104 protein-coding genes, 1 tRNA gene and 2 pseudogenes (2 of these 107 cut by a window edge) are annotated in these 115,343 nt (G+C 55.5%); 58 read left to right on the top strand and 49 right to left on the bottom strand.

Features of this window, described 5'->3' with window-relative positions:
- Positions 1–492, bottom strand: the 5' portion of a protein-coding gene (locus tag IB212_RS02235; protein ID WP_028015272.1) for an OapA family protein. 147 nt of this gene lie to the left of the window's left edge; the window shows 492 of its 639 coding nt (coding positions 1–492); its start codon is at positions 490–492; the stop codon falls past the left edge of the window.
- A 233-nt stretch (positions 493–725) separates the two neighbouring features.
- Between IB212_RS02235 and fklB the strand changes: the two genes are divergently transcribed.
- Both fklB and cycA read left to right on the top strand, forming a co-directional pair.
- Positions 726–1,346 carry an FKBP-type peptidyl-prolyl cis-trans isomerase gene (gene fklB / locus IB212_RS02240; protein WP_008502892.1) on the top strand — a complete coding sequence of 207 codons (621 nt, stop codon included), beginning with the start codon at positions 726–728 and terminating at the stop codon, positions 1,344–1,346.
- Positions 1,347–1,658: 312 nt separating this feature from the next.
- Positions 1,659–3,068 carry a D-serine/D-alanine/glycine transporter gene (cycA, locus tag IB212_RS02245; protein WP_041911474.1) on the top strand — a complete coding sequence of 470 codons (1,410 nt, stop codon included), beginning with the start codon at positions 1,659–1,661 and terminating at the stop codon, positions 3,066–3,068.
- A gap of 86 nt (positions 3,069–3,154) precedes the next feature.
- On the opposite strand, the gene ytfE is transcribed toward cycA, so the two are convergent.
- Positions 3,155–3,817: an iron-sulfur cluster repair protein YtfE gene (ytfE, locus tag IB212_RS02250; protein WP_041911473.1), complete on the bottom strand. Its 663-nt coding sequence runs from the start codon at positions 3,815–3,817 to the stop codon at positions 3,155–3,157.
- A gap of 243 nt (positions 3,818–4,060) precedes the next feature.
- Here ytfE and IB212_RS02255 point away from each other — a divergent pair, with 243 nt between their 5' ends.
- Positions 4,061–5,710: a methyl-accepting chemotaxis protein gene (locus IB212_RS02255; protein ID WP_041911472.1), complete on the top strand. Its 1,650-nt coding sequence runs from the start codon at positions 4,061–4,063 to the stop codon at positions 5,708–5,710.
- Between the two features lie 38 nt (positions 5,711–5,748).
- On the opposite strand, the gene IB212_RS02260 is transcribed toward IB212_RS02255, so the two are convergent.
- The 3 genes from IB212_RS02260 to IB212_RS02270 all read right to left on the bottom strand — a co-directional run bounded on the left by IB212_RS02260 (position 5,749) and on the right by IB212_RS02270 (position 8,544).
- Positions 5,749–6,714 (bottom strand): DMT family transporter, encoded by a 966-nt coding sequence (locus tag IB212_RS02260; RefSeq protein ID WP_041911471.1) that lies wholly within the window; start codon positions 6,712–6,714, stop codon positions 5,749–5,751.
- Between the two features lie 75 nt (positions 6,715–6,789).
- Complete coding sequence (locus IB212_RS02265; RefSeq protein ID WP_028015277.1) at positions 6,790–7,614, bottom strand: AraC family transcriptional regulator; 825 nt, start codon at positions 7,612–7,614, stop codon at positions 6,790–6,792.
- 81 nt (positions 7,615–7,695) lie between these two features.
- Complete coding sequence (locus IB212_RS02270; RefSeq protein WP_041911470.1) at positions 7,696–8,544, bottom strand: SDR family oxidoreductase; 849 nt, start codon at positions 8,542–8,544, stop codon at positions 7,696–7,698.
- 84 nt (positions 8,545–8,628) lie between these two features.
- Between IB212_RS02270 and IB212_RS02275 the strand changes: the two genes are divergently transcribed.
- Entirely contained in the window at positions 8,629–9,015 is a 387-nt protein-coding gene (locus IB212_RS02275) for a helix-turn-helix domain-containing protein (RefSeq protein WP_028015279.1), read from the top strand.
- A gap of 40 nt (positions 9,016–9,055) precedes the next feature.
- Here the strand turns inward: IB212_RS02275 and IB212_RS02280 are convergent, their stop codons facing one another.
- Positions 9,056–10,999 carry a bifunctional 2',3'-cyclic-nucleotide 2'-phosphodiesterase/3'-nucleotidase gene (locus IB212_RS02280; RefSeq protein ID WP_041911469.1) on the bottom strand — a complete coding sequence of 648 codons (1,944 nt, stop codon included), beginning with the start codon at positions 10,997–10,999 and terminating at the stop codon, positions 9,056–9,058.
- A 190-nt stretch (positions 11,000–11,189) separates the two neighbouring features.
- Here IB212_RS02280 and cysQ point away from each other — a divergent pair, with 190 nt between their 5' ends.
- Positions 11,190–11,930 (top strand): 3'(2'),5'-bisphosphate nucleotidase CysQ, encoded by a 741-nt coding sequence (cysQ, locus tag IB212_RS02285; protein ID WP_028015281.1) that lies wholly within the window; start codon positions 11,190–11,192, stop codon positions 11,928–11,930.
- Here the strand turns inward: cysQ and IB212_RS02290 are convergent.
- Entirely contained in the window at positions 11,924–12,481 is a 558-nt protein-coding gene (locus IB212_RS02290; protein ID WP_028015282.1) for a YtfJ family protein, read from the bottom strand. The two genes, cysQ and IB212_RS02290, sit on opposite strands and share 7 nt — an antisense overlap.
- Before the next feature lie 323 nt (positions 12,482–12,804).
- Here IB212_RS02290 and IB212_RS02295 point away from each other — a divergent pair, with 323 nt between their 5' ends.
- Positions 12,805–13,011: a DUF1107 domain-containing protein gene (locus IB212_RS02295; protein WP_008501430.1), complete on the top strand. Its 207-nt coding sequence runs from the start codon at positions 12,805–12,807 to the stop codon at positions 13,009–13,011.
- Positions 13,012–13,086: 75 nt separating this feature from the next.
- Here the strand turns inward: IB212_RS02295 and IB212_RS02300 are convergent, their stop codons facing one another.
- The gene (locus IB212_RS02300; RefSeq protein WP_028015283.1) at positions 13,087–14,424 is read right to left on the bottom strand and encodes a hemolysin family protein; all 1,338 of its coding nucleotides are present in this window, start codon (positions 14,422–14,424) and stop codon (positions 13,087–13,089) included.
- Between the two features lie 211 nt (positions 14,425–14,635).
- Positions 14,636–15,277: a peptide-methionine (S)-S-oxide reductase MsrA gene (msrA, locus tag IB212_RS02305; RefSeq protein WP_028015284.1), complete on the bottom strand. Its 642-nt coding sequence runs from the start codon at positions 15,275–15,277 to the stop codon at positions 14,636–14,638.
- Positions 15,278–15,500: 223 nt separating this feature from the next.
- Between msrA and tamA the strand changes: the two genes are divergently transcribed.
- From tamA to IB212_RS02320, 3 genes are read left to right on the top strand one after another with little or no spacing between them, the layout of a single operon-like run.
- On the top strand, positions 15,501–17,234 hold the full coding sequence (gene tamA / locus IB212_RS02310) for an autotransporter assembly complex protein TamA (protein WP_188246052.1): 1,734 nt from the start codon (positions 15,501–15,503) through the stop codon (positions 17,232–17,234).
- The gene (tamB, locus tag IB212_RS02315) at positions 17,231–21,007 is read left to right on the top strand and encodes an autotransporter assembly complex protein TamB (protein WP_041911467.1); all 3,777 of its coding nucleotides are present in this window, start codon (positions 17,231–17,233) and stop codon (positions 21,005–21,007) included. Before tamA ends, tamB begins: the two co-directional genes overlap by 4 nt.
- A gap of 2 nt (positions 21,008–21,009) precedes the next feature.
- Entirely contained in the window at positions 21,010–21,354 is a 345-nt protein-coding gene (locus tag IB212_RS02320; protein ID WP_008501424.1) for a gamma-glutamylcyclotransferase, read from the top strand.
- A gap of 54 nt (positions 21,355–21,408) precedes the next feature.
- Here IB212_RS02320 and ppa read toward each other — a convergent pair whose 3' ends face one another.
- On the bottom strand, positions 21,409–21,939 hold the full coding sequence (gene ppa / locus IB212_RS02325; protein ID WP_041911466.1) for an inorganic diphosphatase: 531 nt from the start codon (positions 21,937–21,939) through the stop codon (positions 21,409–21,411).
- Positions 21,940–22,248: 309 nt separating this feature from the next.
- On the opposite strand from ppa, the gene ytfQ reads away from it, so the two are divergent.
- The 5 genes from ytfQ (at position 22,249) to IB212_RS02350 (ending at position 28,416) form a co-directional block, all read left to right on the top strand.
- Positions 22,249–23,205, top strand: a complete 957-nt coding sequence (gene ytfQ, locus IB212_RS02330) for a galactofuranose ABC transporter substrate-binding protein YtfQ (protein ID WP_021240696.1) — start codon at positions 22,249–22,251, stop codon at positions 23,203–23,205.
- A 65-nt stretch (positions 23,206–23,270) separates the two neighbouring features.
- Positions 23,271–24,773 (top strand): galactofuranose ABC transporter, ATP-binding protein YtfR, encoded by a 1,503-nt coding sequence (gene ytfR / locus IB212_RS02335; RefSeq protein ID WP_188246051.1) that lies wholly within the window; start codon positions 23,271–23,273, stop codon positions 24,771–24,773.
- Positions 24,774–24,783: 10 nt separating this feature from the next.
- On the top strand, positions 24,784–25,809 hold the full coding sequence (gene ytfT / locus IB212_RS02340; protein WP_162196517.1) for a galactofuranose ABC transporter, ATP-binding protein YtfT: 1,026 nt from the start codon (positions 24,784–24,786) through the stop codon (positions 25,807–25,809).
- A complete protein-coding gene (yjfF, locus tag IB212_RS02345; protein ID WP_041911463.1) occupies positions 25,796–26,776 on the top strand; it encodes a galactofuranose ABC transporter, permease protein YjfF in 981 nt (326 codons plus the stop codon). The genes ytfT and yjfF overlap by 14 nt, the downstream gene beginning before the upstream one ends.
- Positions 26,777–26,844: 68 nt before the next feature.
- A complete protein-coding gene (locus tag IB212_RS02350) occupies positions 26,845–28,416 on the top strand; it encodes a methyl-accepting chemotaxis protein (protein ID WP_188246050.1) in 1,572 nt (523 codons plus the stop codon).
- Here the strand turns inward: IB212_RS02350 and IB212_RS02355 are convergent.
- Both IB212_RS02355 and fbp read right to left on the bottom strand, forming a co-directional pair.
- Entirely contained in the window at positions 28,388–28,744 is a 357-nt protein-coding gene (locus IB212_RS02355; RefSeq protein WP_041911461.1) for a LysR family transcriptional regulator, read from the bottom strand. The genes IB212_RS02350 and IB212_RS02355 overlap by 29 nt on opposite strands.
- A 148-nt stretch (positions 28,745–28,892) precedes the next feature.
- Positions 28,893–29,891 (bottom strand): class 1 fructose-bisphosphatase, encoded by a 999-nt coding sequence (fbp, locus tag IB212_RS02360; RefSeq protein ID WP_028015293.1) that lies wholly within the window; start codon positions 29,889–29,891, stop codon positions 28,893–28,895.
- Between the two features lie 197 nt (positions 29,892–30,088).
- Here fbp and mpl point away from each other — a divergent pair, with 197 nt between their 5' ends.
- Entirely contained in the window at positions 30,089–31,462 is a 1,374-nt protein-coding gene (gene mpl / locus IB212_RS02365) for a UDP-N-acetylmuramate:L-alanyl-gamma-D-glutamyl-meso-diaminopimelate ligase (RefSeq protein ID WP_048999482.1), read from the top strand.
- A 74-nt stretch (positions 31,463–31,536) separates the two neighbouring features.
- On the opposite strand, the gene yjgA is transcribed toward mpl, so the two are convergent.
- A complete protein-coding gene (gene yjgA, locus IB212_RS02370) occupies positions 31,537–32,088 on the bottom strand; it encodes a ribosome biogenesis factor YjgA (protein WP_028015295.1) in 552 nt (183 codons plus the stop codon).
- A 95-nt stretch (positions 32,089–32,183) separates the two neighbouring features.
- Here yjgA and pmbA point away from each other — a divergent pair, with 95 nt between their 5' ends.
- Both pmbA and cybC read left to right on the top strand, forming a co-directional pair.
- Positions 32,184–33,536, top strand: a complete 1,353-nt coding sequence (gene pmbA / locus IB212_RS02375; RefSeq protein WP_032644960.1) for a metalloprotease PmbA — start codon at positions 32,184–32,186, stop codon at positions 33,534–33,536.
- Between the two features lie 40 nt (positions 33,537–33,576).
- Positions 33,577–33,963 (top strand): cytochrome b562, encoded by a 387-nt coding sequence (cybC, locus tag IB212_RS02380; RefSeq protein ID WP_028015297.1) that lies wholly within the window; start codon positions 33,577–33,579, stop codon positions 33,961–33,963.
- A 70-nt stretch (positions 33,964–34,033) separates the two neighbouring features.
- Here the strand turns inward: cybC and IB212_RS02385 are convergent, their stop codons facing one another.
- A complete protein-coding gene (locus IB212_RS02385; RefSeq protein WP_041911460.1) occupies positions 34,034–34,189 on the bottom strand; it encodes a Hok/Gef family protein in 156 nt (51 codons plus the stop codon).
- A 416-nt stretch (positions 34,190–34,605) separates the two neighbouring features.
- Here IB212_RS02385 and IB212_RS02390 point away from each other — a divergent pair, with 416 nt between their 5' ends.
- The 12 genes from IB212_RS02390 to IB212_RS02445 all read left to right on the top strand — a co-directional run bounded on the left by IB212_RS02390 (position 34,606) and on the right by IB212_RS02445 (position 43,774).
- On the top strand, positions 34,606–34,944 hold the full coding sequence (locus IB212_RS02390) for a PRD domain-containing protein (protein ID WP_026080657.1): 339 nt from the start codon (positions 34,606–34,608) through the stop codon (positions 34,942–34,944).
- A 10-nt stretch (positions 34,945–34,954) separates the two neighbouring features.
- A complete protein-coding gene (locus IB212_RS02395; RefSeq protein WP_023293430.1) occupies positions 34,955–35,317 on the top strand; it encodes an SFCGS family glycine-rich protein in 363 nt (120 codons plus the stop codon).
- Between the two features lie 2 nt (positions 35,318–35,319).
- Positions 35,320–35,619 (top strand): DUF4312 family protein, encoded by a 300-nt coding sequence (locus tag IB212_RS02400; RefSeq protein WP_008501409.1) that lies wholly within the window; start codon positions 35,320–35,322, stop codon positions 35,617–35,619.
- Between the two features lie 22 nt (positions 35,620–35,641).
- Entirely contained in the window at positions 35,642–36,418 is a 777-nt protein-coding gene (locus IB212_RS02405) for a DUF4311 domain-containing protein (protein WP_023310182.1), read from the top strand.
- 13 nt (positions 36,419–36,431) lie between these two features.
- Positions 36,432–37,073 (top strand): DUF4310 family protein, encoded by a 642-nt coding sequence (locus IB212_RS02410; protein ID WP_003856081.1) that lies wholly within the window; start codon positions 36,432–36,434, stop codon positions 37,071–37,073.
- A gap of 42 nt (positions 37,074–37,115) precedes the next feature.
- Positions 37,116–38,249: an amidohydrolase/deacetylase family metallohydrolase gene (locus IB212_RS02415; protein ID WP_188246049.1), complete on the top strand. Its 1,134-nt coding sequence runs from the start codon at positions 37,116–37,118 to the stop codon at positions 38,247–38,249.
- A complete protein-coding gene (locus IB212_RS02420) occupies positions 38,233–39,351 on the top strand; it encodes a DgaE family pyridoxal phosphate-dependent ammonia lyase (RefSeq protein ID WP_028015299.1) in 1,119 nt (372 codons plus the stop codon). Before IB212_RS02415 ends, IB212_RS02420 begins: the two co-directional genes overlap by 17 nt.
- Positions 39,348–40,088, top strand: coding sequence for a 2-dehydro-3-deoxy-phosphogluconate aldolase (gene dagF, locus IB212_RS02425; protein ID WP_041911457.1), 741 nt, complete (start codon positions 39,348–39,350; stop codon positions 40,086–40,088). The genes IB212_RS02420 and dagF overlap by 4 nt, the downstream gene beginning before the upstream one ends.
- Positions 40,089–40,113: 25 nt before the next feature.
- On the top strand, positions 40,114–41,250 hold the full coding sequence (locus tag IB212_RS02430; protein ID WP_188246048.1) for a lactonase family protein: 1,137 nt from the start codon (positions 40,114–40,116) through the stop codon (positions 41,248–41,250).
- Between the two features lie 19 nt (positions 41,251–41,269).
- Entirely contained in the window at positions 41,270–43,180 is a 1,911-nt protein-coding gene (locus IB212_RS02435; RefSeq protein ID WP_041911455.1) for a transcription antiterminator, read from the top strand.
- A gap of 77 nt (positions 43,181–43,257) precedes the next feature.
- Positions 43,258–43,500 carry a type II toxin-antitoxin system RelB/DinJ family antitoxin gene (locus IB212_RS02440; protein WP_041911454.1) on the top strand — a complete coding sequence of 81 codons (243 nt, stop codon included), beginning with the start codon at positions 43,258–43,260 and terminating at the stop codon, positions 43,498–43,500.
- Complete coding sequence (locus IB212_RS02445; protein WP_041911453.1) at positions 43,490–43,774, top strand: type II toxin-antitoxin system RelE/ParE family toxin; 285 nt, start codon at positions 43,490–43,492, stop codon at positions 43,772–43,774. The genes IB212_RS02440 and IB212_RS02445 overlap by 11 nt, the downstream gene beginning before the upstream one ends.
- Positions 43,775–43,777: 3 nt before the next feature.
- On the opposite strand, the gene nrdG is transcribed toward IB212_RS02445, so the two are convergent.
- The 5 genes from nrdG to IB212_RS02470 all read right to left on the bottom strand — a co-directional run bounded on the left by nrdG (position 43,778) and on the right by IB212_RS02470 (position 51,415).
- A complete protein-coding gene (nrdG, locus tag IB212_RS02450) occupies positions 43,778–44,242 on the bottom strand; it encodes an anaerobic ribonucleoside-triphosphate reductase-activating protein (protein ID WP_028015303.1) in 465 nt (154 codons plus the stop codon).
- Positions 44,243–44,327: 85 nt separating this feature from the next.
- The gene (nrdD, locus tag IB212_RS02455; RefSeq protein ID WP_041911452.1) at positions 44,328–46,466 is read right to left on the bottom strand and encodes an anaerobic ribonucleoside-triphosphate reductase; all 2,139 of its coding nucleotides are present in this window, start codon (positions 46,464–46,466) and stop codon (positions 44,328–44,330) included.
- 369 nt (positions 46,467–46,835) lie between these two features.
- Positions 46,836–47,408, bottom strand: coding sequence for a PTS sugar transporter subunit IIA (locus tag IB212_RS02460; protein ID WP_041911451.1), 573 nt, complete (start codon positions 47,406–47,408; stop codon positions 46,836–46,838).
- 1 nt (position 47,409) lies between these two features.
- Positions 47,410–50,007, bottom strand: a complete 2,598-nt coding sequence (locus tag IB212_RS02465; RefSeq protein WP_041911450.1) for a glycoside hydrolase family 38 C-terminal domain-containing protein — start codon at positions 50,005–50,007, stop codon at positions 47,410–47,412.
- Between the two features lie 10 nt (positions 50,008–50,017).
- Complete coding sequence (locus tag IB212_RS02470) at positions 50,018–51,415, bottom strand: PTS fructose transporter subunit IIC (protein WP_071993757.1); 1,398 nt, start codon at positions 51,413–51,415, stop codon at positions 50,018–50,020.
- A 180-nt stretch (positions 51,416–51,595) separates the two neighbouring features.
- On the opposite strand from IB212_RS02470, the gene IB212_RS02475 reads away from it, so the two are divergent.
- A complete protein-coding gene (locus tag IB212_RS02475; protein WP_041911449.1) occupies positions 51,596–52,255 on the top strand; it encodes a MurR/RpiR family transcriptional regulator in 660 nt (219 codons plus the stop codon).
- Between the two features lie 8 nt (positions 52,256–52,263).
- Here IB212_RS02475 and IB212_RS02480 read toward each other — a convergent pair whose 3' ends face one another.
- From IB212_RS02480 to treR, 4 genes are all read right to left on the bottom strand, one after another.
- Positions 52,264–53,010, bottom strand: a complete 747-nt coding sequence (locus IB212_RS02480; RefSeq protein WP_028015309.1) for an oligogalacturonate-specific porin KdgM family protein — start codon at positions 53,008–53,010, stop codon at positions 52,264–52,266.
- 135 nt (positions 53,011–53,145) lie between these two features.
- Positions 53,146–54,801, bottom strand: a complete 1,656-nt coding sequence (treC, locus tag IB212_RS02485; RefSeq protein ID WP_041911448.1) for an alpha,alpha-phosphotrehalase — start codon at positions 54,799–54,801, stop codon at positions 53,146–53,148.
- A 51-nt stretch (positions 54,802–54,852) separates the two neighbouring features.
- Entirely contained in the window at positions 54,853–56,271 is a 1,419-nt protein-coding gene (gene treB, locus IB212_RS02490) for a PTS trehalose transporter subunit IIBC (RefSeq protein ID WP_028015311.1), read from the bottom strand.
- Positions 56,272–56,398: 127 nt separating this feature from the next.
- A complete protein-coding gene (treR, locus tag IB212_RS02495) occupies positions 56,399–57,346 on the bottom strand; it encodes a trehalose operon repressor TreR (RefSeq protein WP_041911447.1) in 948 nt (315 codons plus the stop codon).
- 390 nt (positions 57,347–57,736) lie between these two features.
- Here treR and mgtA point away from each other — a divergent pair, with 390 nt between their 5' ends.
- Positions 57,737–60,445: a magnesium-translocating P-type ATPase gene (mgtA, locus tag IB212_RS02500; protein WP_041911446.1), complete on the top strand. Its 2,709-nt coding sequence runs from the start codon at positions 57,737–57,739 to the stop codon at positions 60,443–60,445.
- Between the two features lie 178 nt (positions 60,446–60,623).
- Complete coding sequence (locus tag IB212_RS02505) at positions 60,624–63,008, top strand: beta-N-acetylhexosaminidase (RefSeq protein ID WP_188246047.1); 2,385 nt, start codon at positions 60,624–60,626, stop codon at positions 63,006–63,008.
- 83 nt (positions 63,009–63,091) lie between these two features.
- Here IB212_RS02505 and gbpA read toward each other — a convergent pair whose 3' ends face one another.
- The 5 genes from gbpA to IB212_RS02530 all read right to left on the bottom strand — a co-directional run bounded on the left by gbpA (position 63,092) and on the right by IB212_RS02530 (position 66,686).
- Positions 63,092–64,543, bottom strand: coding sequence for an N-acetylglucosamine-binding protein GbpA (gene gbpA, locus IB212_RS02510; RefSeq protein WP_041911444.1), 1,452 nt, complete (start codon positions 64,541–64,543; stop codon positions 63,092–63,094).
- A gap of 137 nt (positions 64,544–64,680) precedes the next feature.
- A complete protein-coding gene (ridA, locus tag IB212_RS02515; protein WP_003863373.1) occupies positions 64,681–65,067 on the bottom strand; it encodes a 2-iminobutanoate/2-iminopropanoate deaminase in 387 nt (128 codons plus the stop codon).
- Positions 65,068–65,140: 73 nt separating this feature from the next.
- Positions 65,141–65,602: an aspartate carbamoyltransferase regulatory subunit gene (pyrI, locus tag IB212_RS02520; protein ID WP_010427352.1), complete on the bottom strand. Its 462-nt coding sequence runs from the start codon at positions 65,600–65,602 to the stop codon at positions 65,141–65,143.
- Between the two features lie 12 nt (positions 65,603–65,614).
- Positions 65,615–66,547, bottom strand: a complete 933-nt coding sequence (gene pyrB, locus IB212_RS02525; RefSeq protein WP_188246046.1) for an aspartate carbamoyltransferase — start codon at positions 66,545–66,547, stop codon at positions 65,615–65,617.
- Positions 66,548–66,581: 34 nt separating this feature from the next.
- Positions 66,582–66,686: a pyrBI operon leader peptide gene (locus IB212_RS02530; RefSeq protein WP_022646880.1), complete on the bottom strand. Its 105-nt coding sequence runs from the start codon at positions 66,684–66,686 to the stop codon at positions 66,582–66,584.
- Here IB212_RS02530 and IB212_RS02535 point away from each other — a divergent pair.
- A pseudogene (locus IB212_RS02535) lies at positions 66,666–66,783 on the top strand (hypothetical protein). The gene IB212_RS02530 and the pseudogene IB212_RS02535 overlap by 21 nt on opposite strands.
- A gap of 3 nt (positions 66,784–66,786) precedes the next feature.
- Here IB212_RS02535 and IB212_RS02540 read toward each other — a convergent pair.
- The 5 genes from IB212_RS02540 to arcA form a co-directional block, all read right to left on the bottom strand.
- Positions 66,787–67,266 (bottom strand): arginine repressor, encoded by a 480-nt coding sequence (locus tag IB212_RS02540; protein WP_028015317.1) that lies wholly within the window; start codon positions 67,264–67,266, stop codon positions 66,787–66,789.
- Between the two features lie 80 nt (positions 67,267–67,346).
- Complete coding sequence (locus tag IB212_RS02545; RefSeq protein ID WP_163332732.1) at positions 67,347–68,750, bottom strand: YfcC family protein; 1,404 nt, start codon at positions 68,748–68,750, stop codon at positions 67,347–67,349.
- Positions 68,751–68,797: 47 nt separating this feature from the next.
- On the bottom strand, positions 68,798–69,802 hold the full coding sequence (gene argF / locus IB212_RS02550; RefSeq protein ID WP_188246045.1) for an ornithine carbamoyltransferase: 1,005 nt from the start codon (positions 69,800–69,802) through the stop codon (positions 68,798–68,800).
- Positions 69,803–69,827: 25 nt separating this feature from the next.
- A complete protein-coding gene (arcC, locus tag IB212_RS02555) occupies positions 69,828–70,739 on the bottom strand; it encodes a carbamate kinase (protein ID WP_188246044.1) in 912 nt (303 codons plus the stop codon).
- A gap of 9 nt (positions 70,740–70,748) precedes the next feature.
- Positions 70,749–71,969, bottom strand: a complete 1,221-nt coding sequence (gene arcA, locus IB212_RS02560) for an arginine deiminase (protein ID WP_047367010.1) — start codon at positions 71,967–71,969, stop codon at positions 70,749–70,751.
- A gap of 675 nt (positions 71,970–72,644) precedes the next feature.
- Here arcA and IB212_RS02565 point away from each other — a divergent pair.
- The 5 genes from IB212_RS02565 to IB212_RS02585 all read left to right on the top strand — a co-directional run bounded on the left by IB212_RS02565 (position 72,645) and on the right by IB212_RS02585 (position 79,455).
- Positions 72,645–73,097 (top strand): YhcH/YjgK/YiaL family protein, encoded by a 453-nt coding sequence (locus IB212_RS02565; protein WP_188246043.1) that lies wholly within the window; start codon positions 72,645–72,647, stop codon positions 73,095–73,097.
- A 236-nt stretch (positions 73,098–73,333) separates the two neighbouring features.
- Complete coding sequence (gene yagE, locus IB212_RS02570; RefSeq protein ID WP_188246042.1) at positions 73,334–74,242, top strand: 2-keto-3-deoxygluconate aldolase; 909 nt, start codon at positions 73,334–73,336, stop codon at positions 74,240–74,242.
- Between the two features lie 14 nt (positions 74,243–74,256).
- On the top strand, positions 74,257–76,224 hold the full coding sequence (gene yagF, locus IB212_RS02575; protein ID WP_188246041.1) for a xylonate dehydratase YagF: 1,968 nt from the start codon (positions 74,257–74,259) through the stop codon (positions 76,222–76,224).
- 226 nt (positions 76,225–76,450) lie between these two features.
- A complete protein-coding gene (locus IB212_RS02580) occupies positions 76,451–77,833 on the top strand; it encodes an MFS transporter (RefSeq protein ID WP_041911435.1) in 1,383 nt (460 codons plus the stop codon).
- Between the two features lie 11 nt (positions 77,834–77,844).
- On the top strand, positions 77,845–79,455 hold the full coding sequence (locus IB212_RS02585) for a glycoside hydrolase family 43 protein (RefSeq protein WP_041911434.1): 1,611 nt from the start codon (positions 77,845–77,847) through the stop codon (positions 79,453–79,455).
- On the opposite strand, the gene xynR is transcribed toward IB212_RS02585, so the two are convergent.
- The 4 genes from xynR to argL form a co-directional block, all read right to left on the bottom strand.
- The gene (gene xynR, locus IB212_RS02590; protein ID WP_041911433.1) at positions 79,440–80,201 is read right to left on the bottom strand and encodes a DNA-binding transcriptional repressor XynR; all 762 of its coding nucleotides are present in this window, start codon (positions 80,199–80,201) and stop codon (positions 79,440–79,442) included. The two genes, IB212_RS02585 and xynR, sit on opposite strands and share 16 nt — an antisense overlap.
- 208 nt (positions 80,202–80,409) lie before the next feature.
- Complete coding sequence (locus IB212_RS02595) at positions 80,410–80,844, bottom strand: DUF3828 domain-containing protein (protein WP_041911432.1); 435 nt, start codon at positions 80,842–80,844, stop codon at positions 80,410–80,412.
- Positions 80,845–81,295: 451 nt separating this feature from the next.
- On the bottom strand, positions 81,296–82,300 hold the full coding sequence (gene argF / locus IB212_RS02600; protein WP_041911431.1) for an ornithine carbamoyltransferase: 1,005 nt from the start codon (positions 82,298–82,300) through the stop codon (positions 81,296–81,298).
- Complete coding sequence (gene argL, locus IB212_RS02605) at positions 82,270–82,365, bottom strand: putative translational regulatory protein ArgL (protein WP_213083700.1); 96 nt, start codon at positions 82,363–82,365, stop codon at positions 82,270–82,272. Before argL ends, argF (IB212_RS02600) begins: the two co-directional genes overlap by 31 nt.
- A gap of 99 nt (positions 82,366–82,464) precedes the next feature.
- Between argL and rraB the strand changes: the two genes are divergently transcribed.
- The 11 genes from rraB to IB212_RS02660 all read left to right on the top strand — a co-directional run bounded on the left by rraB (position 82,465) and on the right by IB212_RS02660 (position 97,024).
- Entirely contained in the window at positions 82,465–82,890 is a 426-nt protein-coding gene (rraB, locus tag IB212_RS02610) for a ribonuclease E inhibitor RraB (RefSeq protein ID WP_003862940.1), read from the top strand.
- A gap of 46 nt (positions 82,891–82,936) precedes the next feature.
- Positions 82,937–83,695, top strand: a complete 759-nt coding sequence (gene miaE, locus IB212_RS02615) for a tRNA isopentenyl-2-thiomethyl-A-37 hydroxylase MiaE (protein ID WP_041911430.1) — start codon at positions 82,937–82,939, stop codon at positions 83,693–83,695.
- Between the two features lie 30 nt (positions 83,696–83,725).
- Positions 83,726–84,448, top strand: coding sequence for a hypothetical protein (locus tag IB212_RS02620; RefSeq protein ID WP_041911429.1), 723 nt, complete (start codon positions 83,726–83,728; stop codon positions 84,446–84,448).
- 106 nt (positions 84,449–84,554) lie between these two features.
- Positions 84,555–84,639: transfer RNA gene (locus IB212_RS02625), tRNA-Leu, on the top strand.
- A 186-nt stretch (positions 84,640–84,825) separates the two neighbouring features.
- Positions 84,826–86,079, top strand: coding sequence for a phage integrase central domain-containing protein (locus IB212_RS02630; RefSeq protein WP_041911428.1), 1,254 nt, complete (start codon positions 84,826–84,828; stop codon positions 86,077–86,079).
- A gap of 209 nt (positions 86,080–86,288) precedes the next feature.
- The gene (locus IB212_RS02635; RefSeq protein WP_041911427.1) at positions 86,289–86,480 is read left to right on the top strand and encodes a hypothetical protein; all 192 of its coding nucleotides are present in this window, start codon (positions 86,289–86,291) and stop codon (positions 86,478–86,480) included.
- A 2-nt stretch (positions 86,481–86,482) separates the two neighbouring features.
- A complete protein-coding gene (locus IB212_RS02640; protein WP_041911426.1) occupies positions 86,483–89,608 on the top strand; it encodes an anti-phage-associated DUF499 domain-containing protein in 3,126 nt (1,041 codons plus the stop codon).
- A gap of 24 nt (positions 89,609–89,632) precedes the next feature.
- A complete protein-coding gene (locus tag IB212_RS02645) occupies positions 89,633–90,718 on the top strand; it encodes an anti-phage-associated DUF3780 domain-containing protein (protein ID WP_102217322.1) in 1,086 nt (361 codons plus the stop codon).
- 115 nt (positions 90,719–90,833) lie between these two features.
- On the top strand, positions 90,834–93,860 hold the full coding sequence (locus tag IB212_RS02650) for an anti-phage-associated DUF1156 domain-containing protein (RefSeq protein WP_041911424.1): 3,027 nt from the start codon (positions 90,834–90,836) through the stop codon (positions 93,858–93,860).
- Positions 93,861–93,935: 75 nt separating this feature from the next.
- A complete protein-coding gene (locus tag IB212_RS02655; protein WP_041911423.1) occupies positions 93,936–96,686 on the top strand; it encodes a phospholipase D-like domain-containing anti-phage protein in 2,751 nt (916 codons plus the stop codon).
- Positions 96,683–97,024 (top strand): winged helix-turn-helix domain-containing protein, encoded by a 342-nt coding sequence (locus IB212_RS02660; protein ID WP_223239723.1) that lies wholly within the window; start codon positions 96,683–96,685, stop codon positions 97,022–97,024. Before IB212_RS02655 ends, IB212_RS02660 begins: the two co-directional genes overlap by 4 nt.
- On the opposite strand, the gene IB212_RS02665 is transcribed toward IB212_RS02660, so the two are convergent.
- The 3 genes from IB212_RS02665 to IB212_RS02675 form a co-directional block, all read right to left on the bottom strand.
- A protein-coding gene (locus tag IB212_RS02665; protein WP_155963358.1) for an IS3 family transposase occupies positions 97,017–98,137 on the bottom strand; the annotation gives its coding sequence in 2 pieces (ribosomal slippage) (positions 97,017–97,879 and positions 97,879–98,137; 1,122 coding nt in all). The two genes, IB212_RS02660 and IB212_RS02665, sit on opposite strands and share 8 nt — an antisense overlap.
- 68 nt (positions 98,138–98,205) lie before the next feature.
- Positions 98,206–98,355: a type I restriction-modification system subunit M N-terminal domain-containing protein gene (locus tag IB212_RS02670; protein WP_337282734.1), complete on the bottom strand. Its 150-nt coding sequence runs from the start codon at positions 98,353–98,355 to the stop codon at positions 98,206–98,208.
- Positions 98,356–98,387: 32 nt separating this feature from the next.
- On the bottom strand, positions 98,388–99,308 hold the full coding sequence (locus tag IB212_RS02675; RefSeq protein WP_188246128.1) for a COG2958 family protein: 921 nt from the start codon (positions 99,306–99,308) through the stop codon (positions 98,388–98,390).
- Between the two features lie 198 nt (positions 99,309–99,506).
- On the opposite strand from IB212_RS02675, the gene IB212_RS02680 reads away from it, so the two are divergent.
- Together IB212_RS02680 and IB212_RS02685 are read left to right on the top strand one after the other, a co-directional pair.
- On the top strand, positions 99,507–100,208 hold the full coding sequence (locus IB212_RS02680; protein ID WP_188246127.1) for a hypothetical protein: 702 nt from the start codon (positions 99,507–99,509) through the stop codon (positions 100,206–100,208).
- Positions 100,205–100,639: a hypothetical protein gene (locus IB212_RS02685; protein WP_188246126.1), complete on the top strand. Its 435-nt coding sequence runs from the start codon at positions 100,205–100,207 to the stop codon at positions 100,637–100,639. The genes IB212_RS02680 and IB212_RS02685 overlap by 4 nt, the downstream gene beginning before the upstream one ends.
- A 37-nt stretch (positions 100,640–100,676) precedes the next feature.
- Here the strand turns inward: IB212_RS02685 and IB212_RS02690 are convergent, their stop codons facing one another.
- On the bottom strand, positions 100,677–101,261 hold the full coding sequence (locus IB212_RS02690; protein WP_188246125.1) for a bifunctional 2-polyprenyl-6-hydroxyphenol methylase/3-demethylubiquinol 3-O-methyltransferase UbiG: 585 nt from the start codon (positions 101,259–101,261) through the stop codon (positions 100,677–100,679).
- Positions 101,261–102,274: an HNH endonuclease domain-containing protein gene (locus IB212_RS02695; RefSeq protein ID WP_188246124.1), complete on the bottom strand. Its 1,014-nt coding sequence runs from the start codon at positions 102,272–102,274 to the stop codon at positions 101,261–101,263. Before IB212_RS02695 ends, IB212_RS02690 begins: the two co-directional genes overlap by 1 nt.
- A gap of 639 nt (positions 102,275–102,913) precedes the next feature.
- On the opposite strand from IB212_RS02695, the pseudogene IB212_RS02700 reads away from it, so the two are divergent.
- From IB212_RS02700 to IB212_RS02715, 4 genes and pseudogenes are all read left to right on the top strand, one after another.
- Positions 102,914–103,430 (top strand): annotated as a pseudogene (locus IB212_RS02700) (DUF2778 domain-containing protein).
- Positions 103,411–103,929 carry a hypothetical protein gene (locus IB212_RS02705; protein ID WP_041911357.1) on the top strand — a complete coding sequence of 173 codons (519 nt, stop codon included), beginning with the start codon at positions 103,411–103,413 and terminating at the stop codon, positions 103,927–103,929. The pseudogene IB212_RS02700 and the gene IB212_RS02705 overlap by 20 nt, the downstream one beginning before the upstream one ends.
- Position 103,930: 1 nt before the next feature.
- Positions 103,931–104,416: an Hcp family type VI secretion system effector gene (locus IB212_RS02710; RefSeq protein ID WP_041911356.1), complete on the top strand. Its 486-nt coding sequence runs from the start codon at positions 103,931–103,933 to the stop codon at positions 104,414–104,416.
- Between the two features lie 442 nt (positions 104,417–104,858).
- Positions 104,859–105,326, top strand: coding sequence for a SymE family type I addiction module toxin (locus IB212_RS02715; protein WP_081752988.1), 468 nt, complete (start codon positions 104,859–104,861; stop codon positions 105,324–105,326).
- A 58-nt stretch (positions 105,327–105,384) separates the two neighbouring features.
- Here IB212_RS02715 and IB212_RS02720 read toward each other — a convergent pair whose 3' ends face one another.
- The 3 genes from IB212_RS02720 to trpS all read right to left on the bottom strand — a co-directional run bounded on the left by IB212_RS02720 (position 105,385) and on the right by trpS (position 107,331).
- A complete protein-coding gene (locus tag IB212_RS02720) occupies positions 105,385–105,756 on the bottom strand; it encodes a hypothetical protein (protein ID WP_041911355.1) in 372 nt (123 codons plus the stop codon).
- A gap of 54 nt (positions 105,757–105,810) precedes the next feature.
- Positions 105,811–106,155 carry a hypothetical protein gene (locus tag IB212_RS02725; protein ID WP_071993744.1) on the bottom strand — a complete coding sequence of 115 codons (345 nt, stop codon included), beginning with the start codon at positions 106,153–106,155 and terminating at the stop codon, positions 105,811–105,813.
- Between the two features lie 174 nt (positions 106,156–106,329).
- Positions 106,330–107,331 (bottom strand): tryptophan--tRNA ligase, encoded by a 1,002-nt coding sequence (gene trpS / locus IB212_RS02730; RefSeq protein ID WP_041911354.1) that lies wholly within the window; start codon positions 107,329–107,331, stop codon positions 106,330–106,332.
- 199 nt (positions 107,332–107,530) lie between these two features.
- On the opposite strand from trpS, the gene fosA reads away from it, so the two are divergent.
- On the top strand, positions 107,531–107,956 hold the full coding sequence (fosA, locus tag IB212_RS02735; protein ID WP_041911353.1) for a FosA/FosA2 family fosfomycin resistance glutathione transferase: 426 nt from the start codon (positions 107,531–107,533) through the stop codon (positions 107,954–107,956).
- Here fosA and IB212_RS02740 read toward each other — a convergent pair.
- Positions 107,942–108,949 (bottom strand): LacI family DNA-binding transcriptional regulator, encoded by a 1,008-nt coding sequence (locus tag IB212_RS02740; RefSeq protein ID WP_041911352.1) that lies wholly within the window; start codon positions 108,947–108,949, stop codon positions 107,942–107,944. The two genes, fosA and IB212_RS02740, sit on opposite strands and share 15 nt — an antisense overlap.
- 185 nt (positions 108,950–109,134) lie before the next feature.
- Between IB212_RS02740 and IB212_RS02745 the strand changes: the two genes are divergently transcribed.
- Positions 109,135–110,223 carry a cellulase family glycosylhydrolase gene (locus tag IB212_RS02745; RefSeq protein WP_041911351.1) on the top strand — a complete coding sequence of 363 codons (1,089 nt, stop codon included), beginning with the start codon at positions 109,135–109,137 and terminating at the stop codon, positions 110,221–110,223.
- Between the two features lie 50 nt (positions 110,224–110,273).
- Positions 110,274–111,668, top strand: coding sequence for an MFS transporter (locus IB212_RS02750; protein WP_041911350.1), 1,395 nt, complete (start codon positions 110,274–110,276; stop codon positions 111,666–111,668).
- Positions 111,669–111,708: 40 nt separating this feature from the next.
- Here the strand turns inward: IB212_RS02750 and mcrC are convergent, their stop codons facing one another.
- The 3 genes from mcrC to IB212_RS02765 all read right to left on the bottom strand — a co-directional run.
- A complete protein-coding gene (gene mcrC, locus IB212_RS02755; RefSeq protein WP_041911349.1) occupies positions 111,709–112,842 on the bottom strand; it encodes a 5-methylcytosine-specific restriction endonuclease system specificity protein McrC in 1,134 nt (377 codons plus the stop codon).
- Positions 112,839–114,791, bottom strand: coding sequence for an AAA family ATPase (locus tag IB212_RS02760; protein WP_041911348.1), 1,953 nt, complete (start codon positions 114,789–114,791; stop codon positions 112,839–112,841). The genes mcrC and IB212_RS02760 overlap by 4 nt, the downstream gene beginning before the upstream one ends.
- 131 nt (positions 114,792–114,922) lie before the next feature.
- Positions 114,923–115,343, bottom strand: partial view of an alpha/beta fold hydrolase gene (locus tag IB212_RS02765; protein WP_024909512.1) — the 3' portion only. It continues 401 nt past the right edge of the window; 421 of the gene's 822 nt are visible here — the last part of the coding sequence; the start codon falls outside the window, past its right edge; it ends in the stop codon at positions 114,923–114,925.

A 115,343-nucleotide genomic window follows, 5' to 3' on the forward strand; every position in this document is an offset into this window, starting at 1 on the left:
TTTACCTGCGCCTTCCACTTTTGCCATGGCATACACGTCGGTCGGCGGCAGGTTGTGGTCGCGGAAAAGCTGTGCCAGGGTTTTGCCCGGCTCCACGCGATAGGAACGCCACTGCTGCTCGATGCCGGTCGGCTGCTGGGTTTGCGGCTCAGACGGCGCTGCGGCCTGCTCCTGTTCATCCTGAACGGGTTCGGGTTCAACAGGCGCGACCTGACCCGGATCGTTAGACGGGGTTACCAGCTGCGTCTGCATCGGCTGCGCGTCAGGCTGCGGCCGCGTTTGCGACTGAAGATCCAGCTGCGCATTGCGGGTGACCGGCGCGGTATCAACATCATCACCGCCGGAAGGAAGCAGGAAGCCCACGATCACCATCAGCGCACCAATGATGATCCCCCTGCGGTGCAGAGGAGGCAGCGGGTCCATAATGCGAAAATTGTCCGGCGCCTGCCAGATTTTCGCCAGGGTAGGTTTCAGTTCAAATCGCCCGGGCATGGCTCTCCTCCTGCTCCGCGTCTTTTATATCCTGTGCTTCGAAGTATAGTTCGCTAACTGCCTGAACGACGTAGCAAACCGGACATCCGTGACATCAGTTCGGGATTAATCCTGGTTGTCTCTATTGTTTCTGTTTCGTCGCGGTTTGTCACCTTAACTTCAGACAAAGTTTTACCCATAAGGGCATGGCTGATATGCTGCCCGCTACTTTAAATGTGATGGAAGGAAAACCCATGACCACCCCGACTTTTGACACTATCGAAGCGCAGGCAAGTTACGGTATCGGCTTGCAGGTAGGACAGCAGCTGAGCGAATCCGGCCTGGAAGGTCTGTTACCTGAAGCGCTGGTGGCGGGTATCGCTGATGCGCTGGAAGGCAAACAGCCTGCCGTTCCGGTTGACGTTGTGCATCGTGCGCTGCGTGAAATCCACGAACGTGCTGACGCCGTGCGTCGCGCGCGCTTCGAAGAGATGGCAGCCGAAGGCGTGAAATATCTGGAAGAGAACCGCGAGCGCGAAGGCGTGAACAGCACCGAATCCGGCCTGCAGTTCCGCGTGATCAACCAGGGCGACGGCGCTATCCCGGCGCGTACCGACCACGTTCGCGTGCACTATACCGGTAAGCTGATCGACGGTACCGTGTTCGACAGCTCCGTGGCGCGCGGCGAACCGGCTGAGTTCCCGGTCAACGGCGTTATCGCGGGCTGGATCGAAGCCCTGACCCTGATGCCAGTGGGTTCCAAATGGGAACTGACCATCCCGCACAACCTGGCTTACGGCGAGCGTGGCGCTGGCGCGTCCATCCCGCCATTCAGCACCCTGGTCTTTGAAGTCGAGCTGCTGGAAATCCTGTAATCGACTTTTCTTATTTCCTCTCTCCGCCCGGGGAGAGGAAAATAGTGATAAAACCCATAGTTACGACGGAATTAACATTTTATCTTGCAAACGAAACTGTTGCGTGTATTTTTGTGAGCTGTTTCGCGCTGTATGAGTGATATGACACTCACTTTCAACATATTATTAACATAATATCTAAATCATAGTATTCATCCCGCCGATTCTTACCTAATATCGATAAACCCTTACGAAGGGACCGTCATTTATTTGACGTTTTTAAAGGCCAGAAGAGCCTTAACAACACAGACAGGCATAAACAGGAAAAATTACATGGTAGATCAGGTCAAAGTCGCCGCTGCAGAAGAGGCGACGTCTGAACAGTCGCTACGGCGCAATCTCACAAACCGTCATATACAGCTTATCGCCATCGGTGGTGCCATCGGCACCGGGCTGTTTATGGGGTCGGGCAAAACCATCAGTCTTGCCGGGCCGTCGATCATCTTCGTTTATATGATCATCGGTTTTATGCTCTTCTTCGTGATGCGCGCAATGGGTGAATTGCTGCTCTCGAACCTCGAATACAAATCCTTCAGCGACTTCGCGTCGGACCTGCTCGGCCCGTGGGCGGGCTACTTTACCGGCTGGACCTACTGGTTCTGCTGGGTGGTCACCGGCATGGCGGACGTCGTGGCGATTACCGCTTATGCGCAGTTCTGGTTCCCGGGGCTGTCGGACTGGGTCGCCTCGCTGGCGGTGATTATTCTGCTGCTGAGCCTCAACCTCGCCACCGTGAAAATGTTCGGTGAGATGGAGTTCTGGTTCGCGATGATCAAGATTGTCGCTATCGTGGGGCTGATTGTGGTGGGCCTGGTGATGGTCCTGACGCACTTCCAGTCGCCAACGGGCGTTCAGGCGTCCTTCACCCATCTGTGGAATGACGGCGGCTGGTTCCCGAAAGGCATCAGCGGCTTCTTTGCGGGCTTCCAGATTGCGGTGTTTGCGTTTGTGGGGATTGAGCTTGTCGGAACGACCGCTGCGGAAACCAAAGATCCGGAGAAGTCCCTGCCGCGCGCCATCAACTCCATACCGGTGCGTATCATCATGTTCTACGTCTTCGCGCTGATCATCATCATGTCCGTGACGCCGTGGAGCTCCGTGGTGCCCAGCAAGAGCCCGTTCGTTGAGCTGTTCGTGCTGGTAGGGCTGCCTGCTGCGGCGAGCCTGATTAACTTCGTGGTGCTGACCTCTGCGGCCTCTTCCGCGAACAGCGGCGTGTTCTCAACCAGCCGTATGCTGTTTGGTCTGGCGCAGGAGGGCGTGGCGCCGAGCGCCTTTGCGAAACTCTCTAAACGTGCGGTACCGGCGAAAGGGCTGACCTTCTCCTGCATGTGCCTGCTGGGTGGTGTGGTGATGCTCTACGTGAACCCAAGCGTAATTGGCGCGTTTACCATGATCACCACCGTGTCGGCGATCCTGTTCATGTTCGTCTGGACCATTATCCTGTGCTCGTACCTGGTGTACCGCAAACAGCGTCCGCACCTGCATGAGAAGTCGATCTACAAGATGCCGTTGGGCAAGCTGATGTGCTGGGTGTGCATGGCGTTCTTCGTGTTCGTGCTGGTGCTGCTGACGCTCGAAGATGACACCCGTCAGGCGCTGATCGTCACGCCGCTGTGGTTTATCGCGCTGGGGCTGGGCTGGCTGTTTATCGGTAAGAAACGTATGGCAGGCATGCGTTAAGCATGCTGCCGGGTGGCGCTGACGCTTACCCGGCCTATGTTCGAGGACGTTGTAGGCCCGGTAAGCGCTAGCGCCACCGGGCTTTTTTATTCCCCCGACAATGCCCGCGGGAACAGCACGTTATTCTCAAGACTGATGTGCTCCATCAGGTCGTCAATCATCTCGTTAATGCCGTTGTACATCGCTTTCCAGGTGGTGCACGCTTCCGGCGGCGGCGTGACGTTGTTAGTGGTGTGTTTGATCACATCCAGCAGTTCGCCCGCGTCATCGTGCTCGCTTTCCATTACGCTGATAGGCCCCATCGCCTGGCTTCCCATTCCCTGTTTAATCATCGGGAAGAGGATCTGCTCTTCTTTCATCATGTGGCTGGAAAGCTCTTCATGCAGCATGGTCAGGTATTTTGCCAGACCGCGCGGCACGGAAGGCTTGTCGGCATGTACGCGCTCAACTTTCGTTGCCTGCAGGATCAGCTCAGGCAGCTGTTCACGGTGGCGGTCGTGGTAACGCACGATGATATGGTCGATGATTTCCGCGAGCGGGGCGGTGCGCCAGTCTTTTTCAACAGGCTGTTCAGCCAGCAGCGCCAGCTCCGCTTCGATAGCCTCCACGTCCAGTTCCTTGCGCGAGGCCGCTCGCGCCAGCGTTTGCTTACCGCCGCAGCAGTAATCCATATCGTATTTACGGAACAGCGCGGAAGCGCGAGGGATGGAGAGCGCCAGCTCGCCGAGGGGTTGGTCGCGAAAGGCCATAGCAGTTACCTCGTCATTAAAAATATAAGATGCATATTAAATGCATCTTTAAGGCGGCGCTATAACCCTTTAGAGGGAAGGGGGAAAGTGCGACACGGATCACAAAAAATGTCCCGTTTAACTCCCTGAATGGATTTAGGAAAGTGGTTTAGAAAGTTTTTAAAGGTGGAGAAACAGTAAACAACCCGCCGCGCGTGCCGATAGATACACGTCAGACAAACCTGCATATAACAAAGGCAACGCATGTTTAAACGTATAAAAGTCATTACTCTTCTTATTTCGGTGCTGCTTGTGCTCGGCATCATGCAAGTGATTTCCGCGGGTATCTTTATCAACGCGCTGAATAACGATAAAGACAACTTCACCGTGTCGCAGCTTTCCAGCCAGAACGTGGCGGAATTTACCGACGCCTGGATCAGCCTGAACCAGGCGCGCGTCACGCTAAACCGCGGGATGCTGCGTCTGCAAAGCAGCATGGCCTCTCAGATTAACGGCGGACAGCTGAACGAGCTGGTTAACACCGCGAAAAATCTGCTGGCCAATGCGCAGGTACATTACGACAAATACTACGCCCTGCCGAATACCCCGGGTCTGGATGAGAACCTGGCCGATCGGCTGGAAGAGCAGTACCGCATCTACTCCGCCACGTTGACGCAAATGAACGTTCTGCTGGGCCAGGGCAACCTGGAAGATATGTTCAAGCAGAATGCCGAACAGAAGCAGACGGCAATGCAAAAGGTCTATCGCGAGTGGCGCGAGGCGCAGGCTGCGCTCACCAGTAAAGGCATTCAGGATAACGAAAGCGACTACAAGCGCATCCTGTGGATCCTTTCTGCCGTCATGATCCTCGTCATTGCGGTGATTATCTCCAGCTGGATCGCCATGCGCCGGGTGCTGCTGCTGCCGCTGGAAGAGGTGATCAACCATATCCGCGCCATCGCGGCAGGGGATTTAACCCAGCCGATTCAGGCTGAAGGCAAAAACGAAATGGCTATCCTGGCGCGCAACGTGCAGGAGATGCAAACCTCGCTGGCGAACACTGTGGGCGTGGTGCGTGAAGGCGCAGACACCATCTATACCGGTGCGGGTGAAATCTCGGCGGGCAGCAACGACCTCTCTTCCCGTACCGAGCAGCAGGCCGCGTCTCTGGAAGAGACGGCAGCCAGCATGGAACAGCTGACCGCCACCGTGAAGCAGAACGCGGATAACGCGCGTCAGGCGTCTCGTCTGGCGCTGGATGCCTCCTCAACCGCGAAGAAGGGCGGTAACGTGGTGGAAGGGGTGGTGCGCACCATGGACGAGATCGCCACCAGCTCCAGCAAAATCGCGCAAATTACTAACGTTATCGACGGCATTGCCTTCCAGACCAACATTCTGGCGCTGAACGCGGCGGTGGAAGCGGCGCGTGCGGGCGAGCAGGGCCGTGGCTTTGCGGTGGTTGCAGGAGAAGTACGCACGCTTGCCCAGCGCAGCGCCCAGGCGGCGAAAGAGATTAAGGCGCTGATCGATGATTCCGGCGAACGCGTCAACGCGGGTTCCCAGCTGGTGAACGAAGCGGGCGCGACGATGGCGGAAATCGTTAACGCGGTTACCCGCGTGACCGACATCATGGGCGAAATTGCCTCTGCCTCTGACGAGCAGAGCCGCGGTATCGACCAGGTGGGCCAGGCGGTAGCCGAGATGGACCGCGTGACCCAGCAGAACGCCTCGCTGGTGGAGGAGTCTGCGGCGGCAGCGGCGGCGCTGGAAGATCAGGCCGCACGCCTGAACGAAGCGGTAGCAGTGTTCAAAATAACGCGTAATCAGGCGGTCAAAGCGGCACCGGTGAAAACCTATATGCCAAAAGCGCAGCCAGCAGCGACGGCGCCTGAAGCGAACTGGGAAACGTTTTAACATCATGCCGGGTAAGGCGTAGCCGCCACCCGGCAAAATCACATCTCCGAAGCCGGAACGACCCTCGGTTTTTCCGGCTTCGCTCTTACCGCCATCACCACCCCCACCACCAGCAGCGCGATCCCGCAGGCCGTTAACAGCGGCGGCACGCTCTGGCGCATCAGGAAGGTGTACAGCAGTCCGGCCAGGGTTTCGAACACAATCAGCGGCCCTAAGATCACCGTCGGCAGCTTCTGGCTGGCAATGTTCCAGCACAGCGCGCCCACCCAGGAGCACAGCACCGCAATCGCAACCATTAAGCCAATAAAGACCCAGGGTCTTGGCCCGAAGGGCTGGGCAAATTCCGGCTGCTGATGACCCAGCCAGAGGCATGCGCCGGCATACCCCACTAACGAGACGGGGAGCGTGACCAGCGCCTGCGCCGTTGCCCACATCATCGGGTGTTTATCCGGGTTCTCCCGCAGCCAGCGCGCATTGCGCAGGGCGTACCAGGCCCAGCACGCGACCGAGATGAACGCTAAAACGATCCCCGAACCGTAACGCCATAAGCTGAAATCTGCCAGGCCGTGGCGCAGCTCGGCGATATTGACGCACACCAGCCCCACGGCGGTGCAGGCCAGGGCGGGTATCATTTTCGACCACGCCAGCTTGCCGTCCCGATGGCTATAAAGCAGATTCGCGAAGATGGGGATGACCACCGGCAGCGTGCCGATAATCATGGTCGACACCGGGGCACCGGTTCGCTGAATGGCGCTTGCCAGGCAGACGTAATAGATGAGATTGCCCATCATGGTCAGCGCCAGCGCGGTGCCCCAGTCCTGACGGCTGAGCTGTCGCAAGCGCGTACGCCCCAGCCATGCCAGAGGAAGGGCAATCAGCCCGAGCGCCAGATAACGTCCGGTAGACTGCAATATCGCCGGGTATTCCGGCACGATCAGAGGGCCGACAAAGATCAGCCCCCACATCAGACCTGCAAGCAGGGCATACAACACGCCGCTAATCATTTTTCCATCCACATTGATTTACTCTGCACTCAGTCTAGAAGGGGGAAACGCGCGCGTATTGTATGAGATTGCGCATTAGCGCCGGGCGACCTGTTTCTGGTAGCGCACGGGCGTAATGCCGTAGCGGCGGGTAAACGCGCGGGTTAAATGCGACTGGTCGGTCAGCCCCGTTGCGGCGGCGACTTCGGCGGCGGGCATACCGTGGGTGAGAAACGCCTTGGCGCGCCACAGGCGGATGGCCATCAACATCTGGTGCGGCGTAACGTGAAAATGGGCTTTGAACTGTCGCTGGAAATGGTACGGGCTGAGCGAGACAACGTTCGCCAGTTCGTCCAGAGTCAGGGCGTGCATATAGTTGTCGTGCAAATACTCGCGCACGCGCTCGAAACGGTGTGCGCCTTCCTGAACCACCGGCGCGTGATGGGCTAGCGGCTGAAAGGTCTCGATCAGATCCAGCAATAAGCCTTTTTGCGCCAGCGGATCGTCCGTATGCCACAGGCCGTAAATTAGCCTGCCGATCTGCTGAGAGCGCTGCGGGTCGTAACGGGTTACGTCGCTGAACCACCAGTGGCGCAGGCCGGTTACCTCTTCCAGAAGGTCGGGTTCGATGTAGACCATCCGGTAGCGCCAGCCGTCTTCGGTCGCGGACTCCCCGGTATGGATCTCGTCCGGGTTCATGGTAACAACGGATTTTTCAGGTGCGAGATGCTGGGTGCCGCGATAGCGAAAGCGTTCGGCGCCGGTTTCGATGGTGCCGATGCCGAAGGCTTCATGGGTGTGGGGCTCAAAGGCGTAGTCAGAGATATGCGCGTGATAGAGTTCAAGGCCCGGCAGCTGCGCCAGATGGCGAAAGCGCGCGCTGTCTCTCTCGTCAGTAAACTGTTCCGGTACGCCTTGCACGATGAGCCTCCTCATGGGTCATCACTACATTATCAGAGATGACCCGAGGGGATGCCACAAAAAATAACCAATCCGTAACAATTACAGAATGGCTTTGACGCTCTCCGCCAGCGGTGTAGTCGGGCGGCCAATCAGCTTGCTCAGGGTACGGCTGTCGTCAAACAGGCCGCCTTTGGACGCGCCCACGTCGGAGTCCGCCAGCATATCCGCCAGCCCGGCGGGTAAACCCACGCTCTTCAATGCGGCTGCAAAGTCCGCTTCGCTCAGGTTTTGATACGCCACAGGTTTACCGCTCTGCTTGCTCAGTTCCGCCGCCAGCTCGCTCAATGTCCAGCCGTGGTCGCCTGCCAGTTCGTATACCTTGCCCGCATGACCCTCTTCAGCGATCACTTTGGCTGCCGCCGCGGCATAGTCTGCGCGGGTGGCAGAGGCAATTTTGCCTTCGCCTGCGGCACCAATGAATACGCCGTGTTCCAGCGCAGGCGGCGCGCTCGCCAGGTAGTTTTCGGTGTACCAGCCGTTGCGCAGCAGGGCGTATGGCACGCCAGATTCTGCCAGCGCTTTCTCGGTTTCGACATGTTCAACGTGCAGACCCAGCGGTGATTTATCCGCGTGCAGCAGGCTGGTGTAGGCGATAAATTTCACGCCTGCCGCTTTGGCGGCGTTGATCACGTTCTGGTGCTGGGTCGCGCGCTGGCCCACTTCGCTGGAGGAGATGAGCAGCAGCTTTTCCACGCCGCTCAGCGCGGCAGTAAAGGCGGCCTTATCGGTGTAATCCGCCTGACGAACCACAATACCCTGGTTGCTTAACGCTTCAGCTTTCGCCGGGTTACGAACAATGGCAACAATCTGGTTTGCTGGAACGGTTTTCAGCAGTTCTTCAATAACGTGCTGGCCAAGCTGGCCGGTAGCGCCGGTAATCGCGATCATGATAAATCTCCTTCGTGTTTGTCTGGTGTTGTGGCACACTATCACCATAGCTAACTTTTAGTAAGTACGTACAAAAAGGTAAGTATGAAAAAAACGATCCCAACGCTCAGCGAGCAAATGCGCGATGGCAATCTCTTCGCGGAACAGTGCCCTTCACGGGAGGTGCTTAAACACGTTACCAGCCGATGGGGCGTGCTGATCCTGCTGGCTCTGCGCGGAGGAACGCACCGTTTTAGCGAGCTGCGCCATAAAATGGGCGGGGTGAGCGAAAAGATGCTGTCCCAGTCGCTTCAGGCGCTGGAGCAGGACGGGTTTGTCGATCGCGTGTCGTATCCGGTCGTGCCGCCGCACGTCGAGTATAGCCTGACACCGATGGGCATCGAGGTGAGCGAGAAAGTCGCCGCGCTGGCGGACTGGATTGAAGTCAATACGCCGAAGGTGATGGCGAATCGGGATGAGCGTGCGGCGTAAAAGCCGGGTGGCGGTTTCGCCTTACCCGGCACAATCACCGCTACCTGCTCAAATCCACCTGATAAATCGCGAACCCGATATCATCCGTCGCAACCTTCTTCGTCGGATACTGCGCCTTATCCTTAATAAACGCGGCTGCTTTATCGGACGGTGACGTTTCAAAGCGGATATCCAGTTTCGCATCGCTGTGGATTGGCGCAAGACGCCAGTTGTTATCCACCGCCGGGTGAATTTCGCCCGCCTTCTTCGACTCCGCGCCGATCCACGCCGCCAGCACCGAGCGGTTTTCGTCCGGCGAGGCAAAAGCGATGTGGCTATCGCCCGTACCGGCAAACTTGCCGCCGTAGGCGCGGTAGTTATTGGTCACCACCAGGAAGGTTGCATTCGGGTCAATCGCCTTGCCGTTGAACGTCAGGTTTTTGATGCGTTCGGCCTGCGGGTTAATCGCCTGGCACTCGCCGTCATATTTCGCTGGCTGGGTGACGTCAATCTGGTAATTTACGCCGTCGATCACGTCGAAGTTGTAGGTGCGGAAGCCGTCCCAGTTAATCAGCGACTGCGGCTTGCTGTTGTGCGGGTCAATCTGGTTAAACTGTCCGGCAGAACACTCCAGCCACTCCTTCACCTCTTTCCCCGTGGCTTTAACCACTACCAGGGTATTCGGGTAGAGATAGAGATCGGCGGCGTTACGGAAGGTCAGCTGGCCTTTTTCGACCTCAACATAGCTTGCCGGGTCGTTCTTGCGTCCGCCCACTTTGAATGGCGCAGCGGCAGACAGCACCGGCAGTTTTGCCAGATCCGGATCGCCCTGAACAAAGTGTTCGGCATAGGCTTTCTGGGCCATGTTGACCACCTGAACGGTCGGATCGTCCTGCACCAGCGCCAGGAAGCTGTACATGTTGTCGGCGGATTTGCCGATCGGCTTGCTGACGAATTCGCGGGTGGCGTCGTGGTCGTGCTTCAGCACGTCAACCAGCTTTTTATCTTCACCAGCCAGGGATTTTTTAGCCGCCGCGTCGTAAATCGGGCGCGCTTCGGCTTTTGACTGCGTCACCTTCCAGCTGCCGCTGTCGTTATTTAGCACCAGATCCACCACGCCAAGGTGGTCGCCCCACATGCCCGGCATCACCGACGGCACGCCGTTGAGCGTCCCTTTCTCGATATCCGCCCCTTGAATGCTGGCAAAATCTTTGCCCGGGAAAACGGCGTGAGCGTGGCCGAACAGGATCGCGTCAACGCCCGGGACTTCGCTCAGATAATAAACGGAGTTCTCCGCCATGGCCTGGTACGGGTCGGCTGACAGGCCTGAGTGAGCCACCACGACAACGACATCCGCGCCTTTCGCACGTATTTCCGGCACGTACTTGCGCGCGGTTTCGGTAATGTCATTAACGGTCACTTTGCCGTCGAGGTTGGCTTTATCCCAGGTCATAATTTGCGGCGGTACGAAGCCGATATAGCCGATTTTCAGCGTCTGCTTTTTACCGTCCCGATCGACAACTTCACTCTCTTTAATCAGGTATGGGGTAAAGAGCGGCTTTTGCGTCTTAACGTCGATGATATTGGCGTTAACGTACGGGAACTTCGCGCCGGCCAGCGCATCGTGCAGGTATTTCAGGCCGTAGTTGAATTCATGGTTGCCCAGGTTGCCAACGGCATAGTCCAGCGTGTTCATCGCTTTATAAACGGGATGGATCTCGCCTTTCTTCAGACCTTTCGCCGCCATGTAGTCGCCAAGCGGGCTGCCCTGAATGAGATCGCCGTTGTCCACCAGCACGCTATTTTTGACTTCACCCCGCGCGGCGTTGATCAAACTTGCTGTACGTACCAGTCCGAATTTTTCCGTAGGGGTATCTTTGTAGTAATCGAAGTCCATCATATTGCTGTGCAGATCGGTCGTTTCCAGAATACGCAGATCTACCGTCGCCGCCTGCACGCTCGCTGCAATCAGCGTCGCCAGAAGCGTTGCACTAAACTTAATCATCAGAGGAGTCCTTTTTTCGATCCGTTCCACAAAAGAGTATGTATCTATCGTTTGTTGCTTACAGAAATGTGAATCCTGACAGAAAAAAGCGACCTGAAACCGGAATTGCTTCACAGATAGCGGAATTGTTCACATTACGATATAACTAAAACAAAGAGTTAACCTCACTGCGTTAACAAAGAGGTGGAAAATGCTAGATAAGATTTGTCAGCTCGCACGGGATGCGGGAGATGCCATCATGCAGGTGTATGACGGTGTAAAACCTATGGAGGTCGTCAGCAAGGCGGACGACTCCCCGGTCACGGCGGCCGATATCGCGGCGCATAAGGTGATCCTGCAAGGTCTGCAGGCCTTAACGCCGGATATCCCCGTTCTGTCTGAAGAAGCTCCGCAAAGCTGGGACGAGCGCCAGCACTGGCAGCGCTACTGGCTGGTCGATCCGCTGGACGGGACAAAAGAGTTCATCAAGCGCAACGGTGAGTTCACCGTCAATATTGCCCTGATTGAGAAGGGTAAAGCGGTGCTCGGCGTGGTCTACGCGCCGGTAATGAAGGTGATGTACAGCGCTGCAGAAGGGAAGGCCTGGAAGGAGGAGTGCGGCGTACGCAAGCAGATCCAGGTGCGCGATGCCCGTCCACCGCTGGTGGTGATTAGCCGCTCGCACAGCGACAGCGAGCTGGAGGAATACCTGCAACAGCTGGGTGAACACCAGACCACCTCGATTGGCTCGTCGCTGAAATTCTGCCTGGTGGCGGAAGGTCAGGCGCAGCTGTATCCGCGCTTTGGGCCAACCAACGTCTGGGATACCGCGGCAGGCCATGCCGTTGCCGCGGCCGCCGGGGCGCATGTCCATGACTGGCAGGGCAAGCCGCTGGACTACACCCCGCGCGAATCCTTCCTCAACCCCGGCTTCCGCGTCTCTCTTTACTGAGCCAGCAGTTTGTGCAGCAGGGCGACAACCTGCTGCACCTCTTCCTGGGTCAGCGCCCCGTCTTTCACCCACTGCACGCGGCCGTCCTTATCCAGCACGACAATCGCGGAGCTCTCTTCCTCAAGCTGCCAGGCCTTACGCGTCACGCCGTTGCTGTCGACGATAAACTGCGACCACGGGTAGAGCTTTTTATTGCTCTCAAGGCTTGAGCGCACAAACATCCCGGAGCCAGGAATGGCATCATCGGTGTTCACAATCGTGGTGGTCTGGTAGCGGTCATGAGGGAATTTTGCGGCCTTGATCGCCTCCACCAGGCTGGCATTCTTCTCTTTTGCGGATGTACGACCGGCAATATGTTGTACAACTCTCACTTTGCCCGCGAGCTGCGCGCTATTCCAGGCTTTATAGCTAAACTTATCATTGTCGAGAATCAATTCTCCCCGGTCAGCAATGCCGACTGGCGGTACACGTTGTCCTTTTTCAATGCTGTGAGCGGAAGCCCACAGGGGCAGCAGCAGGCAGGCTGCCGCAAGGATGTTACGTAGGGTCATGGCGTTTCCTTATTGTTTGCAGGTGATCCGACCACTTGGTCATACGTTTTAATCATAAGTGCGATCAATGTGGTTTTCTCGCAATCCGAGTGCCAGTTTGCGGGTGAACGCACATATCCATGAAAAAACGACGGCTTATACTGCTCTCTATCACGCTTTGCAAAGATTATTCTGAATAATTGTAATCAAACGGTAAATAAACTTATGCACACTGGGTAACACCGTAGTTCTGGTCTATAGTCATTGGGCATCAAAATTTGCGCTCAGGACAGTCGGGCCGATTGTGGCACCGCAAGAGCGTATGATTCGCAGGAGATACAAGAATGAAAATTTTCCAACGCTACAACCCGCTTCAGGTGGCGAAGTACGTGAAGATCCTGTTCCGTGGACGGTTGTACATCAAGGATGTTGGCGCTTTTGAGTTTGATAAGGGCAAGATCCTTGTCCCAAAAGTGAAGGACAAACAGCACCTGTCTGTGATGTCCGAAGTCAACCGTCAGGTTATGCGTCTGCAAACTGAGATGGCTTAACCAACGTGCTATGCAGTAGGTAGTTAAAAAGACGGCTCCCGATGGGAGCCGTTGATGTTTGTGGGGGCAGGAACGTTACGCCGACACCTTCTCTTCCGCGTCCGGCAGCTTCGGCACCAGTACGGTCGGCTTGTTGTCAATACGCGTCACCAGCAGCTGGTCGATGCGATAGTTATCAATATCCACCACCTCAAACTTGTAGCCGGAGAACTTCACCGAGTCGGTGCGTTTCGGGATTTTACGCAGCATAAACATCATAAAGCCGCCGATGGTTTCGTAGTTACCGGACTGCGGGAACTCGTCGATATCCAGCACGCGCATGACGTCTTCAATCGGCGTACCGCCGTCGATCAGCCATGAATTATCGTCACGCTGAACAATCTGCTCTTCCAGTCCCTGGCCAACCAGGTCTCCCATCAGCGTGGTCATCACGTCGTTCAGCGTGATGATACCCACCACCAGCGCGTATTCGTTCATGATGACCGCGAAGTCTTCCCCGGCGGTTTTGAAACTTTCCAGCGCTTCGGAGAGCGTCAGGGTGTCCGGCACAATCAGGGTATTGCGGATCTGCACGCCGCTGTTGAGCGCCAGGCTCTGGTTTGCCAGCACGCGGTTCAGCAGGTCTTTGGAGTCGACGTAACCGATGATGTGGTCGATATCTTCATTACAGACCAGGAACTTGGAGTGAGGATGCTGCGCCACTTTGTTCTTCAGGCTCTGCTCATCTTCATGTAAATCGAACCAGATAATGTTTTCACGGCCCGTCATGGAAGAGGGCACAGTACGGGATTCCAGTTCAAATACGTTCTCAATCAACTCGTGTTCCTGCTTACGCAGCACCCCGGCCAGCGCGCCGGCTTCCACCACCGCATAAATGTCGTCAGAGGTGATGTCGTCTTTACGCACCATTGGCAGCTTAAAGATGCGGAAAATCACGTTCGCCAGGCCGTTGAAGAACCACACCAGCGGACGAAACACGTACAGACAGAAGCGCATCGGGTTGATGATACGCAAAGCTACAGCTTCTGGCGCAATCATACCGATGCGTTTCGGGGTCAGGTCTGCAAAGAGGATGAACAGGCCGGTTACCAGCGAGAAGGAGAGAATAAAGCTCAGCTGTTCGGCAAGCTCAGCGGACATGTATTTGACAAAGAGGCTATAAAACGCTGGAGAAAAGGCCGCATCGCCCACGATACCGCCGAGAATGGCGACCGCGTTAAGGCCAATCTGCACCACGGTGAAGAACATGCCGGGGTTTTCCTGCATTTTCAGGATGCGGGTGGCATTGATGTTGCCCTCGTCGGCAAGCAGCTTAAGTTTGATTTTACGGGACGCGGCCAGCGAGATCTCAGATATCGAGAAAAATGCACTGACGGCAATAAGACAAAGTATTACTAAAATACTGTTTAACATAGTTTATCCGGCTTCTCGCCAGATCCTCAGAAGGGGAGTTGATACCATTTGTGTGAAAACACGTAGAACGTCAGCTCGTAGCGTTGAGCCGATTATTTCAGCGGTAGTATAGCGTAAAGAGATGTAAATCTGCCAGAGGTCACATTTTTGGCATAAAACAGACCGGACAGCGTGCGCTGTCCGGTACGGGTGACGATTTAACGGTTAATAATCAGGCAAGCTGTGGCGGCAGGCAAACGCCGATGCCTCCGATGCCGCAGTAGCCGTACGGGTTTTTATGCAGATACTGCTGGTGATCGTCCTCGGCGTAGTAGAACGGTTTCGCCGTCGCGATTTCCGTGGTCACCTCGCGCGTATCGCCTGCTTCACGCATGGCCTGCTGGAAACGCTCAAGGCTGGCGCGCGCGGCGGCGTCCTGCTCAGGCGTGAGCGGATAAATGGCCGAGCGATACTGTGTGCCGTGGTCGTTGCCCTGACGCATGCCCTGCGCCGGGTCGTGGTTTTCCCAGAAGACCTGCAGGAGCTGTTCGTAGCTGATGACCGTCGGGTCATATACCACGCGTACCGCTTCCGCATGGCCGGTTTCGCCGGAGCAGACTTCGCGGTAGGTTGGATTCGGCGTATAGCCGCCCGTGTAGCCGGCCGCGGTGCTGTAGACGCCGGGCAGCTGCCAGAAGAGGCGCTCAACGCCCCAGAAGCAGCCCATGGCGAACAGGGCGATTTCCATTCCATCAGGAACGTTGGTCATTGAATGGTTATTGACGGCGTGTAAGGTCGCCACAGGCATAGGGGTGTTGCGTCCCGGTAATGCATCAGCTTGTGAAACCAGATGCTTCTTGTCGAATAAACTCACGATGGGGCCTCCCGGGGTGCGATGTTTCGGTTAAGGTTGTCACGAAGCGTTTAATTGAACACAATAAATGCGCTGAATGAGACTAGATTTAATCATAAGAAATATTTGGGTGTTACACCCGTTTTCAACCCACGATTTGGGTTTTTGGCTTCCGGGCCGTATTTTGCCGCACGGCGGCGCTTCATTTGCTTCCAGGGTGGAAAAGGGATATTCAGGAGAAAACGTGACAAAAATCCGCCAGTTATGTTTAGTCAGTGTATTGCTGACAAGCGGGGTTGCCAGCGCGGCGAATGTCCGTTTGCAGGTTGAGGGGTTATCCGGGACGCTGGAAAAAAACGTGCGTGCGCAGCTGTCGACCATCCAGAGCGATGAGGTGACGCCGGACCGGCGTTTTCGCGCGCGCGTGGATGACGCGATCCGTGAAGGGCTAAAAGCGCTGGGGTATTACGAACCCACCATTGATTTCGATCTTCGCCCGCCGCCAAAGAAGGGGCGTCAGGTGCTTATTGCCCGCGTCTCGCCGGGCGAGCCGGTGCTGATTGGCGGCACGAACGTCATCCTGCGCGGCGGCGCGCGTACCGACCGCGACTACCTGGACCTGCTCAGCACGCGGCCGAAAATCGGCACCGTGCTCAACCACGGTGACTACGACCACTTCAAAAAAGAGCTGACGAGCGTCTCTCTGCGTAGGGGCTACTTCGACAGCCAGTTCAATAAAAGCCAGCTGGGCATTGCGCTGGAGCGACGTCAGGCCTTCTGGGATATTGACTACGACAGCGGCGAACGCTACCGCTTTGGCGATGTAACGTTTGAAGGTTCGCAAATTCGTGAAGAGTATCTGCAAAACCTCGTGCCGTTTAAAAAAGGCGATTACTACCAGTCGAGTGATCTGGCGGAGCTGAACCGTCGCCTCTCCGCTACCGGCTGGTTTAACTCCGTGGTTGTCGCACCGGAATTTGATAAGTCTCGCAAAACCAAGGTGTTGCCGCTGCATGGCGTTGTCTCGCCGCGCACCGAGAACACCATTGAGACCGGTGTTGGCTACTCGACAGACGTCGGTCCGCGCGTGAAGACCTCCTGGAAAAAGCCGTGGATGAACTCCTACGGCCACAGTCTGACCACCAGCGCCAGCATTTCCGCACCGGAACAGCAGCTTGATTTCAGCTATAAAATTCCGCTGCTGAAAAACCCGCTTGAGCAATATTACCTGGTGCAGGGCGGCTTTAAGCGTACCGATTTGAACGATACCGAGCAGGACTCGACAACGCTTGCGGTTTCACGCTTCTGGGATCTCTCCAGCGGCTGGCAGCGCGCCATTAACCTGCGCTGGAGCCTTGATCACTTTACCCAGGCAAACGTCACCAACACCACTATGCTGCTTTATCCGGGCGTGATGATCAGCCGTACCCGCTCGCGCGGCGGCCTGATGCCAACCTGGGGTGATTCACAGCGTTACTCTATCGACTACTCCAATACGATGTGGGGCTCTGACGTCGACTTCACGGTGGTGCAGGCGCAAAACGTCTGGATCCGCACGCTGTATGACAAACACCGCTTTGTGATGCGCGGCAATCTCGGCTGGATTGAGACGGGTGATTTCGAGCGAGTTCCGCCGGATCTGCGCTTCTTCGCCGGGGGCGACCGCAGCATTCGCGGGTATAAGTACAAATCGATCTCACCTGAAAACGAAAAAGGCCAGCTGACCGGGGCATCCAAACTGGCGACCGGATCGCTGGAGTATCAGTACAACGTCAGCGGCAAGTGGTGGGGTGCCATGTTTGTTGACGGTGGTGAAGCGGTGAACGATATCCGCCGCAGCGACTTTAAAACTGGTGCAGGCGTGGGCGTACGCTGGCAATCACCCGTCGGGCCCATCAAGCTCGATTTCGCCGTGCCGGTGGGCGACAAAGATGAACACGGATTACAGTTTTACATCGGTCTGGGGCCTGAATTATGAGTTTATGGAAGAAAATAAGCCTCGGGGTGCTGATTTTTATCGTGCTGCTGCTCGGTACGGTGGCGTTTCTGGTGGGAACGACGACCGGGCTGCATCTGCTGTTTAACGCCGCGAACCGTTGGGTGCCGGGGCTGGAAATTGGTCAGGTAACGGGCGGCTGGCGCGACCTGCGTCTGAAGAACATCCGCTACGAGCAGCCGGGCGTGGCGGTCAACGCCGGGGAATTTCATCTCGCGGTGAAGCTGGGCTGCCTGCGGGACAGCAAGCTCTGCGTAAACGATCTGTCGCTAAAAGACGTCAACGTGGCGGTAGACTCAAAGAAAATGCCGAAGTCTGCGCCGGTTGAGGAAGAGGACAGCGGCCCGCTGAATCTCTCCACGCCGTACCCGATTGCGCTCTATCGGGTGGCGCTCGATAACGTCAATATCAAAATCGACGACACCACCGTTTCGGTGATGGATTTCACCTCCGGTCTGCGCTGGCAGGAGAAAAACCTCACCCTGACGCCAACCTCGCTGCAAGGGTTGCTGATTGCGCTGCCGAAAGTGGCGGACGTGGCGCAGGAAGAGATCGTCGAACCGAAGATCCAGAACCCGCAGCCGGAAGAGAAGCCGCTGGGCGAAACGCTGAAAGAACTCTTCTCGAAGCCTGTCCTGCCTGAAATGACCGACGTACATCTGCCGCTGAACCTCAACATTGAGGAGTTCAAAGGCGAACAGCTGCGCCTGACCGGCGACACCGATCTGACGGTCTTTAACATGCTGCTGAAAGTCAGCAGCATTGACGGCAACATGAAGCTCGACGCGCTGGATATCGACACCAACCAGGGCTCGGTGAACGCGTCAGGCAACGCCCTGCTGCGCGACAGCTGGCCGGTGGATATCACCCTCAATAGCGCCCTGAATATCGACCCGCTGAAGGGCGAAAAAGTGAAGGTTAAAGTGGGCGGGGCGCTGCGCGAGAAGCTGGATATCGGGGTGAATCTCTCCGGCCCGGTAGACATGGCCCTGCGCGCGCAAACCCAGCTGGCGGAAGCCGGGCTGCCGCTCAATCTGGAGGTTGTCAGCAAGCAGCTTTACTGGCCGTTTACCGGCGAAAAACAGTATCAGGCCGACGATCTGAAGCTGAAGCTGAGCGGCAAGATGACCGACTACACGCTCTCGTTCCGCACTGCGGTGAAGGGGCAGGGCGTGCCGCCCGCGACCATCACGCTGGATGCAAAAGGCAACGAACAGCAGGTTAACCTCGACAAGCTGACAGTCGCGGCGCTGGAAGGCAAAACGGAACTGACCGCGCTGCTCGACTGGCAGCAGGCGATCAGCTGGCGCGGCGAGCTGAAGCTGACGGGAATTAACACCGCCAAAGAGGTGCCGGACTGGCCGTCGAAGCTGGACGGGCTGATCAAAACCCGCGGCAGCCTCTACGGCGGCACGTGGCAGATGGACGTGCCGGAAATCAAGCTCACCGGGAACGTTAAGCAGAACAAGGTGAACGTAGAAGGCTCGGTGAAGGGCAACAGCTACCTGCAGTGGATTATCCCGGGACTGCACGTGGCGCTGGGCCGCAACACGGCGGATATCAAAGGCGAGCTGGGGGTAAAAGATCTCAATCTTGACGCCACCATCGACGCGCCGAATCTGGATAACGCCCTGCCGGGTCTGGGCGGTACGGCGAAAGGACTTGTGAAAGTGCGCGGCACCGTGGACGCGCCGCAGCTGCTGGCAGATATCACCGCCAACAATCTGCGCTGGCAGGAGCTGAGCGTTGCCCGCGTCCGCGTGGAAGGGGATGTGAAATCCACCGATCAGATCGGCGGCAACCTGAACCTGCGCGTGGAGCGCATTTCCCAGCCGGACGTGAACATCAGCCTGGTGACTCTGGACGCCAAAGGGAACGAGAAGCAGCACGACCTCCAGCTGCGCGTGCAGGGCGAGCCCGTCTCCGGCCAGCTTCACCTGACCGGCAGCTTCGACCGGAAGGAAACGCGCTGGAAAGGAACGCTGGACAACACCCGCTTCAACACCCCGGTGGGGCCGCTGGCGCTGTCGCGCTCCATTGCGCTGGACTACCGCAACGCCGAGCAGAAGATCAGCATCGGGCCTCACTGCTGGACCAACCCGAACGCGGAGCTGTGCGTGCCGCAGACCATTGATGCGGGGGCGGAAGGGCGCGCGCAGATCAACCTGAACCGCTTCGATCTGGCGATGCTGAAACCGTTTATGCCGGAAACCACGCAGGCCAGCGGCGTCTTCAGCGGGAAAGCCGATGTCGCCTGGGACACCACCAAAGAGGGGCTGCCGCAGGGCAGCGTCACGCTTTCCGGGCGCAACGTGAAGGTGACGCAGGAAGTCAACGACGCGCCGCTGCCGGTGGCCTTCGACACTCTGAACGTGAGTGCAGACCTGCATAACAACCGTGCGGAGCTGGGGTGGCTTATCCGTCTGACCAACAACGGCCAGATGGACGGGCAGATACAGATTACCGATCCGCAGGGGCGGCGCAATCTGGGCGGCAACGTCAATATTCGTAACTTCAACCTGGCGATGGTCAACCCGATCTTCGCCCGCGGGGAAAAAGCCGAGGGCATGGTAAATGCCAACCTGCGCCTGGCGGGCAACGCGCAAAGCCCTCAGCTGTTCGGCCAGCTGCGGCTCAGCGGTGTGGATATCGACGGTAACTTTATGCCGTTCGATATGCAGCCCAGCCAGATTGCGATGAACTTCAACGGCATGAGCTCGACGCTGAGCGGCTCGGTATTAACTCAGCAGGGGCAAATCAACCTGAGCGGCGACGCGGACTGGAGCCAGCTCGACAACTGGCGCGCCCGTATTGCCGCGAAAGGCAGTAAGGTGCGCATCACCGTACCGCCAATGGTGCGCCTGGACGTCTCGCCGGACGTGGTCTTTGAGGCGACGCCAAGCCTCTTCACCCTGGATGGCCGCGTGGACGTGCCGTGGGCGCGTATCGTGGTTCACGAGGTGCCGGAAAGCGCGGTCGGCGTCTCCAGTGATGAAGTTATGCTCAATGAAAATCTGAAACCTGCCGAAGAGAAGAGCGCTGGCATACCGATTAATAGTAACCTTATCGTGCACGTGGGAAATAACGTGCGGTTGGATGCGTTTGGGCTGAAGGCGAAGCTCACGGGCGACCTGAAAGTGGCGCAGGATAAACAAGGGCTTGGCCTCAATGGGCAGATCAATATTCCTGAAGGGCGTTTCCATGCCTATGGTCAGGATCTGATTGTCCGTAAAGGCGAGCTGCTGTTCTCCGGCCCACCGGATCAACCGCTGTTGAACATCGAAGCGATTCGTAACCCGGAAGCGACGGAAAACGACGTGATTGCTGGCGTACGCGTCACCGGCTCTGCCGACGAACCGAAGGCGGAGATCTTCTCCGACCCGGCGATGTCGCAGCAGGAAGCCCTCTCTTATCTGCTGCGCGGACAAGGTCTGGACAGCGGACAAAGCGACAGTGCGGCGATGACCTCAATGTTGGTCGGACTGGGGGTTGCACAAAGTGGGCAGGTTGTGGGTAAAATCGGCGAGACGTTCGGCGTAAGCAATCTGGCGCTGGACACCCAGGGCGTGGGTGACTCCTCGCAGGTGGTGGTCAGCGGCTATGTACTGCCGGGTCTGCAGGTAAAATATGGTGTGGGGATCTTTGACTCACTGGCAACACTCACGTTACGCTATCGCCTGATGCCTAAGCTATATCTGGAAGCAGTGTCCGGCGTAGACCAGGCACTTGATCTGCTCTATCAGTTTGAGTTTTAGCAATGCGAATATTTGTCTACGGCAGTTTACGAACCAGGCAAGGCAACAGTCACTGGATGACCAATGCCCAGCTACTGGGGAATTACAATATCGAGAACTACCAGTTGTACAGCCTGGGCCACTATCCAGGCGCGGTTCCCGGCGAAGGAACAGTACAGGGTGAAGTTTATCGTATTGATAATGCTACACTTGCCGAACTTGATGCCTTGCGCACCAGGGGCGGTGAATACGCTCGCCAGTTGATCCAGACACCGTACGGAAGCGCGTGGATGTATGTCTACCAGCGTCCGGTCGACGGGTTAACGCGGATTGTAAGCGGTAACTGGTTAGACAGAGACCAGTACTGAAAAACGACAACGCCACCGTGAGGTGGCGTTGTTGTTTGTGTCTGGCAGTAAGAATTACTTCTTAGCAGCGCGTTCGAAGGAGGCGATGATTTCTGCTTTCGCCGCTTCTGCGTTGTCCCAGCCGTCAACCTTAACCCATTTACCTTTTTCGAGGTCTTTGTAGTGCTCGAAGAAGTGGGCGATCTGCGCTTTCAGCAGCTCTGGCAGGTCATTCACATCTTTAATGTGATCGTACTCTTTGCTCAGCTTGGTGTGCGGTACCGCAACCAGCTTCGCATCTTCACCCGCTTCGTCAGTCATCTTCAGCACGCCAACAGGACGGCAGCGAATGACGGAGCCTGGCTGCAGTGGGTATGGCGTTGGAACCAGCACGTCAACCGGGTCACCGTCCAGAGACAGGGTGTGGTTGATGTAGCCGTAGTTGCACGGATAGAACATGGCGGTAGACATGAAACGGTCAACGAACAGCGCACCGGTGTCTTTGTCGATTTCGTATTTGATTGGATCTGCGTTGGCCGGGATTTCAATAACAACGTAGATGTCTTCTGGCAGTTCTTTACCCGCTGGGACGTTGAGTAAGCTCATGTCGGTGTCCTTTAAAATGGATGGTAAACAAGTGGCAGGTATTATAGCCAACTCACGCTGAATGTCTCCGCCTCTTTTCGCTTTCTCTCCCCGCAAGCCCCACTTTTCAGACCGTTTCCATGACAGGAAAATCCATAAACTCAGCCGCATTTTTAATGGTGAAATGAAAGCGATTACAAACTTGTGATTAACATTTTATTCACTTTCCTGAAGTGTGATGTAACGCAATTCGTTACATATTTCATTGGCTATAGTCATTTCGCAGAACATCTTTTAACCAACAATAAACACCCCTACGAGGACGCTCATATGTGGAAGCGCTTACTTCTTGTCACAGCAGTTTCGGCAGCCATGTCGTCTATGGCGATGGCCGCTCCCTTAACCGTAGGTTTTTCGCAAGTTGGCTCTGAATCCGGCTGGCGTGCGGCGGAAACCAACGTTGCGAAAAGCGAGGCTCAGAAACGCGGCATCACCCTGAAAATCGCCGATGGTCAGCAAAAGCAGGAAAACCAGATCAAAGCCGTGCGCTCGTTTATCGCCCAGGGCGTGGATGCCATTTTTATTGCGCCAGTGGTGGCGACCGGCTGGGAACCGGTTCTGAAGGAAGCGAAAGACGCTGAAATTCCGGTCTTCCTGCTCGACCGTTCCATCGATGTTAAAGACAAATCTCTCTATATGACCACCGTCACCGCTAATAACGTGCTTGAAGGGCAGTTAATTGGCGACTGGCTGATTAAACAGGTCGACGGCAAGCCGTGTAACGTCGTTGAACTGCAGGGCACCGTCGGCGCGAGCGTGGCCATCGACCGTAAGAAAGGCTTTGCTGAGGCCATTGCCAAAGCGCCAAACATCAAGATTATCCGCTCCCAGTCCGGCGACTTTACCCGCAGTAAGGGTAAAGAGGTCATGGAGAGCTTTATCAAGGCTGAAAACAACGGCAAGAATATCTGCATGGTTTACGCCCACAACGATGACATGGCGATCGGGGCGATTCAGGCGATTAAAGAAGCGGGCCTGAAGCCGGGCAAAGATATCCTCACCGGCTCTATCGACGGCGTGCCGGACATCTACAAAGCGATGATCGACGGTGAAGCCAATGCCAGCGTCGAGCTGACGCCGAACATGGCGGGCCCGGCATTCGACGCGCTGGAGAAATTCAAGAAAGACGGCACGATGCCTGAGAAAGTGACCGTCACCAAGTCCACGCTCTACCTGCCTGATACAGCGAAAGAAGAGTTAGAGAAGAAGAAAAATATGGGCTACTGATCCAGTGAAATTGCCGGGTAGCGCTGCGCTTACCCGGCCTATGGGAACGTGCCGGGGACGTGAATATGAAAACTGAACAACACCAGGAAATCCTCCGCACAGAGGGCTTGAGTAAATTCTTCCCCGGCGTAAAGGCGCTGGATAGCGTTGATTTCAGCCTGCGGCGCGGTGAGATCATGGCGCTGCTGGGCGAGAACGGCGCGGGAAAATCGACGCTGATTAAATCGCTGACCGGCGTTTATCACGCCGATCGCGGCACCATCTGGCTGGAAGGCAACGCCATTTCGCCAAAAAATACCGCCCACGCCCAGCAGTTGGGGATCGGGACGGTTTACCAGGAAGTGAACCTGCTGCCGAATATGTCGGTGGCAGACAACCTGTTTATTGGCCGCGAGCCACGCCGCTTTGGCCTGCTGCGCCGCAAAGAGATGGAGGCGCGCGCCACGAAGCTGATGGAGTCCTACGGCTTCTCCCTCGACGTCCGCGAGCCGCTGAACCGCTTTTCCGTGGCGATGCAGCAGATCGTCGCCATCTGTCGCGCGATCGATCTCTCTGCGAAGGTGCTGATCCTCGATGAACCCACCGCCAGCCTCGATACCCAGGAAGTGGAGATGCTCTTCACCCTGATGCGCCAGCTGCGCGATCAGGGCGTGAGCCTGATCTTCGTCACGCATTTCCTCGATCAGGTGTATGAGGTGAGCGACCGCATTACGGTGCTGCGCAACGGCAGCTTTGTTGGCTGCCGCGAAACCCGCGAGCTGCCGCAGATCGAGCTGGTGAAAATGATGCTGGGCCGCGAGCTGGAAACCAACGCGCTCCAGCGTGCGGGCCGCACGTTGCTGAGCGAAAAACCGGTTGCCGCGTTCAGCGATTACGGCAAGAAAGGCGTGATATCGCCGTTTAACCTTCAGGTGCGCCCCGGCGAAATTGTCGGGCTGGCGGGCCTGCTGGGCTCGGGCCGAACCGAAACCGCCGAGGTGATCTTCGGGATCAAGCCTGCCGACAGCGGCACCGCGCTGATCAAGGGCAAACCGCAAACCCTGCGATCGCCGCATCAGGCCTCCTGTCTGGGCGTTGGCTTCTGCCCGGAAGACCGAAAAACGGACGGCATCATTGCCGCCGCCTCGGTGCGGGAAAATATCATCCTGGCCCTGCAGGCCCAGCGCGGCTGGCTGCGCCCGATCCCACGTAAAGAGCAAAACGCCATCGCCGAGCGCTTTATCCGCCAGCTCGGCATCCGCACCCCGAGCGCGGAACAGCCGATTGAATTTCTCTCCGGCGGTAACCAGCAGAAGGTGCTGCTCTCCCGCTGGCTGCTGACCAAACCGCAGTTCCTGATCCTTGACGAGCCGACGCGCGGTATCGACGTGGGCGCGCACGCCGAAATTATCCGGCTTATCGAAACGCTCTGTGCGGACGGGCTGGCCCTGCTGGTTATCTCATCTGAGCTGGAGGAGCTGGTGGGCTATGCCGATCGCGTCATCATCATGCGCGATCGCAAACAGGTGGCAGAGATCCCGCTGGATAAACTGTCCGTTCCGGCAATCATGAATGCCATCGCGGCGTAAGGAGTGAATCGTGATGTCCCGTTCGCTTTCGCAAACCGGTGAGTCAAAGCGCCGCTTTAGCTGGCCAACCGGCACGCCGCAAATTGCAGCGCTGCTGGTGGTGCTGCTGGTGGATAGCCTTGTCGCACCGCATTTCTTCCAGATTATTGTTCAGGATGGCCGCCTGTTTGGCAGCCCGATCGATATTTTAAACCGCGCCGCGCCCGTGGCGCTGCTGGCGATTGGGATGACGCTGGTGATCGCCACCGGCGGAATAGATCTCTCCGTCGGCGCGGTGATGGCTATCGCCGGGGCCACGGCAGCCTCCATGACCGTGGCCGGTCACAGCCTGCCGGTGGTACTGCTGGCGGCCTTAGGCACCGGCGTGCTGGCCGGACTATGGAACGGCATTCTGGTGGCGGTGCTGAAAATTCAGCCCTTTGTCGCTACGCTGATCCTGATGGTGGCCGGGCGCGGGGTCGCACAGTTGATCACCTCGGGGCAGATTGTTACCTTCAACTCTCCGAGCCTGGCATGGCTTGGCAGCGGCAACCTTCTGTTCTTCCCGACGCCAGTGATTATTGCCCTGGTCACGCTTGTTGTCTTTTGGCTCTTCACCCGCAAAACGGCGCTCGGCATGTTTATTGAGGCGGTGGGGATCAACATTCGCGCCGCGCGCAACGCCGGGGTCAACACCCGCCTGATGGTGATGCTGACCTACGTGCTGAGCGGCGTCTGCGCCGCCATTGCCGGTGTCATCGTCGCCGCCGATATTCGCGGGGCCGATGCCAATAACGCAGGGCTCTGGCTGGAGCTGGATGCGATCCTCGCGGTGGTGATCGGCGGCGGGTCGCTGATGGGCGGGCGCTTTAACCTGCTGCTCTCGGTGATCGGCGCGCTGATCATTCAGGGCATGAACACCGGGATCCTGCTCTCGGGATTCCAGCCGGAACTCAACCAGGTGGTAAAAGCGGTAGTTGTACTCTGCGTGCTGATCGTCCAGTCGCCGCGCTTTGTCAGCATCATTAAGGGGATCCGTGGCCATGATAAAACGTAATTTACCGTTAATGATCACGCTGGGCGTGTTTGTGCTGGGGTATCTCTACTGCCTCACGCAGTTCCCCGGTTTTGCCTCAACGCGCGTGATCTGCAACATTCTGACGGACAACGCCTTTTTAGGCATTATCGCCGTCGGCATGACCTTTGTGATCCTCTCCGGCGGGATCGATCTCTCCGTCGGCTCGGTGATCGCGTTCACGGGGGTATTCCTTGCGAAGGCGATCGGCTTCTGGGGCATCTCGCCGCTGGTGGCGTTTCCGCTGGTGCTGGTGATGGGCTGCGCGTTTGGCGCCTTTATGGGGCTTCTGATCGACGCGCTGAAAATTCCGGCCTTTATCATCACGCTGGCCGGGATGTTTTTCCTGCGCGGCGTAAGTTATCTGGTTTCTGAGGAGTCGATTCCGATTAACCATCCGGTGTATGACACGCTCTCCAGCCTGGCGTGGAAAATTCCCGGCGGCGGGCGTTTAAGTGCGATGGGGCTGCTGATGTTGGGGGTGGTGGTGATTGGTATTTTCCTTGCCCACCGAACCCGGTTTGGCAATCAGGTTTATGCTATTGGCGGCAACGCCACGTCGGCCAACCTGATGGGGATCTCAACCCGCAGCACCACCATCCGCATCTATATGCTCTCGACCGGCCTGGCAACGCTGGCGGGTATTGTCTTCTCAGTTTATACCCAGGCGGGCTATGCCCTTGCAGGCGTCGGCGTCGAGCTGGATGCGATTGCCTCGGTGGTTATCGGCGGCACGCTGCTCAGCGGTGGGGTAGGGACGGTGCTGGGGACGCTGTTCGGCGTCGCGATCCAGGGGCTGATACAAACCTATATCAACTTTGACGGCACGCTCAGTTCGTGGTGGACGAAGATCGCCATCGGCATTCTGCTGTTTATTTTTATTGCCCTGCAGCGGGGGCTGACGGTGCTCTGGGAGAATCGTCAGAGTTCGCCTGTAACACGTGTATAAATATTCTCCGGTAGCGGCCGATAATCTTCTTTTATGCCCAGAAATATCTCGCTACCGGAAATAATATCATGCTTAAAACGCTATCGATTCGTACCGGCTTGCTCTCTTTACTGGCCGTTATGACCCTTCTGCTGCTGATTGTCAGCGGCATCGGCATTTATGCCCTCACACAGAGTTCTTCCTCACTGCAGCGCATTAATCACCTTCAGGGTGAGCAGATGGTGCAGCTGAATACCGGCTATACGCTGATCCTGCGCGCGCGCAATGAGGCGGGTCAGGCCGTCCGCATGATGGAAATCGGCATGCTGGACGATGCGGCCAAAGCGGTAAAAAACATCAATCAGGAAGTCGCCCTGGCCCGGAAAACGTTAAAAGGCGTGATTGACGGCGGCGTGGCTGACGAACAGGGGCAGCAGCTCCTCGACAAAGTCGCGGCCAGCCTGGCGACATATAACCAGCAGGGGATCGGCCCGATGCTGAAAACCCTGAATGACCAGAGCGCAGACAGCTATTACGATCTGCTGGAGAACACGCTGATTCCGGTGGCGAAGCAGTTCGATAACGACATGCAGGCGTTTCAGAAATGGAGCGAAGCGCGAGGTCAGGCGGAAGTGAGCGCCGTGCAGGCGAGTAAAACCCGCGTGCTGATCCTGATTATTGTCGCCGCGCTGCTGACGGCGGGCATTATCGCGCTCGCCTGGCTGGCGCTGCGCCATATGCTGCTCAAGCCGCTCTCGGCGTCGATTGCTCGGCTGGAGAACGTGGCAGCGGGCGATTTAACCCACATGCTGAATGCCCCGGCGAGCCAGGAGTTTAACCGCCTCAACGCGGCGATAGAGGAGATGCGTCAGTCGCTGATGAGCTCGGTTCTGCGGGTTCGCGATGCCAGCTCGCAAATTGATACCGGCAGCCGCGAGCTGACGGCGGGGAACCGGGATCTTGCCGAGCGCACCGAATCCACCGCCACGTCGCTGGAGCAGACCGCCGCCAGCATGGAGCAGATCACCGCCACGGTGAAGCTTAACGCCGACAACGCCGAGCAGGCGCACCAGCTGGCGAAGTCTGTTTCCGACACCGCCGATCGCGGCAGCGAAATGGTCTGCTACGTGATTGAAAAAATGCGCGATATCTCCGGCAGTTCGGCGCGCATCGCCGACATCCTGAGCGTGATTGACGGTATTGCCTTCCAGACCAACATTCTGGCGCTTAACGCCTCCGTGGAAGCGGCGCGCGCGGGCGAGCAGGGGCGCGGGTTTGCCGTGGTCGCGGGTGAAGTCCGCAACCTTGCCAGCCGCAGCGCCGACGCGGCGAAAGAGATCCGCTCTCTGATCGGCGATTCGCAGGCCCACGTTAACGAGGGCAGCGAGCTGGCCCAGCAGGCGGGTGAAACGATGGATGAGATTGCCACCGAAGTGCTGCGCATGACCAAACTGATGCGCGAAATTGCCACCGCGTCTCAGGAGCAGAGCCGCGGCATCGAGCAGGTGAATATTGCGGTGAACCAGATGGATGAAACCGCGCAGCAGAATGCGGCGCTGGTGCAGCAATCCTCCGCCGCGACCCGCTCCCTTGAGGAGCAGTCGCGTCAGCTGATGGAAGCCATGTCATCATTTAAAGTGACGGCTCAGACTGCGGCATAATATTTCCCAGCCCCGGTGCGTTCTGTGCCGGGGCTTTATTTCTCGCGGAATTTACTGCCGCAATATTATCGTGAATATCACCCATTAATAATTCCAGCGAGTTGGTTAACGCTAACGCTTTTTCAGTCGGCTCGAGATATAAACCTTTGCGAAAAAATAATGGCTCATCAAACAGTTGATTAAAACGCTTCAACGCCAGGCTCACCGCAGGACGGGACATCTCCAGGCGCAAAGAGGCTTTTGCCATACTGCCGCAGCGGACGACTTCAATAAATACAGGGATAAGATTTAAATCAATGCCGGTATTAGCCCGGGAATAATTTTTCATTGCAATTCTGCTCCAGGAAATAAATGTCAAACTGTTATGGAAATAATGCAGGAGCAGGGGTGAAGATTAAAGCGTGATTTTTATAAACACTTATACGGTAAAATATATAAATGTGTTGGGGAGCCAGACTGGCTCCCCGGGAGAGATATTACGCGTCCGGGTACTCACGGATAAAACGTTCAACGTCTTCAACCATATGGTTGTTGCCAACGAAGAACGAACGACGCTGGTGAAGGCTTTCCGGCACGATGTCCAGAATACGCTGTTTACCGTCGCTCGCCTTGCCGCCAGCCTGTTCGGCCAGGAACGCCATCGGGTTGCATTCGTACAGCAGGCGCAGCTTCCCGTCCGGGTGGCTGGCGGTGCTTGGGTAAAGGTAGATACCGCCCTTCAGCAGGTTACGGTGGAAATCCGCGACCAGAGAGCCAATGTAGCGGGACGTGTAAGGGCGCTGGGTCGCTTTATCTTCTTCCTGGCAGAATTTGATGTACTTCTTCACGCCGTTCGGGAACTTGATGTAGTTGCCTTCGTTGATGGAGTAAGTGCTGCCTTTCTCCGGGAAGCGCATACGTTCCTGGCACAGGCAGAAGACGCCCAGCGACGGATCGTAGGTAAAGGCGTGAACCCCGCATCCGGTGGTGTAGACCAGCATGGTGGACGAGCCATAAACGACGTAACCGGCCGCAACCTGGTTACTGCCCGGCTGCAGGAAATCTTCTTCGGTTACCGGCGTACCAACAGGCGTGACGCGGCGGTAGATGGAGAAAATGGTACCGACAGAAACGTTAACGTCGATGTTGGAGGAGCCGTCGAGCGGATCCATCAGTACGACGTATTTCGCGTGTTCACACCCTTCGAAAACAACAATTTCATCTTCTTCTTCGGAGGCGATACCCGCAACGATGTCGCGCGCGCGCAGTGCAGCTTTCAGTTTTTCATTTGCGAACAGATCGAGTTTCTGCTGAACCTCGCCCTGAACGTTCTCGGCACCGCTGGCACCCAGGATATCGACCAGACCGGCCTTGTTGATATCACGGTGGATGATCTTAGCGCCCAGCTTTATTGCCGACAGCAAAGCAGTGAGTTCACCCGTAGCATGAGAGAACTCGTGCTGCTTTTCGACAATAAATTCACCTAACGTTTTCATAACACTTTCCCTGCATCTTTGTGAGTAGAGCGATTGTATGTTCACTAAAACGACTAAAGCCCAACAATCTTAACAAATATTCAAATAGTAGCGCAGAGGTGAATCGCGCCAGCAACATACGGATTTACCTGAAATGCGTTTCACAGCCGCTAACATGTGAGTAAAATGTGCGCCACATTAAAGAAGGATAGTGACGTATGCGCATTCATATATTGGGGATTTGTGGCACTTTCATGGGCGGACTGGCAATGCTGGCGCGCTCGCTGGGCCATGAAGTGACAGGTTCGGACGCCAATGTGTATCCGCCGATGAGCACGCTTCTGGAAAAACAGGGTATCTCTTTAATTCAGGGCTACGATGCCAGCCAGCTGGATCCCGAGCCGGATCTGGTCATCATTGGCAACGCCATGACCCGCGGTAACCCGTGCGTTGAAGCGGTGCTGGAACGCAATATTCCGTTCATGTCCGGCCCGCAGTGGCTGCATGATTTCGTGCTGCGCGACCGCTGGGTGGTTGCCGTAGCCGGTACCCACGGCAAAACCACCACCGCCGGTATGGCGACCTGGATCCTCGAAGCCTGCGGCTACAAGCCGGGCTTCGTGATCGGCGGCGTGCCGGGTAACTTCGACGTCTCTGCGCGTCTCGGCGACAGCCCGTTCTTTGTGATTGAAGCGGATGAATACGACTGCGCATTCTTCGACAAGCGTTCCAAATTCGTGCACTACTGCCCGCGCACGCTGATCCTCAACAACCTTGAGTTTGACCACGCGGATATCTTTGACGACCTGAAAGCCATTCAGAAACAGTTCCACCACCTGGTGCGCATTGTTCCGGGCCAGGGCCGCATTATCCTGCCGGAGAACGACATCAACCTGAAGCAGACCCTGGCGATGGGCTGCTGGAGCGAGCAGGAACTGGTGGGCGAGCAGGGCCACTGGCAGGCGAAAAAACTCAACGCGGATGCCTCCGAGTGGGAAGTACTGCTCGACGGTGAGAAAGTGGGCGAGGTGAAGTGGGGCCTGGTGGGCGAGCACAACATGCACAACGGCCTGATGGCGATCGCCGCGGCGCGCCACGTGGGCGTACTGCCTGCGGATGCGGCCAATGCGCTGGGGACGTTTATCAACGCCCGCCGCCGCCTGGAGCTGCGCGGCGAAGCGAACGGCGTGACGGTGTATGACGATTTCGCGCACCACCCAACGGCCATTCTGGCGACGCTTGCTGCGTTACGCGGCAAGGTTGGCGGCACCGCGCGCATTCTGGCGGTGCTGGAACCGCGCTCGAACACCATGAAAATGGGCATCTGCAAAGACGACCTCGCACCGTCCCTGGGACGTGCCGACGAAGTCTTCCTGCTGCAGCCGCAGCATATTCCGTGGCAGGTGGCTGAAGTGGCCGACGCCTGCATTCAGCCTGCGCACTGGAGCGCGGACGTAGATGTCTTAGCGGATATGGTGGTGAAAGCCGCACAGCCTGGCGACCACATTCTGGTGATGAGCAACGGCGGGTTCGGTGGGATCCATCAGAAGCTGCTGGACGGTCTGGCGAAGAAAGCCGCGGCCGCAGAGTAAAAAAAAGCCCGGTGGCGCTAGCGCTTACCGGGCTTACATTATCTCTTCTCCCTCTCCTCTTTGGGGTGAGGGGATTACTCTGCGTTCTCAGACAGCTCGCGCAGATACTGGAAAATCAGACGGGCTGATTTCGGCGGCTTATTCCCCTCTTTCTCTTTCTTCGCGTTGCGGATCAAAGAACGCAGCTGCTGGCGGTCGGCATCCGGCCACAGGTTCAGCACTTCCGGTACCGCATCATCACCCTGTTCAATCAGACGATCGCGGATCTGCTCCAGCTTATGGAACAGCGCAACCTGCTGGTTGTGGCGGTTCTTCAGCTTGTCCAGCGCCTGACGGATCGGATCCACGTCGCGCTGACGCAGCATTTTACCGATAAGCTGAAGCTGGCGACGACGGCCTTCTTTCTTGATTTTCTGTGCCAGTTCAATGGCATCACGCAGATCCTGGTCGAGCGGGATCTTATCCAGCGCGTTTTTACCCAGTTCTACCATTTCTGCGCCAAGCTGTTTTAACTCTTCGGCGTCACGTTTAATTTCACTTTTACTGACCCAGATGATCTCATCATCTTCGTCTTCGATGTCATCACCGGGAACGTCGTCGAGCCAGTCTTCGGGCTGCTTAGTCATGTCAGGCTCCTTAAAAAAAGAGGCTAATGTTACCAGTTAAGACGCGCACTGAAAAACGGTTCTCTGTTAGACTTCACTTAACTCTCTCTTACAGTATGGCATTTGCGATGAAAGTAACCTCACAAGTTGAAGCGCAGCGTAAGATTCTGGAAGAAGCCGTCTCCACCGCGCTGACGCTCGCTTCAGGTAAATCAGATGGCGCCGAAGTGGCGGTCAGCAAAACCACCGGCATTAGCGTGAGCACCCGCTATGGCGAAGTGGAGAATGTAGAATTTAACAGCGATGGCGCGCTTGGGATCACGGTGTATCACCAGAACCGCAAAGGCAGCGCATCGTCCACCGATCTCAGCCCGGATGCCATCGCCCGCACGGTGCAGGCGGCGCTGGATATCGCCCGTTACACCTCTCCGGATCCTTACGCAGGCGTGGCGGATAAAGATCTGCTGGCGTTTGACGCGCCGGATCTCGATCTGTTCCATCCGGCGGAAGTCACGCCGGATGAAGCGATTGAACTGGCCGCGCGCGCCGAGCAGGCGTCTTTGCAGGCTGACAAGCGCATCACGAATACCGAAGGCGGCAGCTTCAACAGCCACTACGGCATCAAAGTTTTCGGCAACAGCCACGGCATGCTGCAGGGCTACTGCTCCACCCGTCACTCGCTTTCAAGCTGCGTGATTGCCGAAGAGAACGGCGACATGGAGCGTGACTACGCCTACACCATTGGCCGCGCGCTGGGGGATTTGCAGTCTCCTGAGTGGGTGGGCAAAGAGTGTGCCGAACGCACGCTGTCTCGCCTGTCGCCGCGTAAGCTCTCCACCATGAAGGCCCCAGTCATTTTTGCTAATGAAGTGGCGACCGGCCTGTTTGGTCATCTGGTGGGCGCTATCGCGGGCGGCTCGGTGTACCGTAAATCGACCTTCCTGCTCGACTCGCTGGGCAAGCAGATCCTGCCGGAGTGGCTGACTATCGAGGAACATCCGCACCTGCTGAAAGGGCTGGCCTCCACGCCATTCGACAGCGAAGGCGTGCGCACTGAACGCCGCGATATCGTTAAAGACGGCATTCTGACCCAGTGGCTGCTGACCAACTACTCCGCGCGCAAGCTGGGGCTGAAAAGCACCGGACATGCGGGCGGGATCCACAACTGGCGCATTGCCGGTCAGGGCCTGAACTTCGAGCAGATGCTGAAAGAGATGGGCACCGGTCTGGTGGTCACCGAGCTGATGGGCCAGGGCGTAAGCGGCATCACCGGTGACTATTCTCGCGGTGCGGCAGGCTTCTGGGTCGAAAACGGCGAAATTCAGTATCCGGTGAGCGAAATTACCATCGCCGGTAACCTGAAGGACATGTGGCGCAATATCGTTACGGTCGGTAACGATATTGAAACACGTAGCAATATACAGTGTGGTTCTGTATTACTGCCAGAAATGAAAATCGCCGGCCAGTAATACCCGACAAGCGTTTTAATAATAAAAAAGGAAGTGAGCAATGCGTAAACACCTGTTAGCGATCGTCGCGGCTTCAACGCTGGTTCTTGGCTCTTCTGCGTTTGCTGCCGATCTCGAAGACAACATGGACATCCTCAGTCAAAACCTGAAGGTAGTGCAGAAAACGGACAATGCGGCGGAAATGAAAGGCGCACTGACCAAAATGCGTGAAGCGGCGCTGGACGCGCAAAAAGCGACGCCGCCAAAGCTGGAAAGCAAAGCGGCAGACAGCGCAGAGATGAAAGACTATCGCCACGGCTTTGACGTGCTGGTCGGTCAGATCGACGGCGCGCTGAAGCTGGCTAACGAAGGCAAAGTGAAGGAAGCCCAGGCGGCGGCCGACCAGTTTGTGGCGACGCGCAACACGTATCACAAGAAATACCGTTAATTGGGTGCCTGAGCTGTACGTCCTTCCTCCGTATGCGGAGGCGCACTAAGCGCCCCCGCATCCTTGCTCCCTACTGGCCGGAGCGACAATCCATCCGCGCTGTCACTTCAAGCGAGCCGTTTCGAAAACGGATCTCGCACAGTGTTTTCCTCGTCACCAGCGTTAAGATGATTATTGTCAAAGCAACAATCATCGAAACCCGGATAATTGGGGATTGGCGTTTCATGGATGCCTCCTTGCTTTAAAGCGGGCGAGGTAGCGAACTCCACGGTCCGACGTGTCGTTTCGAGCCCCCGCCCTGATTTTCTATCAGGCGGGGCTTTCCACTTTCCGTCCCATGCCTGAGACGGTCAGTCTCAAGCACCCGCAGCCACTCTAGCGAATCCCCATAAGAAAACCTTATCCACGTCACATTTCTACGAGCCTGCTCGTAAACTTTTCCACTCCGCTTACCTGTTTAGTGCCGCTTAATAGCGTGATATTCATCACGTAAATGCGGCCGTTAATCCAGATTCACCATATTTATGTGGCACAGATCACTGCTGCGGCTCGCCTTTCCACTTCGAAGTGGAAAACAACTCGCTACAAACCCTTCACGCCCAACGTTAGTTTTATTCCAGAGCCATTAACGGGGTAAGACGAGTGATTAACGGAGCGGTAATGAACGACGTTGGGGAACAGGCGGTACAAACAGAACAGCTCGCGAACACCATGCTGCAGCAGGTTTATGCCCTGCTGGCCCGGCACAACATCATCCCCAATGCGGTACAGGAGCAGATGCTCACCTCCCACGTTCGCGCAATGGCGCACCGGTCCGTGACCGGCGAGCCGCTGCCGGAGGTTGAAGCAGAGCTGTTCGACGAAATTTCACCAGATTCAATGCAGCTTGCCCGTGAAGTGGTGGCGCAGTTTGGCAACCTTCCTGATGAAGAGGCCTGGCTGCTCTCCGTTCACTTTGAAGTCGCGAAAGACAACCTTTAAGGAGCAACACATGGAACAGATTACAGTCGTGATTGGCGATCGCCTGGGTAAAGGTCAGAAAGTGGCTGCGGGTGTGGAAAAAGCAGGTGGACGCGCAGTGGTTGTGCCGGGCATGGCGGCGGACATGAAGCTCGGCGACGTAATGAAAGCGGAAAACGCCACCTTCGGCATCTCCTTCTGCGGCAGCGGCGGCGCGGGTGCCATCACCGCCCAAACCAAATATGGCTACAAGGCCAAATACGGCATGCGTTCCGTGGAAGAGGGCGTGACCGCCATCAACGAAGGCTGCAACGTGCTGGGCTTTGGCTTTATGGATAAAGAAGAGCTGGGCGAGCGTCTGGTGCAGGCGTGGCAGAAGAAATACGGCGCATAAGCATGAAAGAACAGTTCACAACCACGGTGAGAGTGAAGGGGAAGGGCGACGCCAAAGCGCGCGCCTTTGCCGACGCGCTCAACCACGTTCAGGCCGCGGTGATGAAAGCCTCACCGCATATCTTACTGCGTATTGAGCCACAGGATGTGCAGGTAGTTCAGGCGCAAGAAGCGGTGCGTAAAGAAGCGTTTCTGTTCTTCTTTTTGCGCCGGGAAAGACGCACCTACAGCGTGGAGCTGGATGTGACCGTCAACGTGACCGCCATCAATCTTGACCGGGTGGATTTCGTCACGCAACGCTGATTATTCATAAAAGGGCAGACTGATGTTCTTAATTATATTAATAAAATCGCTCATCATTGGCGGCCTGGTTGGCGTCGGTGTCGGAGCCGGGGCTGCACGCATGTTTCATGCGCCTACCACTCAGGGTATGGGCGCGTTTCGTACGTTGGGGGAACTGAACTCCTGTGAAGGGGATCCGGCGTCCCACTTCTCCTTTGGGTTAGGTTTCTTCTTTAACGCCTGGGCCTCTTCCGTGGCTGCAGGTGCCTTCACACAGGACGTTGACCACCGCATCATCCCTAACTGGGGTGCTGCTGCACTGATGATCAAAAACCGTAACGTCGGCGAAACGCTGCACGATCCCCGCAAAATGGCGATTGCCTGCGGCGTGATTGGCATGCTCGTCGTGACCTTCCTGAACCTGACCGCCTCCTCCGTGCCGGCAGCGCTGCAGGTTACCGCCGTGAAGGTGCTGGTGCCTGCCGCGAACCTGCTGGTTAACACCGTGATGCCGGTGATCTTCTGGCTGGCGGCCATCGACGCGGGTAAAAAATCGGGCTTCTGGGCCACCATCTTCGGCGGCGCGGCGCAGCTGATCATGGGGAACGCCGTACCGGGTCTGGTTCTCGGCATCCTGATCGGTAAAGGCGTTGAGGAGAGCGGCTGGAACCACGTCACCAAAGTGATGATGGCGGCGATCGTGCTGCTGTTCGTGTTGAGCGGCTTCTTCCGCGGCTTCGACATGAAGATGATCGAATCCTTCCATCTGACCGTGCCGAACTGGCTCGACATGATCCACAACTCGCTCAGCGGTAAATAACAGGAGCCTCTACATGGAACAGAATAAAGGTTTTTGGTATGCCGACTGGTCGTTCCCGATCTTCGTTGGCCTGCTCTCCTCCGGCGTCTTCGCCGGGACGCACATGTACTACCTCTACGGCATCGGCGCGTTTAACGAAGTGGCCTTCGTGGCGATGCTGAAAGCGGGAATCGATACCGGCGTCTACGGCGCGGTGGCGGCGTTCGGCGCGAGCTTCCTGTTCGCCCGCATTATTGAAGGATCGCTGGTGGGTATTCTCGACATCGGCGGGGCGATCCAGACCGGCGTAGGCCTCGGCGTACCGGCGCTGCTGCTGGGTGCGGGGATCATGTTCCCGGTGACCAACTTCATCGCCTCGCTGATTACCGGCCTGGTGATTGGTCTGGCGATTGGCTACGTCATCATCCTGGCGCGTAAGTTCACCATCAACCAGAGCAACTCCACCTACGGCGCAGACGTGATGATGGGCGCGGGTAACGCCTCCGGCCGCTTCCTCGGGCCGCTGATTATCCTCAGCGCGATGACCGCCTCCATTCCAATCGGCGTCGGTTCGCTGGTCGGCGCGCTGCTGTTCTACATCTGGCAGAAGCCGATTACCGGTGGCGCCATCCTCGGCGCAATGATTTTGGGCTGGCTGTTCCCGGTCGCCCTTTAATACTCGCGGGCGCTCCGGCGCCCGCCCTATCAGGAGAGCCTCATGTTTGATTTACTCCTGCGCCGTGCGCGCCTCGCCGACAATACCCTGACCGATATCGCCATTCAGGACGGGAAAATTGCCGCGACGGGCGACATAGACGCTCCCGCCCGTAAAACGGTTGAGCTTAACGGTGACGTGTACGTTAGCGCGGGCTGGATTGACTCCCACGTTCACTGCTACCCGAACTCCCCGATTTACCACGACGAGCCGGACAGCGTGGGCATTGCCACCGGCGTCACCACCGTGGTGGACGCGGGCAGTACCGGGGCCGACGACGTGGACGATTTTTATGAAATCACCCGCAAAGCCTCCACCGAGGTCTTTGCCCTGCTGAACATCTCCCGCGTGGGGCTGATTGCCCAGAACGAGCTGGCCAACATGGCAAACATTGACGCCGATGCGGTGAAGCAGGCGGTGAAGCGCCACCCGGATTTTATTGTCGGCCTGAAGGCGCGCATGAGCAGCAGCGTGGTCGGTGAAAACGGCATCACGCCGCTGGAGCGCGCCAAAGCCATCCAGAAAGAGAATGGCGACTTGCCGCTGATGGTGCACATCGGCAATAACCCGCCGAACCTCGATGAAATCGCCGAGCTGTTAAGCTCCGGCGACATCATTACCCACTGCTATAACGGTAAGCCTAACCGCATTCTGACGCCGTCCGGCGAGCTGCGCGCCTCCATCACCTCCGCCCTGAAGCGTGGCGTGCGTCTGGACGTCGGCCACGGCACGGCGAGCTTCAGCTTTGAGGTGGCGAAACGCGCCATCGCGATGGGCATTCTGCCGCACACCATCAGCTCGGATATCTACTGCCGCAACCGCATCAACGGCCCGGTTGGCTCGCTGGCAAGCGTGATGTCGAAGTTTCTCGCCATCGGCATGTCATTGCCGCAGGTGATTGACTGCGTGACCTCGAACGCCGCCGACGGCCTGCGCCTGACGCGTAAGGGTCGCATCCAGCCGGGTCTCGACGCCGACCTGACGCTGTTCACGATTAAACGCCAGCCAACGGTGCTGACGGACGCTGAAAACGACAGCCTGCAGGCTGAACACATTCTGGTGCCGCTTGCCGCGATCCGCGCGGGCAAGGGCTACATGACCGAACAAGGGAGCACGGAACATGCCTTCGATTTATGAGAAGTATAATTTAAAGCAGGTTATCAACACCTCTGGCCGCATGACGGCGCTGGGCGTCTCCACGCCGCGCCCGGAAGTAGTGCAGGCGGCGATGGACGGCATGAATCATTACTTCGAGATGAAGGATCTGGTCAATAAAACCGGGGAATACATCGCGAAGCTGCTGGATGTGGAAGGGGCGACGGTGGTCTCCTGCGCGTCGGCGGGCATCGCCCAGTCCGTGGCGGCGGTGCTGGTAAAAGACAGCGACTGGCTGCTGGAAAACCTGCACGTCACGCCAATCGAGAACAATGAAATCGTCCTGCCGAAAGGCCACAACGTTAACTTTGGCGCGCCGGTCGGCACCATGGTGGCGCTGGGCGGCGGCAAGCTGGTGGAAGCGGGCTACGCCAACGAATGCTCCGCCGACCAGCTGGCGGCGGCCATCACCCCGCGCACGGCGGCGATCCTCTACATCAAATCGCACCACTGCGTGCAGAAAAGCATGCTCAGCGTCGAGCAGGCGGCAGTCGTCGCACGTAAACACTCCCTGCCGCTGATCGTTGATGCCGCGGCGGAAGAAGATCTGCACGTGTACTACCGCTCCGGCGCGGATCTGGTGATTTACAGCGGCGCGAAAGCGATCGAGGGGCCAACCAGCGGCCTGGTGATCGGCAAAACCCAGTACGTCGAGTGGGTGAAACGCCAGACGGCGGGTATTGGCCGCGCCATGAAGGTGGGTAAAGAGGGGATCCTCGGCCTGACCTGCGCCATCGAACACTACCTGACGGCCACCAAGGAAAGCGGCGCCGAGATGGTGGCGAAAATGACGCCGTTTATCGACGCGCTCAACACCCTGAACGGCGTCACCGCCCGCGTGGTCTGGGACAGCGCGGGTCGCGATATCGCCCGCACCGAAATTAAGTTCGACGAAGCCACCACAGGCGTCGGCACGGGTGACCTGGTGAACGCGCTCAAGCAGGGCGAATACGCCATCTATTTCCGTGGCTACAAGGCCAACGAAGGGATTATCGAAGCGGACGTGCGCAGCGTAAGTGCTGACCAGCTGAACATCGTCTACCGCCGCATTAGTGAAGTATTAGGACAGGAGAAAAACGCATGAAACTGACCCCCAATTTTTACCGTGACCGCGTCTGCCTGAACGTGCTGGCCGGCTCGAAAGCCAACGCCAGCGCCATTTACGAGGCGGCGGAAGGTCACGTGCTGGTGGGCGTGCTCTCCAAAAATTACCCGGACGTGGCGAGCGCGGTCGCGGATATGCGTGAATACGCGGCGCTGATTGATAACGCGCTCTCCGTAGGGCTGGGCGCGGGCGATCCGAACCAGTCGGCAATGGTGAGCGAGATCTCCCGCCAGGTGCAGCCGCAGCACGTTAATCAGGTCTTCACCGGCGTGGCCGCGAGCCGCGCGCTGCTGGGGCAGAATGAATCGGTGGTCAATGGCCTGGTCTCTCCGACCGGTACCGTCGGTATGGTGAAAATCTCCACCGGCCCGCTGAGCAGCAAAGCGCCGGACGGTATCGTGCCGGTTGAAACGGCGATTGCCCTGCTGAAAGACTTCGGCGGCAGTTCGATTAAGTACTTCCCGATGGGCGGCCTCAAGTGCCGTGACGAATACCAGGCGGTGGCGGAAGCCTGCGCCCGTCACGACTTCTGGCTGGAGCCGACGGGGGGTATCGATCTGGAAAACTATGAGGCGATCCTGCAGATCGCCCTCGACGCGGGCGTAAGCAAAATCATCCCGCATATCTACAGTTCAATTATCGACAAAGCCAGCGGCGATACGCGTCCCGAAGATGTGCGTACGCTGCTGGCGATGACGAAGAAGCTGGTGAAGTAGAACTCACACATATAAAGGAGCCACCATGCACACCCGTAACCTGCTTGTCGCTTCACTCTCAATGCTCGCCACCGCCGCCATCGCCCAGACGCAATACGCCTGGGTGGGCACCTATAATCCGAATGGTGAAGGGCTGTACCGTTTTACCGTTGACCCGCAAACCGGCGCGCTCGATAACAAAACGCTGGTGAGCAAACTGCCGAATGCGGCGCAGTTGACCCTTTCGCAAGACGGTAAAACGCTGTATCTGGCAAGCGAAGTGGAGCAGGGCGTGGTGCAGGCGCTGCGCGTCGGCGATAACGGTGAGCTGAGCGAGCTGAATCAGGTGGCCTCCGGCGGCGCCGGGCCGGTGTATCTTTCGCTAACGCCAAACGGCAAGCATCTGCTGGTGGCGAACTACGTCAGCGGATCGATTGCCGTTTTGCCCGTCAACGCGGACGGCAGCCTGGGTGACGCGACGGACAGACATCAGGACCAGGGCGAACCGGGCGCGGCGAAGCCGGAAGCGGCTGTCGAAGGTAGCTTTGCCATCAGCGATCACAACGGCCCGCATGCGCACATGATCGCCGCCGATCCGAGTGGGAAGTACGTTTTTTCCACCGATCTTGGGCTGGATCGTATCTATCAGTACCGCTTTGACGATCGAACCGGAAAGCTAACGCCGAACGATCCGCCGTTTATCAGCGCCTCCTCAAAAGGCGCCGGCCCGCGTCATTTTGTTTTTACGCCGAAAGGCGATGCCCTGTGGCTGATTAACGAAGAGGCGTCGACGCTCACCCATTATGCGCTGGACAGCAGCGGCAGACTGAAAGAGGGTAAAACGGTCTCTGCCCTGCCGGACGGCTATAAAGGCACCAGTTTTGCTGCCGGGCTGGCGCTAAGCGCCGATGGTAAACAGCTGTATGTGGCGAACCGTTTGCATAACAGCATCGGGCACTTTACCGTAACAGCGGAGGGCACGCTGACGCATCAGGAGGATGTCTGGACGCGCGGCGACTACCCGCGCACCCTGACGCTCGATAAGCAGGGCCGCTGGCTGTACGTCATGAACCAGCGCAGCGACAACATTACCCGTTTCCGCGTGGCGCAGGACGGCAAGCTGATCTTCGAGCCAGACTATACCCCGGTCGGCAGCCCATCCCAGATGGTCATTTCACCCTGAGCAGTAAGAGGACAACGACGTGCGATTTCCGAACCAACGTTTAGCGCAACTTTTCGATCTGTTGCAAAACGAGACGCTGCCGCAGGACGAGCTGGCGCAGCGGCTGTCGGTCTCCACGCGAACCGTCCGCGCAGATATCACCGCCCTGAACGCGCTGCTGGCGAGCCACGGCGCGCAGTTTATTCTGAGCCGGGGTAACGGCTACCAGCTTAAAATTGACGATGCCGAGCGCTATCAGCAGCTGCAGGCATCGCACCCGCGCGCGCTGCGTATTCCCCGAACGGGACCGGAGCGCGTGCACTATCTGGTGGTGCGTTTCCTGACGTCGGCGTTTTCACTTAAGCTTGAAGATCTGGCCGACGAGTGGTTTGTCAGCCGCGCCACCTTGCAGAGCGACATGGTGGAAGTGCGCGAGTGGTTCCAGCGCTATAACCTGACGCTGGAAACCCGCCCGCGCCACGGCATGAAGCTGTTTGGCAGCGAGATGTCGGTCCGCGCCTGCCTGACCGATCTTCTGTGGGAGCTGGCGCAGCAGGACAGCCTTAACCCGCTGGTGACGGAGGTCGCGCTCAACGCCGGGGTACCGGAGCAGATGGTGGTCGTGCTTCACGAAGCGCTCACCCGCCATCACATTCGTCTGACCGACGAAGGCGAACTGTTCCTGCGCCTGTACTGCGCGGTGTCGGTGCGGCGCATCAGCGAGGGGTATCCGCTGCCGGAATTCCACGCGGAAGACGTGGAAGAGAATGTGCGCGAGGCGGCGAAGGATATCGCGGTGGCCATTCAGGAGCTGGCGGGCAAGGCGCTTGCGCCATCGGAAGAGAGCTGGCTGTGCGTCCACATCGCGGCGCGGCAGATTCAGGAGATTGCCCCCAGCGCGATTAACGCCGACGACGACGAAGCGCTGGTCAACTATATCCTGCGCTACATCAACACCCACTATAACTACAACCTGCTCAGCGACGCGCAGCTGCACGCCGATCTGCTCACGCACATCAAAACCATGATCACCCGCGTGCGCTATCAAATCATGATCCCCAATCCGCTGCTGGACAACATCAAGCAGCACTATCCGATGGCGTGGGATATGACTCTCGCGGCGGTGTCGAGCTGGGGGAAATACACGCCGTATGCGATCAGCGAGAACGAGATTGGTTTTCTGGTGCTGCACATCGGCGTGGGGCTGGAGCGCCACTACAACATCGGCTACCAGCGCCAGCCGCGCGTACTGCTGGTGTGCGACGCCGGTAATGCGATGGTGCGCATGATCGAGGCGGTGCTCCAGCGCAAATACCCGCAGATCGAGGTGACGCGCACGCTCACTCTGCGCGAGTACGAGCTTGCGGATGCCATCGGCGAAGACTTTGTCATCTCCACCGCCCGCGTGAGTGAAAAATCTAAACCGGTGGTGACGATCGCCCCGTTCCCGACCGATTATCAGTTAGAGCAGATCGGCAAGCTGGTGCTGGTGGACCGCACCCGCCCGTGGATGCTGGAGAAATACTTCGACGCGGCCCATTTCCGCATTCTCGACAAGCCTGTTGACCAGCAAACGCTGTTCCGCGAGCTGTGTGACCAGCTTGAACGCGAAGGCTTTGTTGGCGCGGAGTTTCTGGATTCGGTCGTTGAGCGTGAAGCTATCGTCAGCACCATGCTCGGCGACGGCATCGCGCTGCCGCACTCCCTCGGCCTGCTGGCACAGAAAACGGTGGTCTACACGGTGCTGGCTCCGCAGGGTATTCAGTGGGGGGATGAAACGGCGCACGTCATCTTCCTGCTCGCCATCAGCAAAAGCGAGTACGAAGAGGCGATGGCGATTTACGACATCTTCGTCACTTTCCTGCGAGAACGCGCAATGACGCGCCTGTGCCAGTGCGAGGATTTTGCGGCGTTTAAGGCTGAGGCGATGGAGAGTTTGAGCCGGTTTTGAGAGGCGTTATCCAGAATTCGATGTAATGCGAATGTAATGCTAAACTGCATTACACATTCGATTTTACTGGAGGCATAATGGCCACGCTTAACGTCCGTCTGGATGACAAACTCAAAAATGAGGCGTATGCCGTGCTGGAAAAACTCAATATTACCCCAACGGAAGCCGTGCGGTTACTGTTTCAGTACGTTGCGGAAACAGGGCGTATGCCGGTGAAAACTGTCACCATCAGTGACAGTGAAGATGAACTGATACAGACAGTCCGGGAGCGACTGGCGAATCCACAAAAGGGAATTAAGCTTAGTCTGGATGATTTATGAACTGGAGTTCGACCCGAGGGCTTTAAAGGAGTGGCATAAGCTGGGCGATACGGTGAAATGCCAGTTTAAAAAGAAACTTGCTGACGTCTTAGTGAACCCCAGAATTGAATCGGCCCGCCTGCACGGCCTGCCGGATTGCTACAAAATTAAACTCAGATCTCTGGGTTATCGTTTGGTTTATCAGGTTCAGGATAACGTAGTTACGGTATTTGTTATCGCTATCGGAAAGAGAGAGAAATCAGCCGTTTATCATGAAGCAAATAAACGGCTTTAGCGTTTAACGCAGATGATGCACAACCTGGTTGCTGCTGCCGCGCCAGATCAGGGCCGGATCTTTTAAATCCTGCACGAACTTGCCGTCCACCAGCACGTTAATCAAATCCACGACTTCCCTCTGAGCAGCATTCAGCTCTTCCAGCTTATATCCCGTCCAGACCCAGATATCTTTTCCCGCACACTCGCGGCGGATGCGCTTCACCAGCTTCAGGATCTCCGGCACGTTTTGCGGATGGAGCGGATCGCCGCCGGAGAGCGAAATCCCCTGGCGTTTGATGCGCGTGTCGTTCAGGTCGTTGATGATGCGGTCTTCCATTTCGGCGGTAAACGGCATGCCGGAATTTACGCGCCAGGTGCTTTTGTTGTAGCAGCCGGGGCACTCATGTACGCAGCCTGAAACGAACAGGGTGCAGCGGGTACCGGGGCCGTTGACGATATCGACGGGGTAGTACTGATGGTAGTTCATAGCGTTTAACCAAGCCGGGTACAGTGTGAGTGCGGATTGTAGGCCCGGTAAGCGTAGCGCCACCGGGCATAAATGTGGCAGTGGCTCAACCGATCTGCCCATTCCCCAGGTGTTTCACGCGGCGCTTCACCTCTTCCTGCTTGCCGGCGTTAAACGGACGGGCATCCGGGCTGCCGAGGTAGCCGCACACGCGACGGGTCACGGAGACACGGGCTGCATCGTGGTTGCCGCATTTCGGGCAGGTAAAGCCTTTGCTCGTACACTCGAACTCACCGGTAAAGCCACACTCGTAGCATTCGTCGATTGGCGTATTGGTCCCGTAATACGGCACGTGCTGATAGCTATAATCCCACACGTCTTCCAGCGCCTTCAGGTTGTGCTGGATGTTCGGGTACTCGCCGTAGCAGATGAAGCCGCCGCTGGCGATGGGCGGATAGGCCGCTTCGAAGTCGATCTTGTCGTACGGGTTTACCTTTTTCTCCACGTCGAGGTGGAAGCTGTTGGTGTAGTACCCTTTGTCGGTCACGCCTTCCACAATCCCGAACTCGGCGGTGTCCAGACGGCAGAAGCGGTCGCACAGGTTCTCGCTCGGCGTACTGTAGAGGCTAAACCCATAGCCAGTTTCCTCTTTCCACTGGTCAACCGCGTCGCGCAGGCGCTGGACAATCGCAATGCCTTTTTCGCGCAGGGCCGCGCTGTCGTACATATGCGCGTCGCCAGACAGGGCGTTGATGGTTTCGTGGATGCCGATATAGCCCAGCGAAATCGACGCGCGGCCGTTTTTGAAGATCTCGGACACGTCATCGTCCGCCTTCAGGCGCACGCCGCAGGCCCCTTCCATATAGAGGATGGGCGCCACGCGGGCTTTCACCCCTTCAAGGCGTGCGATACGGGTCATCAGCGCCTTACGCGCCAGCTGCAGGCGTTCATCCAGCAATTTCCAGAATTCAGCTTCATTGCCTTTGGCCTCCAGCGCGATGCGCGGCAGGTTCAGGCTGATGACGCCCAGGTTGTTACGCCCGTCGTGGATCTGCTCGCCGTTTTCATCCTCGTACACCCCGAGGAAGCTGCGGCAGCCCATAGGCGTTTTAAACGAACCGGTGACTTTTACCACCTGGTCGTAGTTCAGGATGTCCGGGTACATGCGCTTGCTCGCGCACTCCAGCGCCAGCTGTTTGATGTCGTAGTTCGGATCGCCAAACTTGTGATTCAGGCCGTCGCGGATGGCGAACACCAGTTTCGGGAACACCGCGGTTTTGCGGTTTTTACCGAGGCCGGAAATACGGTTGCGCAGAATGGACTGCTGGATCAGGCGTGATTCCCAGCTGGTGCCCAGGCCAAAACCAAAGGTCACAAACGGCGTCTGCCCGTTGGCGGTGTGCAGCGTGTTCACTTCATATTCCAGCGACTGGAACGCGTCGTAGCACTCTTTTTCGGTACGGGAGTGCGCATAGCCGTCCGCGTCCGGGATCTGCCACTCTTCGGCAGTTTTCCGATGCTTGTTGAAGCTCGCCGTCACGAACGGGGCCAGCACTTCGTCAATGCGGTTTATGGTGGTCCCGCCATAAATGTGGCTCGCCACCTGAGCGATGATCTGTGCCGTTACCGCTGTCGCCGTGGAGATCGACTTAGGCGGTTCAATCTCGGCGTTACCCATTTTAAAACCCTGGGTCAGCATGCCTTTCAGGTCGATCAGCATGCAGTTGAACATCGGGAAGAACGGCGAGTAATCGAGGTCGTGATAGTGGATCTCGCCGCGCTCGTGTGCCGAGACCACGTCGCGCGGCAGCAGATGCTGGCGGGCATAGTGTTTGGCGACGATACCGGCCAGCAGATCGCGCTGGGTCGGGATCACTTTGCTGTCTTTGTTGGCGTTTTCATTGAGCAGGGCAGAGTTGGTCTGCTCCACCAGGCCACGGATCTCCTGATTGAGGCGACCGCGCTTCTCACGCTGCACGTCGCGATCGTGGCGATACTCAATGTAGGCGCGGGCTAACTGTTTGTAGGGGCCAGCCATCAGCTGGTTTTCAACCGCGGTCTGGATCTCGTTGATATCGACCTGGCTGCGTTCAGTCATCTGGCTGCTAACGACTTCTGCGACGGTGGCGCAGTAATCTGCGTCATCGACTCCCGCTGCTTTAGCTGCACGCAGAATGGCTTCCTGGATGCGCTCTGATTTAAACGGCACTTTACAGCCATCACGTTTCATCACATGCGGTGTCATGATCACTCCATTTTTAAAAACAGGTTATCCACAGAGGTGGAGAAGTATTCACCGGACGTATTCCCCGCCAGGCCAAAGACTTCCCCCGTTCCCAGCTCATGTTATCCACAATTCCGGCCAGCGTAAGCGCCGTCTTGTTGTTGGAATAGTAGACGATTAATACAATATGTTGGGTCGGCGTGCATTTTAAGTTCTACATATAGTGATTTGCATCAAACAAGTTTGCGATTTATTTGACGCAGAACAAAGTAAAAAGACGAGAGTACAAACGGCGGGCGCTTCAGCCTTTGTAAAGACGCGAAGGAAAAATCTGATTAATTATTCAACAAAAACAAGCGCTCAACGTGGTACATGCTGAGCGCCGTTCGGTTAACTCACTGCGCAGGCCCAGCTCAATCCTGCCTGTAAAAAGGCTGCGGTAGCGATACTGCCCAGTATCACCGGAATGAGAAGGGAGCGGTCAGGGGCCGCATCCTGTTTTTGAGGTTCTTCAGCACTCAGGGCGGACATCGCCTCTTCCCGGGTGCGCGCCGCCAGAAGCTGCGCGCGCACTCGATCTTCTGTCAATAAACTGGTCAGCGTCGTCAGCAGCTGCATATGGGTACTGCCTGCTTCCGCGGGCGGAATGGCGAGCAGGAAAACCATTCTGACCTCTTCATCACCGTCCAGCCCCGGCCAGCGTATCGGGTCGTCAAAGAGTGCCAGACAAAACGCCGCCTGCTGCACCGCCTCGGTTTTACCGTGCGGAACGGCGAGCGCTTCACCCAGCGCGGTAGGGCCTTCGCTTTCGCGCTGTAACACGCTCTGGATGAATGTTTCTTCATCGCAGATGATTTTTCGCCTGGCGAGCGGTTCGGCGAGCCAGCGGATCAGCGCTTCAGGCGTACGGTGCGGCGGGTTGATAAAAACCAGATCGGGGTGCGTCAATGCAAGCAAGTTCATATTAAGCCTCCATCAAAAAATCGCAGGTTGCGAAAGGGGGGATTGCCGTTACCGGCGGCACAGGCTCTTCCAGATAGTTGATCTGACGTAGCCCCACCAGACTTTCCGGGACGGGAACCGGCTGCCTCCCGGCGTTAAACACCCGGACGACGGTGCCATTCGACCGTTGCGCATGGGGCAGGGCAGAAAGGACTAGCGGCTCCGGCAGGGTCAATAATGAGAATTGTGCCGGAAGCTGATGCTCGGGCAGACGCAACGCAAAGCGCTCAAGGCGGTGATCGAGCGTGTGTAACGATTGCCGTTGGTAGGTGAAGGGCTGTCCGGCCGCCTGATTTTCCAGTTGGCGAAGCGTGAGATGATCGGCGCTGTCGGCCAGCGCGACGGTAAATGAAAAGTGCAGCGGTTTCAGCAACTGCGCATCGGGGGTCTCAACCACCGTATTATTAATGCCGGACGCACGGCCCGGTCGCCAGTCGAGATCGTTGCGCCCGAGCACGCCCGTCGCTTTAAACAACGTCAGAGCAATCGCCGCGGGTTCACTGCCGATAATCTGAAATTCCTTCATACCGCGACTATTCACCACCAGCGCTTTGCCCGCTTCCGCGACAGCAATAATGCCTTCGGTGGTTTCGATATCCACGGGCATCTCGCGATAGCGCTCCTGCCAGTTTCCACTCTCACACCCCGTATCGCGCTGGATTATCGCGAAGGGCTGGGAGGCGATAGCGTGACGGGTGCGAATATCGCTGCCGATCAGTAAACGTAGCCGGTGATCGCAGTGGCTGTTTTCCAGCGAAGCCTCGACGTACAGGTTCGGATCGTCTTCGCGTAATGTGCACTCCAGACGAATGGATAACGGCGTTCGGGCAGTATCCTGGCGTCCGGCGAGATCTGGCGGAAGAAACAGGGTGGCTTCAACGATCAGCTTTTCGACAAGCGGCGTTTTCAGGCAGCCGACGAGCGTGAAATGGTCGCATCGCGTCGGGGTATCGCCCGCAAGCGGTGAGAAATCGTAGCTGTCGCCCGCATCCGCACAGTCTTCAAGGGTAAAGAACGAGGGGATGCATCTGCCGCTGCGTTTGTCGTGCAGGGTTAGTGTTCCGTCGTCCAGCGTTAATCGATAATGCGCATTCTCTATCTCGCTGCCCGTTGTCTGTTCAGGCTGCCGGAAAGGCGCCGGGTCATCTTCAACGTTAACGCTGAGATAGCCGACTGGCGGCAGAACCGGTGTTTTCACAGCAACGTGCCAGCGGTAATAAGGGGGAAGGGGCGTTTCACATTCGCCTTCGGCGTTAAGGGAGATCGCCGTTCCGCCGGGCAACACGTCTCTTTTCAGGACGTCGAAGGGGATGGCCTGCCCCTGATACATCAGGGCGATATTTTCAGCGCGGCTATAGAGAGTGGTTTTCACCACGCGCTGCGTTTGCGTGGCCAGCGGGTTAAAAATCAGCAGATCGCCTTCCCGGGCGCAGGCGGCGGCCAGGGTTTTCACCACCAGATTCCACAGGCTGTGGCACAGCTGTTCGGTTTGCTCCAGTCGATGCAAAATATCGCGGTTGGTGGCATCGCTATTACAGCCGCCGATGGAGTCATGGGCATGGCTTCGCAACAGCTTCTTCCAGAGCGTATCGACCACCGAGAGGTTGACCGGGAGCCCCTGATGACGCGCCATGGCGATTGTCGGCTCCAGCTGCCGCAGGATGAACTGCTCAACTGCATCATTTTTCTTTTTAATGTCGTAGCGCACGGAGCCGATCGTTTTATGGATGCGGGTGTAGCGCGGCGATTTCAGCTCTCCTTCCCAGAATTCAAACTGCTCACGCTGCGCGCGCAGAATGTCGACGTAGCGCTCCAGCGAACTGATGACGTAATGGTCCTCATCCGGGGAGCGTGCGCTGGCGACCTGCAGGATTTTCGGCAGCGCCGGGTCGATGCTGACCTGATCGCCGCCGCAGGGCAGCAGCAGGTCATTTATTCCGGCCCGCGAGCGCAGGAGATTGACCATCGGGAAGATTTTTCCCTGCAAATGGCTCGCGTCTGAAGAGATGTTTTTAGCCGCGCCATAACCGAGCGCCATCGCGCAGGCGATAACGGTCGCCCCTGACGGCGCGCGCCAGAGGAACTGGCTGCTTTTCGCCTGTCTGTCGTGATCGATGCCGCGCCAGAAGACGATGTTGTCGATATTGCAGCCCTGCAAAATCGTGGGCATCTGCGCATTGTGGCCGAAGGTATCCGGAAGATACCCAACCTGCATGGCGTGCCCCAGCTTACGGGCAGAGAAGATGCCGTATTTGAGGTTGCGGATAATGGATTCGCCATGCACGTTGTAGGTGTCCGTCTGGGTATACCACGGCCCCACAAAAATCCTTTTCGCTCTGACCAGCGTCTCCAGCCTGGTGCGATAATCGGGATTGATAGCGAGAAAGTCTTCTACCACCGCCATCTGTCCGTCAAGGTGATAGCAGCTGTAAGCCGGGTCCTGCTCCAGCGTGTCGATGACGTCCGCAAAGTTATATGACGCCAGCACCATGCTGTCCTGACGGGTGAAATACCACTCCTGATCCCAGTGCGTATGGGCAATGACGTGGATCTGATTCATGACCTTCCCCTTAGCTGGCGTTCTTTGGGCTGACGTAAAGCACGCCCAGGGCGCAAATCAGTGCGCCAATAAAGACGCTCGCCAGGTAGCCCGCCACGTTGGTTGCCAGCGGCCAGCCCCAGATGGCCGGCAGCGGCAGCGTCTGCTTCACGCCGAGTGCAATGGCGACCAGCGCGCCGGCGACGGCACCGGTCATGAACACCGGGATCAGACGTGGGTTTTTCAGGATGAACGGGATCGCGCCTTCGGAGATCCCAATCACGCCCAGCAGCAACGAGGTGCTGCCAACGGTTTTCTCTTCCCGGCTAAAAACATCCGGTAGTCCAAAGCGGCCGTTGAGGAACGCGGCAAAGCCGACGCCAATAGAGGGGATCACGATGGAGAGTTCGCGGGCGGTGAGATCAAACGTTTCGCTCATGCCATTCAGGCCGAGCGCGACTGAGCCTGCCGCCTTGTTGACCGGGCCGCCCAGGTCAAACGCGGTGCCTGCGGCGATCATCGCGGAATAGAATCCGCGCCCGGTGTCACCTGCCGAGGTAAAAAAGACCACCATCAGCTGGTTAAGCGAGCCGAAAATCGGGTTAATCAAATATTCCATGACCATCACCAGCGTAATGCCGGTGATCAGTGGGACGACCAGCATGGTCTTGATGGTGGTGAGCTGCTGGCGGACGTGAATGGAATCATTCAGCCAGCGCACCAGATAGCCCACAAAAAAGCCAATGCCGATCGCGCCGAAAAAGCCGGACGGCATAAAGCCTTCGATATCAAAGAAGCGCTTGTAGACCTCGTCTGACATGATGCCGCCGATAAGTCCGGGGATCAGCGCCGGTTTGCCGGCAATGGAAAACGCCAGATACATGGCGAAAACCGGATACATGAACTTAATGGTCATAAAGCCCACTTTATCCAGCACGCTGAACGGCGAATGGTCGATGTTAATAAACTGGCCGGTAATTTTGGCCGTTGCCATCATCAGCCCGCCCATGACCACCACCGGCAGCATATAGCTGATGGCCGCCATGATATGGCCGATAAAAATCTGGTAAGCCGAAGGCTGGAGTTCGTCTTCATGTACGACAGTCGTGACGTTTTTTTCCATGGCAAGCGCCTGACGCAGATAGCGATCGGTATGCTTGATCAGCTCTTGCGTGCGGGTCTGAAGGTGGGGAATGTTTTCAAAGCGTTCGACATCCTGAATGGGGACGTCGGTTGCCAGAATAATGGCCGTGGCGGAGGCAATATCCTGCTTCGTTAAGCGGTTTTTAACGCCGTCGCTGCCCTGCGTTTCGACCTTAACCTCAATATTGTGCTCTTTAGCCCATGCAATAATTTTATTCGCCGCCATAAAGGTATGTGCAATGCCCGTCGGGCACGCCGTTACCGCGACAACTTTCTGTTTCGTCATTGTCATAATTCCCTGGATGTGAAAACAGGGAAAGTATAAAGAGAACCTAAAACAGTTTTTAACGTTTGCTAATACTAATTACGTATCGTGATACGCGTAAATGCAATGTGTGAAGCGCCTTCCAGAGACTATTTTTTCTGTTGTGTTAATATCATGCCGGGATTAAACAGGGTGTAATATATGAATTCATTCCAGGGAAGTGAACGCTTGATATTTGAATACATTCAGCATCACGCGTGTAATATTTCTAATATTTCGGCAAAAGAGATTGCCCGTGATACCTTTACAACGACAACATCCGTTAATCGTGTGTGTAAAAAAATGGGGTATAAAAGCTATACCGAGCTTCGGTATCGTTTTTTACGCGATCATTTTACCCCTGCGCCTGCAGTGCCCGACGCGGGTCCGCAGGCGGACGACATTGTGGCGGAGGTGTCCAGGCTGCTCATCCATTCCAGCCATATCTATCTGTACGCACGCGGCGCCTCGCTTACCAGCCTCAACTACCTGTCGCGCTTTTTATCGCTGGCGAGCCTGCCGCATCTTATTTTGAATGACATGCACCAGCTGACACGGGTATCGAAGGGGACGCTGGTGCTGATCAGCAAATCCGGGGAGACACAGTCGCTGATAGAAATGGCGCGAAACGCGCTGCGCAAGGGCTTAAAGATTATTGCAATTACCCGTCAGGGGGCGACGCTGGCGTCGATCTCAACGCTATGCTGGCCGTTATCGATCGACATTAACGCGGTATCGCTGTATCAGCGGGAGGGCCAGCTTGAACTGTTAAGCGCCGTTGACCGTATCGGCTGCAGGCTGCTGCAGCACGATACGGTGTAGTCAGGCCGTCAGAGCTGCTTCACTATCCCCAGACGTACGGCATAATCATTTTCATGGTTGCCGTCATTGTTGATATAGGTTTTATCCAGTGACACCAGCTCGACGTAAGGCGTCCAGCCATCGTCGAGCTGGTAGTTGAACGCAACGGTATGCTCCCAGTAGGTATCATCCCCGGTTCCCTGATCGACATTATCCTGCCAGCGGAAGCGCGGGTTGTAGGACATACCGAATTTGCCAATGTTGTACGCGAACCAAATGTCGAACTGGTGTGACTGACGGCGGGTATAGCCGCTGCCGTCGAGTTCTTTGTCGCTGTGCGCGTCATTGATGGTGTTATAACGATAGCGGGCAGAGAGGTTCAGACCGTTATCGAACGCTTTCCAGCCCTGAATGAAGGGGCGATAGTGGGTATTACTGGGGGTGAAAACCGTCACCATGCCAGGCGCAACGGCAAAGCCATTGCCCAGATTGAAGCGCCAGCGCGTTTCAATCTCCTGTGCCGCCTCCGTTAATCCTTTGTCATCGGGATTATTTCGGTCGGTATCACCAAAAAAGGTGTCGTTATGGTTTTGTGCGGCTTCAACGGAGAAGTAAAAACCGTTATCCGCCTGATGCATAACCTTAATACGAGAATCATTTACGTCAGAGCGCGTATTATGGCCAAAGCGAAGGTCGACGGACGTATTTCCGCACCATCCCTGTGTGCTCAATAATAATGCACTAATACACGTTACTTTAATAATTGTCTTTTTCATCATGTCCTGCCGAGGTTATTTAATTGGCAGGGCTATTTTTATTTTCGGTACGCCGTGATGTAAAAGTTATCGTCGTACATTTAGCGTATCGCTAAACATAAAAAAGGAGATACAGCATGCTGTATCTCCTGACGTTTATTCCTGCACCCACCAGATGGCTTCAAACGGGCGCAGTTGCAGCGTATCGGGACGAGAGGGGACGTCCTCATAGTTGCTGAGTGCGACCTGCCATGCGCCCTGTACCGGGTCCGGCTGCCACTGCTGGCGCTCTCGGCTCAGGTTCGCCACCACCACCAGCGTCTGGTTCTGCCACTGGCGGCGATAGCACCACAGGGAAGGGTGTTCCGGCAGCAGATCGTCGTAATCCCCCCACGTCAGCACGGGCAGGGTTTTACGCAGGCTAATCAACGACCGATAGGTGTAGAACACTGAATCCGGGTCGTCCAGCGCCGTACGGGCATTCACGGTTTCATAGTTATCGCAGACCCCAATCCACGGCTCGCCCTCGGTAAAGCCCGCATTGTGCGACGCGTCCCACTGCATTGGGGTTCGCCCGTTATCGCGGGATTTACTCGCCAGAATCGCCAGTAATTCATCCGGCTCACGGCCATTGGCCCGCAGTTCGGCGAACATGTTCAGGCTTTCCACGTCGCGGTAGTCGGTGATGCGGCTGAAGTGCGGGTTGGTCATGCCCAGCTCTTCACCCTGGTAGATATACGGCGTGCCCTGCATGCCGTGCAGCACCATGCCGAGCATCTTTGCAGCGTGAACGCGGTGTTCCCCTTCGTCGCCAAAGCGCGACACGATGCGCGGCTGGTCGTGGTTACACCAGAACAGCGCGTTCCAGGCTTTGTTGTGCATGCCCTGCTGCCAGTGACGGAAGAGGGTTTTCAGCGCCACGAAGTCCGGCTTTGCCTTCGTCCACTTTTCGCCGCCGGGGTAGTCCACCTTCAGGTGGTGGAAGTTAAAGGTCATCGACAGCTCGCGCCCGTCGAGCGACGCGTACTGCTGGCAGTTCTCCAGCGAGGTTGACGACATCTCGCCCACCGTCATCAGGTTGCGCGGGGTGAAGACGTCGCGGCTCATCTCCTGGAGATATTCGTGGATGCGCGGGCCGTCAGTGTAGAAGCGGCGACCGTCGCCAATGGTGTCGTCCGGGAAATCCTGATCTTTAGAGATGAGGTTAATCACGTCCAGACGCAAGCCGTCCACGCCGCGATCGGCCCAGAACTCGCATACCTTTTTCAGCTCGGCGCGCACCGCCGGGTTTTCCCAGTTGAGATCTGCCTGCTCGGGCGCGAAAAGGTGAAGATAATACTGCTCGCTCTCGGCGTGCCAGCGCCAGGCGTTGCCGCCAAACTTGGAGCGCCAGTTGTTGGGGAGCTGCTCCGGCGTGCCGTCGCGCCAGATGTAGAACTGGCGGTACGGGCTCGCTTTGTTCAGCGACTCGCGGAACCAGGCGTGCTGCGTGGAGGTATGGTTAAACACCATATCCAGCACGATGCGAATGCCGCGTTCGTGCGCTTCGGCAACCAGCTCGTCAAAGTCATCCAGCGTGCCAAAGGACGGGTCGATGGCGGTGTAATTCGCCACGTCGTAGCCGTTATCCACCTGCGGGGAAATATAAAACGGCGTCAGCCAGATGGCGTCGATGCCGAGGGTTTTCAGGTAATCCAGCCGCTGCGTCACGCCGCGCAGATCGCCGGTGCCGCTGCCGGTGGTGTCCTGAAAACTCTTTGGGTAAATCTGGTAGATGACGCCGTTCTGCCACCAGTGAGGAAGGGTATTCATAGTGCGTACCTGCAAATGCGAAGGGGCGCAACTGCGCCCCGAAAGATGAAGTTAAACAATCTGCAGCGTGCCCTGACGGAACTTACGCTGGTAAACCACGGTGGTGAGCGCCATGGGTACGATAATCGCCACCGCCATTGCCAGGGCAAACACCTGCCAGAAAGTAGGCTGGATGGAGAGGATGCCCGGCAGGCCGCCGACGCCAATCCCGTTCGCCATCACGCCGTTCAGGCCGCACAGCAGGCCCGCCAGGCCAGAGCCGATCATCGCGCAGAGCATCGGGAAGCGGTACTTCAGGTTGATGCCGTACATCGCCGGTTCGGTGACGCCGAGATAGGCGGAGATGGCCGCCGGAACGGAGATCTCACGCTCGTTGTGCTTACGGCTAACGATAATGATGCCGGTCACCGCAGAGGCCTGTGCGATGTTAGAGAGGGCGATAATCGGCCAGACCGGGGTACCGCCGAGGCTCTGGATCATCTGCATATCGATGGCCAGCGTGGTCTGGTGCACGCCGGTGATCACCAGCGGGGCATACAGGAAGCCAAACAGCGCGGCACCGATTGGCGCGAAGCTGCCGGTCATCAGATGACGCACCGCGAAGGCCACGCCGTCGCCGATCATGCGGCCAAACGGACCGATAAAAGCGTGCGCCAGGAAGACGGCCAGGATCAGCGAGCAGACCGGCACCACCACCAGGTAGAGGTAATCCGGCACGATGCGCTTCAGACGCGTCTCAATAAAGCCCAGCGCCAGACCCGCCAGCAGGGCCGGAATGACCTGCGCCTGATAGCCCACCTTGGCGATGGTAAACAGGCCGAAGTTCCATACCTCAGGCACCTGCTGACCAAGTAAGTAAGCGTTCATTAACTGCGGAGAGACCAGCGTGACGCCCAGTACGATACCGAGAATTGGCGTACCGCCCATCTTGCGCACGGCGGACCAGCAGATCCCGACCGGCAGGTAGAAGAAGATCGCTTCGCCAATCAGCCACAGGAAGTCATAGATGCTTTGCAGCGCCGGGTACATCTGCGCCAGGGTTTTACCGTCGCTCATTGGCACATCGCCGATGACGTTACGGAAGCCCAAAATTAAGCCCCCGCTGATCAGCGCCGGCAGCAGCGGGAAGAAGATTTCTGCAAAGTGGGAAATCAGCTGCTCGTGCCACTTCATATTCTGGCGCGCCGCCTTCTTCGCCTGCTCTTTATCGGCAGAAGAGTGTCCGGTGGTCGCCAGCAGAGCCTGATAGTAATCGCCCACTTCGGTACCAATCACCACCTGGAACTGTCCGGCGTTGGTGAAGCAGCCTTTCACCATGGAAAGCTCTTCAATCGCCTTCGGGTTGGCCCTGGCCGGATCGTTCAGCACGAAGCGCAGGCGGGTAATGCAATGGCTGACGGTGGCGATGTTTTCGCGGCCGCCGACCAGGACGATCAGCCGATCGATATCTGCTTGTTTGACTTTACTCATCATGAAACCTCATGACAGATGTTGAGGGGGGTAATGACCTGAGCGGAAGCCTACTCCTTCAGCGTGACGGCGAAAATGGGAACGTTCCCGAAATCGGGCGAAGATCACAATAAACGATTCAGGGGGGTTATGAGAGACGGGCAGGAATAACGATCTGGCGCGGCTCGCTCCGCCCGTTGATCTGCTCGATCAGCTGCGCGGCGGCCTGCCTGCCGGACTCGGCGTAGCCCGGATCGACGGTGATAATTTCAGGGTGCAGGAACTTCATCAGCGGCGTGCTGCCGACGCTCGCCACCTGCAGGTTATCAATGCGCTGCTCCTGCAGATACTTGCTGGCACCCAGCGCAAGGGTGTCCGTGGCGCACACCAGCGCGGTGGTGTGCGGCGTCAGGACGCTGGCGACCTGCTCGTAGCCCTGCTTCATGCCCAGCCCCGGCAGGGAGGCCACGGCAGGGAGATTGTGCTTTTTGCAAAAGGCCAGATAGGCTTCGTGGCGGCGCTTGCCGGTGGTAACGTCCGCGTGCGGCACGCCAAGATAGCTGATGTGGCGGTGGCCTTCTTCGTACAGGCGCTGCATCAGGGTGATAATCGCCCCCTCATCGTCATAACAGACGGAGGCAAAGCCGTGGGCATCGCGCGCCAGCAGCACCAGCGACGGCTGCCAGTGTTTCAGCATCTCCTCGTCAATGCCGGTAAAACCAAACAGCACCACGCCGTCAATGTTACGGCGCTGGAGCATGCCGAGATGTTCTTCCACCAGCTGTGGCGAGAACTGGCTCTCCATCATGATCGGATCATAGCCCTGCTCGTAGAAGGCAGGCAGCATGGTCTGAACGGCGAGGTTTTCGGAGAGGGAATCCAGACGCGAAACGATGATCGCAACCACTTTATCGCTCTGCCCGCGCATGGCGCGCGCGGAGCGGGAAGGGGAAAAACCGTGCTGATTCATGACCGCCTCAACGCGCTCGCGGGTGCGTTCGCTGACGCCGCTTTCGTTGTTCAGCACGCGTGAGACGGTTGATTTCCCCACGCCGCTTAAACGCGCGATGTCTTTAATTGTAAGGCGGTTCTGCATGCTGTTTTCCCTGTAACAACGACAAAATGGTCAATTGAGCCTAATGCTATAGCGCGATTTCGCTATGGGCAAAGTCTGGTTTACGTACTGTTTATTTGCAGGCGCGTATAATACCGCCCGAATCGTCACAAAGGGTACGCTTAAATCTTTATACTGCGCGGCGACACCCTGTTTTTTTACTTACCGGAGGCTTTATGGATCCCGATCCCGCACCTCTCCTGAACGGGAGAATTTGTTCTTTCCGGTAAGCCAGCTTTTGCTGTCTCACCGGTAATGTGAGGCAGCAACGTCCCAAACGTTCCTGCTTGAAAAATTGAGTGCCTGACAGGTACGGCTTTGCCACGCCTGAAGGGAATACTGCGTCCGCCTGGCGGATGCGGAGGAATGTCTATGTTTAAAAATATCACCCGGCAGCTGCAGGCGCTGCTGAGCCGCCATCTGCCACACCGTCTTGTTCAGCGCGATCCGCTGCCCAATGCCAAAAACATGGCGGGAGCGGCGATCCCGGTGTCCCTGACCGAACGCTGCCTGAACGTGGCGGCGATGGATGAAAACGAAGTCTGGCGCGCCTTTGGCGGCCATCCGGAAGGGCTGAACGCGTCTGAAGTGGAAAAAATCCGCGCCGTGCACGGCGATAACCAGATCCCGGCGCAGAAGCCCTCTCCGTGGTGGGTGCACCTGTGGCTCTGCTACCGCAACCCGTTCAACCTGCTGCTGACCGTACTCGGCATTATCTCTTACGCGACGGAAGATCTCTTTGCCGCGGGCGTGATTGCCCTGATGGTGGGTATCTCCACGCTGCTGAACTTCATTCAGGAAGCCCGCTCCACCAAAGCGGCAGACGCCCTGAAGGCGATGGTCAGCAACACCGCGACCGTCTCGCGCGTGATTAACGACCTCGGCGAAAACGCCTGGGTGGAACTGCCTATTGACCAGCTGGTGCCGGGCGATCTGGTGAAGCTGGCGGCGGGAGACATGATCCCGGCGGATTTACGCATCATCCAGGCGCGGGATCTGTTCGTGGCGCAGGCCTCCCTGACCGGCGAGTCCCTGCCCGTTGAGAAGGTATCGCGCAGCCGCGACCCGCAGCAGATGAACCCGCTCGAGTGCGACACCCTGTGCTTTATGGGCACCACGGTGGTCAGCGGTACCGCGCAGGCGATTGTCACCGCCACCGGCGGCAACACCTGGTTTGGACAGCTTGCCGGGCGCGTCAGCGAGCAGGAGAGCGAGCCGAATGCGTTCCAGAAAGGGATTGGCCGCGTCAGCATGCTGCTGATCCGCTTTATGATGGTCATGACGCCGATTGTCCTGCTGATCAACGGCTACACCAAGGGCGACTGGTGGGAGGCGGCGCTGTTTGCGCTCTCCGTGGCCGTCGGCCTGACCCCGGAAATGCTGCCGATGATCGTTACCTCCACGCTGGCGCGCGGGGCGGTCAAACTCTCTAAACAAAAGGTGATCGTCAAACACCTCGACGCCATCCAGAACTTTGGCGCGATGGATATTCTCTGCACCGATAAAACCGGCACCCTGACGCAGGATAAAATCGTGCTGGAGAACCACACCGACATCGCCGGTAAAACCAGCGAGCGCGTGCTCCACAGCGCGTGGCTGAACAGCCACTACCAGACCGGGCTGAAAAACCTGCTCGACGTGGCGGTGCTGGAAGGCGTGGACGAGGAGGCCGCCCGTACGCTCTCCGGCCGCTGGCAGAAGGTGGACGAAATCCCGTTCGACTTCGAGCGCCGCCGCATGTCGGTGGTGGTCAGCGAGCAGCCGGACGTGCACCAGCTGATCTGCAAAGGCGCGCTGCAGGAGATCCTGAACGTCTCCACGCAGGTGCGCCATAACGGGGAGATCGTGCCGCTGGACGACACCATGCTGCGCCGCATCAAGCGCGTCACCGACAACCTGAACCGTCAGGGGCTGCGCGTGGTGGCGGTGGCGAGCAAATTCCTGCCCGCGCGGGAGGGGGACTATCAACGTATCGACGAATCCGATTTGATCCTCGAGGGTTACATCGCATTTCTCGATCCGCCGAAAGAGACCACCGCACCGGCGCTGAAGGCGCTGAAGGCGAGCGGCATCACCGTCAAAATTCTCACCGGTGACAGCGAGCTGGTGGCGGCCAAAGTGTGCCACGAAGTGGGGCTGGACGCGGGCGACGTGGTGGTGGGGAGCGACATTGAGCACCTCTCCGACGACGAACTGGCGCAGCTTGCCCAGCGCACGACGCTGTTTGCCCGCCTGACGCCGATGCACAAAGAGCGCATTGTGACGCTGCTGCGTCGTGAAGGGCACGTGGTGGGCTTTATGGGCGACGGCATCAACGATGCGCCCGCGCTGCGTGCGGCGGACATTGGCATCTCCGTGGACGGCGCTGTGGATATCGCCCGTGAAGCGGCGGATATCATCCTGCTGGAAAAGAGCCTGATGGTGCTGGAGGAGGGCGTCATCGAAGGGCGTCGCACCTTCGCCAACATGCTTAAATACATCAAAATGACCGCCAGCTCCAATTTCGGTAACGTCTTCAGCGTGCTGGTGGCGAGCGCGTTTCTGCCGTTCCTGCCGATGCTGCCGCTGCACCTGCTGATCCAGAACCTGATGTACGATGTCTCTCAGGTAGCGATCCCGTTTGATAACGTTGACGACGAGCAGATCCAGAAGCCGCAGCGCTGGAACCCCGCCGATCTGGGCCGCTTCATGCTGTTCTTTGGGCCGATCAGCTCCATCTTCGACATTCTGACCTTCTGCCTGATGTGGTTTGTGTTCCACGCCAACACCCCGGAACACCAGACGCTGTTCCAGTCCGGCTGGTTCGTGGTAGGTCTGCTGTCCCAGACGCTGATTGTGCACATGATCCGCACGCGCCGCATTCCGTTCATCCAGAGCCGTGCCGCGTGGCCGCTGATTGTGATGACGGGCATTGTGATGGCGCTGGGTATCGCGCTGCCGTTCTCACCGCTGGCAGGTTACCTCCAGCTGCAGGCACTGCCGCTGAGCTACTTCCCGTGGCTGGTGGCGATCCTCGCGGGTTATATGGTGCTGACGCAGATGGTGAAAGGATTCTATGCGCGTCGATATGGGTGGCAGTAAGCTCATTTTGCCACAATCCAAACGTAGGCCGGGTAAGGCGAAGCCGCCACCCGGCATCTGGCTTTCCTCCCAAATTCAACAACCTGTGATCTCCGTCGGCGCATTCGCTTGACGACAATTTGTACGCATGTTAACAGAATGTTTTGCCTGTATTTGGCCCGTCAGATAAGGAACATTCATGTTACGGTACAGTCTCTTAACCGCCGGGCTTATGCTCGGCGCCTCCGCTTTTGCCGCGCCGGCAGGCGACCTTCCCCTGATGCCCTGGCCTGCGAAGGTTGAACGCCCGACGACGCAGGGCGTGCTGGTGCTTAACAATCAACTCTCCGTGAGCGTCAGCGGCGACGATCTGGGGGATGCGGTCAACCGCCTGCGCCAGCGCATAGCGCTGCAAACCGGCTGGACGCTACAGCCACAGGCCGAAAAACCTGACAAGCCGACCATCCGTATCGCCATCGCTAAAAAGGTGAAGCCGCAGCCGCTGCCGGACAGCGATGAGAGCTACAAACTCACGGTGGATGCCAACGGCGTGAACATCTCCGCTAACACCCGCTTTGGCGCATTGCGCGCAATGGAAACCTTGCTCCAGCTGATGCAGAACGGTGCCGAAAACACTTCGATTCCGTGGGTTACCATCGAAGATTCGCCGCGCTTCCCGTGGCGCGGGCTGCTGCTCGATTCGGCGCGCCATTTCATCCCGTTACCCGATATCAAACGCCAGATCGACGGTATGGCCGCGGCCAAGCTCAACGTCCTGCACTGGCATCTGACTGACGATCAGGGCTGGCGCTTTACCTCGAAGCGTTATCCAAAATTAACCCAGCTTGCCAGCGACGGGCTGTTCTACACCCCTGAGCAGATGCGCGAGATTGTGCGTTACGCTGCCGAACGCGGCATACGCGTGGTGCCGGAAATCGATATGCCGGGCCACGCCTCAGCGATTGCCGTCGCCTATCCAGAACTGATAAGCGCGCCGGGGCCGTACGCTATGGAGCGCCACTGGGGCGTGCTGAAGCCGGTGCTGGATCCCACCAAAGAGGCGACCTACACCTTTGCCGACGCGATGGTCAGCGAACTGGCGGCGATCTTCCCCGATCCGTATCTGCATATTGGCGGCGATGAGGTGGACGACAGCCAGTGGAAGGCAAACGCGGCGATCCAGAGATTTATGCGCGACAACAAACTGGCGGACAGCCACGCGCTGCAGGCGTATTTCAACCGCAAACTGGAGACGATCCTTGAGAAGCACCACCGGCAGATGGTCGGCTGGGATGAGATCTACCATCCCGATCTGCCGAAAAGCATTCTGATCCAGTCCTGGCAGGGACAGGACGCGCTGGGGCAGGTGGCGCAGAACGGCTATAAGGGCATTCTCTCAACCGGCTTCTACCTCGACCAGCCCCAGTCCACCGCCTATCACTACCGCAACGAAATCGTGCCGCAGGGGCTGAGTGGCGTGGACGTGATAGCGGACACCGACAGCGCCCAGAGCTGGGCTTTCTCCATGCCGCGCCTGAAGGGCAAGCCGGTGGAAGGCAGCTTTACGCTGGTGAAAGGCGACGCCGGGTGGCGCGGATTTATTGATTTTGCCGGGAAATCGCGTCGGGCGGTGAATAACATTCAGTGGCGCGACGACAACCAGGTGACCTTTACCGTCGACACCTGGATGGGTGAAACGCGCCCGGTGGTCAACGTTGATAACGACAAACTCACCGGCTATTTCCTGGTGGGAAACACCCGCTACCCGATTAGCGGCGCGCGTCTGGACGACGTGCCGAAAGGTACCCCTCCGGTCGTGCCGGACGTGACGAATCAGGCCAACCTGCTCGGCGGCGAAGCCGCGCTGTGGGCGGAAAACGTGGTCGCGCCGGTGCTGGACATCCGCCTGTGGCCGCGCGCCTTTGCGGTGGCGGAGCGGCTGTGGTCCGCGCAGGACGTCAATGACGTCGATAACATGTATACCCGCCTGCAGGCGATGGACAGCTGGTCGACGGTGTCCGTCGGGCTGCAGCAGCATACCCAGCAGCAGGTGCAGTTCACGCGCCTCGCTAACAATGCCGACACCCTGCCGCTGCAAATCCTCGCTCAGGCGCTCGAGCCGGCCCAGTATTACACCCGCCAGCACCTGAAGTTCCAGGCCGGAAACTACCATCAGTTTGAGCCGCTTAACAGACTTGCAGATGCGTTGAACGCCGAAAGCGCCACCGTGCGCCAGATGCACAAGTGGGCGGACCGCCTGGTGAGCGACGCGGAAGACACGGAGAGCGCCGAGGCGCTGCGCCACGTCTTTAACCGCTGGCAGAACAACACCAGCGACGTGCTGGCCTTGAGCGAAAACAGCTATCAGCTGAAGGCCATTAAGCCGGTCATTCTGGAGGTGGATAAGCTGGCCCCGATTGGCCTGAGGCTGACGGATCTGGTGGCGCGTCAGGGGACGCTGGACGACAAAGAGATCGCGTCGATCCAGAGCGAGCTGGACAGCGCGGCGAAGGTGCAGGATGAGGTGGTGATTGCGGCGGTCTATCCGCTGGAGACGCTGCTACGCGCCACGCGAAATCAGTAACACGCATGCCCGGTGGCGCTGCGCTTGCCGGGCCTACGTGGTGTAGGCCCGGCAAACGAAGTGCCGCCGGGCATAAAGGCCACTCAGTTCTTCAGAACCCACGCCTCTTTCCAGTGTGCGCCAACGCCTGGCTCATACTGGTTTGCGGTTGGGCTGTACTGCACGCAGAAGCCGCTGTACGGGAATGGCTTACATTCGTAGGTCTTACCGTCTCTAGGCTGAAGCACCACGGTACCTGCCTTGTACGACGCGATATTGTCCGGGAAGGTAAAGTCGTGGTGGCCGGTGCTATCCGCAGCGGCATCGCCTTCCAGCATCAGGTTCAGGACGTCCTGCGCGAACAGGGTGCCGTCTTTATTGGTCGCGTAGTATTTCAGCATGTGGTGGCCGGCGGTCACGTCGGTCAGGGTCATAGTGACGTCCTGATTGCTGTTGTTCATGTCCTGCTTCAGGTAGCCTTTTTCCGCACCGTGGTGGTTCATCACGTGTGCTTCAAAATTCACGTCACCCTGCGTATTCACGTGGAAGGTCACGGTCGCGTTGCCATGTTCGATTTTGCTGTATTGCAGATCTGTTACGGCGATGGTTTCGCTCACCTGCGCTTTTTGCTCTTCATAAGAGATAGCAACGGACTGCAGCGTGCTGCCGTCTTTCACGAATACGCTGTTGGCGCCGTGAACCGGGCTGATGTCACCGGCTTCATCCTTCACGCCGACGCGCACGTCGTGCTGCGCGGTGTTGATCTTCTGCGCCAGATCCCAGGACCACTGGTTAGCGTCGCCTTGTTCAGCAGAGCCGATGGTCATCTCGGTGCGCATGGCGGTCACTTCGCCGTGGGCGTCGAAGAAGCGTGCGATAACTTTATCGCCCACGTTCAGGTTATTACCGGCAATCTGGCCGCTCAGGGTTTTGCTCCACTCGGACACAACCGCAGGCGTTTCGTCCGGGGTAACGTTGCCGCCATTCCCGAAATCAACGTCGATAGCCTGATAGAAGCTGTTTGTGGTATCTGCAATTTCCCATACGCCGTAAATTACCTGATAGCCTGTGCGTTCAGGAACATTACAGGTCATGGATTTAGTTACGGCTGGCGCCTGGCTATTTCCGTTAATTGTACAGAACGGGGTTAATTCAAACTGATCGCGAGTTAGCGGCTTATTTGGGTCCCAGTTTTGTTTGGTAATGTAATAACGCCAGTTGGTGGTTTTGTGCGGCGCAGTATGGTGCCAGACAAATTCATGCGGGCCCGCGGTCATCGGGTTTTTAGCCCACGCATTCAGGCTCTGCTTATCCAGCTGAGAATATTGAGAGATACCCGCGCTGGCGAGGTGTCCGTCTGCTGGCTCTGCCCCGGTCGGGAAGCCGGAGGTTTTCTCTACGCTCTGCGGTTCATACTGTACGGAGCCGCAATCAATATTTTGACCCAGCTTACACATATAGGCGCGGCTGGCAGGAGATTCGATATATCCGTGTGCAAGTGCTGAAGACGCCACCGTTAATGTGGTCACGGCCAGCGCAATTTTAGAAAGTTTCATTCTTCGTCCATTAATTAGAATATAACAAGGCAGCGCCAGTCTATTAATGGACAGCACACGACGTCATGGAATACCGGGAGTAAAAATGGTCGAAATAAAAAAGGCAGCCTCAGCTGCCCTCTAAAAATGGAAATGAATTAACGACGTACGGCAATCGCTTCAATTTCAATTTTCACGTCTTTTGGCAGACGCGCCACTTCCACGCAGGAGCGCGCCGGGAAGGTGGCGTTATGCTCGGTGAAGAACGCTTCGTAGGTAGCGTTAACGGTTGCGAAATCGTTCAGATCTTTCACGAACACGGTGGTTTTCACGATATCGCCCACTTTCAGGCCGGCAGATTCAACGATAGCCTGCACGTTCTCCAGCGACTGACGCGCCTGCGCCGCCACGTCGGCCGGTACTTCACCGGTTTTCGGGTTTACCGGGATCTGGCCCGAAGTGATGATCATGCTGCCCAGATCAACGCCCTGAACGTACGGGCCGATAGCCGCTGGTGCATTTTCCGTCGCGAGTACTTTGCTCATTTTTTCTCCAGAATTACAGCGTTAAGAATGTTCCCGGCCATTATAACAGCCGGGATTTCATTACCAACCTCAATTAGTTGGCCAGCACCACATAATGGGAAAACTCTTTTTCGCAGTATTTGCATTTGAGCGCGATGTCGTTGGCGCGCTTTTTCACTGCAAAGCTGGAGGAAACCGGCTCGGCATGGCTGATGCAGTTGCTGTTCGGGCAGACCAGCACGCTTTCGATGCGCTCCGGCAGGCTCGGGCGGGATTTGCCCACCACGTCGTAATCGTCGATGCGGTTAACCGTGGCGTCCGGCGCGTACAGCGACAGCTGGTTGACCTGCTCGTCGGTCAGGAAGGTGTTCTCGATCTTGATCAGATCTTTACGGCCCATTTCGCCGGACGGCAGGTTCAGGCCGATGGTAATGCGCTGGTCGGTTTCGGTCAGTTTGAACAGCGTCAGCAGCTTAAAGCCCACCTGCGCAGGGATGTGGTCAATCACGGTGCCACGCTTGATGGCTTCAACCTGGAGTTTGTTATCGTGTGTCATGGTCGTCTCCCCTTACAGAGCTAATTCGCGATTCAGAACCAGTGCCAGTAACGCCTGGCGAGCGAAGATGCCGTTCCCGGCCTGCTGGAAGTACCAGGCGTGCGGCGTTTTATCCACGTCGGTGGCAATCTCATCGATGCGCGGCAGCGGGTGCAGCACCTTCATGTTGTCGCGTGCGCCGTCGAGATCGCTGGCGCGCAGCACGAACTTCGCCTTCACGTTGGCGTATTCGGACGGATCCAGACGCTCTTTCTGCACGCGGGTCATATAGAGAATATCCACGTTGCCCACCACCTCTTCGATGCTGGCGTGCAGGCTCCACGTAATGCCTTTCTCGTCCAGCATGTCGAGGATGTACTGCGGCATCGCCAGCGCGTCCGGGGCGATGAAGAAGAAGCGGTTGCCGCTAAATTTCGCCAGCGCCTGGGTCAGGGAGTGGACGGTGCGGCCGTACTTCAGGTCGCCGACCATGGAGATGTTCAGATTTTCAAGCGTGCCCTGGGTCTCCTGAATGGTGAACAGGTCCAGCAGGGTTTGCGTCGGATGCTGGTTGGCGCCGTCACCGGCGTTCAGCACCGGAATGCCGCCGGAAAACTCGGTCGCCAGACGCGCCGCGCCCTCCTGTGGGTGGCGCATCACAATCGCGTCCACATAGGTGCTGATCACTGAAATGGTATCCGCCAGGGTTTCGCCTTTTTTGCCCAGCGACGTGTTGCTGCTGTCCGAGAAGCCCACCACGCTCGCGCCCAGGCGGTGCATGGAGGTTTCAAAGGAGAGGCGGGTGCGCGTCGAGGCTTCAAAGAAACAGCTCGCGATCACCTTGTGCTTCAGCAGCTCCGGCTGCGGATTGGCCTTCAGTTTTGCCGCGGTTTCCAGAACCAGTTCCAGCTCTTCGCGGCTGAGGTCGTTTATGGAAATGATGTGTTTTTGATAAAGCGGATTCATGTTTATCTCCTGACGCCGGGCAAAAAAAAGCCCCTCAAATGAGGGGCTCTGGGAATAGGTTTAGCAACGGGAAGAAAAACGGCAGGCCAGCGTCTGATTTCAGACGCGGTAAGACGTTATGTCGTACACGCTTGACCATGCTTCCTCCCGGCAAATTGTCGGGCATTATACGCAGCTCGTTTTTGGGATCAAGCGATTTAATGCACGCTTTACTCAATGCAAACGGTTCTTTATGAATATTAATGCATTCTGAGTAAATAATTAATTTGCTTGTGCACCAGCGCGGTACGCTTCACCACCCGGGGAGCGACCCAGACGATACTGCTTCCCGCCACCACGCCTAAAATTTCCGGTAACTGGTGATAATCCAGAATACGCGCCACCGCGCGGCCATATCCGGCAACGGTATGAATAAGGATAAATTCGCTGTTGTGCTCCACGCTCACCACCATTTCGGAGACGGTACGCGCGGCGTCGGGGGCAGGGCGCAGCTGGGGATTCAGCGAATAAATCTTTAGCCCTTTGGCATTGCGAATTTTTATGACGCCAAGCAGCTTGAGCAGACGTGAAACGGTGGACTGGCTGATGGTCTCAAAACCCCGCTCCTGCAAGTCGCGGCGGATCTCTTCCTGAGAGAGATAGCTCTTTTCCGCGATCAGACGCTGGCAGACCGTTAGCTGTAGTTGCTCTTTGGGAGAGTACTCTTCGTAATCCATCATAGTTCCCATATCAGTTCCCGAAATAACCGGTGGCACCGCACCGATCCGTAGGCCGGATGAGCGCAGCGCCATCCGGCAAATCACAACAACGCGCCCAGGCTTAACGCCACCATAATCACCACCGTCAAAATCCCCAGCAGCGGCGCGACCCATTTCAGATAACGCACGTAGGGCACGCGGGCGATAGCCAGCCCGCCCATCACGACGGCAGAGGTGGGGGTGATAAGGTTAACGATGCCGGACGCCGACTGGTAAGCCGTAACCACCAGGTCGCGGTTGACGTTAGCGAAATCGGCAAGGGGCGCCATGATCGGCATCGTCAGAACGGCCAGGCCGGACGAAGAAGGCACAAGAAACGACAGCACCACCTCCAGCCAGTACATCACGTTAATGAACGCCACCGTCGACAATCCGGTGACCAGCCCTTCCGCGCTGTGCAAAATGGTGTGGGTAATCATGCCCTTATCCATAATCACTACAATACCGCGCGCGATGCCGATAATCAGCGCGACGCCCAGCAAATCTCGCGCGCCGTTGATAAACGTCGACGTCAGCTCCTCTTCGCTCATGCGGGCGATAAGCCCAACGATAATGGCGCTGGCGAGGAACACCGCCGAGATCTCCGCCATCCACCAGCCCAGCACCGCCACGCCGTAGATCATCACCGCGAAGGCGAGGGCGAAAATCACCAGGATGAGTTTGCGCACCGGGGTAAATTCCAGCGACTGCTCGCCCTTGTTGCCGAGGAAGTGGGCGAAGTTCTCCTCCTGTTTATCCGCCACGATCGACAGCGACGGATCTTTGCGCACCTTACGGGCATAGCGCATCACCCACGCTACGCAGATGATCCAGCCGATGACCAGCAGCGCGATGCGCAGCATGATCCCATTGGTGAAGGGGATCCCGGCGGCGTTAGCGGCGATCACCGTCGCGAACGGGTTAATAGTAGAGCCGAGCGTGCCGATCCCCGCCCCGAGCAGTACGGTGGACGCGGCAACCACCGGATCGAACCGCGCCGCCAGCATCACCGGCACCAGTAAGGTATAGAAGGGCAGCGACTCTTCGGCCATGCCGTAAATCGTGCCGCCTGCGGCAAACAGCGCCATCAGGATCGGGATCATCCACTCTTCGCGCCCGCGCAGCTTAGTGGTGACGCGCTCGATCCCGGCGTCAATCGCTCCGGTTTTGGTGACGATCCCGAGAAATCCCCCGATGATCAGGATAAACAGCGCGACGTCGATCGCCCCGGCCTGGCCGGATTCCGGATCGTACAGTCCGGCAATCGGGGCCATCAGCACCGACACCAGCCCCTGCGGGTGCGATGCCACGTGCGCATAGGTGCCGGCAACCGGCACCTCTTTGCCGAGCGCCTCGTTCATCGCCATATGGTACTGCCCGGCCGGAACAATCCACGTCAGCACGGCAACCACGGCAATCAGAAAAAAGAGAATGGTGTAAGCGGAGGGAAACTTGAACTTGCCCATGATGTTCTCCTGAAACCCGGCGCACCCCGCGGCGCGCCGGGTGGTGATTAGTCGCCGAGTGTCGCCACCATGACCGCCTTAATGGTGTGCATGCGGTTTTCTGCTTCGTCAAAGACGATGGAGTTCGGTGATTCAAAGACCTCTTCCGTCACCTCCAGCCCCTTCAGGCCGTACGCCATCTCGATCTCGCGGCCCACTTTAGTGTGCTCGTTGTGGAACGCGGGCAGGCAGTGCATGAACTTGACGTTCGGGTTGCCGGTGGCCTTCATCACGTCCGCGTTGATTTGATACGGCTTCATCAGGCTGACGCGCTCGGCCCAGGCCTCCTTCGGCTCGCCCATGGAGACCCACACGTCGGTGTAGAGAAAATCGGTGCCCTGCACGCCTTCTTCCACGTCGTCGGTGAGGGTGATGCGTGCGCCCGTTTCTTTGGCGATGGCGCGGCACTGCTCAACCAGCCCGGCTTCCGGCCAGAAGGATTTCGGTGCCACGAGGCGGATATCCATCCCCATCTTGGCCGCGCCGACCATCAGGGAGTTGCCCATGTTATTCCGCGCGTCGCCCAGGTAGGCAAAGCTCAGCTCCGGCAGCGTTTTTCCCGGGGAGTGCTCCAGCATGGTCATCAGATCCGCGAGGATTTGCGTCGGGTGGAACTCGTCGGTCAGGCCGTTCCACACCGGCACGCCCGCGTATTCTCCGAGCTCCTCGACGATGGCCTGGCCGTAGCCGCGGTATTCGATGCCGTCATACATGCGGCCCAGCACGCGGGCGGTGTCTTTCATCGACTCTTTATGGCCGATCTGCGACCCGCTTGGGCCGAGGTAGGTGACCTGCGCGCCCTGGTCAAACGCGCCCACTTCGAAAGCGCAGCGGGTGCGGGTGGAGGTTTTTTCAAAGATCAGGGCGATGTTTTTCCCGATCAGGGTCTGCTTTTCGCGCCCGGCTTTTTTGGCCGCCTTCAGCTCGATGGCGAGGTCGATCAGGTACTGAATTTCCGCCGGGGTGTAGTCCAGCAGTTTGAGGAAGTTGCGGTTTTTCAGGTTGATGGTCATGGGTAAATCCTTTTTAAATGAGTGATCAGTTACGAATCAGCGTGCCTTTCTCGCCCGCCAGGATCTCCGCGCCGTCGGCCAGCGCGCCGATCCCGGCAATGCCGTTGCAGGCCTCAACAAATTCGCGGCAGGCGGCCACTTTCGGCCCCATCGATCCGGCGTCGAACGGCATGTCTTTAAGCAGTTCCGGCGTCACCTGCGCCAGCGGACGCTGGGTCGGCTTGCCCCAGTCGAGGTACACCGCGTCGGCATCGGTGAGGATCAGCAGGGCGTCGGCCTCGATCTGGCGCGCCAGCAGGGCGGCGGAGAGGTCTTTGTCGATCACCGCCTCAACGCCGCGATAGCCGTTGGCGTTTTCCACTACCGGCACGCCGCCGCCGCCGTTGCAGATGACCAGGTGGTCACGCTGGATCAGCGCCGTGATGGCGTCGCTCTCAACGATGCGTTTGGGCTGCGGAGAGGGCACCACGCGGCGGAAATAGGTGCCGTCGGCCCTGAACGTCCAGCCTTTTTCTGCGGCCAGCGCTTTCGCCTGCGCTTCGCTGTACACCGGACCGATGTACTTGGTCGGGTTGCTAAAGGCCGGATCGGCGGCGTCCACTTCCACCTGGGTGAGCAGGACGCTCACCTCACGCTGAGGCAGGCTGTTTTTCAGCGCCTGCTGGAGCATGTAGCCGATCATCCCCTGGCTTTCCGCGCCGAGAACGTCCAGCGGGTAGGGCGTCACTTTGTCGTAGGCGCTGTTTTGCAGCGCCAGCAGCCCGACCTGCGGCCCGTTGCCGTGCACCAGCACCACGCGCCACTGCGCCGTTAAGCCGGCGATGGTGCGGGCGGCCTGCTCGATGTTCTGGCGCTGGATCTCCGCTTCTAAAGGTTCGCCGCGCTTGAGCAGCGCGTTGCCGCCAAGGGCCACAACCAGAGTGGGTTTTCGTTCCATGATGGCTCCTTAAATTCCGTCGCGTTCCAGTGGGCAGCTCATGCAGCGCGCGCCGCCGCGACCGCGTCCCAGCTCGTCTCCGGGGATCGGCAGCACGGTAATGCCCGCTTTGTCGTACTTCTCGTTGGTCCAGACGTTACGCTCGTAGCCGATCACCACGCCCGGGCGAATGGTCAGAACGTTGTTGGCGTCGTTCCACTGCTCGCGTTCGGCTTCAAAGGCGTCGCCGCCGGTGGTGATCAGGCGGACCTGGTTAATGCCGAGGGCTTTCTCGATGGCGTGCAGCAGGTCGGTTTCTTGGGTGCGCAGCAGGCCGCCGCGTCCGTCCGGGGTGAGCGTCCAGCACTGGGCGTCTTTACGCACCACTTCCGGGTAGACGGAGAAGGTATCCACGTCGATGTGGGTCATCACCGTGTCGAGGTGCATGCAGGAGCGGTGTTTTGGCAGCTCAACGGCGATCACGCGCTCGGCCTGACGGTGTTTAAACAGGCTGTTGGCGAGGAACTCCACGCCCTGCGGGGTCGTGCGCTCGGACATGCCGATCAATACCGACCCGCGGCCAATCACCAGTACGTCGCCGCCTTCTAAGGTGGCGTGGTCGTAATTAATATTCTCGTCGCCGAAATACTTAATAAAATCGCCGTCGGCAAATGCCGGATGCCAGCGATATATCGCGCGCAGATTATTGGTTTCACGCTGGCGGGCGGGTTTCGCCATTGGGTTAATGGACACGCCGTTATAAATCCAGCAGGAGGTATCGCGGGTAAATAAATGGTTCGGCAGCGGCTTCATAATAAAATCATTCGCCGTGTGAGTATCCACTACCATATTTTTAATGGCTGCCGGAATTTCGCCGTAGGTTAATCCCCCGCTTAATCGCCGCGCCAGTTCGCGGTGCGGCATATCCGCCAGCCAGCCGCGCACGTCGCCGGCAAAGGTTGGCCCGAGGCGATAATCGGAGATTTGCGTTTCGAGAAGCCAGGCTTTCGCTTCTGCGATATCAAGGGTTTGCGTGAGCAGGTCGGTCAACAGCAGGACTTCCACACCCTGCTCGCGCAACGTGTTTGCGAAGATGTCATGCTCCTCACCCGCCCGTTCAACCGACAGTACATCATCAAATAACAGCTCCTGACAGTTTGAGGGCGTTAACCGCTTCAGACTTAAATTAGGGCGGTGCAGCATAACGCTACGCAATTGACCAATTTCAGAACCGACATAATGCTTTTCCATAATTATTCCTTTAACTGTTTTTCAGAATAAAAAGGGCATGCGCCATGTGGTGTGTTTAATTACATGGCGGCTTAGCTCAATTGATTTCGTGATTTATAGTAGGCAGTTAAATAATCCGTAATGTGATATTGCTCACGCGAAAATGGATATTAATGAGTTTGTTTTCATTTGCATGATTCGCATCAGATAATGATTAATTTCATATTATTGGGAGTTGAATAGCTAAGCAGGATTCGGTGGCATTATTTGAGGTTGTTATTATTTTGTGGATATTAATCTTTTGAAATAAGTTGTTATGTGTCTGATTTTAAATGATAAAAATCATATGCAAGAATGGCTATGCAAATAACGTAATTAACTATTTTTGACTTAAGAAAAATCAATAAATAATTATGGTTTTTTAGAGCAAATTATCAAAACAGTAAAGTGTGAGGCGGCAACGGGTTTTGTTAATTAGAGAGCATGATCAAGAGGTTAGAACAGCCGTGCGATAAGCGCGGATCGAGGTTATGCATAACCTCTGCATAATTGCCTGGGCAGGGTTAACAGCAAATTAACACCATTCCCGATAAACATGCGCTCGCGCAAACCTCGTCCAAAAAGGGCTGGTATGGCAGCCTGGATTCTCGTATAAAAGATAAAAATGAAACATTGTTTTATATTGAGGGTTGAAACATGATTATTGGAAACATCCACCATCTCCAGTCCTGGCTGACTGACGATCTGCGCCAGGCCATTGAGTACGTAAAAGCCCACGTTACCGACGCCACGCCGCCCGGCAAGCATGACATCAACGGCAACAGCCTGTTTTATCTGGTCTCTGAAGACATGACCCAGCCATTCGCCGAGCGCCGCGCCGAGTATCACGCGCGCTATCTGGATATCCAGATTGTGCTGAAGGGCCAGGAAGGGATGACGTTCAGCACCCTGCCGCACGGCACGCCGGACACCGACTGGCTGGCGGATAAAGACATCGCGTTCCTGCCGGAAGGCGAGCAGGAGAAAACCGTAGTGCTCAGCGAAGGGGATTTTGTGGTGTTCTGGCCTGGCGAAGTGCATAAGCCGCTGTGCGCGGTGGGGGCGCCGGCGCAGGTGCGTAAGGTTGTGGTGAAGATGCTGGTAGAGTAACCCCTCACCCCGGCCCTCTCCCACGGGGAGAGGGTGTAAAAGTTCCCTCTCCCTGTGGGAGAGGGTTAGGGTGAGGGCACCAGACCGCACCTTCGCATAATGTGATCCAGCTTAAACTTCCCGCACTCCCTCCTCATCTCCCATTTACCTCCCCTTTTTCTGCGTCATAGTATGATCGTTAAATTAATGAACGCTGTTCTATAATATAGAACAAAATGATTCAGCAAGGAGATCTCATGCCGCAGTCCGCGTTGTTCACGGGAATCATTCCCCCTGTCTCCACCATTTTTACCGCCGACGGCCAGCTTGATGAGCAGGGCACCGCCGCGCTGATCGACGATCTGATCGCTGCGGGCGTTGACGGCCTGTTCTTCCTGGGCAGCGGCGGCGAGTTCTCCCAGCTCAGCGCCGAAGAGCGTAAAACCATTGCCCGATTTGCTATCGATCATGTCGATCGTCGTGTGCCGGTGCTGATCGGCACCGGCGGCACCAACGCCCGGGAAACCATTGAACTCAGCCAGCACGCGCAGCAGGCGGGGGCGGACGGCATCGTGGTGATCAACCCCTACTACTGGAAGGTGTCGGAAGCAAACCTGATCCGCTATTTCGAGCAGGTGGCCGACAGCGTCACGCTGCCGGTGATGCTCTATAACTTCCCGGCGCTGACCGGGCAGGATCTGACTCCGGCGCTGGTGAAAACCCTGGCCGATTCGCGCAGCAATATTATTGGCATCAAAGACACCATCGACTCCGTCGCCCACCTGCGCAGCATGATCCTCACCGTTAAAGCCGCTCATCCGCACTTCACCGTGCTGTGCGGCTACGATGATCATCTGTTTAATACCCTGCTGCTCGGCGGCGACGGGGCGATTTCGGCCAGCGGCAACTTTGCCCCGCAGGTGTCGGTGAATCTTCTGAAAGCCTGGCGGGATAAAGACGTGGCGAAAGCGGCTGAGTATCATCAGACCCTGCTGCAAATCCCGCAGATGTATCAGCTGGATACGCCGTTTGTGAACGTCATTAAAGAGGCGATCGTGCTTTGTGGCCGCCCGATCTCCACGCACGTGCTGCCACCCGCCACGCCGCTGGACGAGCCGCGTAAGGCGCAGCTGAAAACCCTGCTGCAACAGCTCAAGCTCTGCTGAGCCGGACGATAACGATGACCATTGAAAAAATTTTCACCCCGCAGGACGATGCGTTTTATGCGGTGATCACCCACGCGGCGGGGCCGCAGGGCGCGCTGCCGCTGACCCCGCAGATGCTGATGGAATCCCCCAGCGGCAACCTTTTCGGCATGACGCAGAACGCCGGGATGGGCTGGGATGCCAACAAGCTGACCGGCAAAGAGGTGCTGATTATCGGTACCCAGGGCGGTATTCGCGCCGGAGACGGACGCCCGGTTGCGCTGGGCTACCACACCGGGCACTGGGAAATCGGCATGCAGATGCAGGCGGCGGCGAAGGAGATCACCCGCAACGGCGGGATCCCGTTTGCGGCCTTCGTCAGCGATCCGTGCGACGGGCGCTCGCAGGGCACGTACGGCATGTTCGACTCCCTGCCGTATCGTAACGACGCGGCGATCGTGTTTCGCCGTCTGATCCGCTCTCTGCCCACGCGCCGGGCGGTGATCGGCGTGGCCACCTGCGATAAAGGGCTACCCGCCACCATGATCGCGCTGGCCTCCATGCACGACCTGCCGACCATTCTGGTGCCGGGCGGGGCGACGCTGCCGCCGACCGTGGGGGAAGACGCAGGCAAGGTGCAGACCATCGGCGCGCGCTTTGCCAACCACGAGCTCTCATTGCAGGAGGCCGCCGAGCTCGGCTGTCGCGCCTGCGCCTCGCCGGGCGGCGGGTGTCAGTTCCTCGGCACGGCGGGCACCTCGCAGGTAGTGGCGGAAGCGCTGGGGCTGGCGCTGCCGCACTCCGCGCTGGCACCGTCCGGGCAGGCGGTGTGGCTGGAGATCGCCCGCCAGTCGGCGCGGGCGGTGAGCGAGCTGGATAACCGCGGCATCACCACGCGCGATATCCTCACCGATAAAGCCATCGAAAACGCCATGGTGATCCACGCGGCGTTCGGTGGTTCAACGAACTTACTTCTGCACATCCCGGCCATCGCCCACGCGGCGGGCTGCACTATTCCGGACGTAGAGCACTGGACGCGCGTCAACCGCAGGGTGCCGCGCCTGGTGAGCGTGCTGCCCAACGGCCCGGACTATCACCCGACCGTGCGCGCGTTCCTCGCGGGCGGCGTGCCGGAAGTGATGCTCCACCTGCGCGATCTCGGCCTGCTGCATCTGGACGCCATCACCGTCACCGGCCAGACGGTGGGCGAGAACCTCGACTGGTGGCAGACGTCCGAGCGCCGTAAGCGCTTCCGCCAGTGCCTGCGCGAGCAGGACGGCGTGGAGCCGGATGACGTGATCCTGCCGCCGGAGAAAGCCAAAGCGAAAGGGCTGACCTCGACGGTCTGCTTCCCGACGGGCAACATCGCGCCGGAAGGTTCGGTGATCAAGGCCACGGCGATCGACCCGTCGGTGGTGGGTGACGATGGCGTTTACCGCCACACCGGCCGGGTGCGGGTGTTTGTCTCGGAAGCGCAGGCGATCAAGGCCATCAAGCGGGAAGAGATTAAGCAGGGGGATATCATGGTGGTGATAGGCGGCGGCCCGTCCGGCACCGGTATGGAAGAGACCTACCAGCTTACTTCCGCGCTGAAGCATATCTCGTGGGGCAAAACGGTGTCGTTAATCACCGATGCGCGCTTCTCGGGCGTGTCGACGGGCGCCTGCTTCGGCCACGTGTCTCCGGAGGCGCTGGCGGGCGGACCGATTGGCAAGCTGCGCGACAACGACATCATCGAGATTGCCGTCGACCGACTGACCCTCACGGGCAGCGTGAACTTTATCGGCACCGCGGATAACCCGCTGACGCCGGAGGAGGGCGCGCGCGAGCTGGCGCTGCGGCAGACGCACCCGGACCTGCACGCCCACGACTTTTTGCCGGACGATACCCGGCTGTGGGCGGCATTGCAGTCGGTGAGCGGCGGCACCTGGAAAGGCTGTATTTATGACACCGATAAAATTATTGAGGTAATTAACGCCGGTAAAAAAGCGCTCGGCATTTAATTATTTTTCACGCGATTGTCGTCTACGGAATATATTCCGTGGGCGGCTTTTCCGTATCTGTAATTTGTTAATTTAAACAATATGTTGCGATATATCGTTGGCGTCACAAAAGCAAAATAACGTAATTCAGAAATAAGATATGACCATTGCTGGTTAATTGAACAGCTCATTACACTCCATTAACACGATGTTGTAATTCAGCACACTAAATAAGGGTGTAATTCTGATGACGCAATTAACCATGAAAGACAAAATTGGCTACGGGCTGGGTGACACCGCCTGCGGCTTCGTCTGGCAGGCTACCATGTTCCTGCTGGCCTATTTCTACACCGACGTGTTTGGACTCTCCGCGGGCATTATGGGCACGCTGTTTTTAGTCTCCCGCGTGCTCGACGCCGTGACCGACCCGCTGATGGGGCTGCTGGTAGACCGCACCCGCACGTGGCACGGCCAGTTCCGCCCGTTCCTGCTGTGGGGCGCCATCCCGTTTGGCATCGTCTGCATGCTGACCTTCTACACGCCGGACTTCTCCGCGCAGGGCAAAATCATCTACGCCTGCGCGACCTACATTCTCCTGACCCTGGTCTACACCTTCGTTAACGTGCCCTACTGCGCCATGCCCGGCGTCATCACCGCCGACCCGAAAGAGCGCCACGCCCTTCAGTCCTGGCGTTTCTTCCTCGCCGCGGCGGGCTCGCTCGCCATCAGCGGCATCGCGCTGCCGCTGGTCAGCATCATCGGCAAGGGGGATGAGCAGGTGGGCTATTTCGGCGCCATGTGCGTGCTGGGGCTGACCGGCGTGGTGCTGCTCTACGTCTGCTTCTTCACCACCAAAGAGCGCTACACCTTTGAGGTGCAGCCGGGCTCGTCGGTGGCGAAAGATCTCAGGCTGCTGCTCGGCAACGGCCAGTGGCGCATCATGTGCGCGTTCAAGATGATGGCGACCTGCTCCAACGTGGTGCGCGGCGGGGCGACGCTCTATTTCGTGAAATACGTGATGGATCACCCGGAGATGGCGACCCAGTTTTTACTCTACGGCAGCCTCGCCACCATGTTCGGCTCGCTCTGCTCGTCCCGCCTGCTAGGCCGCTTCGACCGCGTCACCGCCTTTAAGTGGATCATCGTCGCTTACTCGCTCATCAGCCTGCTGATTTTCTTCACCCCGGCCGAGCACATCGCCCTGATTTTCGCCCTCAACATCCTGTTCCTGTTCGTCTTTAACACCACCACGCCGCTACAGTGGCTGATGGCCTCCGACGTGGTGGATTACGAGGAGAGCCGCAGCGGGCGTCGCCTCGACGGGCTGGTGTTCTCCACCTATCTGTTCAGCCTGAAGATTGGCCTGGCGATTGGCGGGGCGGTGGTGGGCTGGATCCTGGCCTGGGTGAACTACTCCGCCAGCAGCAGCGTGCAGCCGGTTGAGGTGCTCACCACCATCAAAATTCTGTTCTGCGTGGTGCCGGTGGTGCTCTACGCGGGCATGTTCATCATGCTGTCGTTCTACAAGCTCACCGACGACCGCGTGGAGGCCATCAGCCAGCAGCTTATCAAACACCGCGCGGCGCAGGGCGAGGCCGTACCCGACGCCGCGACAGCCGCATCCCATTAACCGGAGGCAACATGGAAATTACTAACCCGATCCTGACCGGCTTCAACCCGGACCCGTCCCTCTGCCGTCAGGGCGAGGACTACTACATCGCCACCTCGACCTTCGAGTGGTTCCCGGGCGTGCGCATCTATCACTCCCGCGACCTGAAAAACTGGTCGCTGGTCAGCACGCCGCTGGACCGCGTGTCGATGCTGGACATGAAGGGCAATCCGGACTCCGGCGGCATCTGGGCGCCTTGCCTGAGCTACGCCGACGGCAAATTTTGGCTGCTCTATACCGACGTGAAGATTGTCGACTCACCGTGGAAAAATGGCCGCAACTTCCTCGTCACCGCGCCGTCCATTGAGGGGCCGTGGAGCGAGCCGATCCCGATGGGCAACGGCGGGTTCGATCCGTCCCTGTTCCACGATGACGATGGCCGCAAGTACTACCTCTACCGTCCGTGGGGGCCGCGCCACCACAGCAACCCGCACAACACCATCGTGATGCAGGAGTTTGACCCGCAGACCGGCACGCTCTCGCCCGATCGCAAAACGCTGTTTACCGGCACGCCACTCTGCTACACCGAAGGGGCGCATCTTTATCGCCACGCGGGCTGGTACTACCTGATGGTTGCCGAGGGCGGCACCAGCTACGAGCACGCCGTTGTGGTACTGCGTTCCAAAAATATCGACGGGCCGTACGAGCTTCACCCGGACGTAACGATGATGACCAGCTGGCACCTGCCGGAGAACCCGCTGCAAAAGAGCGGCCACGGCTCGCTGCTGCAAACCCATACGGGAGAATGGTATATGGCCTACCTCACCAGCCGCCCGCTGCGCCTGCCCGGCGTGCCGCTGCTGGCCTCCGGCGGGCGCGGCTACTGCCCGCTGGGGCGCGAGACCGGCATCGCCCGCATTGAGTGGCGCGACGGCTGGCCGTACGTGGAAGGCGGCAAGCACGCGCAGCTGACCGTGCCCGGCCCGCAGGTGGCGGAGCAGCCCGCAGCCGCTCAGGGTAACTGGCGGGATGATTTCGACGGCAGTACGCTTGACCCGGAGCTGCAGACCCTGCGCATTCCGTTCGACGACACCCTCGGCTCGCTCACCGCCCGCCCGGGCTACTTACGGCTCTACGGCAACGACTCGCTCAACTCGACCTTTACCCAGTCGACCTTGGCGCGCCGCTGGCAGCACTTTACCTTCCGGGCCGAGACGAAGATGCAGTTCTCGCCGGTTCACTTCCAGCAGAGTGCCGGGCTGACCTGCTACTACAACAGCAAAAACTGGAGCTACTGCTTTATGGATTACGAGGAGGGGCAGGGGAGGACCATCAAGGTGATCCAGCTCGACCACAACGTGCCGTCGTGGCCGCTGCACGAGCAGCCCATTTCGGTGCCGGAACATGCGGAGAGCGTCTGGCTGCGGGTGGACGTAGATAAGCTGGTCTACCGCTACAGCTACTCGTTCGACGGCGAGACGTGGCACGCCGTGCCGGTGAACTATGAAGCGTGGAAGCTGTCGGATGACTACATCGGAGGGCGCGGCTTCTTTACCGGCGCGTTTGTGGGGCTGCACTGCGAGGACATCAGCGGCGACGGCTGTCACGCGGACTTCGACTACTTCACCTACGAGCCGGTATAGCCCAGCGCGCGTGACAGCTCGAGCCCGGCCTGCTGAAGCTCCTTGCGGAAGCGGGCCAGCTCGGCGTCATCCACGCGGGAGGTGAGCGTCGACAGGCTCAGGGCGGCAATCACGCGGGATTCGTGGTTCCACACCGGCACCGCCACGCAGCGCACGCCCTGCTCGTTCTCTTCGCTGTCCAGGGCATAGCCCTGCTCGCGGGTCTGCGTCAGGGCGGTCATTAACGCTTCGCGGGAGGCGAGGGTAGCGGGGGTAAAGGTGGTGTACTGATAGCCCTCCAGCAGGGCGTTCAGCTCGGCCTCGCCCAGCCAGGCAATCAACACCTTGCCGATGGCGGTGGCGTGAACCGGCAGGCGGCGGCCGATGCGCGAATAGGCGATGGCGGCGAGCTTGCCTTCAATCTTCTCGATATAGACCCCTTCACGCCCGTCCAGGATCCCCAGATGGGTGGTCTGCCCGGTACGCTGTGACAGCTCTGTCAGCCAGCCTTTCGCCTTCTGGCGAATATCGATGGAGCCCACGACAAAATGGCCGCGCTCGACCAGCTTCATGCCAAGGCGATATTTGCCGTTCTCCGGGTTCTGATCGATATAGCCGTGAAGCTGGAGGGTTTTCAGCAGCGAGTGGAGGGTACTCTTGCTCAGCCCCATCAGTTTGCTGATGTCGGTGATCTTAAGCTCGGTGGCCTGCTCGTTGAACAGGTCGAGGATCTGCAACGCACGTTCAACAGACTGAATAATCGGCATAATGCTGGCATGTCCACGCTGGAATGAAGGCGAAAACGTACCTTTTTCGGGGTGAAAAATCAATTGAGTAGAGCGGGTTGTGGGAGAAAAGGCATCAGGCCGCATCGTCGCCTGATTTGCCCGGCGGCGCTACGCTTGCACGGGCCTACGGGTTTTGTAGGCCGGGTAAGCGCAGCGCCACCCGGCTACATTATTGTTAGCGGGGGAATCAATTATTATCCCGTGCAGCGACAGACTGAATTTTCCAGATCCCATCTTCTTTAACCATGCAATCAATAACTGTGTGCTGGGTCTTATTGCCGAACGTGATATTCACGTTTACACAGACCGGGTCTGAATCATACGAATCAATAGCCACATTCTCAGCCCAGTCCTCGCCGATATATTGCGATTTCATAAAAAAATCAGCCTCGTAAAATTCAGCGTCGGCATAACGGGGATCGTCTGCATGACGTAATTTTTTCATGGTGCTGGCCGTAACGAACTTATCGATTTCATTTCCCTGTTGGATGGGATAACGATCGTTGTTCACTTGTTTAATGTACCAGCGATTGAATTCAAGGGCGCGCTGCATCGGTATCTGAAAATCTTCGGCCCCCAATGCTGCTGTGCTGAATAACACAATTAAGATGAGCTTATTCATATTAATAATGCCTGTATAAGGTTATTGCTGGCTGAAGTTGGCGATAGGTTGGCCCCTTCGATTTTAAGCCCTCCGGCTCGAATGGCGGCGGCGATTGCGCGAGCGCGATAGTGTCCAGTATGGGTTAGTGCGTGGCTACGGGCGTATGACACAGCTTCATGCTTATTCCATGACATAAATAATCCTTATTAACGAAATGCAGCAATAAGGAAATATTACGCCGATAATATACGGTGTTTTGTAATTGATAATGACCTGATATTAACCATTATCTACTCAATAAATAATGATTAATAAAAACATAAATACTTATTATGGTTAATGCCTGGCTGAGAAAGCGGCAGTAAAATATTTTTCTGCCAGACCATAACGCTATTGTCGTTTTTAGGGTTTTCGCCCTCTCCCTGTGGGAGAGGGCCGGGGTGAGGGCACCAGACCGCAGACGAGCCAATCACTCCCCAAGCGTCGCTACCATCACCGCCTTAATCGTGTGCATCCGGTTTTCCGCCTGGTCGAACACGATGCTTGCCGCCGACTCAAACACCTCGTCCGTCACTTCCATTCCGCCGTGCAGATCGAACTCCTTCGCCATCTGCTTGCCGAGCGTGGTCTGGTCGTCATGGAACGCCGGCAGACAGTGCAGGAACTTCACGTCCGGGTTGCCGGTCAGCGCCATCATCTGCGCGTTCACCTGATACCCGCGCAGCAGCGCGATCCGCTCCGCCCACTTCTCTTTGGCTTCGCCCATCGACACCCACACGTCGGTATAGATAAAGTCCGCGCCCTTCACGCCCGCCGCCACGTCTTCCGTCAGCGTGATTTTGCCGCCGTGCTTCTCCGCCAGCGCGCTGCACTCCGCCACCAGGCTCTCTTCCGGCCAGCAGGCTTTCGGGGCCACCAGGCGCAGATCCAGCCCGGTCAGCGCCGCCGCTTCCAGCATTGAGTTGCCCATATTGTTGCGCGCGTCACCCGCGTAGACCAGCGTCATCTCGTTAAACGCCTTGCCCGGCAGGTGCTCCTGCATGGTCAGCAGGTCCGCCAGCAGCTGGGTCGGGTGGAACTCGTTGGTCAGCCCGTTCCACACCGGCACGCCCGCATACTGCGCCAGCGTTTCGACCACGTCCTGGCCGTGGCCGCGATACTGAATGCCATCGTACATCCGCCCGAGCACGCGCGCGGTGTCCTTAATTGACTCTTTATGACCAATCTGGCTGCCGCTCGGCCCTAAATAGGTAACGCGCGCGCCCTGGTCAAATGCGGCAACTTCGAAAGAGCAACGGGTACGGGTCGAGTCTTTTTCGAAGATGAGCGCGACGTTTTTACCGATAAGCTTTTGTACTTCCTTGCCATTTTTTTTATCGGCTTTGAGCTGTGCGGCAAGGGTCAGCAGAGAAGTGAACTGTGCAGGGGTAAAGTCGAGCAATTTCAGAAAGTGTTTCTTGTACAGATCAGACATTTTATCCTCGCATGGCGAACGCCACTTATTGAATTAAAATTCACTTTATATGTGTAATTATTCATTTGCAACCCCGTTTCACAAATCTTTCCAACAAAGGTGGAGGCAAACCCGTCCGTGTGTGAAAATAGAAGTATCTGCCGCACTTTAAAGAGGATTGAGCCATGGCAAACCCGGAATTACTGGAAGAGCAACGCGAAGAGACGCGTCTGATTATTGAAGAGCTGCTGGAAGACGGTAGCGATCCGGACGCGCTGTACACCATCGAGCACCATTTCTCTGCGGATGATTTCGACGCGCTGGAAAAAATGGCCGTGGAAGCCTTCAAGCTGGGTTACGAAGTGACCGAGCCGGAAGAGCTGGAAGTGGAAGAGGGCGACACCGTCATTTGCTGCGACATCCTGAGCGAAGGCGCGCTGAAGGCGGAGCTGATCGACGCGCAGGTTGAACAGCTGATGAACCTGGCCGAGAAGTTTGAGGTGGAATACGACGGCTGGGGAACCTACTTCGAAGATCCGAACGGTGAAGACGGCGAAGAAGGCGACGACGAAGATTACGTCGACGAAGACGACGACGGCGTGCGTCACTAAGCGTTTCAGGCGGTGGCCCGCGCCACCGCTTTTTTAAGGCAGAACCATGGATTACCCGCAGATACTCGCCCCCGTACTCAACTTCCTCCAGTGCCCGACCCCGCAAGCATGGATTGATAAAGCCCGCGACCCGACGAACCTGCCGCTGCTGCTCACCGACCACATGGTGTGCGAGCTCAAGGCCGCCCAGACCGCGCTGCTGCTGGTGCGTAAATACGTCGCCGACGAAAGCGGTGCCGACGCGCTGCTCGACTGGCTCAAACCCTACGAACAGTTCACCTTCCGCGACGGCCCGGAGCCGGACTTCATCGCCATGCACAGGCAGATTGGCAAAAGCGTGATGCCCAAAACCGACGACCCGTGGGGCCAGGCGCTCATCGACAGCATGGTGCTGCTGATTAAAGAGGAGCTGCACCATTTCTGGCAGGTGCGAGAGGCGATGCTGGCCCGCGACATTCCGTACGTCAAAATCACCGCCAGCCGCTACGCCAAAGGGATGCTGAAGGAAGTGCGCACCCACGAACCGCTGACGCTGATCGACAAGCTCATCTGCGGCGCCTACATCGAAGCCCGCTCCTGCGAACGCTTCGCCGCGCTGGCCCCGTTCCTCGACGACGACCTGCAGAAGTTCTATCTCTCGCTGCTGCGCTCGGAAGCGCGCCACTATCAGGACTACCTGACGCTGGCCCGGCAGGTGAGCGACGACGATATCTCACCGCGCATACAGCTTTTTGGCGAAATTGAAGCCACACTTATCTCGACACCGGACACCGAGTTTCGCTTCCACAGCGGCGTGCCGGTGTAAACCGGCATAGCGAAAGGATAAGGATGCGAGATGAATAAAACGTGGACCCGTATTGTGATTGTCGTCGTCGCGGCCGCCGCCGTGGCGTTCTGGGTGTTCTTTGACAGGCAGCGTGCCCCCGAACACCAGATTGATACCACCCTCAACGCGATGCCCGCCTGGCAGGTGATTAAGGAGCAGGAGCCCGCGCTGCATCAGCGCATCCTCGACCAGATGGCTGCCCTGCAAAAAGCGGGCGAGCCGGAGCAGCAGATTATCGACACCATCCAGCCGCAGATCCTGCATCTGCAGATGTCGCGCCTGCAGAACGCCCCGGACGCCAACGTGGTGAACTACATGACCATCAACATGGAGCAGACCGCTGCCATCCAGAAGGTGAGCGACGACGCCTGCTTCCGCTTCCTCTACCCGATGGTGAAGGGCGGCGTGAACCCGATGCGCATGCTGGATAAAGACCTGATGACGCGGCGCATGCAGGCCGACGCCGACATGATGCGCGCGGCCTACGGCAAAAACCGCCACACCGTGACCCCGGCCGAACGCGAGGCGGCCGTCGAGGATGTGCGTCCGATTATGAAGCAACTTGCCGATAAGTACGGCGAGGACATCCAGCTGTTGCAGATGCCGGAGAAGGCGGCGGGCAAAGAGAAGCTCTCCTGCGATATGGTGCAGGATATGTGGGCGAAGGTGCTGTCGCTGCCGGAGCAGAAGGCGGCAGGGGTGATTCGGCTGGCGGTGTCTGAGCTGGAGTGACGAAGGGCGCTGGTTTTTTGGGCACTTAGCGCAGGTTTAGCGCGTCGTCGCTTGCATGGCGGCGCGCGACAGGTATAATCCACAACGTTTCCGCATCCCCTTCAGTGCCGAAGTGGCGAAATCGGTAGACGCAGTTGATTCAAAATCAACCGTAGAAATACGTGCCGGTTCGAGTCCGGCCTTCGGCACCATCGGAACATCAATAGACGTCAACGGACGTCTTTTTTTGTGCCTGAAATCCAGTATTTAACCATTATTCCCGCTATATTAAGTCTCTCAAGGTCAACCGACTTCAACCTACATCTACCAACAGGTGTTGGTACAGATGATGGTATTTCCGGTTCGATAATGCTTGTACCAACAGGGAGGGGATAAGCATGGCTCTAACAGATATCAAAGTCAGAACAGCCAAGCCAACGGATAAGCAATACAAACTGACCGATGGCAACGGTATGCATCTTCTTGTTCATCCAAATGGCTCTAAGTACTGGCGTTTGCAGTACCGATTTGGCGGAAAGCAAAAGATGCTGGCTCTGGGTGTTTACCCTGATGTGTCACTCGCTGATGCAAGGGGGCGCCGTGATGAAGCTCGTAAACTTTTGACAAACAGCATCGATCCGGGAGATAAAAAGAAAAATGATAAGGTTGAGCAGGAAGAAGCACGTACTTTCGAACAACTTGCTATTGAGTGGCATGCCACAAATAAAAAGTGGTCGGAAGAACATAGCCGACGCGTGCTTAAAAGCCTGGAGGACAACCTCTTTCCAGCCATAGGTAAGCGTAATATTGCCGAATTAAAAACGCGCGACCTTTTAGCGCCTATCAAAGCTGTTGAGTTGTCTGGGCGTTTTGAAGTGGCTTCCCGTCTACAGCAGCGCACCACCGCAATTATGCGCTATGCGGTACAGAGTGGTTTGCTTGACTATAATCCCGCGCAGGAGATGGTCGGTGCCGTTGCTTCAAGTAACAGACAGCATCGAGCTGCTCTTGAATTGAAACGTATTCCCGAGCTTCTGCAACGCATTGATAGCTATACCGGTAGACCTTTAACTCGCCTTGCCGTTGAGCTAACCCTGCTCGTCTTCATTCGTTCCAGTGAACTGCGTTTTGCCCGTTGGTCAGAGATCGATTTTGAAACATCTATGTGGACGATTCCAGCTGAGCGAGAAGCAATTGAAGGGGTAAAGCACTCCCAGCGTGGCTCAAAAATGCGTACACCTCATCTGGTACCGCTTTCCCGACAGGCTCTGTCAATTCTCGAGCAGATTAAGATCTTCAGTGGTGATCATGAACTGATCTTTATTGGCGATCACAATCCTCGCAAACCGATGAGCGAGAATACGGTGAACAAATCTTTGCGAGTCATGGGATATGACACAAAGGTTGAAGTGTGCGGCCACGGCTTCAGGACAATGGCGTGTAGTTCGTTGATTGAGTCAGGGTTGTGGTCGAGGGATGCAGTCGAGCGGCAGATGAGCCATATGGAGCGTAACTCTGTGCGTGCAGCTTATATTCATAAAGCCGAGCATCTTGCTGAGCGTAGATTGATGCTGCAGTGGTGGGCTGATTTTCTTGATGCTAACCGGGAGAGGGCAGTTAGTCCATTTGATTTTGGGAAGATAGGCCGGTGAATAGATTGTAAATCTGCGGCCTGAAGTGCTAGGCCGCAACAAAGTAGATGCTGAGTACCTATGGTAGGCAAAATGGGCAAACAATAACCGTAAAGTGTATGTCGGAATCAGCACGGGATTCAAAAAAGTTATGTGGTCGAGTCGATTGTTCAGTAAAACCTAATACTGTATATTGCAGTACATTTGCAAGCATTCTTCGGGAGTGTGATATGGCTACTACCAAAACTGCGACGCTTACTATCCGGTTGGATCCTGGATTGAAGGACGCGTTGCGAGCTGCCGCACAAGTGGAACATCGTTCTATCGCTAACATGATAGAAATGCTGATCCGCGAGCATTGCGTGAAAAATGATATAGCCATCAAGCAGTCCGAGAACTCGGATCAACGTGGGGAACGTTAAACATGATCAAGACAGTGAAGCAGGCGTGTCGTTTTAATCCTGTTATTAAGGATTACAGAATGAGCCAGGGAATTGAGAATCTGGCTGATCTGATAAACGACGCAGGCGATGGCAAAGAATTCTTTTCAAGGAACTTTGTTACTCACGGTATGGAACAACTTTTCCGAGAAGGGATGCTTCGCCTGTCTGGTAAGTCAGATCAAGCGGTTTTCGAGCTCACTCAAGCCATGGGGGGCGGTAAAACCCACATGATGATTGCGCTAGGCCTGCTTGCAAAACACACACACTTACGCCCTGAGGTCTTATCTGCTGATCTTAATAAGCGCTTAGACTTTGGCAATGCAAGAATTGCTGCGTTTAATGGTCGAAACAACCCTGACAATTATATCTGGGGAGATATTGCTACTCAACTCGGTGAATCAGAGAAGATTAAACAGCACTGGATTAATGGTCCTAAATCTGTTGACCAACAAAAGTGGAAAGAGATCATCGGTGATACTCCCACACTGATAATGATTGACGAGTTGCCACCTTATCTCGATAACGCAAGTACCCAGGTTTACGGTTCAGGAACACTTGCTAACATGGTAGTTTACAGTCTTAGTACCTTGATGAGTGCTGCATTAGAACTACCAAACTGCTGTATTGTCATTGCAAATTTGTCTGGCAGCTATGGTGTCCAGACCAAAGCATTGAAAGAAGCTATTTCAAACCTGCAGCAAGAAACTCGCAGGCAGTCGATGACCATTACTCCGGTACAATTGTCGGGTAATGAGATCTATGAAATCCTTAAAAAGCGGCTAATTGATGAACTGCCAGATGAGCAAACTATCAATGAGGTTGCTGAGGAATATGCCCAACAAATTAAAAAAGCAGAAGACGGCGGATACATTGTTGCAGCAAGCATTGAACAAATTGCTGAGCAAGTCAGGGAGACTTATCCCTTCCATCCATCGTTCAAGCATTTAGTCGCTCTGTTCAAAGAAAACGAAGGCTTCAGGCAAACTCGTGGCCTGATGCAATTTACGGCTCGCCTACTAAAAAGCGTGGAACAGCGCCAGACCGATGATGTTTTCCTTATTGGTACACAGCATCTCGACCTCAATGACGAACAAGTTAATGACGAGATTGAACGAATTTCGCCAAAGCTGATTCCTGCGGTAACTAGAGATATTGCTGACAAGGGTGACGCTATTGCTGAAACTATTGATAGCGAACTTAGTAATGATGCGGCCAGCCAATTAATGACTCTGCTGCTTGCATCCTCATTGTCTCGTGCAGTAGGGGGGCGTATAGGTCTGACGGAAAGCGAAGTAATTGAATACTTAGCCGCTCCTAATCGCAAGGCAGATGAGTTCCTTGATGCGCTCCAAAAACTACGCGAGCAAGCCTGGTACTTGCACCGCGAAGATCAGCGTTTCTACATTAAAGAAACAGAAAATCTTTCGCGCCAGATCGAGCGTAACGCTAAGGAATTACCACAGCCAAAAATTGATCAGGCTCTAATTAATCGGCTCAAAGGTATCCTTCAGCCCAATCGTCGTAATGTCTATCAGGAAGTACAGATTCTTCCACGTTTGGACGAACTCAAACTAAGTGGACCTCGTGTCCTTATTGTGATTAAGCCTGATGGTAAAGTGCCGCCTAGCGAACTTACTAATTTCTTTGAGTTTCAGCAGGAAAAAAACAACTTACTTGTGCTCACTGGACAGGACAGCATCATGGCTGACGCAGTAGAAGATCGTCTGCGTGAGCTGTATGCCATCGAACAAATTACCAAACGCCTGAAGGCGGGTGATACCTTATATGAGGAAGCTCGCGACAGGTTAGAAGAAGCGGAAGGACGTTTTATCAAAGCCTTGTCTGCAGCTTATAATACAATCCTGTTTCCCGGGATTGATGATATCGATGGTTCTGAACGTTTGCTCAAAGTCACAATTGATCATGGATTAAAAGTTGGGGAAGGTGACCAATCTGCCGAAACTCAAATTGAAAATTTGATGGCAGATCCAAGAGCTAACTATAAATTAGCGTCAGATTTGGAAAAGGAATTCACTCAGTTTTTTGCTATGGCAGAGTCGGAGCTTTGGCCTTCTGGTGCCAATAACCGTCGCACCCCATGGAAGGATATCGTCAACCGCGCTAAATGCAATTCAGGCTGGCCTTGGATGCCTGGCGGCAGTGGAATGGATACCCTCAGGGCAGCAGCACTCAAGCAAGGGCGCTGGAGAATGGGGGAGGATGGCTATATAGAAAAAGGTCCATTCCCGAAAGAAAAAACCAGTGTTAACGTTACGTTGGTAGGTACTAACCCTGAAAATGGAGAGTCATTGATCTGTTTGACTCCAAGAAATGCGGGCGAGAGTCCAGTTATCTATTTCTCGACTAAACCAGAAGTATTGGATACTGATCCAAAAGTTGATGATTTGGAAAATTTTAGTACGGGGGAAGGTACTCTTTATTTTAAAGTTGCCGATCCGACCGGAAAGTATGAGTGTGGGCCCGCAACGCGCTGGGTTGCAGATCTAAAAATAAGACATCAAATTGAACCTTCCGCAGATAAACGAAAGGTTACCTTACAGTGTACGCCGAAAGCCGAGATGTACTACACCTTGGATGGCTCGAATCCGAAAGATGGGCAACTCTATGTTTCTCCCTTTGAAGTTGGCTCTAATGCTGCTCGCTTGTTGGTTTACGCTAAATCAGGTGAAGCAACCAAAACAGCAGACTTCCCGATACAGCATAGCGGCGACAAAACTGTACAGATAGATGACACCAAGCCAGCGAGTTTAATCAGTGGCAAGCGTGTACCCCTCGATACCACAGAAAAGGTCTTCAAGGTGTTAAACCGCTTTAAAGATCAAGCAAACACACGCTTTAAAGGTGTTCGCATTGAGATCGGTGAAGGAGAGAACACTGTTGGTATTCGCTTTGGAGAGCGTCAAATCACGGCCGTGATGATCGAGGCGACTATAAATAGCCTGCGGGACGTATTGAACGAAGCTGATGCTAATGTCTCGATTGCTGTAAAAGATGGTATCGATTTTGAAAATGGCTTTGAAGCCAAAGAGTTCGCTAAGTTAGTTGGTATTGAGTTGAAACCTGGTGACATTGCTCAAGAAGAGTAATCCCCTAAAACAGAGACTAGATATATGGCCAAGGCACAATCAAATAAAACCACGACAGGTGTTAAGCATCCGACGCTGGGTTTCGGTGTGCCTGCTAGCAGTGATCCTCACCACTTTAAAGTGATCATTCCAAAGTCAAGTACCGGTAAAGTGCAAATTAGTGAGTATCTTGGTTTGCAGGCGCAAAGCGAAGAATTTTCTGTAGTTGATCGTGTGCAGTTAGACCGCACTCGTTGGACAGCGATACGCGCTGAAGTGCAACGCGCGTTTAATGCTCGCTTGAAAAGCTACGGCTTAGAAACTAGCTCTTGGCAAGTAGGCGAAAACATGCTCGACCGTTTGTTAGGTAAGGAGATTTGTGTACTCGCTTGGGCAATAGAGGGCATGGAAATTGACAATATTCCCGTTGCAGTTCGCAATTGGTTAGCGCTTAGCCCAGAAGAACGTTGGTGGTTATTTGGCATGACAGCTAAGAGTACCGGGGGGGTTGAAGATCGCGATGTTGGTTGGCGTATTGCCTTGCGTCACGCACTTGGCGATATCGTACAAACAGAGCAAATACAATTCACTCAAGACAGCAGTGTCTCTTATAGCCGATATATACCAAAATCACACGAAATAAAGGAACCATCGGTTAGTTATGGTGACCTGAAATCATCTGATGATGCATGCATGTTATCTCACGATACTGGTGGTGACGATTCATTATCTCTCGATGCATCTAATGCTCAATTATCTATTGAACCTGCTCTAGACAACTCAAATGTAGAAGAATTCTTATTCTTGTTTGAAGCCAAGCTTGCAAAGGCTATCGGGCAACCAGTTGGTGAAATGAGCAGCCCAGAGTTTTTGGTTAAAAAAGGTTCTACAGCAAATATTGCTCAAGCTAAATCATTACGTCCAGCCATTCGAGAATTAAGGCAGAAGTTGCTAGATGAAGGTGTTCTCGTGAATCAAGGAGATGTTTATTCCTTTGTACATGAATATCAATTTAAAAGTCCCAGTGCGGCTGCCTGTGTGATAGCTGGTAATCCGCGCAGCGGTATGGATGCTTGGCGGGATCTTCAAGGTCGCAGCCTGAAAGAGCTAGGATATGGAAAAAAGATCTAGCTAAAGATTTGGATTCGGGCAGTAAAAGGCCATGTAGTCTAAAAATGTACTTGATAGATTACAGACTGCGCTAGGAAAATTTTCTTTGCTCAGTCTGTTTGGAGATGAAGGTAGAATGGCAAAATTAACTCCATTTGCGCTTAAGGATGCGCCATCGCTAATAGAGGCGGTATATCCTGTTCAAAAAATTTCTTTTGAAGCTCAGCAAGAAAGAACATCAGTACAAAGTCAAACTTTGACCGGCCTCGGATCCTACTGGAAAGGCCGAAAACCCCTTATCTTAGTAAGAAGTATCATTTTGGGATCTTTGCTTCCTCAAACTAATAATAAGGAAAAGGATCTCGAGTTATTTGAAATGTTGCTGGGCTTTGATTCACTGAGCTTAGCAAAGAGAGCAATTACATTAGGTTCAATTAAGCCAGTAGATATTGTTTCGGCTATCAGTTTACATAATCCGTGGGACTATTTTTCCCACAATTTAAAAAATGATGATGACCGCTTTCGTGAGGTTAATACCTTACATGCTCCTTTCGATAGTAATGAGTTAGGTTTGAAACTTAGGTGGCGAAGGGATATTACAGATAATGAAAAAATACCATTATTTAAACAATATTTAGATCGGCTGGTGACATATGAAGAGAAATCTTTGTTATGTAGACGTCCGGAAGAATGCGACCAAACATGGTTGTATAGCCATGTTTGGTCGTGCGTGAATTCACATCTTTCTTCATTTTCCGTAAATGCCGACAGTATTAATTGTCTGGTGGAACAGCTAGGCATTCTTAGGTTTGGACACAAGCCAAAGGTTGGAGATGTATTCTCTGGTGGAGGTTCTATACCTTTTGAAGCAGCAAGAATTGGCTGCGATGCATTTGCTAGTGATCTGAACCCTATCGCATGTATGTTGACTTGGGGCACGACAAATATTATTGGAGCATCACTTAAAGAAAGGGAAAAAATAGAAATCGCACAACAAAAACTTGTTGATGCGGTAGATAATGAGATAAAAGTTCTTGGAATTGAACATGATAGCGATGGTAATCGAGCCAAAGCATTCTTGTGCTGCCTTGAGGCGAAATGCCCAGAGACTGGATGGTTAGTGCCACTTATACCGAGTTTGGTTGTTTCAAAAAGCCGCAATGTAATTGCGAAATTACGTCCAGATTTTGATTCAAAAAGGTTCGAAATTGACATCGTTTCTGACGTTCCACCTGAGGAGCTTAAAAAGGCAGAAAAGGGAACAGTCCAGGATGGAAGTCTGGTATATGAGCTAGAAGGGAAAACCTATCGCACACCAATCAAAACATTGAGAGGTGATTATAGGCATCAAGATGGAACAACCAAGAATCGTTTGCGCTCTTGGGAAAAAGACGATATCAAGCCGAAACCTGATGATGTATTTCAGGAAAGAATTTATGCTATCCAATGGATTACAAAAAGAAGCCTAGACTTAGGAAGACAAGAGACCTTTTTCTCATCTGTTACTGAAAATGATCTTAGAAGAGAAATCAAAATAGAAACAATAGTTAGCGAAAATTTATCAGAGTGGCAAAAAAAAGGTTTCATTCCTGATATGGAAATTGAACCTGGTGCTAAAACTGACGAGCCTATACGAACAAGGGGATGGACATATTGGCATCATATGTTCAGCCCAAGGCAATTGCTTGTTGCTGCTATTGCAAAAAAGAAAATTCTTGAGCAGGACGTTGATGTACAGCCAGTTCTAAATCTGTCTTTAGCCAAGATGATTGACTGGTCAAGCAAGCTTTGCCGATATGGCACTGGCGCAGCGAGGGAGTCAATCACTCAGACTTTTTACAACCAAGCTTACAATACAAACTACTCATACGGTGTTCGTTCCTTTGTAACAGGGAAAAATTATTTATTTTTAACCAGTTCAAGCAGCGTCACTAATGGACAGCTACAGATCCTAAATCAACAAGCGGCTGATGTCGCTACTAGCTGTGATTATTGGATTACCGATCCGCCCTACGCAGATGCAGTTAACTACCATGAAATAGCAGAGTTTTTTATCGCGTGGCTTCGTAAGAATCCTCCAAAGCCATTTGATGGGTGGGCTTGGGACTCGCGTCGCGCCTTAGCCATAAAAGGCTCCGGTGATGATTTCCGCAAAGGAATGGTGAGTGCCTATAAGGCGATGGCAGAAAATATGCCTGACAATGGTATGCAGTGTGTAATGTTTACCCATCAGGATACCGGCGTTTGGTCAGACATGATCGGTATTTTCTGGGCTTCTGGATTACAGGTCGTCGGCGCGTGGTATATCGCCACGGAGACCAGTACTGAACTGAAGAAAGGTGGTTACGTGCAAGGTACTGTCATCCTGATGTTGCGCAAACGTCTTGCTGGTGAAAATGCTGGATTTAAGCAACGACTTTTACCTGCAGTACGGGTGGAAGTAAAACGTCAGATCGAAAATATGTTGCACTTGAATGATGAAGTGAAAGATAAGCTGGGGGAACCAGTCTTTAATGACTCTGATCTTCAAATGGCCGGTTATGCTGCAGCACTAAAGGTATTAACGTCTTATACCCATATCGGTGGCGAAGATGTTACCAGCTTTGCATTACGTCCGCGTATACGTGGTGAAGTGACTGTTGTGGACGAAATAGTCCAACAAGCTGCTGAAGCTGCAAACAGTTTATTGGTGCCAGAAGGTTTGTCTGCCGATACTTGGCAAAAAATCAACGGTATTCAGCGCTTTTATTTGCGCATGATGGATATTGAAACTACCGGTGCATCTAAACTCGACAACTACCAGAACTTTGCCAAAGCTTTCCGGGTTGAAGATTACGGTAGGGTAATGGGCAATATGACCGCAAGCAAGGCGCAGCTGAAGAGGATACCCGAGTTTGGCTCGCGCGACCTAACGGATAGTACCGAGCTTGGAGCAAGCTGGTTGGGTCATTTGATCATCGGTTTACAGCAGATAATTAATGAAAAAGACCCTCAAGTCGTAATTGGTCAGCTTCAGGGAGACTTGCCAGACTTCATCGAGGTACGGCCAACATTGCTTGATATTTTAACCTTTATCGAAAATAAAGCTCCCGAGAAAGCAACTCGTGAGGCTGCTGAAGTGTTGGGTGCCCGTCTGAAGAATATGCGTGCATTTGGCCAATGACCAAGGTAAACAATAACTATGATGAATTAATGAAACGATTAGTTGAGTAATAAATAGGGAGGAGATTCTACATCAATGAGCATTCGGCGATTTTCATCACGCACACATAGACTCGATAATAGCTTCTTACTCGAGCACCTTGAAGGTGCTCGCAGTTACAAACGTATAGCTGGTTACTTTACGAGCTCACTCTTTGAGGTGGCCAACGAGCTCCTTGATTCTATCCCGGATGTAAAAATTGTATGCAATGTAGATATCCATCCTGACGATCTGAAAGTGGCTCAGCTTCGCGAGTCTAAAATGATAGGGCGCTGGAATGAGTGGGACATTGAAGCTGAAAGTTTACTCAACCGCGACCGCTATCGTCTACTTGACAGTTTCCTAGCCAAGCATGGTCAAGTAATCCGAGTTGCTCCTGACAGCATTTGTGGTTTTTTGCATGGTAAAGCTGGTGTTATTGAGCTTGCTGATGGGAGAAAAGTTGGCTTCATTGGATCTATGAATGAAACCAGCAGTGGCTGGCAGCGCCATTATGAAATTCTTTGGGAAGATGAATCCCCTGAAGGAGTGGAATGGATTGAGCAGGAGTTCAATTTTTTGTGGAACGCAGCTCGCCCACTACCTGAAGCGGTTATTCGTGAGGTGAAACGGCGCGGCTATCGCAGAGAGGTTTTATTTGAAGATATCGTTGAAGATGATGATATAGCTCCTGCAGCGCTGATCGAGTCTCCACTTTATCGACAGGGATTTTCCTTACAGCCATGGCAACAAGGGTTTGTTAGTGAGTGCATTCGTCATTACCACAACCATGGCATTGTACGCTTATTGATTGCTGATGAAGTGGGCCTTGGAAAAACCCTTTCGATGGCTACTGCCGCTCTTTCATTGTGTTTACTTAGCGATCGCGATAATAAGAAGCGCAAGCCCGTTATTATTTTTGCTCCAGCCACGCTCTGTGAACAATGGCAGGTGGAGATGATCGATAAGCTGGGTATTCCTTGTGCTAGGTGGCATACCCAAAGGAAAGCTTGGTTAGATCCTGAAGAGCGGATCATATCGCCAACTGGACAAGAAAATATTGCAAAGTGTCCGCTTCGCGTAGGGATTGTATCCACGGGCCTAATGATGCGAGATTCATTAGAGAAGCAACATCTGTTGGGATTGCATTTTGGTGTTGCTATATTGGATGAAGCGCATAAAGCGCGTAGCAGGCAGGGTTTCGGCAAAGATGCTGGCTCGTATAATGAGTTACTCACCTTCATGCGAGAAATCGCTGCACGCTCAGATCATGTCATTTTGGGCACAGCAACTCCGATTCAAACCCGCCCAGAGGATTTGTGGGACTTAATTGGCATCTTACATCAAGGAAGTGGTCATTTCGTTCTTGGTAACGATTATGCAAAATGGCACCGCCCACAAGAAGTTTTACCTATACTATCGGGTGAGCAGCGCGTGACCAAAACAAGTTTTGCTTGGGAGCTTCTTCGGTCACCACTACCAGTCGTAGATTCAACTAACGAACAGTATGCTCGCCGCTTATTCAGCTCTATTCGTCAGGATTTGGGATTAATTTACCAAAATGATAAATGGGATATAAAGAATACGCTTTCTGATATTTCAGAGGACTCAATAGAATATCTTGAAGATGAGTTGGAAAGAAATATATCTGGCGCCAGTTTTTTTCAGCGTGAAAACCCATTAATTCGTCACATCGTTTTGCGCAAGCGTATAACTCTTGAAGATGCCGGTCTTTTGCCCCGCATAGGAGTAGATGTTCATCCTAATCGGGAGTTGGCAAAGGAAGTTCATCAATTTAACACTTTGTTCGAAGGGAAAGCCTTGAGAACAAGCGAGGACTTCCGACAAGCCTACGCAGAGGCGCGACATTTTGGCAAAGCCCTAGCTCAGAATGGTAAAGGCAGCGGCTTCATGAAAAACCTTATGGAACAACGGATTTGCTCGAGCATTGCCGCTGGATTAAATACGGCCCGAATGCTATTGGAAGGTCGGACTGTTCGAGAGGAAAGTGATGAACAGCTGATTGAGATTAAAGCCGAAAGCCCGGATGAAATTGCGGTTCTGGAAAGGATGATAGCCAGACTTGAGCATATAAAAGAAGATCCGAAACTCAACGCTGTGATTCATTACCTTGAGAAGGAAAAGTGGCTGAAATTTGGAGTCATTATTTTCAGCCAGTATTACGATACCGCTAAGTGGATCGCCGACTCACTCGCTGAACGTTACCTTAATCAGGCTGTAGGTCTTTATGCTGGAGCAGGTCGCAGCCGTCTTTATCAAAATGGTGAAAGTGTCAATATTGAAAGGGAAACGCTTAAGCGTATGGTTGCTGAGCATCAACTAGAGATTATGGTAGCTACGGATGCAGCTTGTGAAGGCCTGAACCTTCAGACATTAGGCACGTTGATAAATATTGACTTGCCATGGAATCCGACTCGCTTAGAGCAGCGTATTGGCCGAATCAAGCGCTTTGGCCAAGTTCGTGAAAAAGTCAGTATGCTTAATCTTGTCAACGAGCAAACTGTAGACGAAAAGGTTTATGAGAAATTGTCTGAACGAATGCAGGACCGTTACAACCTGTTCGGTTCATTGCCTGATACTATTCGTGATGAATGGATAGAAGATATTGAAACAATGGGTGAGAAAATGGATGAGTATATTAACGCCCAGAAGCAAGCTAATGGATTTGATCTTCGCTATAAAGAGACAATGTATCCATCAGATAAAGATTGGCGTGATTGCTCCAACGTACTCTCGCGTCGTGATTTTACAGAGTTAATGATGTCTGGATGGGGTGAGAATAAATGAGTTCTGGAAAAATGATTACCTACGATCAGCTCATGGTCCCATTAATGAAGGCCTTAGTTAACTTAGGGGGATCGGGTAGTATCGATGAAATATATGAGACTGTGGTTGAGATAGAAAAGTTTGATGAAGAAACATTGGCTATTTTACATAACCCGGAGAAAAGTAGTCAGACGGAGATTGGGTACCGTTTAGCTTGGGCACGCACTTACTTAAAAAAGGCGGGTTATCTAGAGAATTCATCGCGTGGTGTATGGGCCTTAACGGACAAAGCGAAACAAGCGTCGGAAATCGATAGTCGTGATGACCTGCCCCCATTATTAGATACAGCCATCAGTTAGTAATGTCGGTTTGTTTACCTTCACATTTTCCATTCCGCCACCGTGCTGCAAACTCTGATGGCGTCTGATAATTCAGTGCTGAATGTGGACGACACTCGTTATAATCCTGCCGCCAGTCATTAATGACTTTCCTGGCGTGAACGATATCGCTGAACCAGTGCTCATTCAGACATTCATCGCGAAATCGTCCGTTAAAGCTCTCAATAAATCCGTTCTGCGTTGGCTTGCCCGGCTGGATTAAGCGCAACTCAACACCATGCTCAAAAGCCCATTGATCCAGTGCGCGGCAGGTGAACTCCGGCCCCTGGTCAGTTCTTATCGTCGCCGGATAGCCCCGAAACAGCGCAATGCTGTCCAGAATGTGTGTCACCTGCACGCCTGAAATCCCAAAGGCAACAGTGACCGTCAGGCATTCCTTCGTGAAGTCGTCCACACAGGTCAGGCACTTGATCCTGCGACCGGTGGCGAGCGCGTCCATGACAAAATCCATCGACCAGGTCAGGTTGGGCGCCGCCGGGCGGAGCAGCGGCAGACGTTCTGTTGCCAGCCCTTTACGACGTCGTCTGCGTTTTACGCCCAGCCCTCTCAGATGATAAAGGCGGTACACGCGCTTGTGATTAACATGAAGGCCTTCACGGCGCAGTAACTGCCAGATGCGGCGGTAGCCAAAACGCCTGCGCTCCAGTGCCAGCTCAGTGATGCGCCCTGATAAATGCGCATCAGCCGCCGGACGCTGAGCCTCATAGCGGCAGGTCGACAGGGACAAACCTGTAAGCCTGCAGGCACGACGTTGCGACAGACCGGTCGCATCACACATAAACTCAACGGCTTCCCGCTTCTGGTCTGTCGTCAGTACTTTCGCCCCAGAGCCACCTGGAGTGCCTCCTTATCCAGCATGGCTTCGGCAAGCAGCTTCTTGAGCCTGGCGTTCTCTTCCTCAAGCGACTTCAGGCGCTTAACCTCGGGCACCTCCATACCAGCATACTTCTTACGCCAGGTATAAAAGGTGGCGTCGGAAATGGCGTGCTTGCGGCAGAGCTCACGGGCAGAAACCCCGGCTTCAGCTTCGCGGAGGATACTGATGATCTGTTCGTCGGAAAAACGCTTCTTCATGGGGATGTCCTCATGTGGCTTATGAAGACATTACTAACATTGCGGTGTATTAATCAACGGGGAGCAGGTCAACGTAATACAATCAAAGGTAGCATGACTCGCCGGTACTGCGGCGGGCGGTAGGGGCCGCGAAGTTTGTTTGCGATGTTCCAGATAAACCCAACAAGATTCTGATGCTGACTGTTTTGCATGAATAATTCCTGAATGCTTATGCTCATCCTGTAAAAGACTTACAGGAAAAATGTATGATTTATTTGTTCCACAATGACTTGTGGATTTTTCCGGTCTGGTGGTACTCCCCCACCAGCTCAATAAAATCTTTAAAATCCCGATTTTCTTCCACCAGACGGTTCACTGACTGCCAGTCCACACTGGTACGTTCACGCGCTGGGATCAACGTCTGGCTATTAGAGAAATCATGTGGATCCAGTAGGACCACACCAATACCATGCAACGCACAGAGCATCTGAAGCTCGCGTTCAACACTACGCTGCTTATCTTCGTTGATTTCAGTCGCCACCAGATAGCCGAAATGCGCCCAACTGGAATTGCTGACCGCTTGGAAGAAACATTCACGCACATTGCTGCGGTTTAGCTGCTTTTTCACCTCAAAAGACCACAGCCTTGTCAAACGCCCTTCACTATGGCGGACACAGTTTTGAACCACATCATCCCATTCTTTATCAAGAGGCTCCAATGCTACAATATCGGGATAAAGCCAATGGTTGCCACCCAACCCTTTGTTATTGCTTGAGTGCTTTTCGTCAATACGACGGCACAATAGCCCTTCTTCCTGAGAGAGATAATCAATCAGGATCGGATATAACGAATGCTCGGTAAAGCTAACAGTTTCAACCGTTGGTTCGGGGGCTACATTAGCATCCGCCTGTTCAACCACAGACTCCCCCCAATAAAACAATCGTGGTCTTGGCTTATCACGCGTCATCACCTGCGGACACATAGCTTTCGCTTTAACAGTCCGACTGCCACCAACTTCAGCGGTAATTTGGCTTAAAAAAGCCTCATCGCTGGCAAAACGTGGATTTTTACGTTTTTCAGCCAGTTCTGCGCTGTAGTGATCAATGATTTTCTGCGCCAGTTGACGGGCAGTGAACTGCTGGCCGGGATTAGCCTGTAACACGTTGATTATCATCTGGGGACGACTTGTCATATGCCTTCCTGCGTTTGTACGCATGGCTTTGCGTATCAGCTTTTAAGCGATGCGTGATTTACAGCTCTTGTGAATGAACCCAGTTTACCTTTCAGAATTACAGACATAAAGCATCGATTTCCCTTTCTACCAGTTGGCTGGACTGAATTAAAAATCGTCTATAACATAGCCAGTTAGACTACATATGGAGATGTAAGCATGAGCACCAGAAGAGAGATAAAGGATGGGGCACTCTTTGACGTACTCGACAGAGGTATCGTCTACACCGAGGCGTTGGGCTGGCTTGATATGGGACATGCCCGTGGCAATGACGTGGCAACGCTCAAACGTCAATTCGTTGAAGGAGAGCGTAGCGGTAAGCCATCTTATTCTGTCATGTATCGGCAAGATATGGGCGTCTTAAAATTCAAATCACGGCTCGGCGTCGGGAAGTTCTCTCACTGGGAAATTAAGCGTGGCCGGAGTACCGAAGACATTAACAGAATCATGCTGGCGATGATGATGAACACCGCATCCAGATTCGAAGGTCTGCAAAGCCTCCGGTCATTCTCCTGGTATACGGACAGCGGCTTTAGCGGTGAGGATTTGGTGTCTGACTTGTTCGGGTTCTATCGCGCAATTATTCCAGGTCGGTACGGCTACCGTCTCAAACCCGTGAGCTATGAATCAGCCGTTCGCCGCTGGGATTACTACGGCGCTATCGGTTCCCATAAAAACCGTGGCTTTCGCCCGATTCTCTTTCCTGATCCGCAGGACCAGTGTGTGCGGCATCAGCCGTACACGGTCAATCTTCCGCATTTTATGACATGGCTCAGGCCGTGGGATGATTTTGCATCCGGAGTGGTGAAGGTCATTACAAACGATGGGACATCGCTATCATTCATGGGGGCTAAGCTATGACAATCCTTTTAAAAGTCCTGAAGTGGTGCGCACTCTCGGTTGTCACCGTCTTTATCCTCGGATGGCTGTTTGTCTGGCTCGTGGCATCAGGTTCTGATGAAACGACGGTTTACACCGAAAATGACTTTTTCCACTACCACACGCTGACTGACAAGGATATTGAAAACGCCCCACGTGTAACCGACGACTACTATTTCGAGGCGCATCCAGGCGATGGCTATGCCCCTTCAAATAGCATCTTTTTTAAAGGGGCTACCGGGGCTGCACCGTTGCGTACGTATCTCGAAACGCTGGGATACACGCAGGAAAAGCGTCGCCTGGGGGAGAAGGAAATCTGGTCAAAACCCGATCAGGTAAAAGGGGATATTTTCTATCTGTACTTTAATGCCGCCACGGGTGAAGTTGAGCTGACCAAAGTAATGAATTACTGAACTCACTTACTCCCTGTCGATTAGCACCGCCTGATGATCAAGCGGCGGTTTTTCGTAATAACCCATTCAGCCATGTTTCATCCCTGTCCGGGCGGTTATCCTGAGTCGCCCACAGCGAAGCTATCTCCATCCCAGGAACCGCCTTCACCAACGCCCGCAATCCCTCTTCATCCAGATCCGTAAACCGTCTTTCACCCTGAACGCGTTCACCATTGCCATATTTAAAGGACACGTACCAGACGCCGCCAGGCTTAAGCGCATCCGCAAGCTTCTGCATCACCGCAGGCAACTCAGAAGAGGGGACATGCAGCAAAGAGGCACAACACCAGATCCCATCGTACTTTGCTTTACAGTCGAGCTCTGAAAACGTCATCAGATGCACGGGTAACCCGGTATGTTGCTTTGCCAGCTCCACCATCGCGGAAGAGGCATCAAAAGCATCCACAAGATAGCCCATCTCATGAAAGGCTTTTGCGTCCCGGCCTGAACCGCAGCCCGCATCCAGAACACGAGCACCGTTAGGCAGGTGTTGGGTGAAGGCCTCGTATAGCGAGGTCATATCGACATTGACCGTGCCATCGAAGAAATCCTGTGCGTGGTTCTGGTAGTAGTGAAGTGTCATTAAAACGTTGCCTCGCCTTCCGCGTTGGGTTTCCAGGTATGGATAAGCTTGTCCAGCGCGGCCTGCCAGTTACGCTGAAGAAAGCTTTTCCGTGCTTCAGGACGCTGCCCTGTCTGTAGAACAATCGTCTCATGTAACGGCAGTTTGCTCTGAATAAAATACTCATTGCGGGTGTGTAACCGCTGCAGGAGCCTAAGGTCGGGAATGCGTGCAGACTTGCCTTCGAGGCCACGGTTACAGCACTGACAGGCCAGCACTAAGTTCCATACGCCATTAACATTGCTCACTTCATGGCGGGCAGCCCAGGGAATAAAGTGGTCGACGTCCGCCAGTTCTGCGTCGCCCGGTACCAGACTGATGGGTTTAAAGCAGTAAAAGCATCGTCCTTTCTGGTAACCATTCAGGCTGTCGCGGCAACTGGTGATGTCTACGCGCCGCGCATTCACCCTCGTGAACAGCAGTTGATTATCTTCGTCGAACTCCACGCCCACAAGGTTACGTGAAATCCCCATCGACCAGGCCTGTTCCACCAGGTTCCAGCGGGCATTGGTTTCAAAGGCGAGGTTTTTATACTGCAGGCGTTCGCCCAGTAAAAAGAAGTTGTCCGTCAGGCGGATCCCGTTGTGGGTTTTGCGTTCATCAAGGAAAAAACGTTTATCGATCTCGCCTTGGTTCACGTAGTGAAAGGCATCGATCACGTTGTTAAAGCCAAGGCGCACCGTTGCTTCAATGAGCTGGGCGTGGGTGATTTCACCTCGGTTGAACTTCAGACAGGTTTCCAGAAATTGGCTGCTGCGGGAGGTGATCTGTTTTGGCGCGTGCTTCAGGTGCTCGCAAAGATAGCGGCTGAACGGCACGGCAAGCTGGTCGAGTGTAATCAAATCGCTGCCTGTCTTATCCACTTCATACAATGCTGACGCCAGCGCAAATTTGTAAGATGCGACGTTCCTTCCAAAGAGGATCACACCACGCCAGTAGTTCTCAAGCGTCGGATCGGCCTGATAAAATTCCATCGATGAAGTCCTGTTACGGTTGGCTGGACAGGGCGTTACTAAAGCCTGTAACAGGATCACATAACAAAATCAGAGTGATGTAAATCGTTAATCTATAGGTTTGATGAATTTTTGTGGGATCTGAGAAGAAGGGCTGGATACGACGGATTTGTCGTTAAAGGCAAGTTAGCGAATGAATAGATTTATGGATGAGGAAAATAAGACTGATTTTTCAAGCCTGCGATTTACCAGTATCCCCCAAACCCATTCCTTGAATCCCCCTCGTATTTCCCAATTTTACCTGTCGCAAAACCGCTGTATTTATATTCAGTTCTGTATAATAGGCAGCGGTAATTACGCCAGTCGGAAAAACGCTTCTTCATGGGGATGTCCTCATGAGGCTTATGAAGACATTACTAGCATCAGGGAGCAGGTCACTCTGCCAGCGGTTCGGTCACGCCCCTGAGGGCACATGGTCAACTTGATAAACCTAGCTTCCTGACACACCTCTGATGTTACCGCCTAACGACCTTACACGTTGTCTTACCACCAACGGGCTATTATCTGAAAATCAGAAGTCTCTCGGAAGAAAACCTTCTTATGTCCGATTGCGTAGGAGTACGATAAGCCAATAAATCATTATAGATAAAAGGGTTATCTATGGCTCTACATGGAAAGTTCGTAATTAATGATGCGTACTACTCCCCGTTATCGTTTCCTGGTATAGGCACTTTTTTAGCTTTCTCTGGTAATGGTGCTTACCGTAATCGTGGGGCATGTGGAATGATCCCCAAAGAGGGGCCAGTACCAGCGGGTAAATACTGGATTGTTGACCGCCCTCAAGGTGGACTCAAGTCACAGCTAAACGCAGTGGGAAGAGACATTTATAATCACTTCGCCAATGGTGCAACATTCAAACATTCTGAATGGTTCGCATTATGGCGTGATGATTGGGGGGATCGACGATTACACATGGATTGAGAGCGTTCAGCGTGGCAATTTCCGTTTGCATCCAGGCGTACTATCAGAAGGTTGTATCACTCTCCCACATGATTCTGATTTTGCCATGTTGCGTAATGCTCTGTTGAGAAGCCAGAGAATAGATGTTCCTTGCATGAGGAAGCTACAGACATACGGCACGATTGAGGTGATCTCCAATGGCAAAACATGCCCTTAGTTTATTCATCAAGATAGTGCTGTTCGCTGTTGTTGTGCTGATCGTTGCTGAAATGGTTCCGTATGATGGATTAGTTAATTCTATTACGGGGCTTTTTGATTTCCAGAGCGCCGACAAGTTTACCCGCTTCATTTTGGGTGAACCTGATTTAGAAGTTTGGGAATCGTTAGACGGCTATTTTAGCATCTTAATCAATAAATTAATCAGCGTACCTGTCATGAGCGCCATTACCACGGCGTACAGTGGCGCGACTCACAAAGTTAGTCCAGCTGGCATCCCCAGAGAGTGGTTCAGTTCCACACTGCGACGGTTAGCTAAAATCTTCGGGTTTACCTTCCTGTTTTGGGCGTTATTTCGCTTGCTGCCTTATCAGTCTTTATTCCCGGATCAAACGTATTCAAATTTCACAATGGCGGCGATTGTGGGCTTTCAGTTGCTCTTAACGATTGTTTGCTACTGGTTCATCACGAAGAAAATCACAACTAAAAGGAGTTTGTAAAATGCCTATTCCGGCTTACATGTGGCTTAAGGACGATGGCGGCGCAGACATTAAAGGAGCTGTAGACGTTCAGGATCGTGAGGGGAGTATAGAGATTGTTGGCTTTAGTCATGGTCTGAACATTCCAGTAGACAGTGCCAACGGGAAGATTACTGGCAAGCGTTCACATTCTCCGATGATGATTGAAAAGGAGTTTGATAGCTCCAGCCCGTATCTATACAAAGCCGTTGCCACCGGTCAAACGTTGAAAAGTGCGGAGATTCGCTGGTATCGCATTAACCATGCAGGACAAGAAGAGTGCTACTTCGTCATGACCATTGAGGGTGTGAAAGTGACGGGCATTAACCCAGGGATGCCAAACGCTAAGATGACAGGAAACTCGCAGATCAACCACATGGAATCTGTTTCCCTGATGTATGACAAAATCACCTGGCGTTATGTTGATGGTAATGTCCAGTATACGGACGATTGGAACGTAAGAGCGTAACAAATAGAACGGAGGCATCGAGTGCCTCCTCTTTATTAACGCTTATCCTCTCAAAGGAGCCTGTCCGTAATGCTGTGTAACTGCCATCGTATTAAAGGTGATCACTCAGTAGGTCACCGAACTTGATAATAAAATGACTCATTGCCAGCCCGCAGATAGGCGAATGGTTGCTCAGAGGTCCATGCGGGCGCTCACCTTATATTCTGATAGTCCTCGCTGCGTAATTTCTCTGACCCAACCCTTTTCCTGAATCCCCCTCGCAAATTTCAAATTTACTCCACACCAAACCGCTGTATTTATATTCAGCCCTGTATAATGAGCACCAGAAATTACGCCGAACGGCAAAGGATATATCGAAGAAAATTTAACGAGGAATTCGCGATATGAAGGTGCTGCAACACCCCCATACCGCTAACCACAAACAACTTACAAGGAGTTGAAAATGGCTGCGACGAATTTTAAGCCAGAGTTTACCGTTTGCAAAACAGAATCAGACGCTTTCACCGGCATGAGTGAAAACCGCGAGCTGGTCCGCAAAAACAGCGCCCGCCGTTTACACGGCAACCCGCCCAACGCAGCGCCCGTCCATCCCCGCGCCGAAACGCCGCAGGACAGTGCCGCCTGCTGCGAACTGTATGCGCGCATAGACATGAAATATCTTCTTCTGGGCGGCGAGTGGTTAACCCGTGCTGGCTTTATTAACGGCATGCCGGTAAAAATCCGCGCCATGAAAGACTGCATTGTCATTACGCCCCAGCATACAAGAGAATTATGGGGATGCCTGGAAGGGATGAGCGTGGTGAATATCAATAAACAGAAAGTCGCACAGTGGCTGAAGACCTTTCCGGGAGCGCTGAATGATACAGGTGATGTTCCGGTGATTAAGCGTGGGAGTGGGAAGGCCGTTTAAACTTAAGACTAACGAGTGCGGGCATATGAGCACATGCCCGCACTATGCTAAAAATAACTCAATCATGATCTACCTGTTCTTTAACTGCCTTAACCAGCACAGCATGAAGCTCGCCAACGGTTAAATCGCGTATCACCGGTTCCTGAATGCTTCGCAACCTGCGAATCAAGCGGCAGATACCAAAGTAATCTATGCCCTCGGTGCTAAAAAGAAACTCGTTTTCAGCGAGGGAAAACGTTTTCTCATAGCCATCTTCTTCAGTGACAAGCGTAACGCCAAACGCTTCCTCGCAGTCTTCTATCAGGGCATCGCCATCCATGCCGCATATATCGAGATCGGCTTCGATTAGGGTGTTCTCATCAATGCGCTTGCGATGATGTCCCGAGGACTGACGTACAACCTCAATGACCTGCGAAAGAGTGGGGTACATTATGTTGGATTCCGTGGGTGAAGAAATGACGTAGACATTGATTAATAGACCGAGTTAACGCCTGGGACTGATTATTGATGGTACAAAGAAAATCAAAACAATCCACGTAAACATCCCAATAATCTTTATCGGCCAGGGTTCAAACACATCCAGACACACAATTGCGCCAATCACTAATAGCGGACCTTCTATCAGTTCAGCTATCCCCCCTAAAATATGTAACTTATGAGGCAACACCCGATTAAGTAATGTCGCAATAAGTTGTGCACTTCCTAATATGATTGTTATTGCGATTGTACGGTCCTCCCAGTTATCAAAACTAACCAAAGAAATGAGGCATGTAGCCAGTACATAACCACAAAATAATATATTCAGCATGTAAATAATAAACTTGCTCATAGCTTTTGCCGAGACGGTTGAAAAATAAAGAGTCTATGAATATAGCGCTCTCAACAGAATGACAAACGACAATGGCTAATAATGCATTTAAGAATTTTTGCTCCTCGCTTATTTACGCAATAATCAAGTTAGCGGCTTCATGCCAATCCCCCGCATTCCACCGCTAAATCGACTTTAACTAAACACCGGCACCCCCAGCCCCACCTTCACCTCCCTCAACGTCTCCTGCGTCACCCCCTGCGCCCGTTCCGTCCCGCGCTTCAGCATCGCCATCAGCTCCCCCTTATCCCGCATATACATCGCCCTCCGCTCCCGCATCGGTGCAATCAGCTCCTGCAAACACCCCTCCAGCTCGTTCTTACAAACCCGGTCGCCCAGCCCGCCTGCCTGATAGTGCGCCTTCATCGCCGCCACTTTCTCCTTGTCCGGATGAAACGCGTCGAGGTACGTAAACACCACGTTCCCCTCAATCTGCCCCGGGTCGCTCACCTTCAGGTGGTTCGGGTCGGTGTACATGGCGCTGACCGCACGATGAATGGTCTCTTCGCTGGCCGAAAGGTGCAGCGTGTTGCCCAGCGATTTCGACATCTTGGCGCTGCCGTCGATGCCGGGCAGGCGGCTGGTGTCGCTCAGCATCGCCTTGCAGTGGCGCAGCGCCGGGGCGGGCAGCAGGCTGTTCATCTTGTGAACAATCTCGTTGGTCTGCTCAATCATCGGCAGCTGGTCGTCGCCGACGGGCACGCACTCGGCCTTGAACGCGGTGATGTCCGCCGCCTGGCTGATGGGGTAGGCCATAAACCCGACCGGCAGCGAGCGGGCGAAGCCCTTCTGCGCAATCTCGTTTTTCACCGTCGGGTTACGCTCCACGCGGGCGACGGTGACGATGTTCATATACAGCATCGTCAGCTCGGCGAGGGCGGGCAGGGCGGATTGTAGGCAGATCGTGGTCAGGTTCGGGTCGATGCCGGCGGCGAGGTAGTCGGCCAGCACTTCGGGGATGTTGTCGCGAATTTTTTGCGGGTTGCTGCCGTTGTCGGTCAGCCCCTGCAGGTCGGCAATCAGCACAAACTGATTGTGCGTTTGTTGCAGCGCCACGCGCTGGCGCAGCGATCCGACAAAGTGACCGAGGTGCAGCGGGCCGGTTGGGCGGTCGCCGGTGAGAATTGTGGTGCTCATAAAGACTCCTTAACGTATCAATGCCGAAAGGGGTCTTCAGAACAAAATAGCCGCCTTTCGGCGGCTATCTGAAAATGGGGAAAACTACTCCGTGCCGCCTTTAAGAAGGCAGCCACCAGCGGTTTACGGTGAGCACGGCGTGGTTTATGTTCATCTCTTTACCGTACCACGTCCTGCGCGAAAAACAAAAGGGCACGTCATGCTGCAATCACTCAACCACCTGACCCTCGCGGTCAGCGACCTGCAAAAAAGCGTCACCTTCTGGCACGAACTGCTTGGTCTGACCCTGCACGCCCGCTGGAATACCGGGGCCTATCTTACCTGCGGCGATCTGTGGGTCTGCCTGTCGTACGACGAGGCGCGCCGGTACGTGCCGCCGCAGGAGAGCGACTATACCCACTACGCGTTTACCGTGGCGGAAGCGGATTTTGAACCGTTCTCGCAAAGGCTTGAGCAGGCTGGCGTCTCCGTCTGGAAGCAGAACAAAAGCGAGGGGGCGTCGTTCTATTTTCTCGACCCGGACGGGCACAAGCTGGAGCTGCACGTGGGCAGCCTCGCCGCACGGCTGGCGGCGTGTCGCGAGAAGCCCTACGCGGGCATGGTGTTTACCTCAGACGAGGCTTGAGGCGCGCACCTTCAGCCTGCCCGCCAGCGTCACGTGCGTGGCGGCATCTTCCTGATTGCACAGGTACTCCACCGCCAGCCGTCCCAGCTCGCTGTAGGGCAGCTGGATACTGGTCAGCGGCGGGGTGAGCTGCTCGGAGATCTTCTGGTCGTCGTAGCCCGCCAGCAGCATGTCCTGCGGGATGCGCACGCCGTTCACCGCCAGCGCCTGATAGCAGCCAATCGCCAGCCAGTCGCTGGCGCAGAAGATGGCGTCCGGTCGCTCGGCCAGTTTCAGCAGGGAGGTGGTGGCGGTAAAGGACTCGCTGAACTGCCAGTTGGTCTGGCGCACCAGGCCGTCGTCGCACGCGAGTCCGGCCTGCTGTAATGCCGCCTGGTAGCCCGCCAGACGCTGGCGGGAAGCCTCCATCCAGCTTTCGCCGGTGATGTGGGCGATGCGCGTTGCGCCGCAGGCGATGAGGTGTTTAGTCACCTGGAAGGCGTTGGCGTAGTCGTCCGGAATAAACGACGGCAGCAGCGGCGAGCCGGGGTCGCGCTGGTTGAGCAGCACCAGCGGGATGCGGGTGCAGTCCTGGAATGCCGTCATGTCCACCAGCGTGGTGACCGGAGAGGCGAGAATAATCCCGATGCAGTTGCGCTTCTCCAGCTGGCGGATGATGTTCAGCGCCAGCTCGATGTCGTCGCCGTAGTCGTAGACGGTGAGCAGGGTCTCGTTGCGCCACGCCGCTTCCCGCGCCTGGCTGATGGCGTCGATAAACGGGTCAAAGCTCTGCAGCGAGCTGACCAGCAGGGCGATCTCTTCCTGGTTGCGCGGGGCGTGAACGGCGGGGAGGCGGTCGTAGCCGAGCTCGGTGGCGACGCTAATCACCCGCTGGCGGGTCTCGTCGCTGAGCTTGATGTTGCGGGACTGGTTAAGCACCAGCGATACCGTCGCCTGCGACACCCCTGCCGCCCGCGCAATATCGTTCATCGTCACTTTTGTTTTTCGCTTCATCCGTCCTCTCCCTTTCGCGACTTCGCATCATACCCTAACCGCACGCTTTAGCGCCGTCGATCACGTTTCTCATTCATCGAAGCGTGAACTTTGTGAGGGGCGTCGCTTTTCTTATCGCCGTGATTTGCGCATTTATCCTGCAACTAATATTTATTAGCTAAATATTATCAGTAAGAGGACGCATAATGAAAGAGCAGTGGAGCAGGGAGCAGGCACAGGCGTGGTACGAGCAAAAAGGCTGGCTGTGCGGGTTTAACTATTTGCCGTCAACGGCGGTGAACTGGACCGATATCTGGCAGGCAGAGACCTTCGATGCCGGGACGATTGACCGCGAGCTGGGCTGGGCGGCGGACGCGGGCTACAACACCCTGCGCATTAACCTGCCGTTTATCGTCTGGGAGCACGACCGCGACGGGCTGATGGCGCGCATCGATCGTTTTTTGACGATTGCCGACGGTCACGGGTTCAGCACCATGCTGACCCTGATGGACGACTGCGGCTTCTCCGGTGACGAGCCGTACCTCGGCCCGCAAAAGCCGCCGGTGCCGGGCAAGCATAACAGCCAGGCGGCGGCGAGCCCCGGTCGCGATAAGGTGTGCGATCCGGACTGCTGGGCAGACATTGAGCGCTATATCCGCGACGTTGTCCGCCAGTTCCGCGACGATAAGCGCGTGCTGCTGTGGGATCTCTATAACGAGCCGGGCAACCGCGGCATTTTCGCGACCGGCACGCAGGAGGTGCAGTACGACGCGAAGCTGGAGACCTGCGCCCACGCGCTGATGAAGCTGGCGTTCCGCTGGGTGCGTGAAGAAGACCCGACCCAGCCGCTCACCGTCTGCGCGTGGCGCCTGCCGCCGGAAGAGGAGGGCGAGACGTTCTTCCAGCATCCGCTGGACCAGACCGCGCTGGCGCTCTCGGACGTGGTGAGCTTCCACGCCTACACCCCCACCGGGCGCATGACGGCGATGATTCAGCAGCTGCAACAGCTTGGTCGCCCGCTGTTCTGTACCGAATGGCTGGCGCGCCACGTGGGCAGCACGATTGAAGAGCAGCTTCCGCTGATGTACATGGCGAAGGTTGCGCCGTATCAGTGGGGGCTGGTGCGCGGCAAAACCCAGACGTGGCTGCCGTGGCCGGTGGTGATGAAGGAGTCCACGGACTACTGCCGCCTCTGGTTCCACGACGTGTTTGAGGAGAACGGTTTTCCGTTCTCACGCCGTGAAATCGCCCTGATGCAGCAGCTGCGCAAGATCGCCCCGAAAGTTCAGGGCTAATAATATCGACCCGGCGGCCGACCGCCGGGCAACCAGGCAGGCATATAACAATGGCAATGACAATGAAAATACCGTCTCGCGAGCTGTGGTCTTATTTTGGCTATGGTTTAGGTCAGTGTTTTAGCTTTGGTTTAGTGGGTTCGTTTATTAACTATTTTTACACCGACGTGCTGGGGATCTCGGCGCTGGCGGCGAGCACCATCTTCCTGATTGCCCGCGCGTGGGACGCGGTTCACGATCCGCTGTTTGCCAGCATCATGGACACCATTAACAGCCGGTTCGGCAAGTTTCGCCACTTTTTGCTGATCGCGCCGCTGCTGATCACCGGCGTCACGCTGCTGTCGTTCTATAAAATCGAAGCGGACATGACCACCAAAATCCTCTACGCCGGGGTGACCTACATCCTGTGGGGGACGCTGTACGCCATCTCCGATATCCCGTTCTGGTCGATGTCGTCGGTGATGACCAACGACTCCGGGCAGCGCACCCGCGCGGTAACGGCGGCGATGCTCGGGGTGAACGCCGGGATTGCCTGCGCCAACATCTTCTTCCCGAAGCTGGCGGCCTACTTCGCCCAGTACAGCAATGACAAAGGCTACTTTATGGCGGCGCTGGTGATGATGCTGGTGGGGCTGCCGCTGATGCTTAACGGCTTTATGCAGATCAAAGAGCGCGTGCCGCCGAGCCCGGAAAAGGTGACTATCCGCGACACCTTCCACAACCTGCGTCAGAACAAGCCGCTGTTTATCGTCCTGCTGTCGTTCTTTTTCTGCGTGTTCCACAACGTGGCGGGCGGGCTATACATCTACTTCTTTATCAACAACCTGGGCGACGGCAGCCTGCAAATGGCGATTGGCGTGATGGGAATTGTGGCGGCGGTGCTGTGCCTGGTCGCCCCGATGCTGACGCGCCGGATGCAGAAGCGGAAGCTGTTTATGATCCTCTGCGGGCTGGACGTGGCGGTGCGCGTGGTGATGTGGTTTGTCGGGTATCAGCAGGTGACGATGCTGTTTATTCTGCTCGGCCTGAGCACGCTGTTCGTGATGATGACCAACATCCTCACCTCGTCGATGATTGCCGACACCATCGAGTACGCGGAGTACCACACCCACAAGCGCTGCGCGGCGATCACCTTCTCCGGGCAGACCTTTACCGGCAAGATGTCGGTGGCGGTGGGCGGCGGGCTCATCGGCGTGTTTCTGACGATAATTGGCTACGTGCCGCAGGCGCAAATCCAGAGCGAAGGCGTGCTGGCGGGGCTGTTCTTCGGGATTTGCCTGCTGCCGGCGATTGGGTCGCTGATCCGCATGGGCTTTATGTCGCGCTTTACCTTTACCGAGGAGAAGCATGCGGAGGTTTGTCGGTTGCTGGCGGAGCGTCGGCATCATGTAGAAAATAGCCGTGCGAAGAATGAGCGGCTGGAGCGTCCGGCCCCGGCGAACTAAGAGAAATGGGCGCCTGTCATGCAGGCGTCCACTTCAGAACTTAATTCACGTCAGTTATCCCACAGCAATCACGCGCTAATTTCAATAATTGCTGAGTCATTGTGGCGGCATCTGCTGCTAAATCTAAGGTGGCAAAGTGGATTTTATGCCCCTGTACCTCAACGAATTCGTAGAGCATTACATCGACGGCTGGATGAAGTAATAATCCAGCTGAACGGAGAGATAATGGGTCTGTTCGGTTCTCCTGCGTTCGCAGATAGGTATAAATCTGGTAGATATAACCGCTGCGCAAGCTCTTATCGCGATACCAGCCTTTAGTCAGAATGTTATTGAATTTGGTGTCGATGATGACGCGCTGTGGAGGTTGCTTGTGCTCAAGAATAATGTCCGAGTTCATGGTTGGGAAAATACTTTCGCTCCCTGCACTTTGAGACGTTAATCCCCATTTCAACTCTTTTCCGGCAGCGACTGTCCAGTCTTTTTTGGGAAGATGGAAGTGATAGAAACCCGCCATACTTTTCTCGAAGAGCTTGCGCATCCAATAAGGGTCATCAGAAGGCGTTGGCAACAGTTTTTGCCCCGCAGTTTGGGTTGGTAGCCATAATTCAAATGCCAGCTTCGCGGCATCGACCATGGCTTTATCCGCCGCATCATGGCGGCCAAAACGTGTGATTGACGGCAGTTCACCTTTGCCGGGCATACCCCCCTCAATACCACGACGACGCAAATTGATTGCCATTGTGCGACATTGTGCAGCCAGCGTGCCGTTGCTGAGCAGCGGAACAAGGTGCTCTAACGCAGAGCGAACATAGCGATTTCGTGGTGTGTCCAGCGTCATTTCCTGAAACTGGCAGGCTACCTGTGCCCGCTCAAGCAATTGTCGACTAGTTGTGCGCAGAACATCAATGCGTCCCCTTACCCTGTTAAGCGTGGCGCGGCGAGTATGGTATCCCATACTTAAATGCCTTAACAGCCGCTGCTCCACTTCGTGAAGCAGGATCCTGGCCACCAGCGCCGGGATTTCCTCCGGGTTGTTTTCAGCGGCAACCATGCTGCGCCCGTGGTGGCGAAACAAGCTGGAGGCGTACAGCATCAATAGCCAGATATTGCGCAAAGGAATGCGCGATACAGCTGCCCGAGCCTGCGTATCGCTACGTTCATCAAGATCGGTCATATGTTGAGAAGTCCCTTTCTGGCATCCAGGACTTTCTCCGGCGCATCGAACCAGTATTCGGCAAGTAAAGGGCAGATTTCGGTTTCGACAACCTGCTCGTACCAGGCCATGCCATCGTCAATTTTCAACCCCGCTGGTGGGGTAACATAGCTATGCCCGATACAAAATTGAGGGCCCAGAGCCGCATCCCTGGACAATTTTTCATTTAAAGCGGTTAATTTGGATTCGATAAGGGCTAATGTTTCCAGGCTCACATTAAACCGTTGGTTAACCCACTTTTTCCACGCGTCGTTAAACTCGGGCTTAAGATCAATAAACGCAAAGCGGCGCCGTAATGCCAGGTCTAGCAGGGCAAGCGAGCGGTCAGCGATATTCATCGTCCCGATGATGTACAGGTTTTCAGGAATGTAGGTTTTTTCATCCATATCAGAGCGGTATGAGAGCTCAAGCGCCTCATTCGGGGTGCGTTTATCCGCCTCCATCAGCGTCAGCGTTTCGCCAAAAATTTGCGCAGGATTGCCCCGGTTAATCTCCTCAATAATGATCACGTACTTAGTTGTCGGATCGTTTACTGCTTTGTCGATTGCATGGAGAAAAGGCCCGTCTACCAGTGCTAAACGTCCTTCATTGTTAGGACGCCAGCCGCGAATAAAGTCTTCGTAGGAGAGGGTAGGGTGGAACTGCACCGCGCTGATGCGCTTAGAGGTTTCCTCGCCCATCAGACAATACGCCAGACGGCGCGCAAGCCAGGTTTTACCGGTTCCCGGCGGGCCCTGAAGGATCAGGTTTTTTTTGGCCTGTAACCGCTGAAGGATGAATTGGATTTTTTCCTCTTCTAAAAAGCAGCCCTCATCGATCAAATTGCTTATCGCGTAAGGCTTGTGGGGGATTTCTGCGGGCACGTTCTCTTCAACCGTTTCCTCGGTGATGCTCTGCAATTCACCTTTATCGAAGTTGAGGTATTCATAATTGCCGGGGGTCTGAAACTCCAGTTCATCATCATCACGTAGTTTTTGCAGATAATATGAAATGGATGATTCAATAGTATTGTTATTGGGATAATCCGCCTTAATCTCATCCAGATAGGCCTCTTTTAACTCCCTCAAAGAGAAAAATGGGCTGTCTTTTCGTAGGCACAGCACCTTGATCTTATTGAGCAAATACGCTTTCCATGTCAGCCGCTCGACTTCATCATTTGACTGTTGCAAATCGATATTCCATGCCGCCAGAGAGAGTTCAGGGAAGGAGTGAACCGGATAGTTTGGCTGGGTAAAAGCCTTTTTGAGCGCCAGGGCTACGGTCTGATAATTGTGTCCGCTACAGCGCCCTTTGGCACCTTTTTTAATGATTTTAATGTTCAGGACTTTCTGGATGTAGTACTGAGACTGGCTATCCAGCGTAGGGTAGAACCAGGGGCGTAGCCAGTACAATCCCATTGTCAGGTTCCAGCCCACATTGCGCACGTTAGATGCGGCGTCATAAGAAAAGAGGAAGTCAGCGGGATCGGCGTTTGGGGTGTCGGCGAAGGAGATTGCCTGAGAAAACATTTCCCACAGCGTATCGATGTCTTCAGGCTTACGTGATTTCTCATAGCCAAAGAACCATGATTTCTGATTGTTAAGTAGCGGAATACCGTCGAACGATTCAGGAACCTTTTCGCGTACGCCTATCAGTTTTGCCAGGCTGGCTGCGATATTTCTTCGGTTGGTAACGGTAAGCGAGCGATTAAACAAGCCCATAGTGGTGAAAGGACAAATGTCTTTCAAAGGATGGGGGACGCCATTAGCGGGCTTGTCCTGTAGGTGTGACATACTACCAATCTCAGCAGCAATGCGGTGAATACCCGCCACCAACTCCTCTCTTCGATTTCGCCAGGTCAGTAGCTGAGAGGCAAAAGCCTGATAAAAGTCTGCCCATTCGAATCTGACGTCTTGCTCAACTGCGTCCATATGCTCTCCAGTAAAATTACAGGCTTCAGTAACCTGGCGAATGAATTTTACGGGATTGCAAGCCTGAGTGAATAACTACCTAAAACAGTGATCTATAAGGGCATGCCGGATCAACATGCCCCTGGACGACCTTACAGCGACTTCACAAATGCCAGCAGATCTTCGTTGAGCTGGTCCTGGTGGGTCAGCGCGAAGCCGTGCGGCGCGTTGTCGTACACCTTCAGCGTGGCGTTTTTGATCATCTCCGCCGCCAGCTTGCCGGTGCTTTCAAACGGCACGATCTGGTCGTTGCTGCCGTGAATAACCAGCGTCGGCACGTCGATTTTCGCCATATCCGGGCGGAAGTCGGTTTCGCCGAACGCGGTCACGCAGTCGATGGTGCCCTTCAGGGAGGCCAGCAGGGCGATGTTCAGCGTCTGGGTCAGGGCACCCGCGGAAACGGTCTGCCCGGCGTTGGTGCCGTAGAACGGGGTGGCGAAGTCGCTGATGAACTGGGCGCGATCTTTACGCAGTCCGTCGCGAATGCCGTCGAACACGCTCTGATCCACACCC

Origin of the sequence: Enterobacter sp. E12, assembly GCF_014596715.2 — a bacterium.
GTDB lineage: Bacteria > Pseudomonadota > Gammaproteobacteria > Enterobacterales > Enterobacteriaceae > Enterobacter > Enterobacter bugandensis.

Bases quoted from the DNA above. Each gene is read 5' to 3' on its own strand.
- fklB (WP_008502892.1), top strand. From the start codon at position 726: ATGACCACCCCGACTTTTGACACTATCGAAGCGCAGGCAAGTTACGGT.
- cycA (WP_041911474.1), top strand. From the start codon at position 1,659: ATGGTAGATCAGGTCAAAGTCGCCGCTGCAGAAGAGGCGACGTCTGAA.
- ytfE (WP_041911473.1), bottom strand. From the start codon at position 3,817: ATGGCCTTTCGCGACCAACCCCTCGGCGAGCTGGCGCTCTCCATCCCT.
- IB212_RS02255 (WP_041911472.1), top strand. From the start codon at position 4,061: ATGTTTAAACGTATAAAAGTCATTACTCTTCTTATTTCGGTGCTGCTT.
- IB212_RS02260 (WP_041911471.1), bottom strand. From the start codon at position 6,714: ATGATTAGCGGCGTGTTGTATGCCCTGCTTGCAGGTCTGATGTGGGGG.
- IB212_RS02270 (WP_041911470.1), bottom strand. From the start codon at position 8,544: ATGATCGCGATTACCGGCGCTACCGGCCAGCTTGGCCAGCACGTTATT.
- IB212_RS02275 (WP_028015279.1), top strand. From the start codon at position 8,629: ATGAAAAAAACGATCCCAACGCTCAGCGAGCAAATGCGCGATGGCAAT.
- IB212_RS02280 (WP_041911469.1), bottom strand. From the start codon at position 10,999: ATGATTAAGTTTAGTGCAACGCTTCTGGCGACGCTGATTGCAGCGAGC.
- cysQ (WP_028015281.1), top strand. From the start codon at position 11,190: ATGCTAGATAAGATTTGTCAGCTCGCACGGGATGCGGGAGATGCCATC.
- IB212_RS02290 (WP_028015282.1), bottom strand. From the start codon at position 12,481: ATGACCCTACGTAACATCCTTGCGGCAGCCTGCCTGCTGCTGCCCCTG.
- IB212_RS02295 (WP_008501430.1), top strand. From the start codon at position 12,805: ATGAAAATTTTCCAACGCTACAACCCGCTTCAGGTGGCGAAGTACGTG.
- IB212_RS02300 (WP_028015283.1), bottom strand. From the start codon at position 14,424: ATGTTAAACAGTATTTTAGTAATACTTTGTCTTATTGCCGTCAGTGCA.
- tamB (WP_041911467.1), top strand. From the start codon at position 17,231: ATGAGTTTATGGAAGAAAATAAGCCTCGGGGTGCTGATTTTTATCGTG.
- IB212_RS02320 (WP_008501424.1), top strand. From the start codon at position 21,010: ATGCGAATATTTGTCTACGGCAGTTTACGAACCAGGCAAGGCAACAGT.
- ppa (WP_041911466.1), bottom strand. From the start codon at position 21,939: ATGAGCTTACTCAACGTCCCAGCGGGTAAAGAACTGCCAGAAGACATC.
- ytfQ (WP_021240696.1), top strand. From the start codon at position 22,249: ATGTGGAAGCGCTTACTTCTTGTCACAGCAGTTTCGGCAGCCATGTCG.
- ytfR (WP_188246051.1), top strand. From the start codon at position 23,271: ATGAAAACTGAACAACACCAGGAAATCCTCCGCACAGAGGGCTTGAGT.
- yjfF (WP_041911463.1), top strand. From the start codon at position 25,796: ATGATAAAACGTAATTTACCGTTAATGATCACGCTGGGCGTGTTTGTG.
- IB212_RS02350 (WP_188246050.1), top strand. From the start codon at position 26,845: ATGCTTAAAACGCTATCGATTCGTACCGGCTTGCTCTCTTTACTGGCC.
- IB212_RS02355 (WP_041911461.1), bottom strand. From the start codon at position 28,744: ATGAAAAATTATTCCCGGGCTAATACCGGCATTGATTTAAATCTTATC.
- fbp (WP_028015293.1), bottom strand. From the start codon at position 29,891: ATGAAAACGTTAGGTGAATTTATTGTCGAAAAGCAGCACGAGTTCTCT.
- mpl (WP_048999482.1), top strand. From the start codon at position 30,089: ATGCGCATTCATATATTGGGGATTTGTGGCACTTTCATGGGCGGACTG.
- yjgA (WP_028015295.1), bottom strand. From the start codon at position 32,088: ATGACTAAGCAGCCCGAAGACTGGCTCGACGACGTTCCCGGTGATGAC.
- pmbA (WP_032644960.1), top strand. From the start codon at position 32,184: ATGGCATTTGCGATGAAAGTAACCTCACAAGTTGAAGCGCAGCGTAAG.
- cybC (WP_028015297.1), top strand. From the start codon at position 33,577: ATGCGTAAACACCTGTTAGCGATCGTCGCGGCTTCAACGCTGGTTCTT.
- IB212_RS02385 (WP_041911460.1), bottom strand. From the start codon at position 34,189: ATGAAACGCCAATCCCCAATTATCCGGGTTTCGATGATTGTTGCTTTG.
- IB212_RS02395 (WP_023293430.1), top strand. From the start codon at position 34,955: ATGGAACAGATTACAGTCGTGATTGGCGATCGCCTGGGTAAAGGTCAG.
- IB212_RS02400 (WP_008501409.1), top strand. From the start codon at position 35,320: ATGAAAGAACAGTTCACAACCACGGTGAGAGTGAAGGGGAAGGGCGAC.
- IB212_RS02405 (WP_023310182.1), top strand. From the start codon at position 35,642: ATGTTCTTAATTATATTAATAAAATCGCTCATCATTGGCGGCCTGGTT.
- IB212_RS02410 (WP_003856081.1), top strand. From the start codon at position 36,432: ATGGAACAGAATAAAGGTTTTTGGTATGCCGACTGGTCGTTCCCGATC.
- IB212_RS02415 (WP_188246049.1), top strand. From the start codon at position 37,116: ATGTTTGATTTACTCCTGCGCCGTGCGCGCCTCGCCGACAATACCCTG.
- IB212_RS02420 (WP_028015299.1), top strand. From the start codon at position 38,233: ATGCCTTCGATTTATGAGAAGTATAATTTAAAGCAGGTTATCAACACC.
- dagF (WP_041911457.1), top strand. From the start codon at position 39,348: ATGAAACTGACCCCCAATTTTTACCGTGACCGCGTCTGCCTGAACGTG.
- IB212_RS02430 (WP_188246048.1), top strand. From the start codon at position 40,114: ATGCACACCCGTAACCTGCTTGTCGCTTCACTCTCAATGCTCGCCACC.
- IB212_RS02440 (WP_041911454.1), top strand. From the start codon at position 43,258: ATGGCCACGCTTAACGTCCGTCTGGATGACAAACTCAAAAATGAGGCG.
- IB212_RS02445 (WP_041911453.1), top strand. From the start codon at position 43,490: ATGATTTATGAACTGGAGTTCGACCCGAGGGCTTTAAAGGAGTGGCAT.
- nrdG (WP_028015303.1), bottom strand. From the start codon at position 44,242: ATGAACTACCATCAGTACTACCCCGTCGATATCGTCAACGGCCCCGGT.
- nrdD (WP_041911452.1), bottom strand. From the start codon at position 46,466: ATGACACCGCATGTGATGAAACGTGATGGCTGTAAAGTGCCGTTTAAA.
- IB212_RS02460 (WP_041911451.1), bottom strand. From the start codon at position 47,408: ATGAACTTGCTTGCATTGACGCACCCCGATCTGGTTTTTATCAACCCG.
- IB212_RS02465 (WP_041911450.1), bottom strand. From the start codon at position 50,007: ATGAATCAGATCCACGTCATTGCCCATACGCACTGGGATCAGGAGTGG.
- IB212_RS02470 (WP_071993757.1), bottom strand. From the start codon at position 51,415: ATGACGAAACAGAAAGTTGTCGCGGTAACGGCGTGCCCGACGGGCATT.
- IB212_RS02475 (WP_041911449.1), top strand. From the start codon at position 51,596: ATGAATTCATTCCAGGGAAGTGAACGCTTGATATTTGAATACATTCAG.
- IB212_RS02480 (WP_028015309.1), bottom strand. From the start codon at position 53,010: ATGAAAAAGACAATTATTAAAGTAACGTGTATTAGTGCATTATTATTG.
- treC (WP_041911448.1), bottom strand. From the start codon at position 54,801: ATGAATACCCTTCCTCACTGGTGGCAGAACGGCGTCATCTACCAGATT.
- treB (WP_028015311.1), bottom strand. From the start codon at position 56,271: ATGAGTAAAGTCAAACAAGCAGATATCGATCGGCTGATCGTCCTGGTC.
- treR (WP_041911447.1), bottom strand. From the start codon at position 57,346: ATGCAGAACCGCCTTACAATTAAAGACATCGCGCGTTTAAGCGGCGTG.
- mgtA (WP_041911446.1), top strand. From the start codon at position 57,737: ATGTTTAAAAATATCACCCGGCAGCTGCAGGCGCTGCTGAGCCGCCAT.
- IB212_RS02505 (WP_188246047.1), top strand. From the start codon at position 60,624: ATGTTACGGTACAGTCTCTTAACCGCCGGGCTTATGCTCGGCGCCTCC.
- gbpA (WP_041911444.1), bottom strand. From the start codon at position 64,543: ATGAAACTTTCTAAAATTGCGCTGGCCGTGACCACATTAACGGTGGCG.
- ridA (WP_003863373.1), bottom strand. From the start codon at position 65,067: ATGAGCAAAGTACTCGCGACGGAAAATGCACCAGCGGCTATCGGCCCG.
- pyrI (WP_010427352.1), bottom strand. From the start codon at position 65,602: ATGACACACGATAACAAACTCCAGGTTGAAGCCATCAAGCGTGGCACC.
- pyrB (WP_188246046.1), bottom strand. From the start codon at position 66,547: ATGAATCCGCTTTATCAAAAACACATCATTTCCATAAACGACCTCAGC.
- IB212_RS02530 (WP_022646880.1), bottom strand. From the start codon at position 66,686: ATGGTCAAGCGTGTACGACATAACGTCTTACCGCGTCTGAAATCAGAC.
- IB212_RS02540 (WP_028015317.1), bottom strand. From the start codon at position 67,266: ATGATGGATTACGAAGAGTACTCTCCCAAAGAGCAACTACAGCTAACG.
- IB212_RS02545 (WP_163332732.1), bottom strand. From the start codon at position 68,750: ATGGGCAAGTTCAAGTTTCCCTCCGCTTACACCATTCTCTTTTTTCTG.
- argF (WP_188246045.1), bottom strand. From the start codon at position 69,802: ATGACCATCAACCTGAAAAACCGCAACTTCCTCAAACTGCTGGACTAC.
- arcC (WP_188246044.1), bottom strand. From the start codon at position 70,739: ATGGAACGAAAACCCACTCTGGTTGTGGCCCTTGGCGGCAACGCGCTG.
- arcA (WP_047367010.1), bottom strand. From the start codon at position 71,969: ATGGAAAAGCATTATGTCGGTTCTGAAATTGGTCAATTGCGTAGCGTT.
- IB212_RS02565 (WP_188246043.1), top strand. From the start codon at position 72,645: ATGATTATTGGAAACATCCACCATCTCCAGTCCTGGCTGACTGACGAT.
- yagE (WP_188246042.1), top strand. From the start codon at position 73,334: ATGCCGCAGTCCGCGTTGTTCACGGGAATCATTCCCCCTGTCTCCACC.
- yagF (WP_188246041.1), top strand. From the start codon at position 74,257: ATGACCATTGAAAAAATTTTCACCCCGCAGGACGATGCGTTTTATGCG.
- IB212_RS02580 (WP_041911435.1), top strand. From the start codon at position 76,451: ATGACGCAATTAACCATGAAAGACAAAATTGGCTACGGGCTGGGTGAC.
- IB212_RS02585 (WP_041911434.1), top strand. From the start codon at position 77,845: ATGGAAATTACTAACCCGATCCTGACCGGCTTCAACCCGGACCCGTCC.
- xynR (WP_041911433.1), bottom strand. From the start codon at position 80,201: ATGCCGATTATTCAGTCTGTTGAACGTGCGTTGCAGATCCTCGACCTG.
- IB212_RS02595 (WP_041911432.1), bottom strand. From the start codon at position 80,844: ATGAATAAGCTCATCTTAATTGTGTTATTCAGCACAGCAGCATTGGGG.
- argF (WP_041911431.1), bottom strand. From the start codon at position 82,300: ATGTCTGATCTGTACAAGAAACACTTTCTGAAATTGCTCGACTTTACC.
- argL (WP_213083700.1), bottom strand. From the start codon at position 82,365: ATGAATAATTACACATATAAAGTGAATTTTAATTCAATAAGTGGCGTT.
- rraB (WP_003862940.1), top strand. From the start codon at position 82,465: ATGGCAAACCCGGAATTACTGGAAGAGCAACGCGAAGAGACGCGTCTG.
- miaE (WP_041911430.1), top strand. From the start codon at position 82,937: ATGGATTACCCGCAGATACTCGCCCCCGTACTCAACTTCCTCCAGTGC.
- IB212_RS02620 (WP_041911429.1), top strand. From the start codon at position 83,726: ATGAATAAAACGTGGACCCGTATTGTGATTGTCGTCGTCGCGGCCGCC.
- IB212_RS02630 (WP_041911428.1), top strand. From the start codon at position 84,826: ATGGCTCTAACAGATATCAAAGTCAGAACAGCCAAGCCAACGGATAAG.
- IB212_RS02635 (WP_041911427.1), top strand. From the start codon at position 86,289: ATGGCTACTACCAAAACTGCGACGCTTACTATCCGGTTGGATCCTGGA.
- IB212_RS02640 (WP_041911426.1), top strand. From the start codon at position 86,483: ATGATCAAGACAGTGAAGCAGGCGTGTCGTTTTAATCCTGTTATTAAG.
- IB212_RS02645 (WP_102217322.1), top strand. From the start codon at position 89,633: ATGGCCAAGGCACAATCAAATAAAACCACGACAGGTGTTAAGCATCCG.
- IB212_RS02650 (WP_041911424.1), top strand. From the start codon at position 90,834: ATGGCAAAATTAACTCCATTTGCGCTTAAGGATGCGCCATCGCTAATA.
- IB212_RS02655 (WP_041911423.1), top strand. From the start codon at position 93,936: ATGAGCATTCGGCGATTTTCATCACGCACACATAGACTCGATAATAGC.
- IB212_RS02660 (WP_223239723.1), top strand. From the start codon at position 96,683: ATGAGTTCTGGAAAAATGATTACCTACGATCAGCTCATGGTCCCATTA.
- IB212_RS02670 (WP_337282734.1), bottom strand. From the start codon at position 98,355: ATGAGCATAAGCATTCAGGAATTATTCATGCAAAACAGTCAGCATCAG.
- IB212_RS02675 (WP_188246128.1), bottom strand. From the start codon at position 99,308: ATGACAAGTCGTCCCCAGATGATAATCAACGTGTTACAGGCTAATCCC.
- IB212_RS02680 (WP_188246127.1), top strand. From the start codon at position 99,507: ATGAGCACCAGAAGAGAGATAAAGGATGGGGCACTCTTTGACGTACTC.
- IB212_RS02685 (WP_188246126.1), top strand. From the start codon at position 100,205: ATGACAATCCTTTTAAAAGTCCTGAAGTGGTGCGCACTCTCGGTTGTC.
- IB212_RS02690 (WP_188246125.1), bottom strand. From the start codon at position 101,261: ATGACACTTCACTACTACCAGAACCACGCACAGGATTTCTTCGATGGC.
- IB212_RS02695 (WP_188246124.1), bottom strand. From the start codon at position 102,274: ATGGAATTTTATCAGGCCGATCCGACGCTTGAGAACTACTGGCGTGGT.
- IB212_RS02705 (WP_041911357.1), top strand. From the start codon at position 103,411: ATGGCAAAACATGCCCTTAGTTTATTCATCAAGATAGTGCTGTTCGCT.
- IB212_RS02710 (WP_041911356.1), top strand. From the start codon at position 103,931: ATGCCTATTCCGGCTTACATGTGGCTTAAGGACGATGGCGGCGCAGAC.
- IB212_RS02715 (WP_081752988.1), top strand. From the start codon at position 104,859: ATGGCTGCGACGAATTTTAAGCCAGAGTTTACCGTTTGCAAAACAGAA.
- IB212_RS02720 (WP_041911355.1), bottom strand. From the start codon at position 105,756: ATGTACCCCACTCTTTCGCAGGTCATTGAGGTTGTACGTCAGTCCTCG.
- IB212_RS02725 (WP_071993744.1), bottom strand. From the start codon at position 106,155: ATGAGCAAGTTTATTATTTACATGCTGAATATATTATTTTGTGGTTAT.
- trpS (WP_041911354.1), bottom strand. From the start codon at position 107,331: ATGAGCACCACAATTCTCACCGGCGACCGCCCAACCGGCCCGCTGCAC.
- fosA (WP_041911353.1), top strand. From the start codon at position 107,531: ATGCTGCAATCACTCAACCACCTGACCCTCGCGGTCAGCGACCTGCAA.
- IB212_RS02740 (WP_041911352.1), bottom strand. From the start codon at position 108,949: ATGAAGCGAAAAACAAAAGTGACGATGAACGATATTGCGCGGGCGGCA.
- IB212_RS02745 (WP_041911351.1), top strand. From the start codon at position 109,135: ATGAAAGAGCAGTGGAGCAGGGAGCAGGCACAGGCGTGGTACGAGCAA.
- IB212_RS02750 (WP_041911350.1), top strand. From the start codon at position 110,274: ATGGCAATGACAATGAAAATACCGTCTCGCGAGCTGTGGTCTTATTTT.
- mcrC (WP_041911349.1), bottom strand. From the start codon at position 112,842: ATGACCGATCTTGATGAACGTAGCGATACGCAGGCTCGGGCAGCTGTA.
- IB212_RS02760 (WP_041911348.1), bottom strand. From the start codon at position 114,791: ATGGACGCAGTTGAGCAAGACGTCAGATTCGAATGGGCAGACTTTTAT.